General features: G+C 69.1%; 112 protein-coding genes, 3 tRNA genes and 1 other RNA gene (1 of these 116 only partly in view). 87 read left to right on the top strand and 29 right to left on the bottom strand.

Annotation, left to right across the window (positions count from 1 at the left end):
• On the bottom strand, positions 1-1,153 hold the 5' portion of the coding sequence (locus BIU99_RS09750) for an MFS transporter (RefSeq protein ID WP_064296228.1). It extends 116 nt beyond the left edge of the window; the window shows 1,153 of its 1,269 coding nt (coding positions 1-1,153); its start codon is at positions 1,151-1,153; its stop codon lies beyond the left edge, outside the window.
• Between the two features lie 46 nt (positions 1,154-1,199).
• Between BIU99_RS09750 and prfB the strand changes: the two genes are divergently transcribed.
• From prfB to BIU99_RS09690, 12 genes are all read left to right on the top strand, one after another.
• The gene (gene prfB, locus BIU99_RS09745) at positions 1,200-2,309 is read left to right on the top strand and encodes a peptide chain release factor 2 (RefSeq protein WP_064296229.1); all 1,110 of its coding nucleotides are present in this window, start codon (positions 1,200-1,202) and stop codon (positions 2,307-2,309) included.
• 99 nt (positions 2,310-2,408) lie between these two features.
• The gene (gene ftsE / locus BIU99_RS09740) at positions 2,409-3,719 is read left to right on the top strand and encodes a cell division ATP-binding protein FtsE (protein WP_064296230.1); all 1,311 of its coding nucleotides are present in this window, start codon (positions 2,409-2,411) and stop codon (positions 3,717-3,719) included.
• Positions 3,716-4,630 carry a permease-like cell division protein FtsX gene (gene ftsX, locus BIU99_RS09735; protein ID WP_064296231.1) on the top strand — a complete coding sequence of 305 codons (915 nt, stop codon included), beginning with the start codon at positions 3,716-3,718 and terminating at the stop codon, positions 4,628-4,630. The genes ftsE and ftsX overlap by 4 nt, the downstream gene beginning before the upstream one ends.
• A 110-nt stretch (positions 4,631-4,740) precedes the next feature.
• On the top strand, positions 4,741-5,217 hold the full coding sequence (smpB, locus tag BIU99_RS09730; RefSeq protein ID WP_064296232.1) for an SsrA-binding protein SmpB: 477 nt from the start codon (positions 4,741-4,743) through the stop codon (positions 5,215-5,217).
• A gap of 137 nt (positions 5,218-5,354) precedes the next feature.
• Positions 5,355-5,723, top strand: a transfer-messenger RNA (tmRNA) gene (ssrA, locus tag BIU99_RS09725).
• Positions 5,724-5,860: 137 nt separating this feature from the next.
• Positions 5,861-8,791: a Na+/H+ antiporter subunit A gene (locus BIU99_RS09720; RefSeq protein WP_071260946.1), complete on the top strand. Its 2,931-nt coding sequence runs from the start codon at positions 5,861-5,863 to the stop codon at positions 8,789-8,791.
• Complete coding sequence (locus tag BIU99_RS09715; protein ID WP_064296234.1) at positions 8,788-9,267, top strand: sodium:proton antiporter; 480 nt, start codon at positions 8,788-8,790, stop codon at positions 9,265-9,267. Before BIU99_RS09720 ends, BIU99_RS09715 begins: the two co-directional genes overlap by 4 nt.
• Complete coding sequence (locus BIU99_RS09710; protein ID WP_071260942.1) at positions 9,264-10,832, top strand: Na+/H+ antiporter subunit D; 1,569 nt, start codon at positions 9,264-9,266, stop codon at positions 10,830-10,832. The genes BIU99_RS09715 and BIU99_RS09710 overlap by 4 nt, the downstream gene beginning before the upstream one ends.
• Positions 10,832-11,401, top strand: coding sequence for a Na+/H+ antiporter subunit E (locus tag BIU99_RS09705; protein ID WP_064296236.1), 570 nt, complete (start codon positions 10,832-10,834; stop codon positions 11,399-11,401). Before BIU99_RS09710 ends, BIU99_RS09705 begins: the two co-directional genes overlap by 1 nt.
• Positions 11,401-11,664 carry a monovalent cation/H+ antiporter complex subunit F gene (locus tag BIU99_RS09700; RefSeq protein WP_064296237.1) on the top strand — a complete coding sequence of 88 codons (264 nt, stop codon included), beginning with the start codon at positions 11,401-11,403 and terminating at the stop codon, positions 11,662-11,664. Before BIU99_RS09705 ends, BIU99_RS09700 begins: the two co-directional genes overlap by 1 nt.
• On the top strand, positions 11,661-12,038 hold the full coding sequence (mnhG, locus tag BIU99_RS09695) for a monovalent cation/H(+) antiporter subunit G (protein ID WP_064296238.1): 378 nt from the start codon (positions 11,661-11,663) through the stop codon (positions 12,036-12,038). The genes BIU99_RS09700 and mnhG overlap by 4 nt, the downstream gene beginning before the upstream one ends.
• 15 nt (positions 12,039-12,053) lie before the next feature.
• Complete coding sequence (locus BIU99_RS09690; protein WP_071260940.1) at positions 12,054-12,422, top strand: hypothetical protein; 369 nt, start codon at positions 12,054-12,056, stop codon at positions 12,420-12,422.
• Here the strand turns inward: BIU99_RS09690 and BIU99_RS09685 are convergent.
• Both BIU99_RS09685 and BIU99_RS09680 read right to left on the bottom strand, forming a co-directional pair.
• Positions 12,419-13,402, bottom strand: coding sequence for a DNA topoisomerase IB (locus BIU99_RS09685; RefSeq protein WP_071260937.1), 984 nt, complete (start codon positions 13,400-13,402; stop codon positions 12,419-12,421). The genes BIU99_RS09690 and BIU99_RS09685 overlap by 4 nt on opposite strands.
• A gap of 63 nt (positions 13,403-13,465) precedes the next feature.
• Positions 13,466-14,269: an inositol monophosphatase family protein gene (locus BIU99_RS09680; protein ID WP_064296241.1), complete on the bottom strand. Its 804-nt coding sequence runs from the start codon at positions 14,267-14,269 to the stop codon at positions 13,466-13,468.
• 147 nt (positions 14,270-14,416) lie between these two features.
• Between BIU99_RS09680 and BIU99_RS09675 the strand changes: the two genes are divergently transcribed.
• Positions 14,417-14,492 (top strand) — tRNA-Lys (locus tag BIU99_RS09675).
• Positions 14,493-14,871: 379 nt separating this feature from the next.
• Here the strand turns inward: BIU99_RS09675 and BIU99_RS09670 are convergent.
• From BIU99_RS09670 to BIU99_RS09660, 3 genes are all read right to left on the bottom strand, one after another.
• A complete protein-coding gene (locus BIU99_RS09670) occupies positions 14,872-15,426 on the bottom strand; it encodes a hypothetical protein (protein WP_071260935.1) in 555 nt (184 codons plus the stop codon).
• Between the two features lie 148 nt (positions 15,427-15,574).
• The gene (locus BIU99_RS09665; protein WP_071260933.1) at positions 15,575-15,763 is read right to left on the bottom strand and encodes a hypothetical protein; all 189 of its coding nucleotides are present in this window, start codon (positions 15,761-15,763) and stop codon (positions 15,575-15,577) included.
• Between the two features lie 4 nt (positions 15,764-15,767).
• Positions 15,768-16,616, bottom strand: coding sequence for a sugar phosphate isomerase/epimerase (locus BIU99_RS09660; RefSeq protein WP_175484375.1), 849 nt, complete (start codon positions 16,614-16,616; stop codon positions 15,768-15,770).
• Between the two features lie 42 nt (positions 16,617-16,658).
• Between BIU99_RS09660 and otsA the strand changes: the two genes are divergently transcribed.
• The 6 genes from otsA to ilvC are packed head-to-tail and all read left to right on the top strand — an operon-like array spanning position 16,659 to position 24,193.
• Complete coding sequence (gene otsA, locus BIU99_RS09655) at positions 16,659-18,242, top strand: alpha,alpha-trehalose-phosphate synthase (UDP-forming) (protein WP_083397281.1); 1,584 nt, start codon at positions 16,659-16,661, stop codon at positions 18,240-18,242.
• Positions 18,239-19,060 carry a trehalose-phosphatase gene (gene otsB, locus BIU99_RS09650; protein WP_071260929.1) on the top strand — a complete coding sequence of 274 codons (822 nt, stop codon included), beginning with the start codon at positions 18,239-18,241 and terminating at the stop codon, positions 19,058-19,060. The genes otsA and otsB overlap by 4 nt, the downstream gene beginning before the upstream one ends.
• A gap of 1 nt (position 19,061) precedes the next feature.
• A complete protein-coding gene (gene ilvD, locus BIU99_RS09645) occupies positions 19,062-20,756 on the top strand; it encodes a dihydroxy-acid dehydratase (protein WP_064296246.1) in 1,695 nt (564 codons plus the stop codon).
• 42 nt (positions 20,757-20,798) lie between these two features.
• Positions 20,799-22,604 carry an acetolactate synthase large subunit gene (locus BIU99_RS09640; protein ID WP_064296247.1) on the top strand — a complete coding sequence of 602 codons (1,806 nt, stop codon included), beginning with the start codon at positions 20,799-20,801 and terminating at the stop codon, positions 22,602-22,604.
• A gap of 2 nt (positions 22,605-22,606) precedes the next feature.
• Complete coding sequence (ilvN, locus tag BIU99_RS09635; protein WP_064296248.1) at positions 22,607-23,116, top strand: acetolactate synthase small subunit; 510 nt, start codon at positions 22,607-22,609, stop codon at positions 23,114-23,116.
• Positions 23,117-23,164: 48 nt separating this feature from the next.
• Positions 23,165-24,193, top strand: coding sequence for a ketol-acid reductoisomerase (ilvC, locus tag BIU99_RS09630; RefSeq protein WP_064296249.1), 1,029 nt, complete (start codon positions 23,165-23,167; stop codon positions 24,191-24,193).
• An 88-nt stretch (positions 24,194-24,281) separates the two neighbouring features.
• On the opposite strand, the gene BIU99_RS09625 is transcribed toward ilvC, so the two are convergent.
• The 3 genes from BIU99_RS09625 to BIU99_RS09615 form a co-directional block, all read right to left on the bottom strand.
• Positions 24,282-25,604 (bottom strand): alpha-L-fucosidase, encoded by a 1,323-nt coding sequence (locus BIU99_RS09625; RefSeq protein ID WP_254773604.1) that lies wholly within the window; start codon positions 25,602-25,604, stop codon positions 24,282-24,284.
• A 124-nt stretch (positions 25,605-25,728) separates the two neighbouring features.
• Positions 25,729-26,730, bottom strand: coding sequence for a Gfo/Idh/MocA family protein (locus BIU99_RS09620; RefSeq protein WP_082916178.1), 1,002 nt, complete (start codon positions 26,728-26,730; stop codon positions 25,729-25,731).
• Positions 26,727-27,752: an N-acetylglucosamine kinase gene (locus BIU99_RS09615; RefSeq protein ID WP_175484374.1), complete on the bottom strand. Its 1,026-nt coding sequence runs from the start codon at positions 27,750-27,752 to the stop codon at positions 26,727-26,729. The genes BIU99_RS09620 and BIU99_RS09615 overlap by 4 nt, the downstream gene beginning before the upstream one ends.
• Before the next feature lie 93 nt (positions 27,753-27,845).
• Between BIU99_RS09615 and BIU99_RS09610 the strand changes: the two genes are divergently transcribed.
• From BIU99_RS09610 to BIU99_RS09585, 6 genes are all read left to right on the top strand, one after another.
• Positions 27,846-28,793 (top strand): MurR/RpiR family transcriptional regulator, encoded by a 948-nt coding sequence (locus BIU99_RS09610; protein WP_083397280.1) that lies wholly within the window; start codon positions 27,846-27,848, stop codon positions 28,791-28,793.
• A gap of 10 nt (positions 28,794-28,803) precedes the next feature.
• A complete protein-coding gene (locus BIU99_RS09605) occupies positions 28,804-29,583 on the top strand; it encodes a sugar isomerase domain-containing protein (protein ID WP_083397279.1) in 780 nt (259 codons plus the stop codon).
• A gap of 95 nt (positions 29,584-29,678) precedes the next feature.
• The gene (gene ngcE / locus BIU99_RS09600; RefSeq protein ID WP_064296252.1) at positions 29,679-31,085 is read left to right on the top strand and encodes an N-acetylglucosamine/diacetylchitobiose ABC transporter substrate-binding protein; all 1,407 of its coding nucleotides are present in this window, start codon (positions 29,679-29,681) and stop codon (positions 31,083-31,085) included.
• The gene (locus BIU99_RS09595; protein WP_071260927.1) at positions 31,082-32,086 is read left to right on the top strand and encodes a carbohydrate ABC transporter permease; all 1,005 of its coding nucleotides are present in this window, start codon (positions 31,082-31,084) and stop codon (positions 32,084-32,086) included. Before ngcE ends, BIU99_RS09595 begins: the two co-directional genes overlap by 4 nt.
• Entirely contained in the window at positions 32,083-32,994 is a 912-nt protein-coding gene (locus BIU99_RS09590) for a carbohydrate ABC transporter permease (protein WP_064296254.1), read from the top strand. The genes BIU99_RS09595 and BIU99_RS09590 overlap by 4 nt, the downstream gene beginning before the upstream one ends.
• Before the next feature lie 53 nt (positions 32,995-33,047).
• A complete protein-coding gene (locus BIU99_RS09585) occupies positions 33,048-33,803 on the top strand; it encodes a copper homeostasis protein CutC (RefSeq protein ID WP_064296255.1) in 756 nt (251 codons plus the stop codon).
• 45 nt (positions 33,804-33,848) lie between these two features.
• Here BIU99_RS09585 and BIU99_RS09580 read toward each other — a convergent pair whose 3' ends face one another.
• The gene (locus BIU99_RS09580; RefSeq protein WP_254773603.1) at positions 33,849-34,235 is read right to left on the bottom strand and encodes a DoxX family protein; all 387 of its coding nucleotides are present in this window, start codon (positions 34,233-34,235) and stop codon (positions 33,849-33,851) included.
• Positions 34,236-34,306: 71 nt separating this feature from the next.
• Here BIU99_RS09580 and BIU99_RS09575 point away from each other — a divergent pair, with 71 nt between their 5' ends.
• The 3 genes from BIU99_RS09575 to serA all read left to right on the top strand — a co-directional run bounded on the left by BIU99_RS09575 (position 34,307) and on the right by serA (position 36,940).
• Positions 34,307-34,855, top strand: coding sequence for a hypothetical protein (locus tag BIU99_RS09575; protein WP_071260925.1), 549 nt, complete (start codon positions 34,307-34,309; stop codon positions 34,853-34,855).
• Positions 34,856-34,860: 5 nt separating this feature from the next.
• Positions 34,861-35,232 carry a hypothetical protein gene (locus BIU99_RS09570; protein ID WP_083397276.1) on the top strand — a complete coding sequence of 124 codons (372 nt, stop codon included), beginning with the start codon at positions 34,861-34,863 and terminating at the stop codon, positions 35,230-35,232.
• Positions 35,233-35,347: 115 nt separating this feature from the next.
• The gene (gene serA / locus BIU99_RS09565) at positions 35,348-36,940 is read left to right on the top strand and encodes a phosphoglycerate dehydrogenase (RefSeq protein ID WP_071260923.1); all 1,593 of its coding nucleotides are present in this window, start codon (positions 35,348-35,350) and stop codon (positions 36,938-36,940) included.
• A 121-nt stretch (positions 36,941-37,061) separates the two neighbouring features.
• Here serA and BIU99_RS20335 read toward each other — a convergent pair whose 3' ends face one another.
• A complete protein-coding gene (locus BIU99_RS20335; protein ID WP_071260922.1) occupies positions 37,062-37,619 on the bottom strand; it encodes a TetR/AcrR family transcriptional regulator in 558 nt (185 codons plus the stop codon).
• Between the two features lie 114 nt (positions 37,620-37,733).
• Here BIU99_RS20335 and BIU99_RS09555 point away from each other — a divergent pair, with 114 nt between their 5' ends.
• From BIU99_RS09555 to BIU99_RS09540, 4 genes are all read left to right on the top strand, one after another.
• The gene (locus BIU99_RS09555) at positions 37,734-39,257 is read left to right on the top strand and encodes an MFS transporter (RefSeq protein ID WP_071261226.1); all 1,524 of its coding nucleotides are present in this window, start codon (positions 37,734-37,736) and stop codon (positions 39,255-39,257) included.
• A 100-nt stretch (positions 39,258-39,357) separates the two neighbouring features.
• Positions 39,358-40,413 carry a 3-isopropylmalate dehydrogenase gene (locus BIU99_RS09550; RefSeq protein WP_071260920.1) on the top strand — a complete coding sequence of 352 codons (1,056 nt, stop codon included), beginning with the start codon at positions 39,358-39,360 and terminating at the stop codon, positions 40,411-40,413.
• Between the two features lie 40 nt (positions 40,414-40,453).
• Positions 40,454-41,569: a branched-chain amino acid aminotransferase gene (locus tag BIU99_RS09545; RefSeq protein WP_083397275.1), complete on the top strand. Its 1,116-nt coding sequence runs from the start codon at positions 40,454-40,456 to the stop codon at positions 41,567-41,569.
• A gap of 78 nt (positions 41,570-41,647) precedes the next feature.
• Complete coding sequence (locus BIU99_RS09540; RefSeq protein WP_064296260.1) at positions 41,648-42,412, top strand: fumarylacetoacetate hydrolase family protein; 765 nt, start codon at positions 41,648-41,650, stop codon at positions 42,410-42,412.
• A 6-nt stretch (positions 42,413-42,418) separates the two neighbouring features.
• On the opposite strand, the gene BIU99_RS09535 is transcribed toward BIU99_RS09540, so the two are convergent.
• Complete coding sequence (locus BIU99_RS09535; RefSeq protein ID WP_071260919.1) at positions 42,419-43,492, bottom strand: aminotransferase class V-fold PLP-dependent enzyme; 1,074 nt, start codon at positions 43,490-43,492, stop codon at positions 42,419-42,421.
• An 81-nt stretch (positions 43,493-43,573) separates the two neighbouring features.
• Between BIU99_RS09535 and BIU99_RS09530 the strand changes: the two genes are divergently transcribed.
• The 4 genes from BIU99_RS09530 (at position 43,574) to BIU99_RS09515 (ending at position 47,132) form a co-directional block, all read left to right on the top strand.
• Positions 43,574-44,536, top strand: coding sequence for a LysR family transcriptional regulator (locus BIU99_RS09530; RefSeq protein WP_254773602.1), 963 nt, complete (start codon positions 43,574-43,576; stop codon positions 44,534-44,536).
• The gene (gene gltX, locus BIU99_RS09525; protein ID WP_064296263.1) at positions 44,529-46,049 is read left to right on the top strand and encodes a glutamate--tRNA ligase; all 1,521 of its coding nucleotides are present in this window, start codon (positions 44,529-44,531) and stop codon (positions 46,047-46,049) included. Before BIU99_RS09530 ends, gltX begins: the two co-directional genes overlap by 8 nt.
• On the top strand, positions 46,046-46,966 hold the full coding sequence (locus tag BIU99_RS09520; protein ID WP_071260917.1) for an NAD(P)/FAD-dependent oxidoreductase: 921 nt from the start codon (positions 46,046-46,048) through the stop codon (positions 46,964-46,966). Before gltX ends, BIU99_RS09520 begins: the two co-directional genes overlap by 4 nt.
• 91 nt (positions 46,967-47,057) lie before the next feature.
• Positions 47,058-47,132, top strand: a tRNA-Gln gene (locus tag BIU99_RS09515).
• A 105-nt stretch (positions 47,133-47,237) separates the two neighbouring features.
• Here BIU99_RS09515 and BIU99_RS09510 read toward each other — a convergent pair.
• The 6 genes from BIU99_RS09510 to BIU99_RS09485 form a co-directional block, all read right to left on the bottom strand.
• Complete coding sequence (locus BIU99_RS09510; RefSeq protein WP_071260916.1) at positions 47,238-47,849, bottom strand: hypothetical protein; 612 nt, start codon at positions 47,847-47,849, stop codon at positions 47,238-47,240.
• Positions 47,846-49,252: a polysaccharide biosynthesis tyrosine autokinase gene (locus tag BIU99_RS09505; RefSeq protein WP_083397274.1), complete on the bottom strand. Its 1,407-nt coding sequence runs from the start codon at positions 49,250-49,252 to the stop codon at positions 47,846-47,848. The genes BIU99_RS09510 and BIU99_RS09505 overlap by 4 nt, the downstream gene beginning before the upstream one ends.
• Before the next feature lie 104 nt (positions 49,253-49,356).
• Complete coding sequence (locus tag BIU99_RS09500) at positions 49,357-49,833, bottom strand: DapH/DapD/GlmU-related protein (RefSeq protein WP_079002213.1); 477 nt, start codon at positions 49,831-49,833, stop codon at positions 49,357-49,359.
• A gap of 154 nt (positions 49,834-49,987) precedes the next feature.
• Positions 49,988-53,410 (bottom strand): error-prone DNA polymerase, encoded by a 3,423-nt coding sequence (locus BIU99_RS09495; RefSeq protein ID WP_071260915.1) that lies wholly within the window; start codon positions 53,408-53,410, stop codon positions 49,988-49,990.
• Between the two features lie 44 nt (positions 53,411-53,454).
• Entirely contained in the window at positions 53,455-55,050 is a 1,596-nt protein-coding gene (locus BIU99_RS09490; protein WP_071260914.1) for a DNA polymerase Y family protein, read from the bottom strand.
• Positions 55,047-55,784, bottom strand: coding sequence for a hypothetical protein (locus BIU99_RS09485; protein WP_071260913.1), 738 nt, complete (start codon positions 55,782-55,784; stop codon positions 55,047-55,049). The genes BIU99_RS09490 and BIU99_RS09485 overlap by 4 nt, the downstream gene beginning before the upstream one ends.
• Before the next feature lie 141 nt (positions 55,785-55,925).
• Here BIU99_RS09485 and BIU99_RS09480 point away from each other — a divergent pair, with 141 nt between their 5' ends.
• Entirely contained in the window at positions 55,926-56,627 is a 702-nt protein-coding gene (locus BIU99_RS09480) for an SOS response-associated peptidase (RefSeq protein ID WP_071260912.1), read from the top strand.
• A gap of 172 nt (positions 56,628-56,799) precedes the next feature.
• On the opposite strand, the gene BIU99_RS09475 is transcribed toward BIU99_RS09480, so the two are convergent.
• Positions 56,800-57,003, bottom strand: a complete 204-nt coding sequence (locus tag BIU99_RS09475) for a cold-shock protein (protein ID WP_056006986.1) — start codon at positions 57,001-57,003, stop codon at positions 56,800-56,802.
• 372 nt (positions 57,004-57,375) lie between these two features.
• Between BIU99_RS09475 and BIU99_RS09470 the strand changes: the two genes are divergently transcribed.
• Positions 57,376-58,470: an acyl-CoA desaturase gene (locus BIU99_RS09470; protein WP_071260911.1), complete on the top strand. Its 1,095-nt coding sequence runs from the start codon at positions 57,376-57,378 to the stop codon at positions 58,468-58,470.
• Between the two features lie 10 nt (positions 58,471-58,480).
• Here BIU99_RS09470 and BIU99_RS09465 read toward each other — a convergent pair whose 3' ends face one another.
• Positions 58,481-59,119: an MBL fold metallo-hydrolase gene (locus BIU99_RS09465; RefSeq protein ID WP_064296288.1), complete on the bottom strand. Its 639-nt coding sequence runs from the start codon at positions 59,117-59,119 to the stop codon at positions 58,481-58,483.
• An 83-nt stretch (positions 59,120-59,202) separates the two neighbouring features.
• On the opposite strand from BIU99_RS09465, the gene BIU99_RS09460 reads away from it, so the two are divergent.
• The 11 genes from BIU99_RS09460 to BIU99_RS09410 all read left to right on the top strand — a co-directional run bounded on the left by BIU99_RS09460 (position 59,203) and on the right by BIU99_RS09410 (position 70,090).
• A complete protein-coding gene (locus BIU99_RS09460) occupies positions 59,203-60,105 on the top strand; it encodes a diacylglycerol kinase family protein (RefSeq protein ID WP_071260910.1) in 903 nt (300 codons plus the stop codon).
• 108 nt (positions 60,106-60,213) lie between these two features.
• Positions 60,214-60,286 (top strand) — tRNA-Glu (locus BIU99_RS09455).
• Positions 60,287-60,450: 164 nt separating this feature from the next.
• Entirely contained in the window at positions 60,451-61,506 is a 1,056-nt protein-coding gene (locus BIU99_RS09450; protein WP_071260909.1) for a serine protease, read from the top strand.
• Positions 61,503-62,429, top strand: a complete 927-nt coding sequence (locus BIU99_RS09445; RefSeq protein WP_071260908.1) for a hypothetical protein — start codon at positions 61,503-61,505, stop codon at positions 62,427-62,429. The genes BIU99_RS09450 and BIU99_RS09445 overlap by 4 nt, the downstream gene beginning before the upstream one ends.
• A gap of 479 nt (positions 62,430-62,908) precedes the next feature.
• The gene (locus BIU99_RS19725) at positions 62,909-63,547 is read left to right on the top strand and encodes a DUF4333 domain-containing protein (protein WP_139205392.1); all 639 of its coding nucleotides are present in this window, start codon (positions 62,909-62,911) and stop codon (positions 63,545-63,547) included.
• A 190-nt stretch (positions 63,548-63,737) separates the two neighbouring features.
• The gene (gene leuC / locus BIU99_RS09435) at positions 63,738-65,234 is read left to right on the top strand and encodes a 3-isopropylmalate dehydratase large subunit (RefSeq protein ID WP_064296292.1); all 1,497 of its coding nucleotides are present in this window, start codon (positions 63,738-63,740) and stop codon (positions 65,232-65,234) included.
• Entirely contained in the window at positions 65,234-65,830 is a 597-nt protein-coding gene (gene leuD, locus BIU99_RS09430; protein WP_064296293.1) for a 3-isopropylmalate dehydratase small subunit, read from the top strand. The genes leuC and leuD overlap by 1 nt, the downstream gene beginning before the upstream one ends.
• Positions 65,831-65,849: 19 nt before the next feature.
• Complete coding sequence (gene murA, locus BIU99_RS09425) at positions 65,850-67,220, top strand: UDP-N-acetylglucosamine 1-carboxyvinyltransferase (protein ID WP_064296294.1); 1,371 nt, start codon at positions 65,850-65,852, stop codon at positions 67,218-67,220.
• 6 nt (positions 67,221-67,226) lie between these two features.
• Positions 67,227-67,967, top strand: coding sequence for a 1-acyl-sn-glycerol-3-phosphate acyltransferase (locus BIU99_RS09420; RefSeq protein ID WP_064296295.1), 741 nt, complete (start codon positions 67,227-67,229; stop codon positions 67,965-67,967).
• Positions 67,957-69,096 carry an NAD(P)H-dependent glycerol-3-phosphate dehydrogenase gene (locus tag BIU99_RS09415; protein ID WP_064296296.1) on the top strand — a complete coding sequence of 380 codons (1,140 nt, stop codon included), beginning with the start codon at positions 67,957-67,959 and terminating at the stop codon, positions 69,094-69,096. Before BIU99_RS09420 ends, BIU99_RS09415 begins: the two co-directional genes overlap by 11 nt.
• On the top strand, positions 68,999-70,090 hold the full coding sequence (locus tag BIU99_RS09410) for a D-alanine--D-alanine ligase family protein (protein ID WP_064296297.1): 1,092 nt from the start codon (positions 68,999-69,001) through the stop codon (positions 70,088-70,090). The genes BIU99_RS09415 and BIU99_RS09410 overlap by 98 nt, the downstream gene beginning before the upstream one ends.
• 21 nt (positions 70,091-70,111) lie before the next feature.
• Here BIU99_RS09410 and BIU99_RS09405 read toward each other — a convergent pair whose 3' ends face one another.
• Positions 70,112-70,603 carry a DUF3515 family protein gene (locus tag BIU99_RS09405; protein WP_064296298.1) on the bottom strand — a complete coding sequence of 164 codons (492 nt, stop codon included), beginning with the start codon at positions 70,601-70,603 and terminating at the stop codon, positions 70,112-70,114.
• Between the two features lie 25 nt (positions 70,604-70,628).
• On the opposite strand from BIU99_RS09405, the gene thiL reads away from it, so the two are divergent.
• A complete protein-coding gene (thiL, locus tag BIU99_RS09400) occupies positions 70,629-71,645 on the top strand; it encodes a thiamine-phosphate kinase (protein ID WP_071260906.1) in 1,017 nt (338 codons plus the stop codon).
• Between the two features lie 64 nt (positions 71,646-71,709).
• On the opposite strand, the gene BIU99_RS09395 is transcribed toward thiL, so the two are convergent.
• Positions 71,710-72,282, bottom strand: a complete 573-nt coding sequence (locus tag BIU99_RS09395) for an RsmD family RNA methyltransferase (protein WP_064296300.1) — start codon at positions 72,280-72,282, stop codon at positions 71,710-71,712.
• Positions 72,283-72,353: 71 nt separating this feature from the next.
• Between BIU99_RS09395 and BIU99_RS09390 the strand changes: the two genes are divergently transcribed.
• From BIU99_RS09390 to mutM, 6 genes are all read left to right on the top strand, one after another.
• A complete protein-coding gene (locus tag BIU99_RS09390; protein ID WP_071260905.1) occupies positions 72,354-74,522 on the top strand; it encodes an ATP-dependent DNA helicase RecG in 2,169 nt (722 codons plus the stop codon).
• A 19-nt stretch (positions 74,523-74,541) separates the two neighbouring features.
• On the top strand, positions 74,542-75,024 hold the full coding sequence (gene coaD, locus BIU99_RS09385) for a pantetheine-phosphate adenylyltransferase (RefSeq protein WP_064296302.1): 483 nt from the start codon (positions 74,542-74,544) through the stop codon (positions 75,022-75,024).
• Between the two features lie 111 nt (positions 75,025-75,135).
• Positions 75,136-75,648 (top strand): DUF177 domain-containing protein, encoded by a 513-nt coding sequence (locus BIU99_RS09380; RefSeq protein WP_071261222.1) that lies wholly within the window; start codon positions 75,136-75,138, stop codon positions 75,646-75,648.
• Between the two features lie 3 nt (positions 75,649-75,651).
• Positions 75,652-75,861 carry a 50S ribosomal protein L32 gene (gene rpmF / locus BIU99_RS09375; RefSeq protein ID WP_056006932.1) on the top strand — a complete coding sequence of 70 codons (210 nt, stop codon included), beginning with the start codon at positions 75,652-75,654 and terminating at the stop codon, positions 75,859-75,861.
• Between the two features lie 91 nt (positions 75,862-75,952).
• Positions 75,953-76,630 carry a ribonuclease III gene (rnc, locus tag BIU99_RS09370; RefSeq protein WP_086473824.1) on the top strand — a complete coding sequence of 226 codons (678 nt, stop codon included), beginning with the start codon at positions 75,953-75,955 and terminating at the stop codon, positions 76,628-76,630.
• On the top strand, positions 76,614-77,504 hold the full coding sequence (mutM, locus tag BIU99_RS09365; protein ID WP_064296303.1) for a bifunctional DNA-formamidopyrimidine glycosylase/DNA-(apurinic or apyrimidinic site) lyase: 891 nt from the start codon (positions 76,614-76,616) through the stop codon (positions 77,502-77,504). Before rnc ends, mutM begins: the two co-directional genes overlap by 17 nt.
• 3 nt (positions 77,505-77,507) lie before the next feature.
• Here the strand turns inward: mutM and BIU99_RS09360 are convergent, their stop codons facing one another.
• Positions 77,508-78,590, bottom strand: a complete 1,083-nt coding sequence (locus BIU99_RS09360) for a GNAT family N-acetyltransferase (protein ID WP_071260904.1) — start codon at positions 78,588-78,590, stop codon at positions 77,508-77,510.
• Positions 78,591-78,739: 149 nt separating this feature from the next.
• Between BIU99_RS09360 and BIU99_RS09355 the strand changes: the two genes are divergently transcribed.
• The 3 genes from BIU99_RS09355 to BIU99_RS09345 are packed head-to-tail and all read left to right on the top strand — an operon-like array spanning position 78,740 to position 83,844.
• Positions 78,740-82,411, top strand: coding sequence for a chromosome segregation SMC family protein (locus tag BIU99_RS09355; protein WP_071261221.1), 3,672 nt, complete (start codon positions 78,740-78,742; stop codon positions 82,409-82,411).
• 54 nt (positions 82,412-82,465) lie between these two features.
• Positions 82,466-83,344: a signal recognition particle-docking protein FtsY gene (ftsY, locus tag BIU99_RS09350; protein WP_064296361.1), complete on the top strand. Its 879-nt coding sequence runs from the start codon at positions 82,466-82,468 to the stop codon at positions 83,342-83,344.
• Positions 83,344-83,844 (top strand): DUF2004 domain-containing protein, encoded by a 501-nt coding sequence (locus tag BIU99_RS09345; protein ID WP_064296305.1) that lies wholly within the window; start codon positions 83,344-83,346, stop codon positions 83,842-83,844. The genes ftsY and BIU99_RS09345 overlap by 1 nt, the downstream gene beginning before the upstream one ends.
• Before the next feature lie 24 nt (positions 83,845-83,868).
• Here the strand turns inward: BIU99_RS09345 and lipA are convergent, their stop codons facing one another.
• Together lipA and lipB are read right to left on the bottom strand one after the other, a co-directional pair.
• A complete protein-coding gene (lipA, locus tag BIU99_RS09340; RefSeq protein ID WP_071260903.1) occupies positions 83,869-84,885 on the bottom strand; it encodes a lipoyl synthase in 1,017 nt (338 codons plus the stop codon).
• Positions 84,882-85,556 carry a lipoyl(octanoyl) transferase LipB gene (gene lipB, locus BIU99_RS09335; protein WP_071260901.1) on the bottom strand — a complete coding sequence of 225 codons (675 nt, stop codon included), beginning with the start codon at positions 85,554-85,556 and terminating at the stop codon, positions 84,882-84,884. Before lipB ends, lipA begins: the two co-directional genes overlap by 4 nt.
• Before the next feature lie 103 nt (positions 85,557-85,659).
• Here lipB and ffh point away from each other — a divergent pair, with 103 nt between their 5' ends.
• Complete coding sequence (gene ffh / locus BIU99_RS09330) at positions 85,660-87,213, top strand: signal recognition particle protein (protein ID WP_064296308.1); 1,554 nt, start codon at positions 85,660-85,662, stop codon at positions 87,211-87,213.
• A 16-nt stretch (positions 87,214-87,229) separates the two neighbouring features.
• Positions 87,230-87,610: an META domain-containing protein gene (locus BIU99_RS09325; protein WP_064296309.1), complete on the top strand. Its 381-nt coding sequence runs from the start codon at positions 87,230-87,232 to the stop codon at positions 87,608-87,610.
• 10 nt (positions 87,611-87,620) lie between these two features.
• Here BIU99_RS09325 and BIU99_RS09320 read toward each other — a convergent pair whose 3' ends face one another.
• Positions 87,621-88,763 (bottom strand): glutamate--cysteine ligase, encoded by a 1,143-nt coding sequence (locus BIU99_RS09320; protein ID WP_064296310.1) that lies wholly within the window; start codon positions 88,761-88,763, stop codon positions 87,621-87,623.
• Positions 88,764-89,014: 251 nt separating this feature from the next.
• Here BIU99_RS09320 and rpsP point away from each other — a divergent pair, with 251 nt between their 5' ends.
• From rpsP to trmD, 4 genes are all read left to right on the top strand, one after another.
• A complete protein-coding gene (gene rpsP / locus BIU99_RS09315; protein WP_064296311.1) occupies positions 89,015-89,440 on the top strand; it encodes a 30S ribosomal protein S16 in 426 nt (141 codons plus the stop codon).
• A 2-nt stretch (positions 89,441-89,442) separates the two neighbouring features.
• A complete protein-coding gene (locus tag BIU99_RS09310) occupies positions 89,443-89,694 on the top strand; it encodes an RNA-binding protein (protein ID WP_064296312.1) in 252 nt (83 codons plus the stop codon).
• A complete protein-coding gene (gene rimM / locus BIU99_RS09305) occupies positions 89,695-90,342 on the top strand; it encodes a ribosome maturation factor RimM (RefSeq protein WP_071260900.1) in 648 nt (215 codons plus the stop codon).
• 141 nt (positions 90,343-90,483) lie between these two features.
• Complete coding sequence (gene trmD / locus BIU99_RS09300; protein ID WP_071260898.1) at positions 90,484-91,191, top strand: tRNA (guanosine(37)-N1)-methyltransferase TrmD; 708 nt, start codon at positions 90,484-90,486, stop codon at positions 91,189-91,191.
• Between the two features lie 29 nt (positions 91,192-91,220).
• Here the strand turns inward: trmD and BIU99_RS09295 are convergent, their stop codons facing one another.
• Complete coding sequence (locus BIU99_RS09295; protein ID WP_071260897.1) at positions 91,221-91,589, bottom strand: hypothetical protein; 369 nt, start codon at positions 91,587-91,589, stop codon at positions 91,221-91,223.
• The gene (locus tag BIU99_RS09290) at positions 91,586-93,097 is read right to left on the bottom strand and encodes a PspC domain-containing protein (protein WP_175484373.1); all 1,512 of its coding nucleotides are present in this window, start codon (positions 93,095-93,097) and stop codon (positions 91,586-91,588) included. Before BIU99_RS09290 ends, BIU99_RS09295 begins: the two co-directional genes overlap by 4 nt.
• A gap of 112 nt (positions 93,098-93,209) precedes the next feature.
• Here BIU99_RS09290 and BIU99_RS09285 point away from each other — a divergent pair, with 112 nt between their 5' ends.
• From BIU99_RS09285 to BIU99_RS09235, 11 genes are all read left to right on the top strand, one after another.
• Complete coding sequence (locus tag BIU99_RS09285; RefSeq protein ID WP_071260893.1) at positions 93,210-94,463, top strand: ATP-binding protein; 1,254 nt, start codon at positions 93,210-93,212, stop codon at positions 94,461-94,463.
• The gene (locus BIU99_RS09280) at positions 94,460-95,119 is read left to right on the top strand and encodes a response regulator transcription factor (protein ID WP_071260891.1); all 660 of its coding nucleotides are present in this window, start codon (positions 94,460-94,462) and stop codon (positions 95,117-95,119) included. Before BIU99_RS09285 ends, BIU99_RS09280 begins: the two co-directional genes overlap by 4 nt.
• 78 nt (positions 95,120-95,197) lie before the next feature.
• On the top strand, positions 95,198-95,728 hold the full coding sequence (locus BIU99_RS09275) for a hypothetical protein (RefSeq protein ID WP_071260890.1): 531 nt from the start codon (positions 95,198-95,200) through the stop codon (positions 95,726-95,728).
• A gap of 186 nt (positions 95,729-95,914) precedes the next feature.
• Positions 95,915-96,262: a 50S ribosomal protein L19 gene (rplS, locus tag BIU99_RS09270; RefSeq protein ID WP_056006851.1), complete on the top strand. Its 348-nt coding sequence runs from the start codon at positions 95,915-95,917 to the stop codon at positions 96,260-96,262.
• Between the two features lie 76 nt (positions 96,263-96,338).
• Positions 96,339-97,088 carry a signal peptidase I gene (lepB, locus tag BIU99_RS09265; protein WP_064296320.1) on the top strand — a complete coding sequence of 250 codons (750 nt, stop codon included), beginning with the start codon at positions 96,339-96,341 and terminating at the stop codon, positions 97,086-97,088.
• Positions 97,088-97,732, top strand: coding sequence for a ribonuclease HII (locus BIU99_RS09260; RefSeq protein ID WP_071260888.1), 645 nt, complete (start codon positions 97,088-97,090; stop codon positions 97,730-97,732). Before lepB ends, BIU99_RS09260 begins: the two co-directional genes overlap by 1 nt.
• Positions 97,733-97,744: 12 nt before the next feature.
• The gene (locus BIU99_RS09255) at positions 97,745-98,068 is read left to right on the top strand and encodes a DUF2469 domain-containing protein (RefSeq protein WP_071260887.1); all 324 of its coding nucleotides are present in this window, start codon (positions 97,745-97,747) and stop codon (positions 98,066-98,068) included.
• A 122-nt stretch (positions 98,069-98,190) separates the two neighbouring features.
• Positions 98,191-98,547 carry a YraN family protein gene (locus BIU99_RS09250; protein WP_064296323.1) on the top strand — a complete coding sequence of 119 codons (357 nt, stop codon included), beginning with the start codon at positions 98,191-98,193 and terminating at the stop codon, positions 98,545-98,547.
• Positions 98,547-100,076, top strand: a complete 1,530-nt coding sequence (locus BIU99_RS09245) for a YifB family Mg chelatase-like AAA ATPase (RefSeq protein ID WP_071260885.1) — start codon at positions 98,547-98,549, stop codon at positions 100,074-100,076. Before BIU99_RS09250 ends, BIU99_RS09245 begins: the two co-directional genes overlap by 1 nt.
• The gene (dprA, locus tag BIU99_RS09240; protein WP_071260883.1) at positions 100,073-101,413 is read left to right on the top strand and encodes a DNA-processing protein DprA; all 1,341 of its coding nucleotides are present in this window, start codon (positions 100,073-100,075) and stop codon (positions 101,411-101,413) included. Before BIU99_RS09245 ends, dprA begins: the two co-directional genes overlap by 4 nt.
• Before the next feature lie 57 nt (positions 101,414-101,470).
• Positions 101,471-102,400: a tyrosine recombinase XerC gene (locus BIU99_RS09235; RefSeq protein WP_071260881.1), complete on the top strand. Its 930-nt coding sequence runs from the start codon at positions 101,471-101,473 to the stop codon at positions 102,398-102,400.
• Here BIU99_RS09235 and BIU99_RS09230 read toward each other — a convergent pair.
• The gene (locus BIU99_RS09230; protein WP_083397273.1) at positions 102,373-102,897 is read right to left on the bottom strand and encodes a murein hydrolase activator EnvC; all 525 of its coding nucleotides are present in this window, start codon (positions 102,895-102,897) and stop codon (positions 102,373-102,375) included. The two genes, BIU99_RS09235 and BIU99_RS09230, sit on opposite strands and share 28 nt — an antisense overlap.
• A 313-nt stretch (positions 102,898-103,210) precedes the next feature.
• Between BIU99_RS09230 and rpsB the strand changes: the two genes are divergently transcribed.
• From rpsB to BIU99_RS09175, 11 genes are all read left to right on the top strand, one after another.
• Positions 103,211-104,134 (top strand): 30S ribosomal protein S2, encoded by a 924-nt coding sequence (gene rpsB / locus BIU99_RS09225; RefSeq protein ID WP_064295105.1) that lies wholly within the window; start codon positions 103,211-103,213, stop codon positions 104,132-104,134.
• A gap of 18 nt (positions 104,135-104,152) precedes the next feature.
• Positions 104,153-104,980, top strand: a complete 828-nt coding sequence (tsf, locus tag BIU99_RS09220) for a translation elongation factor Ts (protein ID WP_064295106.1) — start codon at positions 104,153-104,155, stop codon at positions 104,978-104,980.
• A 169-nt stretch (positions 104,981-105,149) separates the two neighbouring features.
• The gene (pyrH, locus tag BIU99_RS09215; protein WP_056006822.1) at positions 105,150-105,863 is read left to right on the top strand and encodes a UMP kinase; all 714 of its coding nucleotides are present in this window, start codon (positions 105,150-105,152) and stop codon (positions 105,861-105,863) included.
• A gap of 72 nt (positions 105,864-105,935) precedes the next feature.
• Positions 105,936-106,490 carry a ribosome recycling factor gene (frr, locus tag BIU99_RS09210; protein WP_064295107.1) on the top strand — a complete coding sequence of 185 codons (555 nt, stop codon included), beginning with the start codon at positions 105,936-105,938 and terminating at the stop codon, positions 106,488-106,490.
• A 71-nt stretch (positions 106,491-106,561) separates the two neighbouring features.
• A complete protein-coding gene (locus tag BIU99_RS09205; RefSeq protein ID WP_254773601.1) occupies positions 106,562-107,608 on the top strand; it encodes a phosphatidate cytidylyltransferase in 1,047 nt (348 codons plus the stop codon).
• A 55-nt stretch (positions 107,609-107,663) separates the two neighbouring features.
• Positions 107,664-108,221, top strand: a complete 558-nt coding sequence (locus tag BIU99_RS09200; RefSeq protein ID WP_254773600.1) for a DivIVA domain-containing protein — start codon at positions 107,664-107,666, stop codon at positions 108,219-108,221.
• Between the two features lie 75 nt (positions 108,222-108,296).
• The gene (locus BIU99_RS09195) at positions 108,297-108,965 is read left to right on the top strand and encodes a hypothetical protein (RefSeq protein ID WP_064295109.1); all 669 of its coding nucleotides are present in this window, start codon (positions 108,297-108,299) and stop codon (positions 108,963-108,965) included.
• 50 nt (positions 108,966-109,015) lie between these two features.
• A complete protein-coding gene (locus BIU99_RS20260) occupies positions 109,016-109,306 on the top strand; it encodes a hypothetical protein (RefSeq protein ID WP_071260877.1) in 291 nt (96 codons plus the stop codon).
• Positions 109,307-109,358: 52 nt separating this feature from the next.
• Entirely contained in the window at positions 109,359-110,102 is a 744-nt protein-coding gene (locus tag BIU99_RS09185) for an alpha/beta hydrolase (RefSeq protein ID WP_071260876.1), read from the top strand.
• A gap of 118 nt (positions 110,103-110,220) precedes the next feature.
• A complete protein-coding gene (locus BIU99_RS09180) occupies positions 110,221-112,086 on the top strand; it encodes a hypothetical protein (protein WP_071260875.1) in 1,866 nt (621 codons plus the stop codon).
• Complete coding sequence (locus BIU99_RS09175; RefSeq protein ID WP_071260873.1) at positions 112,083-113,063, top strand: tetratricopeptide repeat protein; 981 nt, start codon at positions 112,083-112,085, stop codon at positions 113,061-113,063. The genes BIU99_RS09180 and BIU99_RS09175 overlap by 4 nt, the downstream gene beginning before the upstream one ends.
• The last annotated feature ends 27 nt before the right edge of the window (positions 113,064-113,090 follow it).

The following is a 113,090-nucleotide window of genomic DNA, read 5'->3' as shown; positions in this document are numbered from 1 at the left end:
CTGCGGTGATCCCGGACATCGCCAGTGGAGCCGCGGCGGTGCCCGCGTCGCCCAGGAAGCGATAGGCGCCGAGGAACGGCGCGGGACGTTCAGGTGGCGCGAGGTCGGAGCCGAGGGTCATGAGGATGCCGCTACCGAGCCCGTTGGACAGTGCCAGCACGAGCGCGACGGCGATGAACCAGACTCGCGCCTCATCGAGGTCGTGCGTGAAGGCCAGGACGATGAACCCGGAGCCCAGCCCGATCATCGAGGGGACGGCGGTCCAGATCCGCCCCCAGCGGTCCATCACCTGACCGCTGGCGTAGAAGAGGGCGAACTCCACCGCACCGACGACGCCGATGATGAGCGCCGTGTCCGTCTCCGAGACGCCGATGCTCACGGCCCACAGGGGGAGCAGGACCGCCCGACACGACCGCAGGGCGCCGACGAGCGCCGCGGTGGTGCCCATCCGGGTGAGGACGGCGCCGTGCGCTCGAATCGAAGCAATCAGACCACTCGACTCCTCGGACGCGAGCTCCTCGCCCTCGGTCCGCTCCTCGCCGTCGGCGGTGCGCGTCGACGGCGGTCGCCCGAACATCTCCGCCGGGTCGGGGAGGACGAGCAGGGTGATCGCGGAGCCAGCGCAGCAGACGACCATCACCCAGAACGCCGCCTGCGACGTCCCGGTGAGGTGGATGACGCCCGCAGCAAGGAACGGTCCGATGAACGTGCCGGCGCGGAAGACACCGCCGAGGGAGGAGAGCGCCCTCGCCCGGTACCGCATCGGCACGTACGTCGTCATGAACGCGTGCCGTGCCAGACCGAACACGGCGGTCGCGAGCCCGATGCAGAAGATGCCCACGGCGAGGACGAACGGATTGGGGGAGATGGCCGCCGTCGCGACCCCGACGACCGCGAGCAGCGCCGCCCACATCATCGCGAAGCGTTCGCCGATCCGACTGACGATCCACCCTGACGGGACGTCGCCGACGAGTTCGCCGAGCATGATGAGCGAGGAGATGACGCCTGCGACGGCGAGCGTCGCCCCCAGGTTCCCGGCGACGGCCGGGATGATCGGGATGATGGCGCCTTCACCGATCGAGAACAGGAGCGTGGGGAGGAAGACCGAGACGGCCACGGAGCGCAGCTGGAACGGGCGTTCGTCGGAAGTCATCCCCTCGATCGTACGCCCGTGGCCCTGCGCGGTAGGCTGAAGCCAAATGTTTGACTTGGACCTCTCCACACAGATCAGTACCCTCCGCTCGACCTTCGACGACATCCGCACCGTCGTCGACGTCGACCGTCTCGAAGCCGAGATCGCGACGCTGAGCGAGCAGGCGGGTGCCCAGGATCTCTGGGACGACACGACGAACGCGCAGAAGGTGACGAGTGCCCTGAGCCACCGTCAGTCCGAGCTCGCCCGCATCACCAGCATCGCGAACCGGCTCGACGACCTCGAGGTGCTCATCGAACTCGCGACCGACGCCCAGGACGAGGAGTCGGCAGAAGAGGCCCGCCAGGAGCTCGTCAGCCTCCAGAAGGTGCTCGGCGACCTCGAGGTGCAGACGCTGCTGAGCGGCGAGTACGACCCGCGCCCCGCCGTCGTCACCATCCGCGCCGGTGCCGGCGGTGTGGACGCCGCCGACTTCGCCGACATGCTGTTCCGCATGTACCTGCGATGGGCCGAGCAGCACAAGTACCCGGTCACCGTCATGGACACGAGCTACGCGGAGGAGGCCGGCATCAAGTCGGCCACTTTCGAGGTCGACGCGCCATATGCCTTCGGCACCTTGAGCGTCGAGGCGGGCACGCACCGCCTGGTGCGCATGAGCCCCTTCGGTGCCGCCGGCAAGCGTCAGACGAGCTTCGCCGCCGTCGAGGTCATCCCGCTCATGGAGGAGACGGAGATCGTCGAGATCCCCGAGTCGGACATCCGTGTCGACGTCTTCCGGTCCAGCGGCCCCGGTGGACAGTCGGTCAACACCACCGACTCCGCCGTGCGCATCACCCACCTGCCGACCGGCACGGTCGTCTCGATGCAGAACGAGAAGAGCCAGATCCAGAACCGCGCCGCAGCCATGCGCGTGCTCCAGTCGCGACTCCTCCTCATCCAGAAGGAGCAGGAGGCCGCGACGAAGAAGGAGCTGGCCGGCACCATCACGGCGAGCTGGGGCGACCAGATGCGCTCCTACGTGCTCGCGCCGTATCAGATGGTCAAGGACCTGCGGACGGAGCACGAGCAGGGGAACCCCGCAGCGGTGTTCGACGGCGATCTCGACGGGTTCATCGCCGCGGGCATCCGCTGGCGGTCGATGTCGAAGGCGGAGTAGCGCGGGGCGGCATAGTGTTCGCCCAGCCCTCGTACAGGGTACGGATCGCGGGCGTGTCCTGCCCGTAATCGGCAGGTCGCTCCTTAAGCTCAAGGAGCCATGATTCGGTTTGATCACATCTCCAAGAAGTATCCGGGAACCTCGCGTCCCGCGCTCAACGACGTCGATTTCGAGATCCTCCGGGGAGAGTTCATCTTCCTCGTCGGCGCCTCGGGGTCGGGGAAGTCGAGCTGCCTCCGCCTGATGCTCAAGGAGGACAAGCCGAGCAAGGGCAAGATCCATGTGCTCGGCCACGACCTCGGTTCCATCTCGAACCGCAAGGTGCCGTACTTCCGGCGCAGCCTCGGGGTCGTGTTCCAGGACTTCCGTCTACTGCCGAGCAAGACGGTCTACCAGAACGTCGCCTTCACCCTCCAGGTGATCGGCAAGTCGCGCGGCTTCGTCCAGGAGGCCGTCCCCGACGTCCTCAAGATGGTCGGACTCGACGGCAAGGCGCAGCGCCTGCCGCACGAGCTGTCCGGTGGTGAGCAGCAGCGCGTCGCCATCGCCCGCGCCATCGTCAACAAGCCGCAGATCCTGCTCGCCGACGAACCGACCGGTAACCTCGACCCCGCCACCAGCGCCGGCATCATGCAGTTGCTGGAGCGCATCAACGCGGGTGGGACGACGGTCGTCATGGCCACGCACGAGGCCGGCTTCGTCGACCAGATGCAGCGCCGGGTGATCGAGCTGCAGGACGGTCAGATCGTCCGTGACGAACGCCACGGTGGATACGGCACGACCGCGGCCATCCCGGGTCTCGTCAGAGGATCCTCCAAGGCTGCCGCTCCGGCGGCACAGTCAGCTCCCGCAACGGCCTCGACTCCGGTCTCACCCGTCGTCGAGACCTCCTCGGTTCCGGTGACGACCACGACCTCGTCCGTCGCTGCCAGCTCCGAGCCCACGACGAGTGCCGTGGCCGCAGCCGCGGTCGCCGCCACCGCGGCCACGCCGATCGCTCCAGCCGCACCGACCGCGCCCGCCGCGGTCTCGCGCGAGACCACACCGCAGGCCGACACCGACGAGGTCGTCACCCGGGTGTCCGGCTCGACGCCGATCCAGCAACCGGCCGTAGCACCCGTCGCCGAGCCTGAGTCGCCGGCGACGCGAGCCGAGGAATCGACACCGGAAGCGCCCGAGGCCGAGCCGACGACGCCGGAAGCGGAGCCCGCCGTACCACCGGCGGCTGCGGTCCCGGAGGTCGCGCCTCCGCAACGCCTGAGCAACGCCACGGGCCCCATCGGGCTCCCGGCACGCAACGAGATCGACCCGATCGAGGTCGAACACCTGTCGCTCGCAGAGCGACTCGGCCTGCGTGCCGCGGCGCGCGGCACTGAAGACGGAGAGCAGAACGTGGGGCCGACCAAGTGAGACTCGCACTGATCTGGTCCGAGGTCTGGAACGGCCTGCGTCGCAACGTCTCGATGGTCGTCTCCGTCGTGCTCGTGACGTTCATCTCGCTCACCTTCGTCGGTACGGCCGTCCTGCTGCAGATGCAGATCGGCCAGATGAAGAACTACTGGTACGACCGCGCGCAGGTCGCGATCTACCTCTGCACGGCCGACAGCGCAGGCGACACCTGCGCCGCCGGTGCCGCGACCGAAGAGCAGCGCGCCGCCGTCCAGAGCGCCCTCGAGTCGTCGACCCTCGCCCCCTTCGTGGACAAGTTCTACTTCGAGGACCAGGCGCAGGCGTTCACGAACTTCCAAGAGCAGTTCAAGGGCAACGACATCGCACAGTTCGTCACGGCGGACCAGCTGCCCGAGACCTTCTGGGTGAACATGAAGGACGCCTCGCAGTCCGACGTGCTCGTCGAGGCGTTCTCCGGGGTCGCGGGCGTGGAGCAGGTGACGGATCAACGCCAGTACCTCGACCAGATCTTCTCGGTCCTGAACATCGCCAGTTACACGGCGATCGGGATCGCAGCACTCATGCTGGTCGCCGCAGCCCTGCTGATCGCGACGACCATCCGATTGTCGGCCTACTCGAGACGCCGGGAACTCGGCATCATGCGATTGGTCGGTGCGTCGAACCGGTTCATCCAGACACCGTTCATCCTCGAGGGTGTGTTCGCCGCGCTCATCGGCTCCATCCTCGCGGCCGGGGCGGTGATCACCATCGTCCAGGTGTTCGTCCAGGGATACCTGGCGGACCGCATGCGGTACGTCAACTTCGTCGATCTCGGTGACGCCTTCGTGGTCCTCCCGATCCTGCTGCTCGTCGGCGTGCTGTTGGCGGCGATCTCGGCCAACTTCGCGATCTCGCGGTACCTCAAGGTCTAACGGGGAGCGGTGCGGCCACCGCACCGCTCGCTCTGCGTTAGACTGACAGGCTGCCGCGCTCGCGGCCGGTCCGTTCCGATGGATCCGAACCAGAACGTCAGGAGTACACCGTGCCGAGGGAACGGGGCGAGAACGTCGTGGCCACGAACCGCAAGGCCCGCCACGACTACACGATCGAGGACACCTACGAGGCCGGCATGGTCTTGACGGGTACCGAGGTGAAGTCGCTGCGAGCCGGGCGGGCGTCGCTCGTCGACGGGTACGCCTTCATCGACCGCCGTGAGGCGTGGCTCGACGCGGTGCACATCCCCGAGTACGGCCAGGGCGCGTGGACGAACCACCCGCCGCGGCGCAAGCGCAAACTGCTGCTGCACCGCGAGCAGATCGACAAGATCGCCCACAAGATCGCCCCCGGTGGTTTCACCCTCGTGCCGTTGAAGATCTACTTCAAGGACGGCAAGGCCAAGGTGGAGATCGCCGTGGCGAAGGGCAAGAAGGAATACGACAAGCGGCATGCCCTGCGCGAGAAGCAGGACACCCGTGAGGCCGCGCGTGCGATGGCCACCAGGAACCGGCTCGGCGAATAGGTGACAGGCGCCACCCCGGCGCGGTACACTTGAAAGCTGCACCGCAAGGTGCTCGTCCACCGCTCGCGGTGGATTGACAACTCGACAGCGTGTGACAACGACCCTCTTCGCCTCGTTCTCCGAGGCGCTGAGTCCATGGGGATGATCGGTTTCGACATTGCCTGCGAAACTGCGAGAAGCGGGTCGAGGATGCAGGGTTATCTCGTTAACGATCTCTGCAAAACAACAAGTGCCAACTCTAAGCGCACTGACTTCGCCCTCGCTGCTTAAGCGAGCCCGATAGTCCGTCAGACCGAGCGTGTCCCCGTCTCGGATCCTGGCGTCATCTAGGGGACTTGCTGGATGACGGAGCCGCGACGTCATCCGGGACTTTTCTTCGGCTGGGCCCGTCGACCAAGATGCCCTTGTCAATGGTCGGGGCCGAGTAGAACGTGTCAAGGGATACGCCCGTAGAAGGCGCAGAATCACAGCAGTGGACGGGGGTTCAATTCCCCCCATCTCCACTCCGGACGTTGTCACACGCTGCCGAGTCGACGACAGGCCCCCGCTTCGGCGGGGGCCTGTCGTCGTTCCTGGGGTCGGAGGGGTACCGACGGGCTGCTAACCTGGGAGTCCAGAGGCCGCCACCACCCGGGAGACCTGCATGGCGACAATCCTGCTTGTTTTTGCTGCGATCGCCGTCGCCACGCCCGCACTCACTCGAGTGCTGTCGACGAAGGTCTTCTACGTCATCGCGTGTATGCCCGCGGCGGCATTCGTCTGGACGCTCTTCCAGACCGGAACGGTCACGGCCGGCGGCACGGTCGTCGAGACGATCGAGTGGATCCCGCAACTGAGCATCGCGCTCTCATTCCGGATGGACACGCTCGCCTGGCTGCTGTCCCTCGTCGTCACCGGCGTCGGTGCCCTCGTATTGCTCTACTGCGGCCGCTACTTCTCGTCGACCGAGCCCGGCCTCGGTCGCTTCGCCGCGCTCCTGTTCGCCTTCGCCGGCACGATGTTCGGCCTCGTGACCGCCGACGACATCATCGTCATGTTCATGTTCTGGGAGATCACGAGTGTGCTCTCCTACCTGCTCATCGGGCACTACACCGATCGCAAGGAGAGTCGCGGTGCCGCGCTCCAGGCGCTCCTGGTGACGACCTTCGGCGGGCTCGTCATGCTCGTGGGCGTCATCATGATCTCCGTGCAGGCGCAGAGCACCTCGCTCGCCTCGATCGTCGAGCAGGGTCTGACCGGCCCCGCGACCACCGTCGCCATCCTCCTCATCCTCGTCGGGGCGATCTCGAAATCCGCGCTCGTGCCGTTCCACTTCTGGCTGCCGGCCGCGATGGCCGCACCGACGCCCGTGAGCGCATACCTGCACGCTGCGGCGATGGTGAAGGCCGGGATCTACCTCGTCGCGAGACTCGCTCCCGGCTACGCCGACACCCCGGGTTGGGATGCGATGCTCGTCGGCCTGGGCGTCCTCACCATGGTCGCCGGTGCCTGGCGGTCGCTGCGTCAGTACGATCTCAAGCTGGTCCTGGCTTACGGAACGGTGAGCCAACTCGGATTCCTCATGGTCATCTCGGGGTACGGCACCCGTGATTCGGCCCTGGCCGCCGTCGCGCTCCTGCTCGCCCACGCCATCTACAAGGCGGCACTCTTCCTCGTCGTCGGCATCATCGACCACCGCGCTGGGACGCGTGACTGGAGGCACCTGTCCGGTCTCGGGCGTCAGACGCCGGTGCTCGCCGTCATCGCGGCGATCGCGGTCGCGTCGATGGCCGGCATCCCACCGCTCTTCGGGTTCGTCGCGAAGGAGGCCGTCTTCACCTCACTGCTGGAGGGCGCGCTCGAAGGCGACGTGTGGGGTTGGGTAGCGATCATCGGGACGGCCGTCGGTTCCGTGCTGACCGTCGCGTACAGCGCCCGGTTCCTCTGGGGCGCCTTCGGAGACCGGCGCGGCGCCGCGCCGACCGAACTGCATGCCGAATCCGGAACGATCATGATCGCGCCGGGCATCCTCGCCGTCGCGACCATCGCTCTCGGCTTCGCGACGAAGCCCATCGACACGGTGCTCGCGCCCTACGCGGACTCCGTGGGGGAGGGCGACTACCACCTCGCGCTCTGGCACGGCCTCGAGCCGGCGCTCGGCATCTCGGCCGCCGTGGTGCTGCTCGGTCTGCTGCTCTTCCGCTGGAGGCTCCCGGTCGCTCGTCTGCAGGACCGCCTGCCACCCCTCATCGACTCCTCGAAGGGGTACTGGGCGGCGACCCAGGGCATCGACCGGCTCTCCGCGAAGGTCACCCTGTTCGCTCAGCGCGGCGGGCTCGTCCAGTACCTCTCGACCATCCTCGTGGTCTTCGTCCTCACCCTCGGCACGATCGCCCTCCTCGGGCGCGCCTGGCCGAGCGAGATCCGGCTGTGGGACTATCCCGCCCAGGTGGCCATCGCCTTCATCATGGCGACCGCGGCGATCGCGGCCGCCCGGGCGAAGCAGCGCATGGCCGCTGTGCTCCTCGTCGGCGTCACCGGGTTCGGGCTCGTCGCACTGTTCGCCCTGCACGGCGCTCCCGACCTCGCGCTCACTCAGGCCCTCGTCGAGACGATCACGATCGTGGTGTTCGTCCTCGTGCTCCGCCGACTGCCGGCCAAGATCGCCCAGCGCAACGCCCCGGTCCACCGCGTCCGTCGGGTCGTCATCGGGACGCTGACCGGCCTGGTCATGGGGCTCATCGGGGTCATCGCCCTCGGCGCGCGGCAGGCCGAGAGCATCGCGACCGAGCTGCCACGGCTCGCCGTCGAGGAGGGCCACGGCAAGAACATCGTGAACGTCATGCTCGTCGACATCCGGGCCTGGGACACCATGGGGGAGATCTCCGTGCTCGTCGTGGTGGCCACCGGTATCGCGAGCCTGCTCTTCGTCTCACAGCGGGGCGCCGAGGTCCCGCGCCTCAGCGGTGCGCGGCGCCGACGTATCCCGGGCCTCCGATCCCAGGTCGTGTCGGACCCCCACCTCGCGGACAGCGAGATGGAGGCGCCTCGCGACGCGGTGGGGCGGCACTCATGGCTCATCGGTGGCCGGGCGATCGCCGAGGCGAACCGTTCGATCCTCCTCGAGGTCCTCGTTCGGCTCCTCTTCCACCCCGCGATCGTCGTCTCCGTCTTCCTGCTCTTCGTCGGCCACAACGAGCCTGGCGGCGGTTTCGCCGGTGGTCTGCTCGCCGGCCTCGCGCTCGTGATGCGGTATCTCGCCGGCGGACGCTACGAGCTCGGCGAAGCGGTGCCGATCGACGCGGGCAAGGTACTCGGCGTCGGACTGCTGCTCGCGGTGGGCACGGCCGTCGGGTCCCTGTTCTTCGGCGGCGAGGCGCTGCAGTCCGCATACTTCTCGGCCGACGTCCCGATCCTCGGGCACCTCTCGTTCGGCACGTCCAGCATCTTCGACATCGGCGTCTACCTCGTCGTCGTCGGACTGGCACTCGACATCCTGCGCAGTCTCGGGGCCGAAGTCGACCGTCAACAGGAGGAAGCCGACATCGACGAGCAGAGTACGGACGAGTTCTCGGCGAGTGAGGTCGAGCAATGAGCGCCTCACTGACCCTCGTCGTCCTGATGGCCGTCATGTACGGCACCGGGGTGTACGTCATGCTCGAGCGGAGCCTCACCAGGTTCCTCATCGGGTTCGTGCTCGTCGGTAACGCGACGAACCTGCTCATCCTGATCATGAGCGGCCCGAGCGGCACCGCACCGCTCGTCACGGGCACCGCCTCCGACGAACGCATGGTCGACCCGGTGCCGCAGGTGCTCATGCTCACGGCCATCGTCATCAACTTCGGCGTGACCGCCTTCATCCTGGCGCTCATCTACCGGACCTGGTGGTTGGCGCAGCTCGGCGACGAGGGCGACACCCTCAGCGACGAGCACGCCGACGACACCGAGGCGGCGACGGAGGCGGTCTTCAACCAGGTCGACCTGGACGACGAGGCCATCCAACGGGTCCTCGACGAGAGCAACGAGCACGGCGACGATCGCAAGACGACCAGGAAGGGGGCAGGCGAATGAACGCACTCGTCCCGCTCGTGGTCATGATCCCGCTGATCGGCTCGGCGATCGCGCTCATGTTCCGCAACCGCCGCAAGACGCAGGTGGCGATCAGCGTCATCGCGCTCACCGCGGTGACCGTGATCAGCGCGATCCTGCTCGCGGCCGTCGACCAGAGCGGCACGATCGTCGTCGAGCTGGGCGGTTGGTCCCCGCCCTGGGGGATCGTGCTCGTCGTCGACCGGCTGTCGGCGATCATGCTGCTCGTCGCCGCCCTGATGCTGCTGGGCGTCCTCATCTTCGCCATCGGCCAGGGCATCGTCGACGGCGACCGCGAGACGCCGGTGTCGATCTTCCACCCGACGTACCTGGTCCTGGCGGCCGGGCTGTTCGACGCCTTCGTCGCGGGCGACCTCTTCAACATGTACGTCGGGTTCGAGATGCTCCTCGCATCCAGCTACGTCCTCCTCACCCTGGGCGGCACCGGAGCGCGGATCCGCGCCGGCGTCACGTACATCGTCATCAGCCTCATGTCGTCGCTGCTCTTCGTCGCTGCGATCGCCCTCATCTACGGCGCGACGGGCACGGTGACGATCGCCCTCGTGGCGGACCGCGTGCGCGACCTGCCGATGGAGGTGCAGGCGATCCTCTGCGCCGCACTCCTGCTCGGGTTCGCGGTGAAGGCGGCGGTGTTCCCGCTGTCGTTCTGGCTGCCCGACTCCTACCCGACTGCGCCGGCACCGGTCACGGCGGTGTTCGCGGGCCTGCTGACGAAGGTGGGTGTGTACGCGATCATCCGGACCGACACGCTCATCTTCAAGGAGGTGCCGCTCGCGACACCGCTGATGGTCATCGCCTTCCTGACCCTGCTCATCGGTATCTTCGGCGCGGTCGCCCAGGCCGACATCAAACGACTGTTGTCGTTCACCCTCGTGAGTCACATCGGCTACATGATCTTCGGCATCGCCGTCGGCGGGGTCGCCGGGACCGCCGCGACGATCTATTACATCGTCCACCACATCGTCGTCCAGACCACGCTGTTCCTCACCACCGGTCTCGTCGAGCGGATCGGTGGGACGACGTCCATCTCCCGGCTCGGCGGCATCCTGAAGGCCTCCCCGATCGTCGGCGTGCTGTTCTTCATCGGAGCGATGAACCTCGGCGGCATCCCGCCGTTCTCGGGCTTCCTCGGCAAGATCGGGCTGTTCCAGGCGGGTGTCGCCCTGGGCGACCCGCTGTCGTACATCCTCATCGCCGCCGGAGCCGCGAGCTCGCTCCTGACCCTGTACGCCCTGGCGCGCGTGTGGAACATGGGCTTCTGGCGTGGGAAGGACGAGGTCGCCGGATACTCGTCGCCGTTGCTCGACCAGCTCGCGGAGAGCCCCGAGGACTCGGGCTCGGTCGACACCAAGACCATCTCGCGCCCGATGATCGGTGCCACGACCGGCATGGTCGCGTTGACCCTCGCCCTCACGGTCTTCGCGGGGCCGCTCTTCGGACTGGCCACGCGCGCGGCGGAGAACATCGAGGACCCGGACAACTACATCACCGCGGTCTTCCCCGACGGAACGGAGCACCTGAAGTAATGCAACCGTCACGTCGTCGCGCACTGTTCAGCCAGGCCCTCCTCCTGGCCGGACTCATCCTGCTCTGGTGTCTCCTCTGGGGGATGTTCGACCTGCTCACCCTCGTGACCGGCCTCGGGGTCGCGTTGCTGGTGTCGTTCCTGTTCTACCTGCCGGCCGTCGAGCTGAGCGGCCGCATCAACCTCTGGCGGACCGCGATCTTCCTGGGCAAGCTCCTCGTCGACATCGTGCGGGCGAGTGCGGAGATCGCGTGGCTCGTCCTCAAGCCGAGGTTCCGGTCCAGCAACGCGGTGATCGCGGTCCGCCTGCGGACGACCTCCGACCTCATCATGAGCTGGACGGCCGAGGCGGTCTCGATCGTCCCGGGCTCGATCGTGGTGGACCTCGACCGCACGGCCTCGACGCTCTACCTGCACGCGCTCAACGTGCATGACGACGCCGACATCGACGCGGTCGTCGCCGAGGTCCTCGGGACGGAGCGACGGCTCATCCTCGCGATCGGTTCCCGCGCCGAGGCGGACGCCCTCCGCCACGACCATGACCACGTCTCGATCGGAAGGGGGCAGTGATGCTCGTCGTGATCATCATCGTCTCCGTGCTGTTCGGTGCCGCGGCCCTCGCGGCGGTCTACCGGATCATCCGCGGGCCGAGCCTGCTCGACCGCGTGATCGCCTCCGACGTGCTCGTCGCCACCGTCATGTGCGCGATCGGGGCCGAGATGGCGATCAACCGTCACACGGACGGCCTGCCGGTCCTCCTGGCGCTCGCGATGTTCGCGATCGTCGGCTCGGTCAGCGTCGCGCGGTTCATGTCGAAGCAGGACGACGCATGACCGGCGAGCTGATCCGAGACATCGTCACCGGGGCCCTCGTGCTCGTCGGGGCAATCATGTGCTTCGCCGCCGGTGTCGGCCTGCTGCGCTTCCCCGACGTGTTGTCCCGCCTGCACGCGGCGACCAAGCCGCAGATCCTCGGGCTCATCGCGATCATGGCGGACGTCGCCGTCTCGAGCCCGACGGTCGGGACCATCACGATCGCGATCGCGATCATCGTGTTCCAGAGCCTCACCGCGCCGATCTCCGCGCACATGGTCGCCCGGGCGGCCTACCGCAGCGGCAACTTCGACGAGGCCGTCCTCGTCCGCGACGAGCTCGCGGGACGCGAAGAACTCGGGGAGGAACGACATCCCGGCCACACGCCCGAATAGCGGCAGAATGTCCCCATGGGAATGCTCATCTACGGGTCCGGCGACGAGTACGAGATCGAAGACCGCGCGCTCGCGCACCTGAAGGCCGTCATCGGGGCGAAGCTGCGCCGCCAGGAGAGCTTCTTCCTCAGCTGGGCGAACGATCCCGAGCACGGTTCCGGTCGACGCTCGCTGTGGTTGTCCCCGAGCATCCCGCTGCAGTTCCGCTTCTTCGGGAGCCGCCCGCCGGAACTCAACCGTGCGTGGCTCGAGGTCCTCTCGGATTCATCGCACACCCCCCGAGGGCTGCAGCTCATCCCGGAGTCCGAGGTCGAGGGATACCTTGCGGGGAACGGAGCGCCGCGCGACGCGGGCGCCGAGTCCCACGACCAGGATCACGACTAGGCCGGGTCGTCGGTCCCCACGAGCAGGACGCGCAGCGCCGTCTCCGGTGAGCCGCGACCGTCCGGCGGGATCGTCTCGCCGTGCGTGTATCGATCGACGACCCGCGGGTCGACGTAGCTGGACTTCGCGATCGCCGGGGTGTTGCCGAGGACCGCTGCGGCGTCACGCATGGCCTGTGCGAGCGCCTTCGAGCGTGCCGTCTTGGTCTGCACGGGTCCGGTCTTCGCCAGGCTCTCCGCAGCCGCGACGGTGCCGTGCAAGGTCCGGAAGTCCTTCGCGGTGAACTCGCCGTTCGTCTGCGCCCGGACGTAGTCGTTGATCTGGCTCGCCTGGAGGTGCCGCCACCGGTTCCCGTCCTTCCAGGCCAGGAGGCGGGCGTGAGGTCCACGGCGCTTCAGGGAGCGGATGAGTGAGGCCAGGTCGGCGTCGACGATGTCGGACTCCCAGGGCTGCCCACTCTTCGCCGGGAACTTCAGTGCGACGATGTCGCCGCTCACGCGAGCGTGCGCACCCTCGAGGGTCGACAGGCCGTGACTGCCGTTGGCCTCCGCGTACTGCTCACCGCCCACGCGCAGGGACCCGGTGTCGAGCATGCGGAACGCGCCGGCCGACACCCGTGCGAGCGGGTACCCTTCGAGCCGCAGGTCGCGGGTGACCCGACCTCGCGCGGCGGGGAGGGCCTCGGCGAGGGCCAGGGCTCGGTCGAACTTGTTCCGGTCCTGACGCTCGCGCCAGGACGGGTGGTAGAGGTACTGCCGTCGCCCGGCCGCGTCGATCCCGGTCGCCTGGATGTGCCCGTTGGCGTAGGGGGTGATCCAGACGTCGTTCCAGGCGGGAGGGACCACCAGGCCGTCGATCCGGGCTCGGATCTCCTGATCGTCGAGGAGTGAACCGTCCGGCAAACGGTAGCTGAAACCGCGCCCGGATCGAACCCGTCGGATGCCCTGGCCGTTCACGTCGCTGCGCCTCAGTCGTACCATCCGCCCAGCGTACGACGCGCTCGGATCCCGCTCGGCGGGCTTGCGCCGCGCCGTGCGCCCGTGTCAGCCGACGGGCGGCAGCTCGGCGAGGAAGGCGTCGTGCAGGCGGCCGTTCGTCGCGAGGGAGCTCCGTGTGGAGATGGTCTCGATGCCGTCGATGTCCGTGAAGCGACCGCCGGCCTCGAGGACGATCGGCACGTGGGCGCCCAGGTCGTATTCCTGCACGCCGAATTCGGCCACGGCGTCGATCGAGCCTTCGGCGAGCAGCATGTAGGGCCACATGTCGCCGATGGCCCGATCGCGCCACAGGGAGCCGCACAGGGCCAGCAGCTGCGGGATCCGCCCGACCGAGGCCCACTGCGCGATGCTCTGGAAACTGAAGGACGCGTCGGCGAGGTCGGAGACGCCCGAGACGGACAGCCGGCGAGGGGTGGTCTCACCGAACCGGATGCCCCACGCGCCGTGCCCGATGGCGCCCCACCAGCGGGCGTGCATGGCGGGTGCACTGACGACGCCGACGACCGGGACGCCGTCGACGGCGAGGGAGATGAGCGTCGCCCAGTTCGAGACACCGCGGAGGAAGTTCGCCGTCCCGTCGATCGGGTCGATGATCCACTGTCGATCCGTCGGGCCCTGCGCGCCGTACTCCTCGCCGAACACGCCGTCGTCCGGGCGCTCGGTCTCGAGGATGCCGCGGATGGCGCGTTCGACGGCGAGGTCGGCGTCGGTGACGTGCGAGCGGTCCGGCTTGGTGGAGACGTCGAGGTCGCGTGCCTCGAAGCGGCCCATGGCAATGCGGTCGGCCGCGTCGGCGAGCCGGAGCGCGAGATCGAGGTCGGCGGGGGAGACGGTCACGGGTTCGGTCACCCCTCCAGGATAGGGTCGCGCGGGCCTGATCGGACGACGCCCGAAGGGCCGCAGACGTGCCTCCGCGACACGCCGACGGGCTCGATTTCGCACCCGGGCCAGTTGGGTGCTAGTGTCATATCTCGGTTCGGAACACTCCGAAACCACGCACCTCTAGCTCAATTGGCAGAGCAACTGACTCTTAATCAGTGGGTTCCCGGTTCAAGTCCGGGGGGGTGCACCACACCAGCAACGGCCTCGTCTTCAGACGGGGCCGTTCTGCGTTTCGGCTCGATTCATGTTCGAGCCTGCGACCCGATGAAACGCTCCGGGAACGTTTCGCGACAGCTCCCGTCCGATTCGCGTCATCGGGAGGCAGCGGGGCCCAGGCATGAGACCCTGGAAGGGTCGGCAGCATGGCGGGATCGGGTCCTGCCGTTGCCGACGGAAGCCTCCGCGTGGTCACCCCACCGTGCGGAGCAGAGCGACGGTCGGGCATTCGTGCCCACCAGCGCCGTGACGCCTCATCGATTCGGGTTCGATGAGGCGTCATGCCCGCTCCGGGCTCCACAACGATGAAACGGCCGCCCACCGGAGTGGACGGCCGTTCGCGATGTGGAGTGTCAGGCGACGGAACTGCGGCGCGCCGGCACCGGGTTGACGAGGCTCGCGTCGATGAACTCGGGCTCGGCCCAGACGGTGATGGGGTAGTGCTGCGGCTCGAGGAGGGTCCGCTCGACGAGCGTCGGCTCGGTGTCGTCAGCCGCAGCCTCGGGGTGGTCGTCACCAGCCTGCGCCTCGGACGGGGCGTCGACCGTTTCGGTGATGGCGACGGGCGGCTCGGTGACCTCGAGGGACCCGACCTCGTCGGCGGCGTCGACCGCGGACTCCTCCTGACCGCGTGACCAGAGGCGCCATCCACGCGCCGGAGCGGCCTCGGCACGGACCGTCACCGCTGCCTGCTCGAGGTCGATGTCCGTCGCGATCTCGTGGGCGAGCTGCTGGGCGTAGACCTCGTGGAAGATCTCGTCGCCGGAGCTCGGGGTGCGGCGCGACAGCACCCAGGCGCCGTTGGCACCGAGTTCGCTCGCCAGTCGTGCGTGGACGAGGTCGAACAGCTGCTTCTCGGACAGCTTCGATGCGGAGACTGGTGCTGCGTGGCGTCGGCGACCGAACATGGCGGGCCCTTCATCGAAAGCGGATCATCCGTGAGGCTGGACTGGCTTCATTGTCGATCACGAGGCGCGGAACGACGCGGAGACACGCGGATGACCGCCCCAATTCTCGGGTTTCCCGCGCGGTCGTGGTAACGCGTCCGGCGCGACCTCAGCGGCCGATCTCAGCCTGCTTGCTGTCCTCGAGCACCGAGCTGATCGCGAGGGCGAGCGAGATGCCCCAGCTCACCCAGAGGAGGGCGAGCTTCCAGTCCCGCGGTCCCTGGCGGGTCGCCTGGAGGGCGGAGATGCCGCCGAAGACCGTGGAGATCATGCTGCCGTTGAAGAGGAATTTGCGCATGTCTTCACGCTAGCCGGTAGGGGAGGCCCCCCGCATCCGGGCTTTCCTTCGGGTTCTCGCCTGTGCTAGCGAACGCACGCTTCGCGAAGGCCAGTGAGGCCCGCAGCTGGGCGAGGCGGAGCGTGTCGCCGCCGGTCGCGGGCAGGTGCACCTCCGCCACGATGCTCCCCGACCAGTCCGCCGCGCGCAGCAGCTCGAGGACCTCGGCGACCGGCTGCTCACCGGCACCCGGGAGGAGGTGTTCGTCGAGGAAGGCACCACGCGGCGACGGCGCGGTCCCGTCGCACAGGTGCACGTGTCGGAGGCGGTCGCCGTAGCGGGTCGCGATCTCGAGCGAGTCCTCACCCGCGAGGGCCGCGTGGGAGAAGTCGAGCGTCAGGGCGGCGCAGGCGAGTGGGGCCGGGTCGTACCCGAAGGCGAACGGCTGCACCCGGAGCCCGCGGCTCTGGAAGCACGCCATGTTCTCGACGGCCAGCTCGAGGCCGTGTGTCTCGGTCAACTCCGCGACGAGGTCGACGAAGGCGTGCGCGTAGCGCCGCTGCCAGCGGAACGGCGGGTGCACGACCACGGTCGACGCGCCGACGGCGGCGGCGAGCTCCGCCGAGCGCCGGAGCTTCTCCCGATGGTCGCGGCCCCAGACGAACGCGGTCCGGGTCAGGACCGGCGCGTGGATGGAGAGGATGTCCAGCCCGGTCTCGGCGGCGAGGCCGCGGAGCGCGTCGGCGTCCTGCGTCACGCGGTCCTGGGTGACCATGACCTCGACGCCGTCGTAGCCGGCTTCGGCGGCCAACTCGAACGCGCGCCGGGTTCCCAGCGGGTAGACGCAGGAGGTGCTCATGCCATGGCGGATCATCAGCGCAAGCATATGCTCGCCGTCTGAACACGCGGTTTCGCCATGCGGAACGCTGCTAGCCTGAACAGCGAACCCGAGTACCCCGGGAGGGCCATCATCACCAGATATTCCGCGCCTGACGGCGGATCAGCGTCGACCTTCGACTTCATCGTGGTATCCAACCGGCTGCCGGTCGACCGCGTCGTCGACGCAGACGGTGCCGAGAGCTGGCGGACCTCACCCGGTGGACTCGTGACCGCCCTCGAACCCGTCATGCGCGGTGCCGACGGCGCATGGATCGGATGGGCCGGCTCGGCCGACCTCGAGATCGAACCGTTCGACAACGACGAGATGTGGATCATCCCGGTCCCGCTGTCCGAGGACGAGATCGCCCGCTACTACGAGGGCTTCTCGAACGACACCATCTGGCCGCTCTACCACGACGTCATCGCTCCGCCGAGCTACCACCGCGAGTGGTGGGACTCCTACGTCGCCGTGAACCGACGGTTCGCTGAGGCGGCCGCGGTGGCCGCGTCCGACGGTGCGACGGTGTGGGTGCAGGACTACCAGCTGCAGCTCGTGCCCAAGATCCTGCGTGAACTGCGACCCGACCTCACGATCGGGTTCTTCAACCACATCCCGTTCCCCGCCTACGGCATCTACTCGCAGCTCCCGTGGCGACGCCAGATCATCGAGGGACTGCTCGGCGCCGACGTCATCGGCTTCCAGCGCGTCGCGGACGCGGGCAACTTCTCCCGGGCGGTCCGCCGCCTGTTCGGGTACGAGACGAAGGGGGCCGCGATCCAGGTCCCGCTCGACGCGGCACTCGTGTCGGTCACGACGGACGCCGCACCGGCCGCCTCGAAGCGCGGCGCCCCGTACCGCACGGTGATCGCCCGGCACTTCCCGATCTCGATCGACAGCAAGGGGTACCAAGCCCTCGCGCAGCGCCCCGACATCATCGCCCGTGCCAAGCAGATCCGCGAGGAGCTCGGCAACCCGGAGACGATCATGCTCGGCGTCGACCGTCTCGACTACACGAAGGGCATCGGGCACCGACTCAAGGCCTTCGGCGAACTCCTCGCACAGGGCAAGCTCGCGGTCGAGGACGTCACGCTCGTCCAGGTCGCGAGCCCCAGCCGCGAACGCGTCGAGACGTACCGCCAGCTCCGCGACGACATCGAACAGACGGTCGGCCGGATCAACGGCGACTTCGGCACCATCGGCCACACCGCGATCCAGTATCTGCACCACGGGTACCCCCGTGAGGAGATGGCCGCGCTCTACCTCGCCGCCGACGTCATGCTCGTCACGGCCCTGCGCGACGGCATGAACCTCGTCGCGAAGGAGTACGTCGCGGCTCGCTACGACAACGACGGCGTCCTCGTCCTGAGCGAGTTCGCCGGCGCGTCCGACGAGCTGAAGCAGGCCCTCAAGATCAACCCGCACGATATCGAGGGGATGAAGTCGGCGATCCTCCAGGCCGTGCACATGACGAAGGCCGAGCGTGGTCGTCGCATGCGAGCGCTGCGCAAGCGCGTCATGGAGTACGACGTCGCGCGGTGGTCGGCGTCGTTCCTCGACGAGTTGCAGCGCGTGCGCGACCAGTCACCGACCATCGAGCAGGGGAGCATCACCCAGTCATGAGCACCACCGACGAGCCCACCGACACCCTCGGGGGGCTTCCCCTCGGACTGCGCGCGGAACTCCGCCGCCTGGCCGACGTCCCGAAGCTCCTGGTGGCCCTGGACTTCGACGGCACCCTGGCCCCCGAGGTCGACGACCCGGACCAGGCGCGCGCGCTGCCCGCCGCCCGCAAGGCCGTGTTGGCGCTGATGGACCTGCCCGGGACGCGTGTCGCACTCGTGTCCGGGCGCGCGATCGACAGTCTCGTGGCGGTGGCCGAGCTGCCCGACCGCGCCCTGTTCGCCGGCTCGCACGGCGTCGAGATCCGGCTCGACACCCCCGACGACGCCCTCGCCCTCGACGACGAGGAACGCGAACAGCGGGAGACCCTCCAACGGATCCTCCAGGACGTCGCGGAGGGTTACGATAATGTCTGGATCGAGCGGAAGCCGGCAGGGTTCGCCCTGCACACGAGGCTCGCCAGTGAAGAAGACTCCAGGATCGCCCACCTCGAAGCACTCGCCCACACCAAGGACGAGTTCGGCGCCCTGACGGTTCGAGAGGGCAAGAACGTCCTCGAGTTCTCGCTCAGGAGCGCGACCAAGGGCGAAGCCGTCGAACACCTCCGGCGGTACACCAAAGCAGATGCCGTGTTCTACGCGGGCGACGACGTCACGGACGAGGACGCGTTCGGCGCACTCGGCCCCGGCGACCTCGGGGTGAAGAGCGGTGCCGGCGTGACCGCCGCCGACTTCAGGGTCGAAGGACCCTCGGAGATCGCGCGCGTCCTCGGCATGCTCGCGGAATATCGAAGCAACAAGGAAGCCGTAGACTCTTAAAATGCCAGAGATCGACATCAAACCACGCAGTCGTGCCGTCACCGACGGGATCGAGGCGACCACTTCGCGCGGCATGCTCCGCGCCGTCGGCATGGGCGACGAGGACTGGGACAAGCCCCAGATCGGCATCGCGAGCTCGTGGAACGAGATCACGCCCTGCAACCTCTCGCTCGACCGCCTCGCACAGGGGGCCAAGGAGGGCGTGCACTCGGGCGGGGGATACCCGCTGCAGTTCGGCACCATCTCCGTCTCCGACGGCATCTCGATGGGCCACGAGGGCATGCACTTCTCGCTCGTCTCACGCGAGGTCATCGCCGACAGCGTCGAGACCGTGGTCATGGCCGAGCGCCTCGACGGCACGGTTCTGCTCGCCGGCTGCGACAAGTCGCTGCCGGGAATGCTCATGGCGGCCGCACGACTCGACCTCTCCTCGGTCTTCCTCTACGCCGGATCGATCGCGCCGGGTTGGGTCAAGCTCTCCGACGGCACCGAGAAGGAGGTCACGATCATCGACTCCTTCGAAGCGGTCGGGGCCTGCAAGGCCGGCAACATGAGCGAAGAGGACCTCAAGCGCATCGAGTGCGCCATCGCCCCTGGCGAGGGTGCGTGCGGCGGGATGTACACGGCCAACACGATGGCGTCGGTCGCCGAGGCGCTCGGGATGAGCCTCCCGGGTTCGGCTTCGCCGCCCTCGGCCGATCGCCGTCGCGACTACTTCGCGCACCGTTCGGGCGAAGCCGTGGTCAACATGCTCCGACTCGGCATCACCGCGCGCGACATCCTGACGAAGGAGGCGTTCGAGAACGCCATCGCCGTCGCGATGGCCTTCGGCGGATCGACGAACGTGGTCCTGCACCTGCTCGCGATCGCCCGCGAGGCCGAGGTCGACCTCACGCTCGACGACTTCAACCGCATCGGCGACAAGGTGCCGCACATCGGCGACCTGAAGCCGTTCGGCCAGTACGTCATGAACGACGTCGACCGTCACGGCGGCGTCCCCGTCGTCATGAAGGCGCTGCTCGACGCAGGTCTGCTGCACGGCGACTGCCTCACCGTCACCGGCAAGACCGTCGCCGAGAACCTCGCCGACATCAACCCCGACCCGATCGATGGCACGGTCATCCGCACGCTCGACAACCCGATCCACGCGACCGGCGGCATCACGATCCTCAAGGGGTCGTTCGCGCCCGAGGGCGCCGTCGTGAAGACGGCCGGATTCGACGCCGAGGTCTTCGAAGGACCCGCGCGGGTCTTCGAACGTGAGCGCGGTGCCATGGACGCACTCACCGAGGGCAAGATCAACAAGGGCGACGTCGTCATCATCCGCTACGAGGGCCCGAAGGGCGGACCGGGGATGCGCGAGATGCTCGCGATCACGGCCGCCATCAAGGGCGCCGGACTCGGCAAGGATGTACTACTGTTGACGGACGGTCGATTCTCAGGCGGCACAACCGGACTGTGCATCGGCCACATAGCACCCGAAGCGGTGGACGCAGGTCCGATCGCCTTCGTGCGCGATGGTGATCTGATACGGGTCGATATCGCTGGCCGCTCGCTCGACCTACTCGTCGACGAAGCAGAGCTGGAAGCCCGCCGCGACGGCTGGGCGCCTCTTCCCCCGCGCTATACCCGTGGCGTTCTCGCAAAGTACTCTCGTCTCGTGCACTCCGCAGCGGAGGGCGCGATCACGGGATAACCGAGCATCTCGTTCGTGCATCTCATCGCTGAAGGAATCATCATGCCCACGGAATCCCAACCCGTGCCTCATCCCAGAACACCTGCGGCCCCGGCCGCACCGGAGATCCTGACGGGAGCCCAGGCGATCGTCCGATCGCTCGAGCTCCTCGGGGTCACCGACATCTTCGGTCTGCCCGGCGGCGCGATCCTGCCGACCTACGACCCGCTGATGGACTCGACGAAGCTCCGTCACATCCTGGTCCGACACGAGCAGGGCGCCGGCCACGCGGCGGAAGGATACGCCGCCGCCGGTGGCGGGATCGGCGTGTGCATCGCGACGTCCGGCCCCGGCGCGACGAACCTCGTCACCGCCATCGCCGACGCCTACATGGACTCGGTGCCGATGGTCGCGATCACCGGTCAGGTGTTCTCGACCCTCATGGGCACTGACGCGTTCCAGGAGGCGGACATCGTCGGCATCACCATGCCGATCACGAAGCACTCCTTCCTCGTCAAGACCCCGGAGGAGGTCCCGGCGGCCATCGCCGCGGCCTACGAGATCGCGGGTACCGGCCGTCCCGGACCGGTGCTGGTCGACATCACGAAGGACGCCCAGCAGGCCGAGGCGCCGTTCATCTGGCCGCCGAAGGTCGACCTGCCCGGCTACCGCCCGGTGACGAAGGCGCACGGCAAGCAGATCCAGGCCGCTGCGCAGCTGCTCGTCAACGCCAAGAAGCCGGTGCTGTACGTCGGTGGCGGCGTGATCCGCTCCAAGGCCTCCGAGGAACTGCTCGCGCTGGCGGAGGCGACCGGGGCTCCGGTGGTGACGACGCTCATGGCTCGCGGGGCGTTCCCCGACTCGCACACGCAGCACCTCGGCATGCCCGGCATGCACGGCACCGTCCCGGCAGTGCTCGCGCTGCAGGAGGCCGACCTGCTCGTGTCGCTCGGAGCGCGGTTCGACGACCGCGTGACCGGCAAGGCCTCGCTCTTCGCGCCGAACGCCAAGGTCGTCCACGTTGACGTCGACCCGGCAGAGATCTCGAAGATCCGCATCGCGGACGTCCCCATCGTGGGCGACGCGAAGGACGTCATCGTCGACCTCCAGTCGGCGTTCGAGTCGGCCGCCCGCGAGGTCACCCCCGACATCGCCGAGTGGTGGTCCTACCTCGACGGCCTCCGCGAGGAGTTCCCGCTGGGCTACGCCGAGCCGACCGACGGTCTGCTCTCGCCACAGCACGTCATCTCCCGCATCGGCGAGATCACCGGTCCGGAGGGCGTCTTCGCCTCGGGCGTCGGCCAGCACCAGATGTGGGCGGCGCAGTTCATCAAGTACGAGCGTCCGAACTCCTGGTTGAACTCCGGTGGTGCCGGGACCATGGGCTACTCGGTCCCAGCGGCCATGGGCGCCAAGGTGGCCCAGCCCGATCGCCACGTGTGGGCGATCGACGGCGACGGCTGTTTCCAGATGACCAACCAGGAGCTCGCGACCTGCACGATCAACAACATCCCGATCAAGGTCGCGATCATCAACAACTCCTCACTGGGCATGGTCCGACAGTGGCAGACGCTCTTCTACGACGGTCGGTACTCGAACACCGACCTGAACACCGGGCACGACACCATCCGCGTCCCCGACTTCGTCAAGCTGGCCGAGGCCTACGGTTGCCTCGCGATCCGCGTGACGAAGGAGGAGGAGGTCGACGCCGCCATCAAGCTCGCCCTGGAGACGAACGACCGTCCGGTCGTCATCGACTTCGTGGTGAGTGCGGACGCGATGGTGTGGCCGATGGTGCCGCAGGGTGTCAGCAACAGCTACGTCCAGTACGCCAAGGACCACAGTCCGTCGTTCGATGAGGAGGCCTGAGCATGAGCAGCCACGTCCTGAGCCTCCTCGTCGAGGACAAGCCCGGTCTGTTGACCCGCGTCGCCGGGTTGTTCGCCCGCCGGGGCTTCAACATCGAGAGCCTCGCGGTCGGCCACAGCGAGATCGAGGGCCTGTCCCGGATCACGGTCGTCGTCGACGTCGAGGAGCTTCCGCTCGAGCAGGTGACGAAGCAGCTGAACAAGCTCATCAACGTCATCAAGATCGTCGAGCTGGATCCGGCGCAGTCCGTCCAGCGCGAGCACCTGCTCATCAAGGTCCGCGTCGACAACTCCACCCGTTCCCAGGTGCTGGAAGCCGTCAACCTGTTCCGGGCCCGCGTCGTCGACGTGGCGACCGACGCCCTCGTGATCGAGGTCACGGGCGACTCCGGGAAGACGACCGCGCTCCTCAAGGTGCTCGAGCCCTACGGCATCAAGGAGATCGCCCAATCGGGTCTCCTCGCCATCGGGCGCGGCTCGAAGTCCATCACCGAACGCGTCTTCAAGAACTAGTCGCATCTGCGACGTATTGCGAAACCACAACCAAGGAGAGAACCACCAGTGACTGAGATTTTCTACGACCAGGACGCAGACCTGTCGCTCATCCAGGGCAAGAAGGTTGCCGTTATCGGCTACGGCTCGCAGGGCCACGCACACGCGCTCAACCTCCGCGACTCCGGTGTCGAGGTCGTCGTCGGCCTGAAGGACGGCTCGAAGTCGATCGCCAAGGCCGAGGAGCAGGGCTTCACCGTCAAGAACGTCGCCGACGCCTCCGCATGGGCCGACGTCATCGTCATCCTCGCTCCGGACCAGCACCAGCGCACGATCTTCGCCGAGTCCATCAAGGACCAGCTCGCTCCGGGCAAGGCGCTCGTCTTCGGCCACGGCTTCAACATCCGCTTCGGCTACATCGAGGCTCCCGAGGGCGTCGACATCTTCATGGTCGCCCCGAAGGGACCGGGCCACACCGTCCGTCGCGAGTACGAGGCCGGCCGTGGCGTCCCCGTCATCGTCGCCGTCGAGAAGGACGAGACCGGTGGCGCCTGGGCGCTCGCCTGGTCCTACGCCAAGGCGATCGGCGGCCTCCGTGCCGGCGGCATCAAGACCACCTTCACCGAGGAGACCGAGACCGACCTCTTCGGCGAGCAGGCCGTCCTGTGCGGTGGTGTCTCGCAGCTGATCCAGTACGGCTTCGAGACCCTCACCGAGGCCGGGTACCAGCCGCAGATCGCCTACTTCGAGGTGCTCCACGAGCTGAAGCTCATCGTCGACCTCATCTGGGAGGGTGGCATCGCCAAGCAGCGTTGGAGCGTCTCCGACACGGCCGAGTACGGCGACTACGTCTCCGGCCCGCGCGTCATCGACCCGAGCGTCAAGACCAACATGCAGGCGGTCCTCAAGGACATCCAGGACGGCACCTTCGCCAAGCGCTTCATCGACGACCAGGACGCCGGCGCGCCCGAGTTCCTCGAGCTGCGCAAGAAGGGTGAGGACCACCCGATCGAGGCCACCGGTCGCGAGCTGCGCAAGCTCTTCGCGTGGAACGCCTCGAACGATGACGACTACGTCGACGGCAGCGTCGCCCGCTAGTCTCCGCTCGTCCAGCCGCTCAGCGGCACCGAGCCGGAACGCCCGCCCCGATCCGTCGGGGCGGGCGTTCCGTCGTCTGCGGAAGACCTCAGGCCGTCGTCGCTCCGTTCGTGCCGGGCTCGAGGAAGATCTCGATGACCGGGATCGGGGTGTCGGGTTCACCGATCGGCAGGTGCAGGGTCACCGTGTCGGGACCGAGTCCCTTCGGTTGGGTGTGCTGGTTCGGCAGGTCGTGCTCCGGGCGATGCACCTGGAAGGGCACCTCGGAGCCGTCCGACAACAGCTGGGCGTAGCGCACCCGGCCGCCGAGACCGGGCAGGTGCAGGTGCACGAACGGCCAGGCGAAGACGTGCACGTACAGCCGGTCGCCCCGTTGCGTGTACCGGACGTCGGTCGGACTGCTGAACTCCGACGGGCCGCATCCTCGGATCGCCCGCTCGTGGAGCGCGAACCAGTCGGCGAGGACCTCGAGTCGTTCGATCGCGCGCGGATCGATCGTCCCGCGCGCGGTCGGTCCGATGTTCAGCAGGATGTTGCCGTTCTTCGAGACCGAATCGATGAGCATCCGCAGGAGCAGCTCCGGCGACTTGTAGTCGAGGTTGTCACGGTCGTACCCCCAGCTGCCGTTCAGGGTCTGGCAGGCCTCCCACCGGACGGGTTCGCCGTCGGGACCGACCGGCGTCACCACGGGCTGGTACTGCTCCGGGGTGGTGACGTCGCCCGGGAGTTCGAGGCGGTCGTTGATGAGGATCTCCGGCTGCAGCCCGCGGATCATCTCGACGAGTTCCTCGGAGCCCCAATCGGCGGCGCCCTTCCCCGGCAGGCCCTCGATGCCCTGCGAGTAGCTGAAGTCGAAGAAGAGGTAGTCGATCGGGCCGTAGCCGGTGAGCAGCTCGCGTACCTGGCCGTGCAGGTAATCGCGATAGCGGGACCAGTCCCGGTCGGCGTTCGCGGCGAGCGCCTCGGCGTCCTCTCGTCGCGGGTGGATGCCGTCGACCGTGAAGTCGGGGTGATGCCAGTCGATGAGCGAGTGGTAGAAGCCGATCCGGAGCCCCTCGGCGCGGAAGGCCTCCACGAACTCCGCCACGAGGTCGCGGCCGGCGGGCGTGTGCGTGGACGTGAAGTCGGTGAGCGCCGAGTCCCACAGGCAGAAGCCGTCGTGGTGCTTCGTCGTGAGGACCGCGTACCGGAAGCCGGCCGCCTTGGCCTGCTTGGCCCAGGCGCGGGGGTCGAACCGGTCGGGATCGAAGTGTTCGCGGTAGCGCTCGTAGTGTTCGGCCGAGAGGCGCTCCCGCGTCTGCACCCACTCGTGGCGGGCGGGGAGGGCGTAGAGGCCCCAGTGCAGGAACAGTCCGAATCTCGCCTCGTCGAACCAGGCGGTGTCGGGTCTGGGGATGGTGGTCTCGGTCACGGCGGCCCTTCGATCGTCGAGTGGGTTCACGGCGGTGCGGGGGCAGGCTAACACGAAAGGTCGGATGTCTGCCGTCTGGTGGCCGGCGTGGGCGGGGTCGACGAGGGTGGCGCGCGTCGGTGACTCAGACGCCGTGGGATTCGGAGACCTGCACGGGCACGCCGGTGTCCAATGACGCCTTCGCCGCCAACGCGACGGTCAGGGCCGCGAGGGCGCTCCGGCCGGTCACCCGGAACGGTTGGACGTCTCGATCGACGCAGTCGAGGAAGGAGGCCATCTGCCGTCGGTAGGGATCGGCCTCGTCGAGGTCGACGAGGCCGTGCGCGGCGGCCGACCCGAGCGCGTCGACCGCGAGCGGCGGTGTGTGGGTCGGGGACGCGCCGACGAATCGGTGGGCGATGAGCCCGGTGCTGCCCAGCACCTCGATGGCCGAGCTGAAGCCGAAGGCCGGCGGGAGCTCCATGGAGGTGAGGACACGCCCGATGCCGCCGTCGGCGTAGTCGACCGTCGTCTCGATCGGGCGACCGGTGCCGGTGCGGCGTGCTGACACCGATCGGGGCTGGCCGAGGAGCTGGTTCAGTTGGTCGAAGTCGTGGATCGCGAAGTCGACGAGGGGGCCGCCGGAGCGTCGCTCGTCCTGCCACCACGGTGACGGGGCGGCAGGGGAGCTCAGCCGTTCGGCCGTGACGGCGAGGGGTGTGCCGACGGCGCCGGCGCGCACCGCGTCGTCGATCGCCTCGTACCCGCCGAAGAACCGGACGACGTGCGCGACCATGAATATCCGGTCGGACGCGTCGGCGGTGCGCAGGATCGTGTGGGCGTCGGCGAGCGTCAGGGCGATCGGTTTCTCCAGCAGGACGTGTTTGCCGGCACGGAGCGCGCTGACGGCGAGGTCCCGATGGGTGTCGGTCGGCGTGCAGATGACGACGATGCCCACGGAGGCATCCAGGAGCACCTCGTCGACCGAGGTGGTGAGTCGTGCGGCCGGTGCCTCCGGCATGGCTCTCGGCGACCGGGCCGAGCACAGGTAGGCGATCCGGTCCGCTGCACCGAGTCCGGCGAGCGCGCGGACGTGCGCCAGTCCCATGGCACCGGTGCCGATGACGGCGATCCGGTCCGCCGTCACCGCGTCGCCCCTGCGGCCAGGTCCTCGCGCAGGCGGCTGAGGGTCGCGTCGTCGACGTCCCCGCCCAGCATTCTGATGCCCAGGGCGGCGGCTCCGACGAGGCCGTCGGCGACCGGGACGAGTCGGGCCCCGGCGGCAGCCGATGACAGGCGCTCCGCGGCAGAGGGGACGGACGGGAGGAGTCCGTCGACGAGCACGCTGCCGCCGACGACGAGCGTGCGCTCTCGGTGGTCCGGATCCGGAGCCAGCACCCGTTCGACGAGGACGGCCAAACGGTCCACGGCAGCGTCGAGGATGGACCGCGCGACCTCGTCGTCCGCGGCTTGGAAGGCGAGCGGCGCCAGGCGGGCGATGGCGATGGGGGGACCGTCGTTCACCGAGCGGATGAGTGTGTCGAGTACCGGGGACCGGCGGTGGTCGGCGCCACCGGATGAGGACGGGTCCGGAGTGGACCCGATCGCCTGGGAGAGCAGCGGGGTGAGGCCCGTGCGGGGTCCGATGCCGTCGAGATCGGCGGCGACCGCGCGGATCACGCGTCGGGCGATCCAGAATCCGGAGCCGCCATCACCGAGGAGCCAGCCGGCGCCGCCCACCTCTCGGACGACGAGACGGTCCCTGATCCGTCCCGCGACGCTCCCGGTCCCCGCGACGAGTACGACGCCGTCGGGCGCCGCCGAGCCGGAGCCGTACATGCCGAGCAGATCCGGCTCGATGACGACCGGTCCGAGTCCGAGCGGTACGAGGTGCGCGTCCAGGGCGCGGCGATAGGCGTCGGACACCTGCCCCGCCTGCGTGATCACCACGGGCGACCCGGACGGGAGAGGCGACACGGACGTCGTCGTCCTGGCCAGGTCGAGCGCGGCACGAGCTGCGAGCGCGATCTGCGTGGCGGCGCTGTCCACGCCGGACGAGGTCGGATTCCCGCCGCCCGCCCGACCGGAACCGAGGCGACGTCCGGAGGCGTCGACGAGCACCGCCCGGGACGAGGTGCCGCCGGCGTCGACCGCCAGAGTTGTTTTCATCATCGTCATCATCTCGAAACATGTTGCCGTGGGCCACAACGTACTGTAAGAATCAGTTTCGCGTCACTCCAACGAAGGAGAAAAGGAATTTCCATGACTGTTTCCATCCGCACCGACCCACCGGTCGAGCACGCCACCGGCGTGACCAACCGGATTCGGTCGCGGATGCCGGAGATGTCCGGGGTCATGCTGCGTATCGCGGACTATCTGTTGGAGAACCCCGACGCCCCCCTGACCCTCACGATCGGTGAACTCGCCGCCGATTCGGGCGTCTCAGCGGCGACCATCACCCGCTTCTGCCGGATCATCGGATACACCGGCTACGCGCCGTTCCGGGTCGACCTCGCCAAGGACTTCGGTCGCAGCACCGCTCGCGACTCCTGGCAGACCGACATCGGCCGGGCGTTCGGCCCCGACGACTCGGCGACGGACGTCCTGAGCACGCTGCTGAACGCGCACACCCGGACGCTGCGGGAGACCGCCGACGTGATCGACCTCGAGGTCATGCTCGAGATCGCCGCAGCCATCGCGCGCAGCCGGAACGTCGACATCTACGGTGTGGGCGGCAGTGCGATGCTCGCCGACGAGATGCAGGCCAGGCTGTACCGGATCGGCATCAGCACGCACGCCTGGTCGGAGGTCCACGCGGGCCTCACGAGCGCCGCGATCCAGGGCCCCGACTCGGTCGCCCTCGGGATCAGCAACACCGGGCGCACCGAGGAGACCATCCAGATGCTCCGCCAGGCGGGTCGCGCGGGCGCGCTCACGGTGGCGATCAGCAACAACCCGGACTCCCCGCTCGTCGCCGCGTCGACCCTGGCCATCATCACCTCGGCCCACGAACGGTTCCTGCAGCCCGACGACCTCTCCGCCAAGCACGGTCAGCTGTTCGTCCTGGATCTGTTGTACCTGTTCGTCGCGCAGCAGAACTTCGAGCGCACGACCAAGCGCCTCGCGGCCTCCGCCCTCGCGGTCGCCCCGCACCGCCGACCGACCAAGGCCGGAGCCCTGTCCGAGACCGCCTCGCCCGTGGGCGTCTGAGAGGAACCGAGTGAACACCACATCCACCACGAGCTGGACCGATCACGTCGATCGCTACACCGACGAGGTGACCTCGCGCCTCGCGGACATCACCCGGGCGGCACGGTCCGGCGAACTCGACCCCGCGATCGACCTCCTGGTCGCGGCCCTCGAGCGCGGAGCGGTCATCCAGGCGTTCGGCACCGGCCACTCGGAGGCGTTCGCGATGGAGATCGCCGGACGCGCCGGCGGACTGATCCCGACGAACAAGATCGCGCTGCGGGACGTCGTCCTCCGCGGCGCACGGTCCGTCGACGACCTCGGTGGTGCCGCGCTGGAGCGCAGCGGCGATGTCGCAGCGGAGCTCTTCGCGATCTCTCCGGTGGGGGAGGGTGACGTGTTCATCATCGCGTCGAACTCCGGCGTCAACGGGTCGATCGTGGGACTCGCCCTGATCGCCAAGGAACACGGCCACCCCGTCATCGCCGTGACCTCGCTCGAGCACACCTCGCGCGTCGAGCCGAAGCACCCGAGCGGGCTGCGGCTCTCCGAGGTGGCCGACGTGGTGCTCGACAACCGTGCTCCGTTCGGTGACGCGACCATCGAGGTCCAGGACGGCGTCCCGGTCGGCGCGGTGTCCTCGATCACGGCGGCCTACCTCGCGCAGCTCCTCACCATCGGCGTCGCGGCGAGGATCGCGGCGACCGGCGAGACCCCACCGCTCTACATCTCGGCCAACATCCCGGGCGGCGACGAGCACAACAGTGTGCTCGAGGACCGCTACCGAGGCCGGATCAGACGTGACGCCTGAACCCGAGGCGTCGCTGCACCCGCACCACACACCCGACAACACCACCCCGACAGCACCACACCCGGGCAACACTCGAATCACTGGAAGGTAGACCGATGGACAAGCAGCCAGCAACGCTCCAACGCCGCGATTTCCTGCGAGGAGCACTCGCGACCGCGATCCTCCTCCCGCTGGGCGGGACGCTCGCGTCCTGTGTCGGCGGCGGAGGCGGGGCGACGACCACCGGCGGACCGGTCTCGGCCGACAACCCGTTCGGGATGGCCGCCAACTCGACCGTCGACGCCGTCATCTTCAAGGGCGGGTACGGCATCGAGTACACCGAGTTCGCCGGGAAGCTCGTCGAGAAGCAGCAGGCGGGCTCGACCGTCAAGGTCACGGCCGCCACGAACATCGCGCAGACCCTCCAGCCGCGATTCGTCGCCGGCAACCCGCCGGACGTCATCGACAACAGCGGTGCCGGCCTCATCGGCATCAACACCATCCGCGAGCAGCTCGCCGACCTGACGGACGTCATCGAGGCGAAGAACTACGAGGGCAAGGTCATCAAGGACACCCTGTACCCGGGTGTCGTCGAGCCGGGCACCTTCGACGGCAAGTTCGTGCAGTTGAACTACGTGCTGACGGTCTACGCGATCTGGTACTCGGCGGCACTCTTCGAGGCCAACGGCTGGACGCCCCCGAAGACCTGGGCCGAGGCGCTCGACCTCGGTGCGAAGGCCAAAGCGCAGGGCAAGTACCTGTTCGGTTGGGGCACCGAGGCGGCCACCTACTACCTCACGATGGCGATCGCCTCGGCGATCAAGGAGGGTGGCGACGAGGTCCGTCTCGCGCTCGAGAACCTCGAAGCCGATTGCTGGTCGAAGCCGGCCGTGCAGGACGTGCTCACCGCGATGAAGCAGATCGTCGACGCCGGTTACATCAAGCCCGGCGGTGCGGGGACGCAGTTCACCGCGGCCCAGGCCCAGTGGAGCAACTCGGAGGACTTCATCCTCTACCCCTCGGGTGGCTGGATCGAGAACGAGATGAAGACCCAGACGAAGGACGGGTTCAAGATGACGGGGGCCCCGGAGCCGACCGTCACCGCGAACTCGGCCCTGCCGTACACGGCGCTCCACAGCACCGCGGGTGAGGGCTTCATCGTCCCGTCGCAGGGCAAGAACGTCGGCGGCGGCAAGGAGTTCCTGCGGGCCATGCTGTCGAACGACGCCGCGGTGAACTTCGCCAAGACGACCTTCTCGTCGACGATCGTCAAGGACACGATCCCCGAGGACGGCTTCGGCTCGACGGCGCTCGTGTCCCAGGTGAAGATGCTGAACGACGCCGGCTCCGATGTGTTCTCGTGGAACTTCATCGACCTGTACGGGCTCAACACGGACCTCCTCGTCCTGTGGAACACGTTCCTGCAGGGCGGTTCCGACGTCGCCACGCTCACCAAGGGCATGCAGGACATCTCCGACAAGGTCCGCAACGACGACTCCGTGGACAAGGTCACCGTCAAATGACGGCTGTCGGCACACCGCTCGGGAAGGCGGGAGGGGCTACCCCTCCCGCCGCCCGGCGGCTGCGCCGCCGGGACTTCACGTTCGACCGGGTCACGTTCTTCCTGGTCTTCCTGATCGTGCCGGTGGTGGGGTACGTCGTCTTCGTGGTGTCGCCGTTCGCGCAAGCGGCGTACTACTCGTTGACGAACTGGTCCGGGTTCTCCCCGGGAATGGACTTCGTCGGGTTCTCGAACTACACGAAGCTCTTCCAGGACCAGACCTTCCTCCAGTCCATGGGCAACAGCGTCGCGCTCGCGATCGTCCTGCCGCTCGTGACCCTCGGGATCGCGTTCCTCTTCGCCTCCCTCATCACGATCGGTGGACCGAGCAACGGTCCGATCCGCGGCCTCCGCAACTCGAGCGTGTACCGCGTGATCACCTTCTTCCCGTACGTCGTGCCGGCCATCGTCATCGGCCTCATCTGGAAGCAGATCTACGACCCGTCGTCCGGCCTGCTGAACGGCTTCCTGACCGGCATCGGGCTCGACCAGTTCACGTCCTTCGCCTGGCTCGGTTCGCCGGACACGGCGATGATCGCGACCATGTTCGTCATCGTCTGGGGACTCATCGGGTTCTACACGGTGCTCTTCATCGCCGCGATCAAGGGCGTGCCGGCCGAGGTCTACGAGGCGGCACGGGTCGACGGGGCGGGTCGCCTGCGGACCGCGCTCACGATCACGATCCCGCTGATCCGGGACAACATCCAGACGGCGTACATCTACATGGGCATCCTCGCCCTCGACGCGTTCGTGTACATGGCCGCATTGAACCCCGGCGGCGGCCCCTCCAACACGACGCTCGTGATGTCGCAGCAACTGTTCACGACGGCGTTCACCAAGGGCCAGTTCGGCTACGCCTGTGCGATGGGGGTCGTGCTCGCGCTCGTCACCCTGATGTTCGCCGGTGTCGTCTTCCTGGTCAGCCGGCTCACCGGCGGCAACGATGAAGGGGTGGCGGAATGACCGTCCAGACCACGGCGACGACCGCGAACCCGGCGGTCGTCGGAACCGGCACGCGCACACCGGCCAGCCGCAAGCCGACCACGGGCGACCGCGTCGTCGGGACGGCATCGCACACGGTGCTCATCATCTGGTCGATCGTGGTCGTCGTACCGCTGCTCTGGACGGTCATGTCGTCGTTCAAGACGAGCTCCGAGATCTTCGCCTCGCCGTTCTCACTGCCGTCGACGTGGAGCTTCGACAACTACGTGAACGCGTGGACGACGGCCGGTATCGGGAGCTTCTTCCTGAACTCGATCGTGGTGGTGTTCGGCGCCCTCATCGTGACCATGCTGTTCGGCTCGATGTGTGCGTACGTCCTGGCGCGGTTCCGCTTCTTCGGGAGCCGGGCCATCTACTACCTGATGCTCGCCGGTCTCACCTTCCCGGTGTTCCTCGCGATCGTGCCGTTGTTCTTCGTGCTGCAGAGCCTCGGGTTGCTCAACTCGCTCCCGGGACTCATCCTCACCTACGCTGCGTTCGCCTTCCCGTTCACCGTGTTCTTCCTGTTCTCGTTCTTCAAGTCGCTGCCGGTCTCCATCGCGGAGGCGGCCGCGATCGACGGAGCAGGGGAGTGGCGGACCTTCTTCCAGGTGATGCTGCCCATGGCGAGGCCGGGGCTCGCGACCGTCGCGATCCTCAACTTCGTCGGGCTGTGGAACCAGTTCCTCCTGCCGGTGGCGCTCAACTCGAACCCGCAGAACTACGTCCTGACGCAGGGGATGGCGTCGTTCGCCGCCCAGGCCGGGTACTCGGTGGACTTCGGTGCGCTCTTCGCGGCGTCCGTGATCACCGTGGTCCCCGTGCTCATCGTGTACCTGATCTTCCAGCGACAGCTGCAGGGTTCGGTGTCGCAGGGCACGGACAAGTAGCGCAGCGGCGTGCGCGTCCTCGGCTCGAGCGGATCACTGGAACAATGGGTCCAATGAGCCTCCAGTCGCCAATCGCCGTCGAGATCGCCGTCCAGGACGTGGAGGGGGTCCGCATCGCCATCCGCGAGGGAGCCCAGCGGGTCGAGTTGTGCCAGGCCCTCGGCACCGGTGGGCTCACCCCCTCCATCGGACTGGTCATGGCGGCGGTCCGTGCTGCGGACGAAGCCGGGCTCAGCGACTTCGTGCACGTGCTCGTGCGTCCGCGAGAGGGTGGTTTCGTCTACTCGCCCGCGGAGATCGACGTCATGTCCGGCGACATCCTCGCGCTCGAGGCCGCGGGTGCTGCGGGCATCGTGGTCGGCGCCCTCCGGTCCGACCGGACGATCGACCTGGAGGCGCTGGCTCAGCTGCGTCAGGCTGCGGGTTCGCTCGCGGTGACGTTCCACCGGGCCGTCGACGCCACGACCGACCCCGTCCGGTCCGCCGACCAGCTGCGCGACGCCGGTGTGGACCGTCTGTTGACGTCCGGCGGCGCGCGCGCGAGCATCGACGGCGCGGAGAAGCTCGCGCAGATGGCCTCGAGGGGTGACAGCTCGATGCAGATCATGGCCGGTGGCGGCGTCACGATCGATGCGATCCCCGCCCTCGCCCGGGCGGGTGTCGACGCGGTGCACCTGTCCGCCCGTCGTCGTGCCGGCCGGGTCACCGAGACCGGCCCCGGCGGAGGGTCGCCGAGCTACGACATCACGGACGCGACGACCGTCGCTCGCGCGGTTGCCGCGGCCAGGCGCGCCGCCGTCGCCGTCTGAGATCCGTCGCCACCGAGGGGATCGTCGATCGGTCCTATCGAGCGATCAGAGTGCCACGATGACGAGGGCGAGGATCAGCACGAGCTGACTGATCAGTCGTGGGACGAACGGTACGGCGAGGCGACCGAACCGCTCGGGCTGGCGTGCGGCCGCGGCGTTCGCCGGGAACACCGCGACGAGGAACACGATCAGGCAGACCACTGCGGCGAGCCTGGTGGGTGGGACGAGCAGGCCGACGCCGCCCGCGATCTCGCACACACCGGTGAAGACGACGAGCATCCGCGGTGTGATGGTGCTGTTCCGGAAGGGTCCCGGGATCATCGCGGCCATGGTCTTCGCCGGTCCAGGCAGGAAGTGGAGGACTCCCATGCCGATGAACATGATCGCGAGGACGACGGTCAGGACGGACTGCAGGAGCTGGAACGGGTTCACCAGGCAATTCTGCTCCGTCGAGTCCGGATCGCCGCACTCGGTGGTCGGCCCGGCGGCGATAGGCTGACGGTATGACTGAGCCGCGGGACGAAGACGCGCTGAGCTGGGCGGGCGACGACGATCCGACGCTCGACACCTCGGCTTCCGGCGACCGGACCACGCTCGAGCCCGCATCGCAGGAGCCGATCATGCGTGGTCGGGCGACCGCGGCGGTCCCGTCGGCCTCGGAGTCGGCCGGTCCGGTCGCGGAACCGGTGGCCCCTCCTGTCGAGGTCGACGTCGCGAAGCCGACCGATGGGGTCGCGGATGAGGCTGCCGCCGGAGAGCGCGAGCAGATGAGTTCGGTCATGCTCGTCACGCTGGGCATCTTCGGTGGGGTCTTCCTGCTGTACAGCGTCGGTTGGCTGATCTCGGCGTTCCGTCCTGACGCGGCCGTCCCGAGCGACGCGGTCGGCCGGTTCATGTTCGATCTCGGACAGGGACTCGCGGTCGCCGCGGGACCCGTCTGGATGGCGGCGACCCTCTGGTTGACCCGCGGCGGCAGACCGGTCGTCAGGATCGCGATGCTCCTGCTCGGTGTCGTGCTCATCCTGCCCTGGCCGTTCCTCCGAGGAGTGTGACCCTGATGCCCTCCACCACCGCGGACCCCGTGTCGAAACCCGCCGCCGAGCGGCCCGGCTGGCTCAGCTGGTCCATCGCCGTCCTGTTCGGCCTGTTCTTCGCCTATGACGTCTTCGAGGCCGCCGGCAACCTCGTCGGCATCGTCGGAACGGCGAACGGCCTCGCCGTGCCGGTGCTGCCACTCGGCTGGGTCGTCCTCATCGGCGGCCTGCTCCTGCCGATCGTGGCCTTCGCGATCGCCTTCTGGACCGGTCGCGACCGGTCGCTCGGCGAGCAGGCCGTGCGCTACCTCGTCGCACTGTGCGTCGTCGCGGCGATCTCGCTGTCGGTCCTCGCGATGTTCGGCGCCCAGCAGTTGATCGACCTCTCCGTCTGACCCGGCCGCCGCCTCGTCACACGACGAAGCGCCCGGTGCGCCTCCGATAGGCTTGCGATGGCCGCCGGACACCGACGCGCTGCCCACCCCACTGCTACTGCGAAGGAACCGTTCCGTGTCGAAACCGGTCGTACTGATCGCCGAAGAACTCTCACCAGCCACCGTCGACGCCCTCGGGCCCGACTTCGACGTGCGCTCCGTCGACGGGACGGACCGCCCGGCTCTGCTCGCGGCGATCGCCGACGCCGACGCCATCCTGGTCCGATCCGCGACCAAGGTCGACGAAGAGGCCATCCAGGCAGCCACCCGGTTGAAAGTCGTCGCGCGCGCGGGTGTCGGTCTCGACAACGTCGACATCAAGGCGGCCACGACGGCCGGCGTCATGGTCGTCAACGCGCCGACGTCGAACATCATCTCCGCGGCCGAGCTCACCGTCGGGCACATCCTGAGCCTCGCCCGCCACATCCCGGCCGCGCACGCCGCGCTCGCCCAGGGGCAGTGGAAGCGGTCCAAGTACACGGGTACCGAGCTGTACGAGAAGACCATCGGCATCATCGGCCTCGGCCGTATCGGTGCCCTCATCACGGCCCGTCTGCAGGCCTTCGGCACGAACGTCATCGCGTACGACCCGTACATCACGTCCGCTCGTGCGCAGCAGCTCGGGGTGCAGCTGGTCACGCTCGACGAGCTGCTGGCACAGTCCGACTTCATCACGATCCACATGCCGAAGACGCCAGAGACGACGGGCATGATCGCCGGTCCGCAGTTCGCGCTGATGAAGCCGACGGCCTACGTCGTCAACGTCGCCCGCGGCGGCCTGATCGACGAGGACGCGCTGTACGAGGCGCTGTCCAACAACGTCATCGCCGGTGCCGGCCTCGACGTCTTCGTCAGCGAGCCGCCCACCGACACGAAGCTCCTCGGGCTCGAGAACGTCATCGTGACGCCGCACCTCGGTGCCTCCACCGATGAGGCGCAGGAGAAGGCCGGCGTCTCGGTCGCCAAGTCCGTGCGCCTCGCGCTCGGCGGCGAACTCGTCCCGGACGCGGTCAACGTCGCCGGCGGTGTGATCGACCCCTACGTCCGTCCCGGCATCCCGCTCGTCGAGAAGCTCGGGCAGGTCTTCGCCGCGCTGTCGACCTCGTCGCTCACGAGCGTCGACGTCGAGGTCCACGGCGAACTGAGCGGGTACGACGTCAGCGTGCTGAAGCTGGCCGCGCTCAAGGGGATCTTCACGAACATCGTCAGCGAGACGGTCTCGTACGTGAACGCTCCGCTGCTCGCCGAGCAGCGCGGTGTCGTCACGCGCCTGCTCACCGACGAGGTGAGCGAGGAGTACCGCAACGTCATCACGCTGCGCGGAGCTCTCAGCGACGGATCGCAGATCTCGGTGTCGGGCACGCTGACGGGCACGAAGCAGACCGAGAAGATCGTCGAGATCAACGGCTACGACGTCGAGGTGCCGTTCGCGAAGCACCACATCGTGATGGTCTACACCGACCGGCCCGGCATCGTGGCCGTCTACGGTCAGCGTTTCGGCGAGGCGGGCATCAACATCGCGGGCATGCAGATCGCCCGTCACGAGGCCGGCGGCCCTGCGCTGAGCGTGCTGACGGTCGACTCACCGGTCGCAGACGACGTCCTCGAGGTCATCCGCGAGACGATCGACGCGACGCTGCTCCGCGAGATCGACATCACCGAGCAGTAGCCCGACCGCCGCTGCGACCCGATGCCCCGTGCCGACCGGTGCGGGGCATCGTCGTCGCTAGGTCGAGACGCCGACGCCGAGACGCCTTCGCCGCTTCGGTACGCCCGGCGGGGGTCGCGGCTCAGCGACCGCCGGCGGGAAGCAGTCGCGCGATGACGGCCAGGAGCCGCTCGATCGACTCGTCGCTGCCCTCATCGGGATCGCTGACCCCCATGCCGAGCTGCGCCGTGTTGGCGTAGAGGCCGTCGGACATCAACACGATCGCGCGGGCGGTGTCGGGATCGCCGACGGCGTCCTCCACCGTGCGCAACCAGCTCCGGCGGATGTCCGCCATCGCCTCGCTCGCCTGAGCGTGCTGTCCCTGCGCCAGCCGCGCGACGGCGATGATCGTCCGGTCGAACGGGGTGCCGCAGTCGACGGAGGTCCGCACGAAGTACTCGACGACACCCTCCGGGGCCGCGAGCATCCGCGCCGTGTCGGCCTCGCTCATGTCTGAGAGCCGCTCGATGAGGCCGTCGACGAGGGCCTCCTTGCTGCCGAAGTGGTAGAGCAGACCGCCCTTGGAGACGCCGGCCGCCGTGGCGACGGCGTCGAGGGTGGCGGCGCGTTCACCCTGCTCGATGAGGAGTTCGGCGAAGGCGTCGAGGACGCGTTCTCGGGCTGCGGTCTGCTTCGCCATGGCTCCATCGTATTCGGCTCGTCGGATTCGGATTGATACTATACCGGCTGGACGGTATAGTCGAGCAGGCGGCGCCCGACCGGCGCCGTTCTCCACGCTGTGAAAGAGGTCCCCGTGTCCACCGCCACCGAACCCACCGCCGTCGCCGCTCCCCGTGCCGGCCGGCGAGCCTGGTTCGCGCTCGCCGTCCTCATGCTCCCCGTCCTGCTGGTGTCGGTCGACAACACCGTCCTCAATTTCGCGTTGCCCGCGATCTCGAGCGCGCTCACCCCGACCGGCACGCAGCTGCTGTGGATCGTCGACGTCTACCCGCTGGTCCTCGCCGGCCTGCTCGTGTCGATGGGCAGCCTCGGCGACCGTATCGGTCGTCGTCGCCTCCTGCTCATCGGCTCCGTCGGATTCGGTGTCGTCTCCGTCGCCGCGGCGTTCGCGCCCAGCGCCGAGCTCCTCATCGCGGCTCGGGCGGCGCTCGGGTTCTTCGGAGCGATGCTCATGCCGTCGACGCTCTCGCTGCTGCGGAACATCTTCCTCGACCGCGACCAGCGACGGTTCGCCATCGCCGTCTGGGCCAGCGGGTTCGCCGCCGGCAGCGCGCTCGGGCCGATCGTCGGTGGGATCATCCTCGAGCACTTCGCCTGGGGTGCGGTGTTCCTCCTCGCCGTACCGGTCCTCCTGCCGCTCGTCGTCCTCGCGCCCTTCCTCATCCCGGAGTCGAAGGACCCGAACCCCGGACGCATCGACGTCCCGAGCATCCTGCTCATCCTCCTGACCATGACGCCACTCGTGTTCAGCATCAAGCACCTGGCGGAAGCCGGCTTCGACGTGCTCACGGTCGTCTCGATGGTCGTCGGCGTGGTCAGCGGCGTCCTCTTCATCCGTCGTCAGCTCCGCCTCGAGCACCCGCTGCTCGACCTGAGCCTGTTCCGGCGGGCCTCGTTCAGCGGCGCCGTGGTCATCAACCTGCTGAGCGTGACGGCGCTCGTCGGTGGGCTGTTCTTCGTGTCGCAGCACCTGCAGCTGGTGCTGGGCCTGCAGCCGCTCGACGCCGGGCTCGTCCTGCTCCCCGGGCTCATCGTGATGATCATCGCCGGCCTCGTGATCGTGCCGATCTCCAAGCGGGTCCGTCCGGGCATCGTGGTCCCGATCGCACTCGTCGTCTCCGCCGTCGGATACGCCTCCATCGCGATCACCGGGGGAGACGTGTCGGCCCTCGGGATCGGTCTCGCGTTCGTCGCCCTCGGGCTCGGCATCGGGTCCGCCGAGACGGTGTCGAACGAACTCGTGATCGCGAGTGCGCCGCCGGAGAAGGCCGGCGCGGCGTCCGGTGTCTCCGAGACCGCGTACGAGCTCGGCGCGGTGCTCGGCACGGCGACGCTCGGCACCGTGCTCACCGCCTCCTACCGGTCGTCGGTCGTCCTGCCGGACGGACTGACCGCTGCGCAGCAGCAGGCGGCGGGGGAGACCCTGGGTGGTGCGGCGAACGTCGCCGCGCAGCTGCCCGGCGACCTCGCGGGTGCACTCATGGACTCCGCGCGGCACGCCTTCGACAGCGGTGTCGGTGTCGCAGCGTGGATCGGCGTCGGCCTCATCGTGGCCGCCATGCTCGTCGCGGCGATCGGTCTGCGCCAGGTCCGGTAGCGCTCTGTCGATCGTGCCACCCGGAGACGGGTGGCACGATCCGCCCGAGGTCGGAGGCGTTAAGCTGGGCGCACACCGTCGTCGCATCCTCAGGAGTCGCATGTCCCGCACCGTCAAGCTCGCAGTCATCCCCGGCGACGGGATCGGTCCCGAGGTCGTCGGCGAGGCGCTCAAGGTCCTCGATGCGGCGGTGCAGGGTGGCGACGTCCGGTTCGAGCAGACGCCCTTCTCGCTCGGCGCCGGCCGGTTCCTCGAGACGGGCGACGTGCTGACCGACGCGGACCTCGCCGCGATCGCCTCGCACGACGCCATCCTCCTCGGAGCGGTCGGCGGCGTGCCCGGCGACCCCCGGCTCGTGAACGCGAACATCGAGCGAGGGCTGCTCCTCAAGCTCCGGTTCAGGCTCGACCACTACGTCAACCTGCGCCCGACCGTCGTGTACCCGGGCGTCCCGAGCCCGCTGAGCGAGCCCGGCGACGTGGACTTCGTCGTCGTCCGCGAGGGCACGGAGGGGCCGTACGTCGGCAACGGCGGAGCGATCCGCCAGGGCACGCCGCACGAGATCGCGAACGAGGTGTCGGTCAACACCGCGTACGGGGTGGAGCGGGTCGTGCGCTATGCGTTCGCCGCCGCGGCCGCGCGTCGGGGGAAGCTCACCCTCGTCCACAAGACCAACGTCCTCGTCTTCGCCGGGTCGCTCTGGAAGCGCGTCGTCGACGCGGTGTCCGCGGAGTTCCCCGACGTCGCGGTCGACTACCTGCACGTCGACGCGGCCACCATCTTCCTCGTCACGGATCCTGCTAGATTTGACGTCATCGTCACGGACAACCTCTTCGGCGACATCCTCACCGATCTGGCCGGCGCGATCAGCGGCGGCATCGGACTCGCGGCCTCGGGAAACATCAACCCGGACGGCACGTACCCGAGCATGTTCGAGCCCGTCCACGGATCGGCGCCCGACATCGCCGGGAAGCAGCTGGCCGACCCGACCGCCGCCATCCTCTCCGTCTCCTTGATGCTGTCGCATCTCGGGCTCGAGACGGAGGCGGCGCGAGTCGCCACTGCCGTCACCGCCGACATCGCCGCCCGCACCGGCGCAGCACGCACGACGACCGAGGTCGGCGATGCGATCGCAGCCCTCGCGGCGAACCGGTAGACGCCCACCAGACACGCAGATCACGACGGAAGACACCATCATGACGATCAACCTCCCCATGGCGCAGCGCGAGCTCGCCTTCACCGTGACCCCCAACGAGCAGCCCGTCCCCGACGCCGAGCGCGACGTGATCCTCGCCGATCCGGGCTTCGGGCAGCACTTCACCGACCACATGGTCGACATCTGCTGGTCCGAGCGCGGTGGATGGCACCGCCCACGGGTCCAGGCGTACGGTCCGATCTCGCTCGACCCGGCCGCCGCCGTCCTCCACTACGCCCAGGAGATCTTCGAGGGACTGAAGGCGTACCGTCACGCCGACGGCTCCATCTGGTCGTTCCGCCCCGATGCCAACGGCCGCCGCCTGCAGCGCTCGGCCAAGCGGCTCGCGCTGCCGGAGCTCCCGGTCGAGTACTTCGTCGAGTCGATCAAGCAGCTCATCGCCGTCGACGGCGCCTGGGTGCCGTCCGCGCCGGAGACCAGCCTGTACCTGCGGCCGTTCATGTTCGCCAAGGAGGCCTTCCTCGGTGTGCGCCCGGCGAAGAAGGTCAACTACTACGTCATCGCCAGCCCGGCCGGAGCGTACTTCACGGGCGGCGTCACCCCCGTGTCCATCTGGCTGTCCACCGACTACAGCCGTGCGGGCAAGGGCGGCACCGGGGCGGCGAAGACCGGGGGAAACTACGCGTCCTCCCTGCTCCCGCAGGCCGAGGCGTACGAGCACGGGTGCGCCCAGGTGCTCTTCCTGGACGCACAGGAGGCGACCTACATCGAAGAGCTCGGCGGGATGAACGTCGTCCTCGTCAAGCGCGACGGCACGCTCGTCACGCCGGAGTCGGACTCGATCCTCGAGGGCATCACCCGCGACAGCATCCTGCAGCTCGCGGAGGACCGCGGACACCGGGTGGAGCGCCGCCGGGTCACGATCGACGAATGGCGCGATGGCGTGGAGAGCGGCGACATCGTCGAGGTGTTCGCCTGCGGGACGGCTGCGGTCGTCACACCGATCGCACAGCTGAAGGCCAAGGACTTCACCGTGGGCGACGCCGACGCTCCGGCGGGCGAACTCACGATGTCGCTGCGTCAGGAACTGACCGACATCCAGTACGGCCGCCTGCCCGACCGTCACGGGTGGATGACGCGTCTCGACGCCGAGTAGCCTCCGAGCAGCCTGGGAAGCCCCGCACCTCGTGCGGGGCTTCCGTGTCGCCGGGGCACCTCGGGATAGGCTGGACTGGTGAAAATCGCTCGCTTCAGTCACGATCAGGCCATCCGCTACGGCATCATCGACGATGCGGATCTCGTCGTCCTCGACGGCGATCCGCTCTACTCGGGCTTCGAACCCACGGGTGAGCGTGTCCCGCTCGCGGATGCGGTCCTGCTCGCGCCGGTCATCCCTCGCTCCAAGGTCGTCGCCGTCGGCAAGAACTACCACGACCACGCAGCCGAGATGGGCGGGGAGGCTCCCACCGAGCCGCTGCTCTTCCTGAAGCCCAACACCTCCGTGGTCGGGCCGGGAGACGCCGTCGTCTTCCCCAAGCAGTCCGAGCGCATCGACTTCGAGGGTGAGCTCGCCATCGTGATCGGCGGCGTCGCCAAGAACGTCAGCGCGGAGCGTGCCGACGAGGTCATCTTCGGCTACACGATCGCGAACGACGTCACGGCCCGCGACCTCCAGGAGTCCGACGGCCAGTGGGCCCGAGCGAAGGGCTTCGACACGTTCTGCCCGCTCGGCCCCTACATCGAGACGGAGTTCTCCTTCGACGGCGCGACGATCGAGACCCGCGTCGACGGTGAGGTCCGCCAGCACGCCCCGCTCTCCGACATGGTGCACTCCATCGGTGCGATCGTCGAGTACGCGTCCGCCGTCTGGACGCTCCTCCCGGGCGACGTCATCCTGACCGGGACGCCGGCCGGCGTCGGACCCTTCACCGACGGCCAGGTCGTCGAAGTCGAGGTCTCGGGCATCGGCATCCTCCGGAACACCGGCCGCCGGCCCTGACCCGTGTCAGCCGCGCTGGCCGAGAGCGGTCAGCGCAGCTGCGACGTCGTCGTCGGTGTTCCAGAGGTGGAACGCGAGCCTCGCCCGGCCTGCGCGACCCGATGCCGTGATCCCGGCCGACTGCAGTGCCCGGAGGTCGTGTCCATCGGGATCCGTCCACGTCACGATCGCCGAGGCCGTTCCCGTCAGGAGCGACCGGCTCTCGCCGATGCCCGCCCGGAGCGATGCTGCGAGCCGGGTGTCGTGCTCGTACACGGCGACGGCGTCGACCGCCGCGAAGAGGGCGATGGCGGGCTCGGCGCCGACCCAGGCCTGCCACGCGGGGGAGACGTCGAACCGTCGAGCGCTCTCGGCGAGATGCAACGACGGTCCGTAACAGGACGACCAGACGTCGTCGCCCGAGTACCAACCGGCCTGGCTCGGCCGGAGGCGGTCCGACACCTCGTCGCGCACCGTCATGAACGCCACACCTCGCGGCGCACAGAGCCACTTGTAGGCGTGGCACACGGTGATGTCATCGGCCGAGGCGTCGACGGGGAGCCACCCCGCGGCCTGGGTGAGGTCGTTGAGCGTCAGCGCGCCGTGGACGGCCGCCGCCTCACGGATGGCGACCACGTCGGCGACCGCTCCGGTCGCGGACTGCACTGCGGAGTAGGCGACGAGCCAGGTCGAGGCGTCGATGTGGGCGGCGAGATCGGTGAGCGGTGCGTGGCGGACACGCACGCCGCGGTGCGCCTGCATGAGGAACGGGGCGACGAGCGAGCTGAAGTCGCCCTCGACGCACAGGATCTCGGCGCCGTCCGGCACCGACGCCGCGACCATGGCGACCATGGCGGAGGTCTGGGATCCGATCGCGACCGAGCGGAGGGGCACGTTGACCAGCTCGGCGAAAGAACAGCGCACGCGCTCGACGACTGCGCCGTAGGCGGCTGCATCGGTTCGAGCAGCCTGCCACGCGGAGAGGTCGGCCATGATGGCGTCCGTCGTGCCCGTCGTCGGCAGTCCCAGCGTGCAGGCGGCCAGGTAGCCGGATGCGGATGGGAAGGATCCGCTGGCTTCCTGGAGGCTGAGGGTGCTCATGCATCCAGTCTCTTCGCCCGGCATCCATGCGACAAGGACTGGCTCTCGATGAGAACTATAACCGTGGATTATGCTTCGAGGGTGTCCACCCTCTCACCGCATCCCTCGTCATCGACCCTCGACGCCGCTTCCCTCCTCGTCGTCGGCGCCATCGCCTCGACCGGGTCGATCACGGCCGCCGCGCACGCGCTCGGCTCGAGCCAACCCGCGGTGAGCCAGCATCTCCGCCGGCTCGAGCGGCGGCTCGGCATGCCGGTCGTCGAGCGCGTCGGTCGGGGCGTCCGCCTCACCGAGGCCGGTGCGATCCTCGCCGGACACGCGGTGGCGGTGGACCGAGCGGTGCGCGCGGCGTCCGAGGAGGTCGCGGCACTCGCGGGGTTGCGGAGGGGTCGGGTGCGCCTCGTCGCCTTCCCTTCGGCGTCGTCGATGCTCGTACCGCAGCTCCTCGCTCGCCTGGCCGACGAGCATCCGGGGATCGGGGTCTCCTTCGTCGAGGCCGAACCGCCGGAGGCCGTCGCCGCGGTCCGTGCCGGTGAAGCCGACGTCGCGATCACCTTCAGCTACCCGGACGACCCGGACGACCCGCATCGGGAGAGCGCGGCCGGGCTCCGGGTGCGCCGGTTCGGAACCGACCCGATGCGTCTCGTGCTCCCGGTCGGCCACGCTCGAGCCGGTGACCGACAGGTCGACCTCGCGGCGCTCGCCGGTGAGCGCTGGATCGCGGGTTGTCCGCGCTGCCGAGGTCATCTCCTCGGCCTCTGCCGGTCGAGCGGCTTCGAGCCCGTCATCGCGCACGAGACCGACAATGCGATCGCGGTCACCGCCCTGGTGGCGGCCGGGCTCGGCGTCGCCCTGCTACCAACGCTCGCGCTCGCGGCCGCGCAGCTGCCGACCGAGGTGGTCGTGCTGCCGACGCGCAACGACGACGACCGGGCGCTCCACCTCGTCAGCGCCGAGCACGCGGACCGCATCCCCGCCGTCGCTGCACTCCTGCGGATCGCCGCGTCTCTGGGCGGCGCGACTAAGATGACAGGCGATGTCTGACACGATTACGCACCCCTTCTCCACGGCTTCCGGCACCGACGTCCGCGTCCGGTTCTGCCCGTCGCCGACCGGCACGCCGCACGTCGGTCTCGTCCGCACGGCGCTGTTCAACTGGGCGTACGCCCGGCACACGGGGGGCAAGCTCGTCTTCCGGATCGAGGACACCGATGCCGCTCGCGACAGCGAGGAGAGCTACGAGCAGCTCGTCGACGCGCTCACGTGGCTGCGGCTCGACTGGGACGAGGGCGTCGGCGTCGGCGGACCACACGCGCCGTACCGGCAGTCCGAGCGGAGCGACATCTACGCCGACGTGATCGCGCGGCTGACGGCTGCCGGGCACCTCTACGAGAGCTTCTCGAACGCCGACGAGATCGACGCCCGCAACGAGGCGGCCGGCCGGCCGAAGCAGTTCGGGTACGACAACTTCGACCGCGACCTCACCGACGAGCAGCGCGCAGCGTTCCGAGCCGAGGGCCGCGAACCGGCGCTCCGTCTCCGGGTCCCGGACGACGACCTCAGCTTCGACGATCTCGTGCGCGGCGAGATCACCTTCCCCGCCGGGTCGTTCACGGACTTCGTCCTCGTGCGCCCGAACGGCAAGCCGCTCTACACGCTCGTGAACCCCGTCGACGACGCCATCATGCAGATCACCCACGTCCTCCGCGGCGAGGATCTGCTGCCGTCGACGCCGCGACAGATCGCGCTGTACCACGCGCTCATCGACATCGGTCTCACGACCTTCGTCCCACGGTTCGGTCACCTGCCGTACGTCATGGGTGAGGGCAACAAGAAGCTCTCCAAGCGCGACCCGGAGGCGAACCTCTTCCACCACCGCGACCGCGGCTTCGTGCCGGAAGGGCTCATCAACTACCTCGCGCTGCTCGGATGGTCGCTGAGCGGCGACCGCGACGTCTTCTCCATCGACGAGATGATCGCCGCGTTCGACGTCGTCGACGTCAACCCGAACCCGGCGCGCTTCGACCTCAAGAAGGCGGAGTCGATCAACGGCGACCACATCCGACTGCTGGAGCCGGCCGACTTCCTCGGCCGCATCACGCCGTACCTCGTCGAGGCCGGTGTGGTGAGCGAGCCCGTCACCGAGGCGCAGCAGGCCGTGCTCGAGCAGGCCGCCCCGCTCGTCCAGGAGCGCATCGCGCTGCTCGGCGAGGTCCCCGCGCTCCTCGGCTTCCTGTTCCGCGGTGCCGCGGAGCTCGAGTACCAGGAGGACGCGCTCAAGGGTCTTCCGGCGAACGCCGGCGAGGTGCTCGCCGCGTCCATCGGTGCCCTCGAGCTCGTCCCCGAGTCGGAGTGGGCGGCCGGTTCGATCCAGGACGCGCTCGCCGGCGCGCTCATCGAGGGCCTCGGATTGAAGCCCCGTATCGCCTACGGCCCGCTGCGTGTCGCCGCGTCCGGGCGTCGGATCTCCCCGCCGCTCTTCGAGTCGCTCGAGATCCTCGGGAAGACGGAATCGATCACGCGACTCGATCGGCTCTCCGCGCACCTCGCGTCATGAGCGACTCGTACGACGTCGTCGTCGTCGGCGCGGGACCCGCGGGGCTCTCGGCCGCGCTGAACCTGGCGCGCGCGCGTCGGCGCATCCTCGTGCTCGACGGCAATCGCCCACGGCACGCTGCGACGCTGCGCTCGCACGGCTTCCTCACCCGCGACGGCATCGCTCCGCTGGATCTCCGGCGAATGGGGCGCGAGGAGGTCGCGGCGTACGCGAACGCGGAGGTCCAGTTCGCGTCCGTGCAGTCGATCGAGCCGACTGCTGACGGCTTCCACGTCGTCGCCCAGGGGGTCCGCGGCGAGCCGGATCGCGACGTCGTGACCCGGACGGTCGTCGTCGCGAGTGGTCTGACGGAGACGTTGCCGAAGGTCACGAACCTGCGGGCCTTCTACGGAACGGATCTGCACAGCTGCGTCGAGTGCGACGGGTACGAGAAGGCCGACGCGCCGCTCGCGCTCATCGGCGAGACGGCGGACCTGGCGGAATGGGCGATCCTCGTCGCACAGTGGTCGTCGGACCTCATCGTCTTCACGAACGGGACCGACACCGTGACCGGCCCGGAGGAGGCCGCGCTCGCCTCCGCGGGCATCCGGGTCGAGCGCGGTGTGATCGCGGAGCTCGAGGGCGGTCGCGACGGCTTCACCGGTGTCCGCCTCGGCGACGGTGTGCTCATCCCACGCTCCGGCGGCTTCGTGCGGCCGCAGTGGGCCGTGCCCCTCGGATATCTGGAACGGCTCGCCCTCGATCGCGACACCGACGGGTACGTCGTGGTCGACGCCTGGGGTCGCACGTCCGTGCCGGGTGTGTACGCCGCCGGCGACATCACGCCTCCCGGTCCGCAGCAGCTCATCGTGGCGGCCGGGAACGGCGCTCGGGTGTCCCGCGCACTCAACCGGGACCTCGCGGGCGTCCCCAGCTGAGGGACCCGCGACGCGCCCGGGACGCTTCGATTTGAGACGGCCGCCTCCGTAGGCTAGTGTTGTTCTTCGGTCGGGGCTTCGGTTCTGACAGTGGGGTATGGTGTAATTGGCAACACGACTGATTCTGGTTCAGTTGTTCTTGGTTCGAGTCCAGGTACCCCAGCCAGACAGCAACATCACGACGAAGGCCCGCGATCATCGCGGGCCTTCGTCGTTTCCGGCGTGATCGGCTGGTCCGTTGGCCGGTGGACGCAGAGGCACGCCGACGTCCTCACCGCGGTCCGGAGTCCTCCTGGGCGGCAGTGCGCTCGAACGCGATGATGCGCTCGACCGCCGGGACGATCTGTGAGGCCATCCGACGGAAGACCTGCGGTCCCTGGCCGAACGGGTCGACGACGTCGTCCTGGGCCGGATCCGGGAGTCGTGCGCCCGTCCGGTTGGCCGCCAGTTCGGGGCCGAGACGCTTCCAGCGTTCTGCTCGCGAACCGGGGAGCCGTCCCGAGTCGACGGTGTCGAGGAGCCGGGCGAACTCACGCAGGGAGAAGGCCCGACGCAGCGCCTCCGGGCACAACCTGAGGACGGCGCCGCGATGCTCCCGCGTCATGGTCAGGACGACATCCTGTCGAGTGACGAGGCCCGCGGTGAGTTGCGTCGCGGCGAAGCCGGCTGCCGTCGCGGCGAGTGGACCGAGCAGCGCCGCGCTCGAAGCGTCGATCGGGTGTCCGCGCAGCGCGCCCGTCCCGGCGCTCCGCACCTCGAAGCCGCACGCCTCGACCTCCGCCAACCCGCTCGTGAGGAGGAACTCGGCATACGGGGATCGACAGATGTTGCCGGTGCAGACGATCAGGATCCGCGTCGGATGCGGATCGAGCGGGGTGTTCATGCCGTGGTCCGCCCTGGTCGACGCGTCGGGTCTGTCCGGTGGTAGTACGCGTAGGACGACGACTGTTCTCCCCGAGCCACCTCGACACGGTTGAGGACGACTCCGAGGAGCTTCGCCTGGACGAAGCTGAGGTTCTCGAGCGACTGCCGGAGCTGGTCGCGGTGCAGTCGCCCGTCGGCCGACGCCACGAGCAGGACGCCGCTCGCAAGGGTCGACAGCGCTGTCGGGTCCGAGACGTTGATGAGTGGGGGCGTGTCGATGATCACCACGTCGTACGCGCGTTCCATCTCCGAGAGCGCGCGCTCCATCGCCGCTGATCCGAGGAGTTCGCTCGGATTCGGCGGCAGCTCGCCGGAGGTGAGGACGGCGAGACGTCCCGCCCCGTCGACCACTTGCGCCGCATCGCCGAGGCTGATCCTGCCGGTGAGCACGGTCGTGAGCCCGACCGCGTCCTCGAGACCGAACATCTCGTGCTGGCGGGGTCGGCGCAGATCCGCATCGACGAGGAGGACGGAGTTCCCCGCTTCCGCCAAGACGAGCGCGAGGTTCGCCGAGGTGGTGCTCTTCCCTTCGCCCGGGACCGAGGACGTGACCATCACACTGCGGAGTCCGCCGTCGATGGAGGCGAACTGGAGGTGCGTCCGAAGCTGCCGGAAGCTCTCGGCGCGACGGCTGTAGCTCTCCGTCGATCCGAGGATGAGTTGGGCCGTGTCGGCGGGTTCCGTGTGGAAGGCGCCGAGGATGCTCGTGTCCGTGAGCTTCTCGATCGCCGCGCGACCGCGGAGACGGGTGTCGAGGACCTCGATGAGCAGTGTGATCCCGACGCCCAGGGCGAGGCCGATGAGGACACCCACCGTGAGGTTCTGCAGCGCGTTGGGTGCGACGGGGGATCGGGGTGGAGACGCTTGTTCGACGATCGTCAGCCCGACCGGAGTCGGATCGCCCGGTGCATCGGCAGCGTCCACTTCGTCGGCGCTCTCGACGTCGTCGACGAGGTCGACGAGCACCTGGGCTGCGGTGTTCGCGATGCGGGCTGCCGCGACCGGATCGCTGTCGACGGCGGAGATGTCGATCAGGACCGACTGTGCGGGATTGGAGGCTGAGATCGTCCCGACGAGCGACGCGGGGTCGAGGTCGAGGCGCTCCGCCACCGTGGACCGCACGGTCGAACCGGTGGCGAGGATCACATACGAGGCGACGCGGCTCTGGGCGAAGGCGTTGCCCTGATTGAGGTCGCCCACGGTGTCGCCGCCGGTGACGGCGACGAACAGCTGGCCCGTCGACTGGTACATGGGCTGGGTGATGAGGGTGTACCCGTGGGCGAGCGCCGCTGCTCCTGCGGTGATCGCGACGATGAGCAGCCAGCGATGGCGGAGGATGCGCAGGTAGTCCTTCAGGTCCATTCTGATATGTTAGTCGTCTGGCATGTGTCTCTCGCGCAGCGGAGACGACGCAGGGCCCGGACTCACGAGTCCGGGCCCTGCGTGGCGGTGGTGCGGTCTGCCGGTCAGGCGGCCTTCCCGAACCGGTCGGTGCCGTTCGCGCGAGGTCGGCGCGGGGCGCGGTTCGTCTGACGGACCGTCGGTTCGGTCATGACCGGTCGTTCGCTGCCGACCACGGTGCGGTCTGCGACCCTGGCGTCCCGATCGACGCTCGCGCCGTGGGCGACCTGGACGTCGGCGCCGAGACGGGCGTCGCTTCCGACTCGTGCTCCGCGTCCGATGACACAGCGCTCCCCGATGTGGACGTTCGCGCCGATGAAGGCGCCTTCGCCGATCACTGCGGACCGGTCGATCCAGGTTCCGGCACCGATCCAGGCGTTGGCACGGATGTCCGCGTCAGCCTCCACGAAGGTGGTGCGTTCGATGAACGCCGACGGATCGATCAGTGCACGAGCTGCGACCATGCCCTTGCCGTTCGGGTGGTGACGGTACCGTTCCACCTCGCCGGTCCGGCCTTCGATCTCTTCGTACACTCTCGCCATGGGTGACCCCCTTCTGGTCTACTCAACACTGGGGACAACGCCGGATGGCTCCCGGTCATTCCTTCCCAGGGCCTGCCTGGGAATCCCATGAGTTTCGTGCTGTGCTGTAGAGGGTGTTCGGAGGGGGAGCCCGCCGCGGTTTGGTCGTGATGGGTCATTGGAAGTCCCGCGAACGGGTGTTCGCCCCGATCCGGAGCGCTTCCAACCGATCCGCCACCAGATTGACGATGCCTTCCGGTGATCGCTCGAGCATGCCGCGGACCACCATCGCCGGGGCCTCCCTGGCCACGCGGCGATACCGGTTCCAGACGCCGACGCTGCAGATCACGTTGACGAGACCCGCTTCGTCCTCGAGGTTCATGAAGGTGATGCCGCTCGCCGTGGCCGGCCGTTGCCGATGCGTCACGACACCCCCGACCTCCACGCGACGGTCCGTCTGCGCCGTCAGGAGTTCGTCGGACCGCAACGCCCCTCGGCGTGTGAGTTCGGCTCGGACGTGGCGGATCGGATGGTCGTCGGTCGACATCCCGGTCGACCAGATGTCGGAGATGAGTTGTTCGGCGGCCGTCGGAACCGGGAGCAACGGCGGCTGCACGGTCGTGAACGTCCCCTCGAGCTGGTCGGGACGATGCCGACTGGCCTGCGCTGCGCCCCACATCGCCTCACGACGGGTGAGGCCGAATCCGTCGAAGGCGCCCGCCGCCGACAGCGACTCCAACTGCGAGGAGCTCAGGCCGATCCGCCTGGCCAGGTCGGCCTGGCTGGTGAACAGCCCTCCGGACTCCCGTTCGGCGACGATCCGCTTCGCGAGCTCCTCACCGATCCCCTGGACGGAGGAGAGTCCCAGCCGGACGGCGAGTGCGCCGTCGCGCCGGTGTCCTGCCGAATCGTCGGGAAGGAGCGGATCGAAGAGCCCGGTCGGTCCCTGCTCGTGTTCGAGGCAGTGCGTGCGCCCGCCGGGAGCGACCGGGGCGCCGGGGGTGGCCTCCGGGTCGAGCGCTTCGAGGCCGGCCTGTGCGCCGGAGCGATGCAGATCGGGACGCAGGACGGAGACGCCGTGTCGGCGGGCGTCGGCGACGAGCGTCATCGGCGAATAGAACCCCATGGGCTGCGCCCGGAGCAGGGCCGCGAGGAAGGCCCCCGGGTAGTGCAGGCGCAGCCAGGCGCTCACGTAGACGAGGAGGGCGAAGCTCAGGGAGTGGCTCTCGGCGAAGCCGAAGTTGGCGAAGGCCTGGATCTTGGCGTACACGGCATCGGCGTCCGCACCGACGATGCCGTTGCCGGCCATGCCGAGGTACAGCGTGTCCTTCAGGCTCTCGATCTTCTCCTCGCCACGCTTCGATCCCATCGCCCGGCGCAGGAGGTCCGCATCCTCGGCCGAGCACCCACCGACGGCCATCGCCATCTGCATGAGCTGCTCCTGGAACAACGGCACGCCGAGCGTACGTTCGAGGACCGGTTCGAGGCTCGGGTGGAGGTAGGTGATGGGCTCCTGGCCGGTCTTCCGACGCAGGTAGGGGTGTACCGCGCCGCCCTGGATGGGCCCCGGGCGGATCATGGCGACCTCGATGACGAGATCGTAGAACCGGCGGGGGAGCAGACGCGGCAGCATGCCCATCTGCGCGCGGCTCTCCACCTGGAAGACCCCGATGGTGTCGGCCCGGCAGAGCTGGTCGTAGACCCCCGCTTCGTCCTTCGGGATGGTCTCGAGGGTCCAGCGCTCTCCGGTGTGCTCGGCCACGAGGTCGAAGCAGTACTGGATGGCCGAGAGCATGCCGAGACCCAGGAGGTCGAACTTGACGAGCCCCATCCAGGCGCAGTCGTCCTTGTCCCACTGGAGGACCGTGCGACCGTCCATGCGCCCGTGCTCGATCGGGCAGACCTCGCCGACCGGGCGATCGGTCAGGACCATGCCACCCGAGTGGATGCCCAGGTGCCGGGGCAGGGTGAGCATCTGCTGCGCGAGGCCGACGACGCGCTCGGGGATGTCGTGGTCGGTGCTCGACATGACCCCGCCCCAACGCTCGACCTGTTTCGACCAGGCGTCCTGCTGACCGGGGCTGTACCCGAGCGCCTTGGCGGTGTCGCGGACGGCGAACTTCGGCCGATAGCTGATGATGTTCGCGACCTGAGCGGCGTTGCGGCGTCCGTAGGTCTCGTAGACGTACTGGATGGCCTCCTCGCGCCGGTCCGAGTCGAAGTCGACGTCGATGTCGGGCTCCTCCTCCCGCATGCTGGAGAGGAACCGTTCGAACGGCAGCTCGTAGAAGATCGAGTCGACGGCGGTGATCCCGAGCAGGTAGCAGACGGCCGAGTTCGCGGCGGAACCGCGTCCCTGGCAGAGGATGCCACGGCCGCGGGCGAAACTGACGATGTCGTGCACGATCAGGAAGTACCCGGGGAAGTCCTTCTGCTCGATGACCTCGAGTTCCCGTTCGATGCGTCGGAGGTGTTCGGGAGTGGCGTCGGGGTATTTGACGGGGACGGCTTCGAGCACCAGATGCCGGAGCCAGCTCATGGGCGTATGGCCCTCCGGGACGCGCTGTCGCGGGAGCTTCGGGCGGACCGCCCGCAGGCTGAAGGCGAGTTCATCCGCCAGCTCGACGCTCCGTGCCACCGCTCCGGGGTATCTTGCGAACCGGTCCGCCATCTCGGCTCCGCTCCGCAGGTGCGCGGTTCCGGCCGCGGGAAGCCATCCGTCGAGTTCGTCGAGGCTGCGTCGTGCTCGGACGGCCGCCAGCGCGGTCTGGAGTCGATGCTGCTCGGGCGTGGCGTAATGGACGTTGCCGGTCGCGACGACGGTGAGGTCGAGCAACGCCGCGATCTCGGCGAGTGCATCGTTCTCCGCCGAGTCCTCCGGGTGGCCGTGGTCGCTCAACTCGACGACGACGTGCTCCGGACCGAACAGGGCGACGAGTCGGTCGACGGCGGCGGCGGCGGCCTCCGGACCGTGCGCACGGAGCGCGGTGCGGACGAACCCCTTACGGCACCCGGTGAGCACGGTCACGTGGCCGGCGACGGAGGCGGCGAGCCGCTCGAGGTCGTAGATCGGGTGGCCCTTCTCGGCTCCGTCGGCGAGTTGTGCGTCCGTGATCGCGCCGGCCAGGCGGTGATACCCCTCTGCTCGACGGGCGAGCAGGAGCAGATGATGCCCGACGGGGTCGGGGACGCCGTTCTGCGGCCGGTCCAGGCCGATGGACAGTTCGGCACCGTAGACCGTCCGGAGGTCGGGGAACCGTTCCGCCGCCTCGGCCATCCGGACAACGCCGTAGAAACCGTCGTGGTCGGTGAGCGCGAGCGCGTGCAGGCCGAGTGCCGCAGCCTCTTCGACGAGCCGCTCCGGCGGGCTCGCGCCGTCGAGGAAGCTGAAGCTCGAGTGCGCGTGGAGTTCCGCATAGGGGACCCGCGTCGTCGACGGGCGCTGCTCCGGTGGTTCGGGGACGTACGGTTGACGCTTCCGCGACCAGGCCGGGCTGTCCCCACCGTCGGCTCCCAGCGGCAGGGTGGCCGGACGGCTCGCGTCGGACAGACGGCGCTCGAACTCCGACCATGAGACCGGGGGGTTGTTCCATCCCATGCTGGGCTCCTTCGTCATGCGGTGTGGTGCGGACGCGATGCGGTTCAGTCGTAGCGGGCCTCGGCCCTCCAGTGCTGCTCCTCCAACAGGAGCAGCCAGGCGTCGCCCTTGTCGTCGAGGACCTGGAGACGGTGGACGCGATGGTGTCCGTCGTCGTCCCACCAGCGTTCGTCGATGGTCCAGGGGCCGGCCCAGCCGTCGATGACGTGCCAGTCCGAGAGGGCGAAGAACCGTGCGGGCGCTGCACTCACGGTGCTGCGCTCGTCGACAGCCACGGCCAGCCCCGTCGCGTCGACGACCTCGACCGGCACGGCGGTGTCGAAGACGGTCGACGGAGCCGCCCCCGGGATGGTCCCGGGCCACGGCCGGTTCCGGCGTTCGGCCACGGCCGCCTCACCACCCGGTGGAACACTGCCCCAGGGGACGAGGATGCGGCGGTCGAGGAGGAGGCGTCCGCCGGACGGCACCGCGGTCACGACGCCGTCGTGACCGAGCATGCTCTGGACGCGGGCGAGTCCGCTGTGGATGCGTTCGTCCGGTCCGCTGCCCCAGAGCCCTTCCTCGTGTTCCGCGGCGTCGTCGAGGGTCTCCGGGACGACCTCGACGAGTTCGACGGGGGAGGCGAGTCCGTGATCGATGTCGGACGCGCCCTGCAGCTGCCAACGCACGCGATCGAGGACGTCGCCAGCGGTGAACCAGCGTGGGTGGAGCCAGGTGCGGGTGGAGCGCTCCCCGCGCTCGCTCCGCATGCTGATCGTGATCGCGGTGGTCACGAGGCCGGCCTCCGCTAGGCCGGTGATGAACCGTTCCGCGGACTGCCGGAACCCGAAGGTCAGCTGGTCGATGCGGTCGAGCGGGGGCTCGAAGGCGATCGACACGGCCAGCTCGGTGGGTGGCACGCGGGGGACGACGCTTCGGGCGTCCGCGCCGGCTGCGAGGCGGTGCGCTCGGGCGCCGTCGGCTCCGAAGCGGTCGCGGACCTCGGTCGCGGGCAGCGCGCCGAACGCCCCGAGGGTGCTGATCCCGAGCCGGTGCAGCAGTGAGCCCAGTTCGGGGCGCCCGAGGGTGGACAGGGGGAGCGGGGCCAGGAAGGCGGGAGAGGCTCCGGAGGGGATGACGAGGATCCGGGAACCGTCCTGCTGGAACGCGGTGGACCTCGCGGCCTGCTCCGCGGCGAAGGGGCCGTCGGCGATGCCGATCCGTGCGTCGGGGACACCGAGCTCGTCGAGACGGGCCAGGAGCACCTCCGCCGCAGCCGACTCGCCGCCGTAGTATCTGCTCGGTCCTCGGGATCGGATGGCGCAGAGCCCGGCCCGGAAGGGCTGGACGCCCGGCATGAGCTCCTCGATGCCGAGGAGGATCGGCTCGAAGGCGCGGGTGTCGACGACCGGGTCGTAGTCGGCGGTGGCCAGTTCCGGACAGCGGGCCTCGGCCTCGCGGACACGGAGTCCTCGCCGCACTCCTGCTCTTCGTGCGGTGGCGTCGCAGGCCAGGACCTCACCATGCTCCACCAGGGCCAGTGGAGCGTCGGTCGTGTCCTCGGACAGCGTTCCAGAGAGTCGTGCCGCCACGATCGGCCAGTCGGGGCACCAGAGGACCATGGTGCGCTCGACCGGTCCCGCAGGCGGTTCGGTCGTCATCGGTTCACGACCATCGGGAGCCGGACGACCGTGTCGTCGTCGAGGAAGCCGGAGCCGGCGAGCGGCGCGGTGCGACCCTCGGTCGATCCCAGGGGCAGCGTCAGGTGCGCGGTCCTGGGCCGGCCCGCAGCCCCCTGGCCGAGCATCGAGCTGACGGTGAGCCGCCGATGCCGGAGATGTCCGTGCCCCGACCCGAGGCCGCTCCAGGAGCTCTCGGTCACGCGCAACGTCGCATCGCTCTGCGGCCAGGAACCGAGGACGATCAGTGCGGCCTCGCGCTGCCGGAGGCGAGCCGCGAGTCTGGCGGCGTCGCTCGGGGTGATCCGTCCGGGAGGCGCTGTGATGAGCACGCCGGCGACGTCGGCCATGGCCGCGGTGACCGTGAGCCAGTCCGGCCCGGGCTGGGGGACGAGGACGAGTCGTTCGAGGTCGATGCCCATGGAAGCCGCCGCCTCCACGCCGAACGAGGGGAGACCGATGACGGCGCACCAGGTCCCGGCTGCGGACGGCCCGGCCATGAGCGACATGGCGAGCGCCGTGGAGCCGAGCACGGAGTAGCTGCCTCCGGCCTGGAGGGCACCGCCGGGCAGGAGTCGGGAGAGCTCAGGAGCGGTCGGCAGGGATCGGGTGTCGAGGCGCGTCCCCTGCATCCGTTTGATGCGCCCCTGGAGTTCGTGCAGCTCGGTCGCGGTGTCCGCCCTAACGGGGGAGTCGACGAGTGCGCGGAGGGCCATGGCTCAATATTCGAACATATCTTCGAACAAGTCAACCGGCTCGATCCGCTCTCGACGACGACTGACGGATGGCTCGACCATGGTCCCGCATCCCACCGACACGCGGTCCGCGGTGTCGGCGGCGCCCGGTACGCTGGGCCCATGTGCGGACGTTTCGTCGTGACCGAATCCACCGAGGAACTCATCGAGCTCTTCGACATCGACCACGCGGCTGCCGAGCTGCCCGGGCCCTCGTACAACGTGCGCCCGACCGAGCAGATCCCGATCATCCTCGACTCGGTGAAGACGGGGCCGGTGGTCCGCCGGCTCGAATCGGCGCGGTGGTCACTCGTGCCGTCGTTCGCCACCGAGCTGAAGAGTCAGTACCCGACCTTCAATGCTCGCGCGGAGGAGGTCACCACCAAGCCCACGTTCGCGCCATCGGTCAAACAGAAGCGCGCATTGGTCCCCGCCGCCGGGTACTACGAGTGGCACACCGAGGGCGCGACGAAGACCCCGTACTACGTGCAGACCGCTGGTGGTGAACCGATCGTCTTCGCGGCCCTCTACTCGTGGTGGCGCGACCGCTCGCGACCGGACGACGACCCGCGGCGTTGGGTGCTGAGCGCGACCATCCTCACGCGGCCGGCGGTCGGTCCCTTGCAGGAGCTGCACCCACGGACGCCCGTGACGCTGCCTCCGGAATGCTGGGACGCCTGGCTCGATCCGCACCACGAGGCCGACCAGGACGAGGTCGACGAGATGGTGTCCGCAGCGACCGACGTCGCCGAGCAGCTTGTCTTCCACCGGGTGGCGCCGTTGCAGGGCGATGGACCGGAGCTCATCCTCCCCGTCCAGGAGTAGCCGCAGGAGAGTCGGCCGGATGCACGGAACGGAACCGCCCCGGAGACACGAAATCTACCCCGGACACACAGAACCGCCCCTGACGCGAACGTCAGGGGCGGTTCCCGGTGTCTCAGACGCGAGGGCTGGAATGACCGGCCGCTCGGATCGTCAGCTCCGACTGATCAGAGAATCAGAGGGGGCGGATGTTCTCGGCCTGCAGGCCCTTGGGGCCCTGGTTGGTCTCGAACTCGACCTTCTGGTTCTCCTCGAGCGAGCGGTAGCCGCTCGTCGCGATGGCGGAGAAGTGTGCGAAGACGTCGGCGCTGCCGTCGTCAGGAGTGATGAATCCGAAGCCCTTTTCGGCGTTGAACCACTTCACAGTTCCAGTTGACATGTATTTCCTCTTTCATGAGTGACCGTTCCCGACTTTCGGGCCCGTTCGTCGCGGTGTTCTTTGCTCGCTCCTCAGAAAAGCAGCGTATCCATCGGTGGAAACGCGGCTTGAAATACCTGCGCAACACAACAACTTCGATCCACGTTAGCCCATCTCGGCTCGAAACGGCAGCCGATCATGTAACGGATTGGCCAATTCCGCATCTTTTTCCGACATTCGTCGTGATGCCTGGGTATCTCCAGCGGATCTCGCGGTGTGCGGTGATTCCCCAGCCGTCGACCGTAGGCTGAGGCCATCTGCAGAGCTCATGCTCGCCCGAGCGTCCGCTCACCATCCCGGCTGGGAAGTCGACACGATTCCTCCGGAGTGCCCATGTCAACTGAAGCCATCCTCGGCCCGGTTCGTGCCACGAGCCCCCGCAAGCCCGGCGCTGCGAACGTCACCAGCTCCTACTCGTCGCTGTTGAAGACGGTTCGCGAAGCAGGACTCCTCCGCCGCCACCGCACGTTCTACATCCTCACGTTCTCGTTCCTCGTGATCGCGCTCCTCGGCTGCGTCACCGGCTTCGTCCTGCTCCGCGAGTCGTGGTTCCAGTTGCTCATCGCCGGCGCGCTCGGCATCATCCTCACCCAGTTCGCCTTCCTCGCCCACGAGGCATCGCACCGTCAGGTCTTCGATTCGGGCCGGGCGAACGACCGCGCCGGTCGCTTCCTCGCGGCGGGCATCGTCGGCATCAGCTACTCGTGGTGGATGACGAAGCACACGCGCCACCACGCGAACCCGAACCAGGTCACCAAGGACCCCGACATCGAGATCGACACGATCTCCTTCATCGAGGAGGACGCGGCGAAGGCCAAGGGCCTGCAGGCGCTGATCACCCGGAAGCAGGGCTACCTCTTCTTCCCCCTCCTCATGCTGGAGGGCATCAACCTCCACGCGCTGTCCTTCAAGACCCTCTTCGGTCCGGGCAAGGTCGACGGCCGCGCCGCCGAGATCAGCATGATCGTCGCCCGCGTCGGTCTGTACCTGGCCGCGATCTTCCTCTTCCTGCCCGTCGGCATGGCGTTCGCGTTCCTCGGCGTCCAGCTCGCGGTCTTCGGCGTCTACATGGGTGCGTCCTTCGCACCGAACCACAAGGGCATGCCGATCATCCCGGCGGATATGAAGCTCGACTTCCTCCGCAAGCAGGTGCTGACCTCGCGCAACGTCCGCGGCTTCGGCATGGCCACCTTCATGGGCGGCCTGAACTACCAGATCGAGCACCACCTGTTCCCGAGCATGCCTCGCCCGGCTCTGGCCCGTGCTCGCGTCATCGTGCGGGAGCACTGCGAGACCCAGCAGGTGCCGTACACGGAGACGACCCTGCTGCAGTCCTACGCCATCGTCATCGAGTACCTCAACCGGGTCGGACTCTCAGCCCGCGACCCGTTCGACTGCCCGGCGGCGGCGAACTTCCGCCGCCGGTAGTCGTCCGGTCTCAGACCTCGAGCGTGTCGAGCGGGGCGAGCGGGTAGTAGGTCCCGCCGCCCTGTTCGGTCGCCCACTGCAGGCGGTCGTGCGACATGCTCTGTCCCGGCCCCGAGAGCACCATCTCGTGCGTCCCGAACGCGCGCTTCGGGGCGACGGCGGTGACGAAGTCCATGCCCTCGGAGATCTTCATCCACGGTGCACCGGCCGGCGCGGCCAGGAGGTCGACGTCGACGCCCTCGGGGACGGCGAAGGAATCGCCGGGGTAGTACACGAGGTCGTTGATGAGGACGCCGACGTTGTCGATCACCGGGATCGACGAATGGATGACCGCGTGGGTCCCGCCGAAGAACCGGAGCGTGAACGGCCCCGCTTCGACCACGTCTCCCGGGGCGACGACGGTGATGTCGTACCCGTCCGCGGCGGCGGCGACACCGGCCGGTCCGTAGAGGACCGCCTCCGGGCTCGCGGCGAGGATGCGGTCGAGGTGCTCCGCGGTCCAGTGGTCGGGGTGCAGGTGCGTGATCAGGACCGCCGCGGTGTGCTCCACATCGGCGATCGGGGACGTGAACGCGCCCGGGTCGACGATCAGCTTGGCGCCGTCCGTCTCGAGGAGGAATGCTGCATGTTCGAACTTCGTGAGTCTCATAGGACGAGTGAATACCGTGGGAGCGCCGGGGGCAACCCGGTCATCCGGGTATCCGGCCGCCGGGGGCCTGTCAGAATCGGCAGGTGACCACGCAGCCCCGACGCATCGGCGTCGCCATCAACCCGACCGCGTCGTTCGGCTCGACCCGAGCCGTCGGCCCGATGGTGCTCGACGCCCTCGAGCAAGCCGGGCACCGCGCCGTCCGCCTGCAGGAGCAGACCGTCGGGCAGCTCCGGAGCGCGGTGCAGACTGCCATCGAGGCTGGGTTGGACGCGCTCGTCGTCGTCGGTGGCGACGGCATGGTGAGTCTGGCCGTCGAGGCGGTGCGTGACTCGGGCCTGCCGTTCGGCGTGGTCCCGTCCGGCACGGGCAACGACATCGCCAGGGGACTCGGGATCCCGCTGGGGGATCCCGCAGCCGCGATCGCGTCCCTGCTCCGTGCGCTCGAGGGTGGGCCGCGCGTGATCGACGCCGGCACGGTGACGGACGGCGAGCGGACGACCTGGTTCGTCGGTGCGGTGTCCGCAGGCTTCGACGCCCTCGTCAACGAGCGGGCGAACCGCATGCGACGGCCGCGCGGGCGCAGCCGGTACACGATCGCGATCCTCCGTGAGCTCCTTGCCCTCCGCGCGCGTCGGTACGAGCTGACCGTGGACGGGGCGCCGGAGACGGTCGACGCCGTCCTCCTCGCCGTGGCGAACAACACCTCGATCGGTGGTGGCATGCTCATCGCGCCGCAGGCGGAACTCGCCGACGGCCGATTCGACCTGTTCGTCGTCGCTCCCGTGTCCCGGTTCCGGTTCCTCCGGCTGTTCCCCAAGGTCTTCTCGGGTGCCCACACGGATCTCGACATCGTGCGACTGTCGCGGGTCCGTTCGGTCTCGATCGCCGCGGACGGCATCACGGCCTATGCCGACGGGGAGCGCATCGGTCCGTTGCCGGTCACGATCGACGTGGTCCCCGGTGCCCTCCGCGTGCTCGCCTGAGCCTGTCCGCCCGACCGCGACCACCGTGCGACACGCCCGTCGGATGCCGCTGGTGGCCTCGATTTGTACGGCTCGAAATCGTATGGCATACTCATATCCGTTGCTTACGGCCCCATCGTTTAGCGGCCTAGGACACCGCCCTCTCACGGCGGCAGCACGGGTTCAAATCCCGTTGGGGTCACAACACCGAACGAAGCCTCGCTTTCCTGAGTCATCAGGAAGCGGGGCTTCGTTCATTCGGCGGATCGAGCCTGCCCCGGGATGTCCACGCAGGCCCTCCGGGATGCGCGGAAGGCAGGGCCCGCACCGATCTCGACGAGTGCCGCTGCGTGCTAGCTTGGCCGGGTGACCGTGAAGCAGAAGCGCCGCGCTCCGGCGACAGCCGCAGTCCTGATCCTCGCCGCCCTGCTGACGGGGTGCTCCATCCCGGTGACGGGGGAGCCCGTGGCCGGCGGTGCAGGCCCCGTCGTCGACGTCGCCGGCGGCACCGACGACACCCTGCGCAAGGACTTCGACGCGAGTCCCCAGGAGGTCAACGACTACTGGACCGACGACAAGTTCGGGGGAGCGACGGCACCGGACCTGAAGCCGGGTGAGGACACGCTCACGGGCGACCAGGCCACCGGCGTGGTCGTGCATCCGAGTACCGGTGTCGGTCCCGACGTCGACGTCAAGGCCATCGCCCCGACAGCAGCCGGCGACCCGTACCCGGCGACCGGACTGGCAGCGGCCACGCAGGGACGTCTGTACTTCTCCATCGGCGGTGCCACGTACGTCTGTTCCGCGAGCGTCGTCAACGCCCCGACCATGGACCTCGTCCTGACGGCGGGCCACTGCGTCTGGGACACGTACGGCAAACAGCTCGCCGAGAACATCATCTTCATCCCGGCCGACGCGGCCAACGGCCAGACCCAGCCCTATGGGCAGTGGGCCGGGGTCAGCACCTACGTCCCCGACGAGTTCACGAGTGAGGCGACCTCGGACGCCAGCGGTGCGACGAGCGGCAACGGCTGGGCCTACGACTTCGCCTTCATCCGGCTCGCCCCGAACGCTGCAGGCCAGAAGATCCAGGAGGTGACCGGCGGTCAGGGCATCTCGTTCGGTACGCCGCCCGAGGGCATCACGGTGATCGGGTATCCGTCCGCCGCACCGTTCGACGGTCAGTCGCAGCGCTACTGCGCGAGCCAGGCCGCCACCAAGGGCTATGCCGGCTACCGGGTCGACTGCCTCATGACCCCGGGTTGCTCGGGCGGGGGCTGGCTCACCCGCCTGGATCCCGCCACCGGCGCCGGGTACGTCACCTCGGTCACTTCACGCGGCGACGGTTCCTGGCTCGAGGGCCCCGTCCTCGGACAGCGGGCGCTCACCCTGTACAACGATGCTCTGGCGGAGGGGTCATGACCGCCAGCGCGAGTGTGACGCGACGCCGGCGGCGGATCGGCGTCCTGGCTCTGGCCGGGACCGCCGCGCTCGCCTTGAGCGCGTGCACGACGCCCGGATCGGCGTTCCCCGACGCCGCCGCCCAGCAGAGCTATATGCAGGATCTCGCCGAGGCGAGGTTCGAGCTGCTCTCGGCCCAGATCGGCCAGGCGCCGGACGTGATCGGGTCGGCATACGTCCACGCCGTCTCGGGAGACCTCGAGTCGCACGAGAACGACTCGGTCGTGCTCTTCGGCGACCCGACCGCGTCGTTCAGCCAGGACAAGGGCTCGGCCGACGGCGACACCGTCGACATCTATCACCAGGCGGGAGTCGACTACGACCTCCTGCTGCTCGGCGGTGAACTCAAGGAGCTCGCGCCCACGGAGTGGGTGGCCGTCCAGACGCAGTACGTGGCTGACGAGGACGCCGAGGGTTCGCTCGGGCCGGCCTGCGTCTACCCCGGTATCTCCATCGCGTGCGACATCTACAGCGCGGTCGAAACCACTCGCAGCTCGGGGGACGGCGCGCTCAGCAGCGTCGTCGTCTCGATGCGCAACGACGGCTCCTCGCAGATCTCGACGAGCGCGAGCCTCGAGAGCGTGCTGGCCGTCGGGACGCTCTTCGACCTCCCGGACGACCTCGTCTCGTCGTTCAGCGAGGACGACCTCGCGACGCTCCTCCCGGTGACGATCTTCCAGAACGCCGAGGGCGGCCTCGTAAAGATGGAGTTGAGCGGGACGGTCGACAGCGAGACGACGCTGCAGTTGCAGGCCGGCTTCGAGGTGTCGGGCACGTCGACGCTCGAGGACCTGCCGACCGCACCATCAGGATTCGACGTGACGGTGATCCCGGCGGCCGATCAGGCCGCGTTCTGGGATCGGATCGAGGAGTTGAGGAAATGACCGACGACCAGAAGCCCGAGGACCTCGGAAAGCCCCCGGTCGGCGGCCCCCTGCGCCCCGACCAGCAGCCGCCGGGATTCCCCGACCCGAACGCACCCCGCCTGGAGTTCGGACCGGGAAGCCCGCAGCTTCAGACGCCGCCGCAGAACGGTGCACCCCAGAACGGCGCGCCGCAGGGTCAGAACGGACCGCCGCAGGGCGTCCCGTCACAGAACGGCCCGTCTCAGGCGTCCGCGCCTGGTCAGACCGGTGGAGGGCCTCATCCGCAGGGAGGCGCCCCAGGGCAGCAGTCCAACGGTCCAGCGCCGCAGCCGCCCACCCAGCCTGGAGCGCCGTTCGCCGGCGCGCCCGGTGGGCAGCCGTGGGTGCAGCAGCAGCGGCCCTCGAACGCAGGCCCGAACCAGCAGCCGCAGCAGCACGGGCGGCCAGGCGGTCCGGACGGGTTCCGGCCCTCGACATCGACTGGTCAGCCCGGTCACGTGCCCGGGGGTCCTCAGCAGGGTCAGGCCCCCGGCCAGGCTCCACAGGGACGTCCGTTCGGCGCGCCGCAGGGCCAGCCGCAGGGTCAGCCTCAGGGGCCACAGGGTCAGCCGCCCTACGGTCAGGCACGCCCGACCGCGCCACAGCCCTTCGGTCCGGGACAGGCGCAGCACCCGACCGGCCCGTTCCAGCCAGGTCCGCAACAGCAAGGATCGCAGTCCGGTCCACAGCAGACCGGTCCGTTCCGTCCCGGCCCCGAGTACGGAGTCGCGGGCCAGCAGCCTGCTGCGAGCCGCAAACCCGCCCGGAAACCGCTCGGGCGCAAGCTCTGGATCGGCGTGCTCATCGGTGCGGTCGCCGCATCGCTCATCGCCGTCCCGCTCACCCTCCTCTCGGTCGGTCGCCTGTTCACGCCGATGCTCGACCGCGGCTCGGTGCAGACCGGTGTGGCCGAGGTGCTCAAGCAGGACTTCGGCCTCGCGGACGTCGAGAAGGTCGAATGCCCGAGTGACCAGCCGGCCACGACCGGGACGCAGTTCGAGTGCACGTTCTCGTACAACGCGAAGAGCTACCCGGTGGCCGTCGAGGTCATCAACGACCAGGGGCAGTACCGCGTCGGGATCGACGCGCCGAAGTAGCAGTGTGTCGGCCCGGCGTCCCCTGGAGCGACGACGGTGCCGACGGTTTCGCCACGGACCGGGTGGTACGCTGGGCGAATGTTGTCCGGGCTGCTCCTCCTTCCCAGCCGCGACGAGGCCTAGTTCCAGGCTCCCTCGTCGCGGAGGTCGCTGACGCCTGACCACTCATCGTTTGAAGGAATTCCACGACATGTCGCAGCTGAACGCCGATCCGTCCGTCCCGAGCATTCCCGAGCATCCACGCACGCTCGCCGAGAAGGTCTGGGACGACCACCTCGTCGTGAAGGGTGAGGACGGCACGCCCGACCTCATCTACATCGACCTGCACCTCGTCCACGAGGTGACGAGCCCGCAGGCCTTCGACGGCCTCCGCCTGGCCGACCGGCCGCTGCGTCGCGTCGACCTCACGATCGCGACCGAGGACCACAACACCCCGACGCTCGCGATCGACAAGCCGATCGCCGACCTCACCAGCCGTACGCAGATCGAGACCCTCCGTCGCAACGCCGCGGAGTTCGGGGTGCGGATCCACTCCCTCGGCGATCTCGACCAGGGGATCGTGCACGTCGTCGGGCCGCAGCTCGGCCTCACGATGCCCGGGATCACGGTCGTCTGCGGCGACTCGCACACCTCGACCCACGGCGCCTTCGGGGCCATGGCCTTCGGTATCGGCACCAGCGAGGTCGAGCACGTCATGGCCACGCAGACGCTGCCGCTGAAGCCGTTCAAGACCATGGCAATCACCGTCGAGGGCACGCTGCGGCCGGGGGTGACCGCGAAGGACATCATCCTCGCCGTCATCGCGAAGATCGGCACCGGCGGCGGGCAGGGCTACGTCCTCGAATACCGCGGCTCGGCGATCCGTGCGCTCTCCATGGAGGGCCGCATGACGATCTGCAACATGTCGATCGAGGCCGGTGCCCGCGCCGGCATGGTCGCCCCGGACCAGATCACCTACGACTACCTGCAGGGTCGTCCGCACGCACCGACCGGAGCCGACTGGGACGAGGCCGTCGCCTACTGGGACACGCTTGCGACCGACGAGGGCGCCGCCTTCGACGCCGAGGTCTTCCTCGACGCCGACACGCTGGAGCCCTTCGTCACGTGGGGCACCAACCCTGGACAGGGCGTCTCGCTGAGCGAGAACGTGCCCGACCCGGCGGCCATCGCCGACCCGAACGAGCGGTCCGCCGCCGAGCGCGCCTTGGAGTACATGGCGCTCGAGGCCGGCACTCCGATGAAGGAGATCCCGGTGGACGCGGTCTTCATGGGCTCCTGCACGAACAGCCGGATCGAAGACCTGCGGGCGTTCGCATCCATCATCGAGGGCCGCACGAAGGCCGAGGGGGTGCGGGTCATGGTGGTCCCGGGTTCCGCCCGGGTTCGGATCGAGGCGGAGGCCGAGGGGCTCGACAAGATCATCACCGACTTCGGTGCGGAGTGGCGGTTCGCCGGATGCTCCATGTGCCTCGGGATGAATCCCGACCAGCTCGCTCCGGGCGAGCGCTGCGCCTCGACGTCGAACCGGAACTTCGAGGGCCGTCAGGGCAAGGGTGGCCGCACGCACCTCGTCTCGCCGCTCGTCGCCGCGGCGACCGCCATCCGTGGAACGCTCTCCAGCCCGGGCGACCTCGAGGTCGAGCCCGGCAGACATGCCGCCACCGAGCAGGAAGGCGTGCACGCCTGATGGACAAGTTCACGACCGTCACCGGCATCGCCGCTCCGATGCGGCGCTCCAACGTCGACACCGACCAGATCATCCCCGCCGTCTACCTGAAGCGGGTCACGAAGACCGGCTTCGAGGACGCGCTCTTCGCGGGGTGGCGTCAGGACCCCGACTTCGTCCTGAACCAGCCCGTCTACGAGGGTGCCAGCATCCTCGTCGCGGGGCACGACTTCGGCACCGGCTCGTCGCGTGAGCACGCCGTGTGGGCCTTGCGGGACTTCGGGTTCAAGGTCGTCGTGTCGTCCCGCTTCGGCGACATCTTCCGCGGGAACTCCGGCAAGCAGGGCCTCCTGGCCGCCCAGGTCACGGAGGAGGAGCTCGAGCAGCTCTGGGCCGCGATCGAGGCCGCTCCAGGCGCGGATTCCGTCGTCGACCTCATCTCCCGGACCATCACGGTCGGCGATCTCACGGTTTCGTTCCAGGTCGACGATTACACTCGGTGGCGGCTCATCGAAGGACTCGATGACATCGGGCTGACGCTCCGTAGCGAGGAGCAGATCACCGCATTCGAAGCCCGGCGGCCGAACTGGCTGCCCCGCACCATTCCCGTCAAGTAGCAAGGCAGTAGGTACCGGTTTGAATTCACTCGTCCAGGCGTCACAGGCGGCAGGCTCGTCGGTCGGACTCGATGTCGACCGCATCACGATCAACGGCGGCATCCCGCTCCGGGGCCGCATCGAGGTCAAGGGTGCCAAGAACCTCGTGACCAAGGCGATGGTGGCGTCGCTGCTCGGCGAGAACGTCAGCGTCCTGCGCAACGTGCCGAACATCAGCGACGTCCGGGTCGTCCGCTCCCTGCTCGAGATCCACGGCGTGGACGTGACGGAGGGCGAGAACCCGAACGAGCTCCGCCTCGACCCGACCAACGTCGAGTCCGCCCACATGGAGGAGATCGACGCGCACGCCGGCTTCTCCCGGATCCCGATCCTGTTCTGCGGGCCGCTGCTCCACCGCCTCGGGGCGGCGTTCATCCCCGACCTCGGAGGGTGCCGCATCGGCGACCGCCCCATCGACTTCCACCTCGACGCGCTCCGCAAGTTCGGCGCGGTCGTGGAGAAGCTGCCGCAGGGCATCCGTCTCTCAGCTCCGAACGGCCTCCACGGGACGACGGTGCACCTCCCGTACCCGAGCGTCGGTGCCACGGAGCAGGTCCTGCTCACGGCGGTCCGTGCCAAGGGCACCACGGAGCTGAAGGGTGCGGCGATCGAGCCGGAGATCATGGATCTCATCGCCGTCCTCCAGAAGATGGGCGCGATCATCTCCTACGAGCCGAACCGCGTGATCCTCATCGAGGGCGTGGACAAGCTCGAAGGGTACGACCACACGGCCATCGGCGACCGCAACGAGGCAGCGAGCTGGGCGTCGGCCGCGCTCGCGACCGACGGCGACGTCTTCGTCGGCGGCGCGAAGCAGCAGGACATGATGACGTTCCTCAACATCTTCCGCAAGGCCGGTGGCGGGTTCGACATCACCGACGACGGCATCCGGTTCTACCGCAAGGAGGAGCTGAAGCCCGTGGTCATCGAGACCGACGTGCACCCCGGCTTCATGACGGACTGGCAGCAGCCCCTCATCGTCGCGCTGACGCAGGCGACGGGCGAGTCGATCGTCCACGAGACCGTCTACGAGAACCGGTTCGGCTTCACGGACGCGCTAAACACCATGGGCGCGAACATCGTCGTGCACCCCAATGGGCTGTCGGGTACGCCTCGTCGCGTGCCGCGGCGCAACCTCGAGCAGGCCGCCGTCATCAACGGCCCGACGCCGTTGCACGGTGCCGACATCGAGGTACCCGATCTCCGCGGTGGCTTCAGCCACCTCATCGCGGCGCTCACCGCCGAGGGCAAGTCGACGGTCAGCAACGTCGGCATCATCAGCCGTGGGTACGAGAACTTCATCGTGAAGCTCCAGCAGCTCGGTGCTGACTTCGTCCTCGAAACGAAGTAGTCCGCCGTGGGGGTGGAACGGTCGAGGCCGTCGATCTACTGGTTGCTGTCGTCGATCGCGATCCCGCCGTTCAGTGCTCTCGTCAAGCTCCGCGTCCGGCACGGCGAACGCCTGCCGCAGGAGGGGCCGTTCATCCTGTCGCCCAACCACGACAGCGAGTTCGACCCGCTGATCATGGGCGTGGCCGTCTGGCGGCTCGGGCGACAGCCCCGCTTCATGGCGAAGGGCAGTCTGTTCACGGTCCCGGTTGTCGGATGGCTGTTGCGGAAGTCCGGACAGATCCCCGTCGAGCGCGAGGGTTCCGCCCGCGGCATGGACCCGGTCAGCGCTGCAGCGCACCTGACCGAACGCGGTCAGGGCGTCATCGTGTACCCGGAGGGTTCGCTCACCCGCGACCCGGGTCTGTGGCCGATGCGTGGGCGCACCGGCGCGGTCCGGATCGCCCTCACGCACGGCCTGCCGATCATCCCCGCCGCGCACTGGGGCACACAGGAGGTCATGCCTCGGTACGGCAAGCTGCGGGTGTTCCCCTTGCGGAAGCGCGTCGAGGTCGCCATCGGCGAGCCGGTGGACCTCTCGGCCTTCATCGGGCGGCAGCTAGACTCGAAGACGCTGAACGAGGCGACCGAGGTCGTCATGCAGGCCATCACCGCCCTCTGCGAGGAGCTGCGCGGTGCCCAAGCTCCCGCGGAGCGTTGGGATCCCTCGAAACACCAGCAGAAGGAGACAGGCCGCTTTGAGTCCTAGGAACGTTCCGCAACCACCGGCCGCCACGAGGGTCGCCGTGCTCGGAGCGGGCAGCTGGGGCACGACGTTCGGCAAGATCCTCGCGGACGGTGGCTCCGACGTGGTCATGTGGGCCAGACGGCCCGAGCTCGCTCGCGAGATCACCGAAGCCAAGCGCAACAGCGACTACCTGCCCGGCATCAATCTGCCGATGCGGATGACGGCGACCGCGAGCATGGTCGACGCCGTGCGTGGTGCCTCGGTCGTGTTCCTGTCGGTCCCGAGCCAGTCGTTGCGAGACAATCTGATCGCGCTCCGCCCGCACCTCGAGGACGGCACCATCGTCGTCTCGCTCATGAAGGGCGTCGAGCGTCGCAGCGGATCCCGGATGAGCGAGGTCATCCGAGAAACCCTCGACATCGACCCGTCCCGCATCGCCGTCGCCTCCGGCCCCAACCTCGCGCTCGAGATCGCCCGCGAGCAGCCGACGGCCGCCGTGATCTCCTCGGAGAGCCTCGAGACGGCGCAGACGGTCGCGCTCCTCGCGCGGAACCGGTACTTCCGCAGCTTCGTGAACACCGACGTCATCGGTACCGAGTTCGGCGGTGTGCTCAAGAACCTCATCGCCGTCGCGATCGGCATCGTCGACGGCGTCGGCTACGGCGAGAACACGAAGGCCTCCATCATCACCCGCGGGCTGGTCGAGATGACCGACTTCGCGGTGGCCCACGGCGCGCAGCCGGAGACCCTCTCGGGCCTGGCCGGGCTCGGCGACCTCATCGCGACCTGCCAGTCGCCGCTGTCACGGAACAACACGGCGGGGCGTCTGCTCGGCCAGGGGTATCAGTTCGACGACGTCGTCAAACAGATGCAGCAGACCGCGGAGGGGCTCGCGTCCGTGGCGCCGGTGCTCGAGCTGGCCAAGGCGAAGGGGGTCGCGATGCCCATCGTCGAACAGGTCAAGCAGGTGCTCGACGGCACGCTCGACCCCAAGGACATCGCACCGCACCTCACGACCGACGACGACGAACCCCAGGGGGAGAGAAGCAACGATGACGCACAAGACCGGAGTGGTGGTGCTCTTTGGAGGCCGTTCAAGCGAGCACTCGATCAGCTGCGCAACGGCGGGCGGCGTCCTCGCCGCGATTGACCGCGAACGGTACGACGTCTACCCGGTCGGGATCGCCCACGACGGCTCGTACGTCCTCGAGGTCGACGACCCGAGCCGGTACGCGCTCGACCCCGCCCACCTGCCGGAGGTCGACCCCTCGCGGCCGGCCGTGCGCTGGCCTGAACGCGTCGGCAGCCGCGAGTTGACCGTCGTCGGGGAGGACGGCGTCCCGTTCACCCTCGGCCCCGTCGACATCGTCCTCCCGATCCTCCACGGTCGGTTCGGCGAGGACGGCACCGTGCAGGGCATGCTCGAGCTCGTCGACCTCCCGTACGTCGGCTCCGGCGTCCTCGCGTCCTCGCTCGGCATGGACAAGCACTTCACGAAGACGGTGCTCCAGGCCGCCGGGATCGCCGTCGCCCCGTGGGTGCGGTTCACCGCCCACGACTGGGCCACGGCACCCGAGGAGGTGCTCGCATCGCTCGGGTCGCTCGGGTCACCGGCGTTCGTGAAGCCGGCGCGAGCCGGTTCGAGCGTCGGGGTGTCGAAGGTGTCGACGCCGGACGCGTTCCGTGCGGCGATCGAACTGGCACTCGCCGAGGACTCGACCGTGCTCGTCGAGACCGGTCTGGTGGGCCGAGAGGTCGAGTGTGCGGTCCTCGAGTCCCTCCCCGGCGAAGCACCTCGGGTCTCGGTTGCCGGCGAGGTCGTCGTGACCGGACGCGACTTCTACGACTTCGAGGCGAAGTACCTCGACGCCCCCGGTATCGAGCTCGTCTGCCCCGCCGACCTCCTTCCCGAGCAGTTGTCGGAGATGCAAGACCTCTCTCGTCGGGCGTTCGAGGCGTTGGGCTGCGCGGGCCTCGCCCGGGTCGACTTCTTCCTGACCGCGGACGGCTTCGTCGTCAACGAGGTCAACACCATGCCGGGGTTCACCCCGATCTCGATGTTCCCGAGCTGCTGGTTGGCCTCGGGGCTCAGCTACCCCGAGCTCATCACCGAGCTGATCGAGGTCGCGCGCGCCCGATCCTGAACGGCGCGGCGCCGGGAACGGTCAGCCGTCGGTGGGGATCGGGAGCTCGGCGTCGCCGAGCGCGGTGCACTTCCCGGTGACGGGGAGCACGGACACCGCGGGCGCCAGATCCGCCAGGACGGTGCTGCTGGCGACGGCGTCGCCGTCGAGCACGATCTCGACCGCGGGCGTGCGCCCGAAGGTCGTGAACCGGTAGCTCGGCGCGTCGGTGTCGTCGATGATCCAGTCGACGCCGTTCACGGACTGGCACTGCTGCGTGGTCGGGCCGGGGATCGCTACGCCGCAGTGCAGGAGGACCGTCGCAGGATCGCCCCAGGCCCCGGTGGCCTGGGCGTCGGTCCCTCGCTCGGGCAGTTCGGCGACGACGTCGGGCAGACGCACCGTGACCTCAGCGCACTGCGGGTTGTTCGCATCGGCGGCGGGTTCGAGCGCGACGGCGGGCGCGCACCCGGCCAGGGCCAGGGTTGCGGCTGCGGCGAGGGTGGTGGCGAGGAGCACACGAATCGGGGACATCGCCCACCAGGCTACCGTTGATCCCATGAACGAGTCTGGGAGCGCGTCCGACGATCACGGAACGGTCGGGCCCTGTGTCGGGGACCTCGCCGAGGGGGAGCTGCTCGAGCGCATCTTCCCTCGCCTGCCGCAGGCCGACGCCGAACTCCTCGGGCCGGGTGACGATGCCGCGGTCGTCCTGGCGCCGGACGGTCGGTTCGTCGTCACGACGGACACGATGATCCACGGGCCGGACTTCCGGCTGGCGTGGTCGAGCGCCCACGACCTGGGCTGGAAGGCTGCGGCCAGCAACCTGGCGGACGTCGCGGCGATGGGGGCGCGTCCGACGGCACTCGTCGTCGCACTCGCCATGCCCAAGCACCTGCCGGTCGCCGTGCTCGACGGGTTCGCAGACGGACTGCGCGACGCCTGCGCCGAGCTCGCGCCCGGCTGCGGTGTCGTCGGCGGTGATCTGGCCGTGTCCGACGTCTTCATGATCGCGGTGACGGCGTTCGGCGACCTCGAGGGTCGTGCCCCCGTCCGGCGCGACGGTGCGAGACCCGGTGACGTGGTCGCGGTCGCGGGGGAGTTGGGTTCGGCTGCGGCAGGTCTGCGGCTCCTCTTCTCGCGTGGGGTCGACGCCGACGGCGTGCCTTCGGCCGAGGCAGCATCCGTCCTACGACGCGATCACCGTGTCGAGGTGGAGGCACAACTCGCGCCACGGCCACCGATCGCGGCCGGGGTCGTCGCCGCCGTCGCCGGTGCCACGGCGATGCTCGACCTGTCGGACGGGCTCGCGCTCGACGCCGGTCGCCTCGCGCGGGCGAGTGGGGTCGCGATCGACCTGCGGGCAGAGGAGCTGGGTGCGGACGTGGCGCTCGCCCTCGCCGGTGGCGAGGACCACTCCCTCCTGGCGACGTTCCCGTCCGTCACGACGATCCCCGCCGGCTTCCGGACCATCGGCACGGCCCGGACCGGTGCCGGGGTCCTCGTCGACGGTGTGGCCTACGACGGTCGCGCCGGCTGGGACCCCTACCGCGACTGGGACGACGCGTCCGGTTGAGCGGTGTTCCCGGCCGCCGTGGCGCGAGGACCGTGCGGTGACGCGGTGACCGTGACGCGTTGACTCAGACCGGCGTGATCCACCAGACGACGGTCTCGCCGTAGGTGCTCTTCCGCAGGACCTCGAGCGCCGCGGGAAGGGTCGGTTCGGGTGAGCGGGAGCTCCGCTCGACGAGCACGAGCCCGTCGTCGGTGACCAGACCGACGAGCGCGGCGAGGTTGGCCGTCAGCTCCGCCTCGGGGAGGTCGTACGGGGGATCGATGAAGACGAGGTCGGACGGTACCGTCGCCCCGGACAGGTAGGCGCCGACCGACTTGGCGTGCACCGTGATGCGCGGTGCCGCTCCGCGAGGCGCTGCCGAGGTCACGATCCTCGCGTTGTCACGACACAGCTTCGCGGCCTCCGACCCTCGGTCGACGAGGGTGATCACGGCGGCACCCCGGCTGGCGCACTCGAGCCCCAGCGACCCCGAGCCTGCGTACAGGTCGAGCACCTCGGCGCCGGCGATCACGTCGCGGGCCTCCAACGCGGAGAAGAGGGCCTCGCGGACGCGATCGCTCGTCGGTCGTGTACCGCTGCCCGGAACCCGGATCGTGCGTGATCCGGCGAAACCCGAGATGATCCTGATGCCGGCCATGGTCCCATCCTCGCAGGCTGGGCGAAGCCGAGCGAACCGCGGTGTCCGAGGTCCCGAATAGAATCGACGGCATGACGGGGATCGAGCTGGGCACGAAGCTCGGCGGTGTCCTCGGCGGACGAACCGCGACGGCACTCCAGAAGGCGTTCGGCGTCGAGACCGTCGGCGATCTCCTCGAGCACTACCCGCGTCGCTACGCGAAGCGCGGCGAGCTGACGGTCATCGGCCAGCTGCCGCTCGGCGAGGACGTGACGATCGTCGCCGACGTCCTCGAGGTCCGCGACCGGCAGATGAAGCAACGCAAGGGCTCCATCCTCGAGGTCGTCATCTCCGACGGTCAGGGTCGGCTCAACCTCACCTTCTTCAATCAACCCTGGCGGGCGAACGAACTCCGGCCGGGCTTGCGCGGCATCTTCGCGGGCAAGGTCGGCGATTACCGCGGCAGCTATCAGCTCGCGCACCCGCAGTATCAGCTCTTCCCCGATGACGCCGACGCACCGGCGCTCGCGGACGCCCAGGCGAAGGCGTGGTCGGAGGCGCCCATCCCGATCTACCCGGCGACGAGCACGATCACGAGCTGGAACCTCAAGCAGTCCGTGGAGCTGGTCCTCGACGCCCTGCCGCCGCAGGAGGACCCGGTCCCGAGGTCGGTCCGGGCGGCGAGGGGTGAACTCTCCTTCGACGCCGCCATCCGGGCCGTCCACCGCCCGACGGTCGACCGCGACTGGCAGCGCGGTCGCCGCAGCCTGCGGTATCAGGAGGCGTACCTCCTCCAGACGGCCCTGCTCCAACAGCGAGCGGCCACTCGTGCCCTGGCGGCCGAACCCCGCGTGCCGAAGGCCGGCGGCTACCTCGAGCGCCTCGATGCCGCGCTCCCGTTCGAGCTGACCGGCGACCAGCAGACGGTCGGCGCGGAGATCACGGCCGACCTCGCGCAGCCCAATCCGATGAACCGACTCGTCCAGGGTGAGGTCGGCTCGGGCAAGACGCTCGTCGCCCTCCGGGCCATGGCGGCCGTCGCCGACAGCGGGGGACAGTCGGTGCTGCTGGCGCCCACCGAGGTCCTCGCGGCGCAGCACCTGCGGTCGATCGTCCGTTCGCTGGGGCCCGACCTCTCGGCCGAGCTCATGCCGACGCTGCTCACCGGCCAGCTGCCGACCTCCGATCGCAAACGGGCGCTGCTGCGGATCGTCGCCGGCCAGGCCCGGATCGTGATCGGGACGCACGCGCTGCTGGGTGACGCCGTGACCTTCGCCGATCTGGGGATGGTCGTCGTCGACGAACAGCACCGCTTCGGCGTGGAGCAGCGCGACCAGCTCCGTCAGAAGGGACGCACGCCGCCGCACGTCCTCGTGCTGACCGCGACGCCGATCCCACGGACCGTGGCCATGACCGTCTTCGGCGACCTCGACGTCAGCATCATCAAGGAGCTACCACGCGGGCGGCAGGGGATCGAGAGCTTCGTGGTCGCCCTGGCCGATCACCCGCGGTGGATCTCCCGCGTCTGGGAGCGACTCGCCGAGGAACTCGCGCAGGGGCGGCAGGGGTTCGTGGTGTGCCCGGCGATCGACGCCAAGGAGGTCGAGCCCGGTGAGGCGCTCGAGGAGGACGTCGACCCGGCGCGGCCGATCGCGTCCGTGCTCGCCACGGTGGAGCAGCTGCGTACCCACCCGCTGCTCGCGTCCCGACGCATCGACGTCCTCCACGGCCGGATGAGCGCGGAGGAGAAGGACCGCACGATGCGGGCCTTCGCCGCCGGTGAGATCGACGTGCTCGTGGCGACGACGGTCATCGAGGTGGGCGTCGACGTCCCCAACGCCTCGACGATGGTCGTGCTCGACGCGGAACGCTTCGGGGTGTCGCAGCTCCACCAGCTCCGCGGACGCGTCGGTCGAGGGGGCGTCCCCGGGCTGTGTCTGCTCGTCACCGCGGCGGAGGCGGAGAGCACCGCACGCGAGCGCGTCGACGCGGTGGCCGCGACCCTCGATGGCTTCGACCTCGCGCAGGTCGACCTCGAGCTGCGGCGCGAGGGCGACGTCCTCGGCAGCATGCAGTCGGGCGGGCGGTCCTCGCTCAAGCTGCTCCGGGTCGTGCACGACAGCGAGGTCATCATCGAGGCGCGGGCGGATGCCGCCGAGCTCCTCGAGACCGATCCCGACCTCGCCGACCACCCGGTGCTGGCCGAAGCGCTCCGTCGGCGCCTCGACGAATCAGACCGCGCCGCGCTCGCCAAGAACTGAGCACCGATAGGCTGGCGGCATGAAGCGGATCGCCGTCGTCCCCGGATCGTTCGACCCAGTCACTCTCGGTCACCTCGATGTCATCGAGCGGGCGGCGCGCATCTTCGACGAACTGCACGTGCTGGTCGTGCACAACCCCGACAAGTCCGCGCTGCTGCCGATGCCGCAGCGGGTGTCCTTGCTCGAGCGCTCCATCGCCGACGGAGGGCTGCCTGACAACATCGTCGTCGCGCAGTGGAACGTCGGCCTGCTCGTCGACTACTGCACGGACGTCGGCGCGAGCGTGCTCGTGAAGGGCATCCGCTCGCAGGTCGACGTCGCGTACGAGACGCCCATGGCCATCATGAACCGCAGCCTCGCCGGTGTGGAGACGGTCTTCCTCCTGCCCGATCCGGCGCACGCGCACGTGTCCAGTTCACTCGTCCGGCAGGTGGCCGCGCTCGGTGGCGATGTCAGCCCGTACGTCCCGCAGGTGGTGGCGACCTTCCTCCAGGAGGGCTAGGGCGTCCTCCCGGTCGGGTTCGGCGTAGAATCGTCGATCGTGACTAGGAAGAGAACGAACAATTCGCCGTTCAGCGTCAACGTGCGCGATCTGGTGAACCGTCCCGGGGAGATGCGCGAGCACGACCTCGAGGTGGTGCTCGCCGAGCGCTGGGGCGAGGGCCTGGTCGCCGTCCAGGAGGGTACGACGCTCTCCGAGCAGGTGCGTCTCGAGTCCGTGCACGAAGGGATCCTCGTGACCGTCGACGTCGACGCACTGGCGACCGGCGAGTGCGGACGCTGCCTCCGCGACATCGAACTGCCTGTCGAAGTCGAGATTCAGGAACTTTTCGCGTATCCTGATTCGGAAGCGTCTGACTTCGAGGTTCACGACGACCACGTGGATCTTGAACCTCTGGTCAGAGATGCGGTAGTTCTCGCATTACCGTTTCAGCCGGTGTGCCAGCCGGATTGCCCCGGACTCGACCCCGAGACCGGTGAGCGGCTGGCCGAACGTCCGGAACGACACCCTCACGACGTCGCAGATCCTCGCTGGTCTGCGCTCGCGGGCTTGTCCTCAGACTCCGTACTTGACACAGACGCCAGCAGCGCCCAGCGCGCCGCTGCAGACACAGAAGAGAGATAGATCATGGCTGGAAACCCCCCGAAGCGGAAGGTCTCGCGCTCGAACACCCGCTCGCGTCGCTCGCAGTGGAAGGCCGCCGTGCCGACGCTCGTGAAGACGGTGGAGAACGGCCGCGTCACGTACAGCCTGCCGCACCGCGCCAAGGTCGTCGAGGACTCGCAGGGCACCGCCCTGTACCTCGAGTACAAGGGCCGCAAGGTCGCAGACGTCTGATCCGCGCGTTGAACGTCCGCGTTCGAAGAGCGTGAACACGAATCATTCCGACCACACCGGAATCGGCTCCGAATCGGAGACCGATCCCGGTGTGGTCGTTTTCGCACGACAACTCGGTGTCGACGTCTCCTACGAGCTGCTCGACCTGGCGCTGACGCACCGCTCGTACGCGTACGAGCACGGTGGACTCCCGCACAACGAGCGCCTCGAGTTCCTCGGCGACTCGATCCTCGGGCAGGCCGTCACCGTCATGCTCTACCGCGACTTCCCGCACCTCGACGAAGGCCAGCTGGCGAAGCGACGTGCGAGCCTCGTCTCGACGATCGCGCTCGCCGAGGTCGCACGTTCGATCGGGCTGGGCGAGCGGATCAAGCTCGGCAAGGGTGAGGACCAGACCGGTGGGCGCGACAAGGCGTCCATCCTGGCCGACACGATGGAGGCCGTCATCGGCGCGACGTACCTGTCGGCCGGCCCCGACGCGGCGACGGCACTCGTCCTGCGACTGGTGAACCCCCTGCTCGAGAATCCTGAGCGCTTCGGCGCGGCGATGGACCCGAAGACGAGCCTCCAGGAGGCCGCTGCGGCCATCGGGGCGCCGGCGCCCGTCTACGAGATCGCCAGCTCCGGCCCCGACCACAACCGACGGTTCGTCGCGACGGTGACCGTGGGAACCGCGGTCACGGCGACGGGCTCCGGTACGAGCAAGAAGCACGCCGAGATGGCGGCGGCCCTGGAAGCCTGGTCGAGGATCAGTGCCGGAACTCCCTGAGGTCGAGGTCGTCCGCGCCGGCTTGGAGCCCGCCGTCAGCGGCGCGACCATCGCCGGCGTCGAGGTCTTCGACGAACGCTCCCTGCGCCGCCACGCGAGTGGTGTCGCCGACTTCACCGCACGGCTGACGGGGCGGACCATCCGATCGGCCGTCCGACGCGGGAAGTTCCTCTGGTTCCCCCTCGACGACGATGAGGCGATCGTCGGTCACCTGGGCATGAGCGGGCAGATGCTGCTCCGGTCGCCCGGCGACGACGCCGACCGACTCCTGCGCATCCGCTTGCAGTTGGAGCATCCCGAGCACGGCGAGCTCTGGCTGCACTTCGTCGACCAGCGGATCTTCGGGTCCATGGCGGTGACCGCGCTCGTCCCGACGACGGACGGAGCCGCAGGTGGGTTCGGCGACGAGGTCGCGATGGTGCCCGACCAGGTCGCGCACATCGCCCGCGACCCGATGGACCCGGCCTTCGACGACGCCGGCTTCCTCCGACGACTGCGCGAGAAACGCACCGGTGTGAAGCGGGCGCTCCTCGATCAGACCCTGGTCAGCGGGATCGGCAACATCTACGCGGACGAGTCGCTCTGGGCGGCGCGCATCCACCCCGAACAGGAGACCGCCCGTCTCGGCCTCGGGCGCGCCGGCCGGCTGCTCGATGAGGTGCGTGCCGTGCTCGCGAAGGCCCTGGCGGAGGGCGGGACGAGCTTCGACGCCCAGTATGTGAACGTCAACGGTCAGGCAGGGTACTTCGCGCACAGTCTGAACGCCTACGGCAGGCAGGGTAAGCCGTGTGCGCGCTGCGGCACGTTCATCGTCCGCGAGCAGTTCATGAACCGCGGCTCGCACCGCTGTCCGGTCTGCCAGCGCCGCACCTGACGATCAGTCGCTGCGGGGGAGTCGGCGCTGCCATTCTCCGGAGTAGCCGACGATGCGGAACCCGAGTCGGTCGTTGATCGCGAGCATGTGCGCGTTCTCGTCGGCGTTCCAGGTGTAGATCCGGGACCGCTCGGGTGCCTGATCGGCGAGTGCGATGAGGTTCGCCGCTTTCATCCAGAGTCCGAGGCCGTGTCCCCGGTGGTCGGCGAGCACGAGCGTGTCCCACTGCTCCGCGTGTTCCTTGCCCTCGCCGAGGACGAGCTCGCTGTACCCGGCGACCGCGCCGCTGTCGCGGTGGACGGCGGCGGCGACGATCGCGTGGTCGCCAGACGCCGCCAGCTGGTCCTCGCGCGCGCGGACCCGCTCGGGCGTCCAGACCTCGGGGTCGAGTTCCAGATCGGCGGCCGGGATGTCGGTCGCCATGTGTTCGCGGGCCGTCGCGAGCGAGCCGAGCAGCTCGTCGGGGGTGTGATCCACCCACTGCACGAGGCGGTACGCGTGTCCGGCACGGGCGGTCGACGTCTCGACGATGTCAGGCAGCTCCCCGAGCATCGAGGCGAGGTCGCAGCGGTTGGTCCGCTCGACCTGCGCGAGGGCGTATCCACGATCGAGCATGAACCGGCTGGCCGCGGCGTTCGCGGGGATCGCCCGTTCGCCGACGCTCGCACCGAGGAGTGGTTCGTCGGTCGGGATGTCGTCGACGGCGTGCTGGGTGAAGGCGGTCACCGTCGGGCGGCCGGCCGCGAGGGCCCGTCGCTCCAACTCCTGCAGGAGCGCCGTGCCGATCCCTCGACGCCGCTCCTCTGCGAGAACGCCGACGTTCAGGGCGCCCGTCACCGCGTCGGCCTCGGTGCCGTATCCGAGCCAGCCGCGACCGACCACACGCCCGTCGAGGACGGCGGCGAGCAGGACGCGTCGCTGGAACCGCTGGTCGCGGTACTCGGGAAGGGCCATCGCGGAGGTCAAGGCGAAGTCGTCGGTGGACCAGATCTCGGCTTCGAGCGTGTTCGCGACGTCCTGGACCGCGTCGAACACCGCTGAGCTCCCGGTCGCCGGGATCTCGACCTCGTCGATCGTGGCGCGCATCGTCGCCTCCCTCCCACACCAGACCGTCCTGGGTGATGCGGTCCATGCTACGACCGCCGCGGCGGGCCGGCACAGCGTGGTGTCCCTCGTCCGTCCGCGGATTCGCTACCGTAGTGCACAGCATCCGCGACGCGGGAGAGGAGGTGCGCGTGTACCTGAAGAGCCTGACGCTCAAAGGGTTCAAGTCCTTCGCGCACCCCACCACCTTCGCGTTCGAGCAGGGCGTCACCTGCGTCGTGGGTCCCAACGGCTCCGGCAAGTCGAACGTCGTCGACGCGCTCGCCTGGGTGATGGGCGAGCAGGGGGCGAAGACTCTCCGCGGCGGCAAGATGGAGGACGTCATCTTCGCGGGAACGTCGACCAGGGGACCGCTCGGTCGAGCCGAGGTCACGCTCACCATCGACAACAGCGACGGCGCGCTGCCCATCGAGTACACCGAGGTGACGATCAGTCGCACCCTGTTCCGCAACGGCGGGAGCGAGTACGCCATCAACGGCGACACGTGTCGGTTGCTGGACGTCCAGGAGCTCCTCAGCGACTCCGGTCTGGGCCGCGAGATGCACGTCATCGTCGGGCAGGGGCAGCTCGACGCGGTGCTGCGGGCGACGCCCGAGGAGCGCCGCGGCTTCATCGAGGAGGCGGCCGGCATCCTGAAGCACCGCCGACGCAAGGAGAAGACGCTCCGGAAGCTCGAGGCGATGCAGACCAACCTCACGCGGTTGAGCGACCTCACCGGGGAGATCCGCCGGCAGCTGAAGCCGCTCGGTCGTCAGGCGGAGATCGCCCGGGAGGCGCAGACGATCGCCGCGGTCGTCCGCGATGCCCGCGCCCGGATCCTCGCAGACGACGTCGTGGGCCTCCGGCGCTCCCTCGACGAGCACAACCGCTCGGAGAGTGAGCGCCACAGCGAGCGCCTCGTCCTGCAGGAGCAGCTGGAACAGGCGGAACTGCGGATCAACCGGATCGAGCAGGCACAACTCGGCGACGCGGTCGACGACGCCCGCCGGATCACCTTCGAGCTCGAGAGCGTGCAGGAGCGCCTCCGGAACCTGTACACGCTCGCCAACCAGCGGCTCGCGCTCCTCGGTTCGTCGACGGACACGACGGCCGCCGAACCCCGGATCACGAAGCAGATGGTCGCCGACGCGACCGCGGAGATCGACGGACTGCGGGTGGCGGTCGCCGACGCGGAGCGCGCGTTGCAGGAGGCGCAGGCGGACACCCGCGCGAAGCGCGCCGCACTCGACGCGGTGGACGTGGAGATCGCAGCGCAGAGCGCGCTCGTGTCACGACACGACCTGGAGCTCTCCAAGCTCGCGGGCGCCGTCGACGCCGCCGGGTCCAAACTCGCCGCGGTCCGTGGCGAGGCGTTGCGCCAGCAGAACGCGATCGACGCCGCCGCCCTCCGTCTGGACGCCGCGCGGCTGGAGTACGAGGCGCTCGAGGAGGACCCGACCGTGGCGGACGCCGCCGACTCCGGGCTCGACGACGCCTACGAGGCGGCCCAACGCGGCGCGGCGGAGGCCGAAGGGGAGATCGAGGGCCTGCGCGAGCAGCTCCACACCCTCGAACGTGAACGCGATTCGCTCGGCGCCAAGACCAGTGCACTCTCGCGCGCCCTCGACCTCAAGACCGGTTCGGCCGAACTCGCTGCGAGCGGGATCGAGGGGATCGAGGGGATCGTCGCGGACCGGGTGCAGGTCCGACCCGGCCACGAGTCGGCTGTGGCCGCAGCGCTCGGCACGCTCGCGGAGGCCGCCGTCGCCGTCGACCGGCACGCTGCCCGGCGGGCGCTCGATCACGCGGCCGACCAGGATCTCGGCCGGGTCGAGATCGTCATCGCCGACGGTGCGCGAGACGTCCCGGACGCGCCCGCCGGGTTCACCTCGGCTGCCGAGCTGGTGGAGGCCCCTCCTGGCGTGCTGGGGATCCTCGCCTCGGTCCTCGTCGTCGATTCGCTCGACGACGCGATCGCGGCGTACGACCGACTCGGCTCGTCACTTGGCGCGTTCACCCTCGTGACCCGTGACGGCGCGGTCGTCACGGACAGCATCGTCCGCGGGGGGAGCGGCGGAGCGCAGAGCCGCATCGAACTGCTGGCCGAACGCGATGCGGCAGCCGATCGACACGGCGAGGTCGAGTCGCTCATCGAACGGGCGCGCTTCGCCCTGGCCGAGCAGCGTACGATCCTGCAGGAGGCAAAGCAGACCGCGCAGGCAGCGCTCAGCGCCCTCCGCGAGTTCGACGCCAACCGTGCGTCACAGGCCGAGCGCGTGAACCGGGTCACGGTGCGGTACGAATCCGCACAGGCCGAACACGACCGCCTCCTCGCAGCTGCCGGGACGGCGGAGGCGGCCGTCGCCGACGCAGCTGCCGCCGTGGACCGGGCCAAGCTGGACCACGACACCGCTCGCGCGCGTCCACGACCGCTCCTCGACGTGTCGGCACGCGACGGGCTCTCCGCCGAACTGGACGCGGCACGCGAGGCCGAAGTGCAGCACCGCCTCCTCCTCGAGACCGCGCGCGAACGCGTGCGGGCGGAGGAGCTCGCGGTCGCGAACCTCGAGCGGCAGCGGCAGGCCGACCAGGCCGCGGCTGAGGAAGCGGCTCGGCGTGCGGTCATCCGTGCGCGCCAGGCCGCGGCCGCCACCGCTGTGACGGAGGCGCTCCCGCCCGTCCTCGACTCGGTCGACCGGTCGGTCACCGAGGCCCGCGTCGCGCTCGCGGCAGCCGAGGCGACGCGGGCCAGCCGGAACGCCGAGCTCGTACGACTGCGCGGCGAGGAGCACACGCTCCGGCAGCGGCTGCAGGTCGTCACCGAGAGCGTCCATGGTCTCGAACTCCAGATCTACGAGAAGAAGCTCCACCTGTCCGGTCTGCTCGAGCGCGCCGGGTCGGAGCTGGGACTCGTCGAGGACGTGCTCGTCGCCGAGTACGGGCCCGAGGTTCCGGTGCCCGTCGACCCTCCGACACCCCGCGCGACCGCCCGCTCGGCGGTGCGAACGGCCGACGAGACCGGTCCGGAGGTCTCGCCCGAGACGACGATGCCCGACTCGGACGAGGCGCCCGAGGCACGTGCCGACGGAACCGCGACGCCGGAAGCCGAGCCGGAGGAGGAACCCACCGAGGAGTCGGACGACGTGCCGACGACGCCCTACGTCCGCGCCGAGCAGCAGAAGCGTCTCGCAGCAGCGGAGCGCACCTACGCCCAACTCGGACGGGTCAACCCGCTCGCGCTCGAGGAGTTCGCGGCACTCGAACAGCGCCACCGCTTCCTCACCGAACAGCTCGCCGACCTCACCAGCACCCGCGCCGACCTGCTGTCGATCATCGAGGACATCGACGGGAAGATGGAGGTCATCTTCGCCTCGGCGTTCGCCGACACCGAAGCCGCCTTCACCGAGGTGTTCCCGATCCTGTTCCCGGGCGGCACGGGCAGCATCTCGCTCACCGACCCCGAGCACATGCTCACCACGGGCATCGAGGTGTCGGTCAAGCCCGCCGGCAAGAAGATCGAGCGCCTGTCGCTGCTGTCGGGCGGGGAGCGCTCGCTCGCCGCGGTCGCCCTCCTCATCGCCATCTTCAAAGCCCGACCGAGCCCGTTCTACATCATGGACGAGGTGGAGGCGGCCCTCGACGACGCGAACCTCGGGCGGCTCCTCACCATCTTCGAGGACCTCCGTCAGACGAGCCAGCTCATCGTCATCACGCACCAGAAGCGCACCATGGAGATCGCCGACGCCCTCTACGGCGTCTCGATGCGCCAGGACGGGGTGTCGGCCGTCGTCGGTCAGCGCGTGGCAGCAGAACGCGCGAGCTGATCCGGTCTCGTGCCCACGCGACGGGACCGCGTCGCCGACGGCTACGCTGAGACCATGGCTGCACGCACACCCTGGTCACTCTCCGGTGCCCTCAAAGGCATGTTCCAACGTCCGACGATCGACGAGACCACCTGGGAGGACCTCGAGGACGCGCTCATCGGCGCCGACTTCGGTCCCGACGTCACCGAGTCGATCGTCACAGGCCTGCACGCCTCCGTCGACCGCTACCGCACCACCGACCCGCGCGACCTCCAGCGCATGCTGCGCGAGGAGGTCGAGGAGCGGCTGTCGAAGTTCGACACGACGCTGAAGCTCAGCGAGCGTCCGGCGGTCGTCCTCGTCGTCGGCGTCAACGGGGTCGGCAAGACGACCACCATCGGCAAGTTCGCGAAGTTCCTCCGCAACTACGACCGCACCGTCGTCGTGGGGGCCGCGGACACCTTCCGTGCCGCTGCCGTGGAGCAGCTGGCGACGTGGGCGGAGCGCGCGGGCGCACAGATCGTCCGCCCCCAGCAGCAGGGACAGGACCCGGCGTCCGTCGCCTTCCAGACCATCGAGTACGCCAAGCAGACCGGCACCGAGATCGTCATCATCGACACCGCCGGTCGGTTGCAGACGAAGGGCGGGCTCATGGACGAGCTGTCCAAGATCCGTCGCGTCGTCGAGAAGCAGGCGCCCATCGCCGAGGTCCTCCTCGTCCTCGACGCGACGACCGGTCAGAACGGTCTGTCGCAGGCGCAGGCGTTCATCGAGCACGCCGGGGTGACCGGGCTCGTCCTGACGAAGCTCGACGGCTCCGCGAAGGGCGGGTTCGTCCTCGCCGTGCAGGAGAAGACCGGCATCCCGATCAAGCTCGTCGGCCAGGGTGAGGGCATCGGCGACCTCACCGGCTTCACACCGCACGTCTTCGCACAGAACCTGGTGGGCAGCTGATGGCGATCGAACACGACTACTTCGGTGTCATCGCGACCGAGCCTGGTGGTGGCGTCTACTGGTCCGACAACATCGACGTCGGGGAGCAGTCCGTCTCCATCTCGTTGAGCGCCCCCGACGAGGACGACATCCCGGCCGATGCGCTCGACCTGGCGGCGGCGATGATCCTCGCCCTCGAGGGTTTCGACCTGCGCTCGCGTGAGGCGATGCTGAGCGAGGTCGACGACCGCACCTCCGAGGTGACGGAGTACATCATCCAGGCCGTCGAGGAGCTGGGGGAGTCCCTGCCGGACGTCCTGGTCGACGAGTCCGGAGACCGCGACGTCGACGTCATCCGGTCGATGACGCTGTTGAGCGTCGGGTTCGCGCCGCACCAGCACAACGGCGACGAAGCGTTCGCGGTCTTCGAGTACTCGCTCGACGCGGACCAGCTCGACGGCGTGCTCATGGTCGCCTACAGCTCCGATGGCGAGGTCACCGGGGTCACGAGCGAGGACTGAGCCCGGCAGGTCGAGGCGTCGGCCTCAGACCGCCTGGGCGAAGCCGAGTGAGGCGTCTGCGAGGTGCTGCAGTCCCTCGGGGACCTCGCGGCCCTTCGCCGTCATCGACTGCGCCCAGAGGCGTCCGGCGCGGTAGGACGATCTGACGAGCGGTCCCGCGAGCACACCGAGGAACCCGATCTCCTCGGCCTCCTCCTTGATCTCGAGGAACTCCTGCGGCTTGACCCAGCGGTCCACGGGGAGGTGCCGAGGCGTCGGTCGGAGGTACTGGGTGACGGTGATGATGTCCGTGCCGGCCTCGTGCAGATCCTCGAGCGCCTGACTGATCTCGCTCCGGTCCTCGCCCATCCCGAGGATGAGGTTGGACTTCGTGATGAGGCCGGCCGCACGTGCCTGGGTCAGGACGTCGAGGGAGCGCTCGTAGCGGAAGGCGGGCCTGATCCGCTTGAAGATGCGTGGGACCGTCTCGACGTTGTGTGCGAACACCTCCGGTCGGGAGGCGAACACCTCGCCGAGGAGGTCGGGGTTGCCGGAGAAGTCGGTCGCGAGGATCTCGACCCCCGTCCCCGGGTTCGTCTCGTGGATGCGCCGGACGGTCTCGGCGTGCAGCCACGCCCCCTCGTCGGGGAGGTCGTCGCGTGCCACACCGGTGACGGTCGCGTAGCGCAGCCGCATTCGCTGTACCGAGTCGGCCACACGCCGTGGCTCGTCGCGGTCGTAGTCGGCCGGCTTGCCGGTGTCGATCTGGCAGAAGTCGCAGCGCCTCGTGCACTGCGATCCGCCGATGAGGAAGGTCGCCTCGCGATCCTCCCAGCATTCGAAGATGTTCGGGCAGCCGGCTTCCTGGCAGACCGTGTGCAGGCCCTCCTCCTGCACGAGCGCCCGGAGCTGTCGGTACTCGGGTCCCATCGTCGCGCGGGTCTTGATCCAGTCGGGCTTCCGCTCGATGGGGGTCTGCGCGTTCCGGACCTCGAGCCGCAGGAGCTTCCGTCCGCCGGTGTCCGCCGCGGGAGCGGGTGCCGGTGCGCCGCAGCCGCTCACGCGGCGGCTCCGATCGTGGTCGCGGACGCGGCCGTCCAGCCGGGCCGGAGTGCTTCGAAGATCTCGGAGACGCGCTCGGCGACGTCGCTCGGCGTGACCCGTCGACCGAGCTCGGTGCTGATCGTGGTAACGCCGGCATCGGCGATGCCGCACGCGACGATGTGGCCGAAGGGCTCGAGGGAGTTGTCGCAGTTGAGCGCGAAGCCGTGCAGCGTGACGCCCGCCTGCACCCGGACACCGACGGCGCCGATCTTCGCGGCCGGTCCGCCGGCGACGGGGTCGACCCAGACACCCGACCGTCCGTCGATGCGGCGGCCGGTGACACCGAGCTCCGTGATCGTCTGCAGCATGACCTCCTCGAGCAGGCGGACGTGCGCCACGACGTCGACCGGCTCCGGGAGGCGGACGATCGGGTAGCCGGTGAGCTGTCCGGGACCGTGCCAGGTGATGCGGCCGCCGCGGTCGACCTCGACGACCGGTGTGCCGTCGTCGGGGCGCTCGTGCGGGCGGGTCAGCTTGCCCGCCGTGTACACGGGCTCGTGTTCGCACAGGATGAGGTGCTCCGGCGCTTCACCGCTGACGACCGCCTCATGGACCCGACGCTGCAGCGCCCAACCCTCGCGGTACGGGACGAACGCGGGCGCGAGCCCGGCGATGAGGAGCTGTGTCATGGCCGCCACGATAGCATTGTTGGACGCCGTCCAAATACTCATCTTCCGACCGTGTCGGCGATCGACCGGGTCGCGCCGCGGTCTGCCCTAAACTGGAGGGATCATGGCAACGTTCGGCACACTCTCTGACCGCCTCGCGGATACGTTCAAGAACCTCCGCACCAAGGGCAAGCTCTCCGCGGCCGATGTCGACGGCACCGTCCGCGAGATCCGTCGCGCCCTCCTCGACGCGGACGTCGCACTCGACGTCGTCAAGGACTTCACGGGTCGCGTACGCGAGCGCGCCCTCGGCGACGAGGTGAGCAAGGCCCTCAACCCGGCGCAGCAGGTCGTCCAGATCGTCAACGACGAGCTCGTCACGATCCTCGGCGGACAGCAGCGGCGTCTCGAGTTCGCGAAGAAGCCGCCGACCGTCATCATGCTCGCCGGACTCCAGGGTGCCGGAAAGACGACACTCGCGGGCAAGCTCGCCAAGTGGCTCAAGAAGGACGGCCACACGCCGCTCCTCGTTGCCTCCGACCTCCAGCGCCCCAACGCCGTCAACCAGCTCCAGGTCGTCGGAGAGCAGGCGGGCGTCCCCGTCTACGCTCCCGAGCCCGGCAACGGGGTCGGCGATCCGGTCAAGGTCGCCCGCGACGGCGTCCGGTTCGCCGAGCAGAAGCTCTACGACACCGTCATCGTCGACACCGCCGGACGACTCGGCGTCGACGCCGAGCTCATGAAGCAGGCGTCGAACATCCGCAAGGCGGTCGATCCCGACGAGGTCCTCTTCGTCATCGACGCGATGATCGGTCAGGACGCGGTCGCGACGGCCAAGGCCTTCCTCGACGGCGTCGACTTCACCGGCGTGGTGCTCTCCAAGCTCGACGGCGACGCGCGCGGTGGTGCGGCACTCTCCATCGCCTCGGTCACCGGACGCCCCATCATGTTCGCGTCGACCGGTGAGGGTCTCGACGACTTCGAGCCGTTCCACCCCGACCGCATGGCGAGCCGGATCCTCGACCTCGGTGACATCCTCACCCTCATCGAGCAGGCGCAGCAGAACTTCGACGAGGAGGAGGCGCGCAAGGTCGCGGAGAAGTTCGCGACCGACTCCTTCACACTCGACGACTTCCTCAAGCAGATGCAGCAGCTGCGCGGCATGGGTTCCATCAAGAAGATGATGGGCATGCTCCCCGGCATGGGGCAGATGAAGGAGCAGCTCCAGAACTTCGACGAGCGCGAGATCGTCCGCACCGAGGCCATCATCCAGTCGATGACCACGGCCGAGCGCACGAACCCGAAGATTCTCAACGGATCCCGCCGCCTGCGCATCGCCAAGGGTTCCGGCATGACCGTCACCGAGGTCAACGCCCTCGTCAACCGCTTCGAGCAGGCGGCCAAGATGATGAAGACCGTCGCCAAGGGTGGCGTGCCGAACATCCCCGGGATGGGTCCGGTCCCCGGTGCGCGGACGAACCGACCGAAGCCGCAGGCCAAGAAGAAGGGTTCCCGCTCAGGCAACCCGGCCAAGCGCGCGGCGGAGAACGCCGGCGCCGTCGAGACGCAGGCTGCCGCCACGGGCGCTGGATTCGGCCTCGGCGGCGGTTCGTCGTCGGGATCGGCCGCCCCGACCGAGGCGGAGCTCGCCGAGCTGCAGAAGTTCCTGGGTCGCTGAGTCGAGCGGAGGCGGTATGCGCGCGCTGAGGGCACCGGCCTCGGTCGTCGCAGTCGTCCTGACCGTGGGCTTGCTCGCCGGGTGCTCCGCGCCGTCACCGGGCGAACGCGTCCTCGGCGCCTGGGGTGAGGGCACCGGCGCTGCCGATCCGCACCTGGTGTTCACCGACGACGGCCGAGTGAGTGGTTCGGACGGCTGCAACAGTCTCTCCGGATCCTGGCGTGCGAAGGACGACGCGGTCGTCGTCTCCGACGTCGCGAGCACCCTGATGGCGTGCCCGGGCGTCGACACCTGGCTGCGGGGGATCGCACAGGCGACGCTCTCGGACGACGGAGGGCGCTTGACCGTGACCGACGACGCCGGCACACGGATCGGGACGCTCGACCGCGCTGAGTGACGCCGCCTCGTCAGGCGGAGGGCTGGACCCCGTGTCGCAGCTCCTTCGCGAGGGAGCTCACGACCGCCTGCAGGCTGCCGCCGTTCGCGTGGGCGACGGCGAGCTGTCGCTGGTAGCTCGCGCCGTGCTCGATGATCGTGGCGATGCTCGCCAGTTCGTCCGCACAGCCGAGCCGACGGGCGACCGGCGCGAGGGTGTCGAGCAGGTCGTGCAGGTCGTCGGTCACGAGGCGCTCGTGGCCCGAGGAGTCGAGGATGATCTCGGCGTCCAGGCCGTACCGGGCCGCACGCCACTTGTTCTCGCGGACGTACCACGGCTGCAGGGTCTGCAGGCGCTCTCCGGCGTCGAGGCGGTCGGACAGGTGCTCGGTGAGGCAGTGGATGAGCGAGGCGAGGGCGCCGAACTCCGCGACGGTCGACGCTCCGTCGCACGCGCGCATCTCCACCGTGCCCCACTGCGGCGACGGTCGCACGTCCCAGCGGACCTCGGTGTGGTCCTCGATGATGCCGGTCACCGTCATGTCGTCGACGTAGGCCTCGAACTGCTCCCAGTCCGAGAGCTGGTAGGGGAGGCCCGCCGTCGGGAGCTGCTGGAACATGAGCGCGCGGTTCGACGCGTACCCGGTGTCGACCCCGCCCCAGTACGGGCTGGACGCCGACAACGCCTGGAGGTGGGGCAGGTAGGTCAGCAGCCCGTTCATGATCGGGAGGACCTTGTCGACCGTCTCGACGCCGACGTGCGCGTGCACACCCCAGATCATCATGTTGCGACCCCACCACTGCGTGCGGTCGATGAGCTTGTGGTACCGGGGCTTGTCGGTGACCTGCTGGTCGTACCACTGGCCGAACGGGTGCGAACCGCTGCAGATGAGCTCGACGCCCATCGGATCCGTGATCGCCCGCACCTCGGCCAGCTGGCCCTCGAGGTCCGCGATCGCCTCGGGGACCGTGTGGTGAACACCCGAGACGAGTTCGACGGTGTTGAGCAGCAGCTCGTTGGTGATCTGCGGATGATCGGAACCGTCGCTCGGGCGGAGTTCCGACAGGACGGTGTCCGCTGCGCCGACGAGATCGCCGGTGTCGCGGTCGACGAGGGCGACCTCCCACTCGAGGCCGACGGTCGAACGCTCGGATCTGGCGAACTCGATGGGCATTGGCGTCGACCTCCCGCAGGGCGCGGCCGGATGCCGTGCGCCAGCCCATCTTCACACGGGGTGGAGGGGTCATCCGGTATCGGTGTCGCCGGATTACCCAGATCGCCCGATGTCTGGCAGAATAGAGAGTTGAGTCTGCGCGGAGTTCGACCCTCTATCCGACGCCCGCAGCAACCACAGTTTTCGCGTCGAGCGTGTGGCCCCACCTTTCGGCAGCGAGCACATCAAACATCACATCATTCAGGAGAATCGTGGCTGTCAAAATCCGTCTCAAGCGTCTCGGCAAGATCCGTGCGCCGTACTACCGCATCGTCGTCGCAGACTCGCGCACGAAGCGCGACGGTCGTGTCATCGAGGAGATCGGCAAGTACCACCCCACCGAGGAGCCCTCGTTCATCGAGGTCGACTCCGAGCGTGCGCAGTACTGGCTCAGCGTCGGCGCCCAGCCGACCGAGCAGGTCGCAGCGCTCCTCAAGCTCACCGGTGACTGGGGCAAGTTCAAGGGCGACAAGGACGCCGTGAGCACCGTCCGCGTCAAGGAGCCGAAGGCCGCCTTCGTCGCCGACGAGAAGAAGAAGCCCGTCCTCAAGCCGAAGGCCGAGGCCCCCGCGGCCAAGGCTGCTCCGGCCGAGGCCGAGGCGCCCGCTGCCGACGCCGCTGAAGCAGAGCAGGCGTAGTCTTGCTCGCTCCCGCGCTCGAACATCTCGTCAAGGGGATCGTCGATCACCCGGATGACGTTCGCGTCACAGCACAGAACTCCGCCCGTGGCGAGGTCCTCGAGGTTCGTGTGAACCCCGAGGACCTCGGCCGGGTCATCGGTCGTGCTGGCCGGACGGCCAAAGCCCTGCGCACCCTCGTGGCAGCGCTGGCAGACGGTCGGCGGGTCCGAGTCGACGTGGTCGACACGGACGCCTCCGGCGCCAGCGCGTAGGTGGCGGACGAGACGGAGCCGAAGACCCAGTTGCGGGTCGGTCGGCTCACGAAAGCCCATGGTCTGAAGGGCGCCCTGAAGGTCGAGCTCTACACGGATGAGCCGGAGCACCGGTTCACCCCGGGCGCGACGTTCACGCTCCAGGTCCCTGCAGGATCGAAGTGGCGCGGCAAGACACTCGAGCTCATCGAACTGCGCTGGTACAACAGCCAGCCGGTCGCCTTCTTCGTCGGGATCTCCGATCGCAGTGAGGCGGAGACCCTCGTGAAGGCGATCCTCTGGGTCGAGCAGGACCCCACCGAGCTGCCGGTCGACGACGACGCGTGGTACGACCACCAGCTCGTCGGGTTGGCCGTGCACCGCGACGGCGTCGCCGTCGGTACCGTCGCCCGCGTCGACCACTTCCCGGCTCAGGACCTCCTGATCGTGAAGACCGGCGACGGCGAGGTCATGGTCCCGTTCGTGAAGGCGATCGTCCCCACGGTCGACATCGCTGCCGGGATCGTCACGGTCACGCCGCCCACCGGTTTGTTCGAGGAACTCCCGGAGGCCGACGATGCCCCCGAGACGTCGACGGCCGGTCCAGTCGAGTCCGAGGCCTCCGACGAGGCTCAGGACGACACCGGAGCGTCGCAGCCGGAGCAGTAGAACCCGTTCCGAGTCGGTCCTCCCGGCTCGGAACACCCACGACGGAGGCGTCGGTTGCGTGCAACCGGCGCCTCCGTCGTGGTCGTATCGGTTGACCGACGCGACCGGGACGACGACCGTCGCGCGAATAGACTGCTCCTCATGCGCATCGACATCGTCACGATCTTCCCGACCTTCTTCGATGCCCTGGACCTCTCGCTGCTCGGCAAGGCGAAGCAGAGCGGGCTCATCGAACTGGACGTCCACGATCTGCGGGATTCGACGCACGACCGTCACCGCACCGTCGACGACACCCCGTACGGCGGGGGAGCCGGCATGGTCATGAAGCCGGAACCCTGGGGCGAGGCGCTCGACGGCATCCTGGGCGACGACACCGAGGAGGAGCCGCTGGTCATCTTCCCGTCTCCGGCGGGTGAGGTGTTCACGCAGGCGATGGCCCGCGAGCTCGCGGCCGAGCCGCACCTCGTGTTCGGCTGCGGCCGGTACGAGGGCATCGACCACCGCGTCTTCGACCACACGGCCAGTCGGGCGCGGGTCCGCCTGGTGAGCCTCGGCGACTACGTCCTCAACGGGGGAGAGGTGGCGGTGATGGCGATGATCGAGGCGATCGGTCGGCTCGTCCCGGGGGTCGTCGGCAACCCGGAGAGTCTCGTCGAGGAGTCGCACGAAGACGGGCTGCTCGAGTACCCGAGCTACACGAAGCCCGCCGAGTGGCGAGGACTACCCGTGCCGCCGGTGCTCCTGAGCGGCAACCACGGTGCGATCGCCACCTGGCGTCGTCAGCAGCAGATCGAGCGGACCCGCGAGGTCCGCCCGGATCTGCTGCCCGCCGATGCGCCGGACGCCTGAGCGCCCAGGGGTGCTGTGCGTGACGGCTGTCAGGGCCGACGCCGCACGGCGGCGGCGATGCCGGCGATGACGAGGACCGCCCCGGTCGCGATGATCGCCCCGGTGATCCACCCCAGAGGGTCGATGCGCACCTCGGTGAGATTGGTGACGAGCATGGCCCCGGCGAAGACGAGCAGGAGGACGCCCCAGAGGATCGTGCCGAAGCGTGGCGCCCGACCGCCTCGATCCGTCGGGCCGACACCGGTCCTCGGCTCATCGGCCGTCTGCGCGGTGGTCGTCTGCGCTCTGGTCGACTCCGTGGTGGCCGTCTGATCGGTCTCCGACGGAGCCGATCCCGTCGCCGCGTCGGCTGGGGACGACATGTCTGCCGCTCCGGTCCGGTCGTCCAGCTCGCTCATCGTCCCGCCTCCGCTTCCTCGGTCACCACAGCGCTGCCGGCGACCGTCCACACCCGTACCCGCGTCGTGTCTCCTGACGCCGTTTGTCCGTACCGTGCCTCATCCTGGAAGAGGGCTCCGCCGCGTCGGTCCGTCCGGTCCCGACCGTCGCGTCCCGTCTCCAGGGTGCCCGCGATCGCTGAGAACTCGACGATCACCGGCACGTCCTCGGGGATGAGCACGTCGACCTCGCCTGCGAGGATCCACACGTCGATCGTGCCACCGCGCAACGCGTCGTCGTCGGCGAGTTCACCGAGGTCGAGCGTGGGTTGGCCGGCGATCATCACGTAGCCGCGTCGGTCGTCCGCATCCGTCGACGTCACGGTCCAGGTCGTGCGTCCGACCGGCAGGAAGGAGGAGCCGAGTGGGAACACGCCGGTGGCGAGCAAGGAGATCACAGCGGCCCACGTGAAGAGCCCGAGCCAGCCGCTCTCCCGTCCGCTGATGCCCGCGATGATCGTCGCGACGGCGAGCGCACCGAGCGCTGCGGCGAGCCCGATGACCACGACGACCGGGACCGAGAACCCGGCGCTCGCCGCGATGACGGCCGCGCCGGCACCGGCGAGCAGCGCCAGTCCGAGGGTGATCGCCACGAAGGCCGCTCCAGGGTGCTGCGCACGACGCTCTCGAGCCTTCGTCTCGCGCTCGGCCTGCTGCTCGGCTCGCTGGCGGCTCATCTCGTCCCGGAACTCCTGACTCGTCCAGCCGCGCTGCTGGCGCGGAGCCCCGTCCCACGCGGTGGTGGTGGTGGTGGTGGCTCCAGGGAGTGGGACGGTCGCGCTCGCATCACCAGGCGAACCGTCGGCCTTCGCGAGCGACACCGGGTTCGCGGCACCGGGGGAGGCCGGGGGCGAGCCGGCAGGGCCCGAAGGGGAGGCCGTGGGCGATGGCGCCGTCGGCTTCGGGATCGAGGCGTCGCTGGTCCACGGGTCGCGCTGTGGCGGTGTCTCAGGCGGAGTCGACCGCCCAGGGTCGCGGCGGGAGAACATCACGATCAGCCAGACCGCTGCGGCGACCAGAGCGATCACCCAACCGGCGGTCATGGTCGACTCCAGCCACCCCGGCAGGTTCCACGCATGCGGCACGCCGTCCCACCAGAGGCCGCGCATGAACGGCACCACGGTGAGGACCGCGAGGATGCCGATCGCGACGATCGCCGGGTCGAAGACGCCCCGGATCGCACGCTCGAGGTGGATCCGCCCCTGCTGGTCGGGGATGAGCGCCCAGCCCGCGGCGTAGACGAAGAGGACCGGCCCGCCCAGGATCGCGATGACGATGAGGGCTCCGCGCACGATCATCGGATCGAGGCCGAGCCGGGCCGCGACACCCCCGGCGACACCGCCGAGCCACGAGTCGCTCGAGCGACGGAGACCGGTGGACCGCCACCAGTCGAAGAAGCGGGTCGTCGGATCCTGCGGGGCTGGTGCCCCCGGTTCTGCTCCGGTGGGCGGCGTGCTGTGGTTCGTCATGGTCCGATTCTGGCGAAGCGTCCGGGTCGGGCCCATCCGGCATGACCCTGAGTGCACCCTGATCCTGCCGTCCCAGGGTGCCGACCGCACCCCGAACTGCTTGGATGGCTCCATGGGAACCGAGGTGATGATCCGTCCGAGGCGCCGCTTGCTCGGCGGTGTCTGCGCCGGCTTCGCCGAGCACACCGGTCTCCCCGTCGCTGCGGTGCGGACGGCGACCGTCATCCTCGCGTGCTGCGGCGGAGCGGGCCTGCTCCTCTACGTGTGGCTGTGGGTCATGACGCCGACGCAGGGCGCGGACGCACCGCTCGATCCCCGGGAGCACCTGCTCCGGCCTGCCTCGAACGACGACGGAGACGACCTCGACGGCCCCCGTCGCGCGCCGATCACGGAGGTGCTGCTCGGGATCGCCCTGCTCGCGGCCGGGACCGCGCTGATCGCGACCCGGACCGGGCTGGACATCCCACTCGAGGCCGTCATCCCCGTCATCGTGGTCCTCGCGGGAGCCGCACTCGCGTGGCGGCAGTTCGGCGAGCGTGGTCGCGGTGAGGGTTCACGTGCCCTCCTGATCCGCGTGCTCGGAGCGCTCGTCCTCGTCGTCCTCGGCATCCTCCTGTTCTTCGTCACCGGGGACCGCCCGAACATGTGGACGGTCATCGTCGCAGCGATCGCCGTGCTCCTCGGGGTCGCCGTGGTCATCGCGCCCTGGGCACTCCAACTGAACCGCGACCTCGCCGACGAGCGCGCCGCGCGGATGCGCGAGGCCGACCGCGCCGAGATCGCCGCGCACCTGCACGACTCCGTGCTCCAGACGCTCGCGCTCATCCAGCAGCAGGCCGGCCCGGGGAGCGAGGCGTCCCGTCTCGCCAGGGCGCAGGAGCGCGAGCTGCGGAACTGGCTCTTCTCCGGCGGGACCGCTCCGACGGGTGACCTCGCGACCGAGCTGCGGACCATCGCGGCCGCGGTGGAGGCCGACCACGCCGTGCGCGTCGACGTCGTCGCGGTCGGGCGTGCGATCGACGACGCCCCGGAGCCGCTCCTCGCCGCCGCACGGGAGGCCGTGCTCAACGCGGCACGTCACGCCGGCGGCGACGTCTCCGTGTACCTCGAGACGGCACCGCAGCGGATCGAGGTGTCGATCTCCGACCGCGGCCCCGGGTTCGACCTGGAACAGGTCCCGCGGGACCGCCTCGGGGTCCGGGAGTCGATCATCGGCCGGATGCAGCGCATCGGCGGCGAGGCGACCATCCGATCGGGGCCCGGCGGACGAGGTACCGAGGTCCGTCTCGTCCTGCCCGTCCACGACGCCGCGCCGACTGCGCCGCAGCCCGACACCGTCCCGACCGTTCCGAGGAGCCGACCATGAGCGACCGACCACTGACCGTCGTGATCGTCGACGACCACTCGATCTTCCGTTCCGGGCTGCGCAGCGAGCTCGATCCCGGCATCGAGGTGCTGGGCGAGGCCGGCGACGTGGAGGAGGCGATCCGGGTGATCGGGGAGACCCGCCCGCAGGTCGTGCTGCTCGACGTCCACCTGCCGGGTGGCGCCGGCGGCGGTGGCGCGGACGTGATCGCCGGCTCGGTGACCACCGCGCCCGCCACCCGGTTCCTCGCGCTCAGCGTCTCGGACGCCGCCGAGGACGTCGTCCGGGTCATCAGGGCCGGTGCGCGCGGCTACATCACCAAGAGTTCCTCGGGGGCCGAGGTCGCGGAGGCGGCACGACGGGTCGACGACGGCGACGCGGTCTTCTCGCCTCGCCTCGCGGGCTTCGTCCTGGACGCCTTCGGAGCCGTGACGGGGGAGACCGCGGAGTCCGTCGACGAGCTCGACCGGCTGTCCGCCCGCGAGCAGGAGGTCATGCGCCTCATCGCCCGCGGTTACGCCTACAAGGAGGTCGCGACGGAGCTGTTCATCTCCGTGAAGACCGTGGAGACCCACGTGTCGAGCGTGCTGCGCAAGCTGCAGCTGTCCTCGCGCCACGAACTCGCCGCCTGGGCTCTGCAGCGCAAGCTCCTCTGACCACGCGGGCCGGGACCGACATCGGCCGTCAGCGAACGACCAGTGCACGCTCAGGAGCCCGGCGGTAGCCTGAGGGACATGATCATCCGTCGGGCGTTCTACTACTGGCGATTCGCCGCGATCTTCGTGCTGCCCGCCTGGCCGTTCGTCGGATCGGGACTCTTCGGTGAGAGCGGCTGGAGCCTCTTCGGGCTCTTCATCGCCATGCCGATCCTCGCCATCGCGCTCGCTGCGATCGCGTTCCTCATCTCCGCCCGGGCCAGCGTCCGGACGACGAAGCTCGTGTCCTGGACGGACGTCGGCCTGCTCACGCTCTGGCACATCACGATCATCTGCTTCGGCTCCTTCAGCTCGGGCATCGCCCTCTGGGCGGTCCTCGGCGTCGTCGCCGGCCTCGCCGCCTTCTGGGGCGTCATCGCGCAACTCATCTCCGAGACGGCACGCCGGGCTCGGGAGACGATGGCCGAATTCGAGCGCATGGCCGCTGCAGCGGGGCCAGGCACGATGCCCGGATCGGCGATCCCGCCACAGCCTCGGTTCGATCCCGGCCCGATCGACGGCGGCGAGTTCATCGTCATCGAGGAGTCGAAGCCCGACGAGCGCCGCTGAGCGGTCGTCTCCACCGCTGTCGCCCGCGCCGTCCGGGGCCCGGTTTCCCATCCGGGGCCCTTTCATGACACAATTGCTGTTTGTGCCTCCGCAGTTCTGCCACAGGGGAACGCCGGCATCGGGCACACCCTTCCTTCCGAACGTATTCAGCGGTCGACCTGTGGCGGTCGCAGAGATGGAATCATCATGCACATTCTCGACTCAGTCGATGCAGCATCCCTCAAGTCGGACATCCCCGACTTCCGCGCCGGCGACAACGTCAAGGTGCACGTGAACATCATCGAGGGCAACAAGTCCCGTATCCAGGTCTTCCAGGGTGTCGTCATCGGCCGCTCCAACGAGGGTGTCCGCGAGACCTTCACGGTCCGCAAGGTGAGCTACCAGGTCGGCGTCGAGCGTACCTTCCCGGTGCACTCCCCGAACATCGACCACATCGAGGTCGTCACCCGCGGTGACGTCCGTCGCGCGAAGCTGTACTACCTCCGCGAGCTCCGTGGCAAGAAGGCGAAGATCAAGGAGAAGCGCGACAACTAGTCGTCCTCCCGGTCGCCCTCCGCGATCATTCCTGAGCTCCCCACCGGATAAGCTGGTGGGGAGCTCAGGCGGTTAAATGACAGACAATTCCCTGGCGGCAGACGCGTCGCCCGACCACCAGCAGCGCCCCCGCGGCAAACGCGGAGCGCTGCTCTTCCTTCGCGACCTCCTGATCATCTTCGTGGTCGCGCTGCTGGTCTCCTTCCTCATCAAGACCTTCCTCGTGCGGTCGTTCTACATCCCGTCCGGGTCGATGGAGAACACGCTGCAGATCCAGGACCGCATCCTGGTGAACGAGCTCGTCCCCGACGTGGTCTCGCTGAACCGTGGCGACGTGGTCGTCTTCCAGGATCCGGGCGGCTGGCTCCCGCAGACGGTCGAGGCTCCGCAGCCTCCCGTCACCGCAGCCGTCGAATGGGTGCTGTCGATCTTCGGCCTCGTCGCTCCCGACAGCGACGACCACCTGATCAAGCGCGTCATCGGCCTGCCCGGCGACCACGTGTCGTGCTGCAACCCCCTCGGGCAGATGACGGTCAACGGGGTGCCGCTGAACGAACCGTACGTGAAGCTCCCGGCCGGCACCGAGAAGGTGTCCGGAGACCCGTTCGACATCGTCGTCCCGGAGGGCTCGCTCTGGGTCATGGGCGACAACCGGTACAACTCGAAGGACTCCCGGTACAACGGCGACACACCCGGTGGTGGCTTCGTCCCGATCGACAACGTCGTGGGGCGCGCGTTCGTCATCACCTGGCCGTCCAGCAACTGGGCCTGGCTCGACAACTACCCGTCCGTCTTCCAGGGCATCCCCGCCCCAGAAGAGGAGTGATGGCCGTCAGCGAACCGACCCTCGAGGTCGAGTACGAACTGTTCGCTGCGGGTGTCCCGTCGGTCATCGGCATGGACGAGGTGGGTCGCGGAGCCATCGCCGGCCCGGTGGCCGTCGGCGCTGCGGTCGTCGCCCCGGCGTGCGGGGCGTTCCCTGCGGGACTCCGTGACTCGAAGCTGTTGAGCGAGCGAGCGAGGACCCGCCTGGAACCGCTGGCCCGCGAGTGGGTGTTGCACGGGGCCGTCGGGCTCGCGAGTCCGGCGGAGGTCGACGAGCTCGGCATCACCGCGTGCCTCGGACTCGCCGGCCGTCGGGCGCTGCTCGAACTGCACGCCGTCGGCGCGGATGTCGCCGGGTCCACCGTCCTGCTCGACGGCAACAGTGACTGGCTGAGCCGGGCGCTCCAGCGACCGCTCACCATCACCACGAGGGTCAAAGCGGATCGGGACTGCGCGTCGGTCGCCGCAGCGTCCGTACTCGCCAAGGTGCACCGCGACCGACTGATGATCGAGTTGCACGAGGCACTGCCGGAGTACGGGTGGGAGGGCAACAAGGGATACGGCTCGGCGCAGCATCTGTCGGCCCTCTCCGAGCACGGCCTGACCCTCCACCACCGGAGCAGCTGGCTGCCCGCCTACACGTAGACTGGAGAGACCATGGACGAAGACGAGTTCGAAGACTACGACCGCGAGGTCGAACTGGCCCTCTACCGCGAGTATCGCGATGTCGTGGGGCAGTTCAAGTACGTGATCGAGACCGAGCGCCGGTTCTACCTCGCCAACGAGGTCGACCTCGTGCGACGCGACACGGCGAACGACTTCTACTTCGAGCTCTCCATGACCGACGTCTGGGTGTGGGACGTCTACCGGTCCGACCGGTTCGTCAAGAGCGTCCGAGTGCTCACGTTCAAGGACGTCAACGTCGAGCAGTTGTCCTCGCGCGACTTCGAGCTCCCGAAGGAACTCACGCTCGACGAGTAGGGCGAGGCCCCCGCGACCGACAGCGCTCCACAGGCGCGCTTCGCCGCGCGCTCGTCGACGACGGACCCACCTCTGGGTGACGAGCCGCGTCTGCACGCTTGGCTGGATGCCAGGAGGTGCACATGGCACGGAAGGACGAGCTCGGCCGACGCGGCGAGCAGGTGGCGGCGGATCATCTCGAGGCGTGCGGATACCGCATCCTCGACCGCAATTGGCGATGCCCGCAGGGCGAACTCGATCTCGTCGCGGACGACGACGGCACGCTGGTCTTCGTCGAGGTGAAGACCCGTTCGGGCGTCGGCTTCGGTGATCCCGCGGAGGCGGTCACGCCGAGCAAGCTGGCCCGGATCGGTCGCCTCGCCGGCGCCTGGTGTGCTGAGCACCGACCGCGTTCGAGGCGGATGCGCGTCGACGTCGTCGGCATCGTGCTGCCGTCCGAAGGCGACATGCGACTCCAGCACCTGCGGGGAGTCTCCTGATGGCCGTCGCACGCACCTGGTCGGTCGCACTCGCCGGCCTCACGGGCGCGATCGTGGAGGTCGAGGCGTCTGCCGCCGCGACCGTGCCGGGTATGGCGATCGTCGGTCTTCCCGACAAATCGCTCGGGGAGGCCGCGCACCGCATCAAGAGTGCGACGGCGAACTCCGGCTGCGAGCTGCCCGGCGGCAAGCTCACGATCAACCTGTCTCCAGCGTCGCTGCCCAAGCAGGGGAGCGCCTTCGACCTCTCGATGGCGATCGCCTGCCTCGCCGTGGGCGGCCTGGTGCGCCGGGAGTCCGCCGAGCGGGTCGTCCACCTCGGTGAGCTCGGGCTCGACGGTCGACTCCGTCCGCTCGTCGGCGTGCTGCCGGCCGTCCTCGCCGTCGCCCGCGCCGGCTACGACGCGGTGATGGTGCCGACCGCCAACGTCGAGGAGGCGCAGCTCGTGCCCGGCGTCACGGTGATCGGGGCGACCTCGCTACGTGATGCGGCCATCTGGCACGGTGCAGAACTCTCCGCGATCGACCTCGAACCCGTCCGGCAACGGGTCGATCGGTTGCCCACGCCCGACCCACTCGATCTCGCGGACGTGGTTGGACAACCGGAGGCGGTCGACGCGATGGTCGCTGCGGCGGCCGGCGGGCACCACGTCATGATGGTCGGACCTCCCGGGGCCGGCAAGACCATGCTGGCCGCCCGGCTCCCCGAGATCCTTCCCGACCTCGACGCCGAGGCCGCGGTCGAGGTCAGCTGCCTCCGCTCGCTCATCGGTCTGCCGCCGGACGGCGCGCTCGCCCGACGACCACCGTGGGAGAGCCCGCACCACTCGTCCTCGGCGGCGGCGATCATCGGTGGCGGTTCGCGCCAGATCCGCCCTGGGGCAGCCGCGCGCGCGGCGCACGGCGTGCTCTTCCTCGACGAAGCGCCGGAGTTCCGCGCCGACGTCCTCGACTCGCTGCGTCAGCCACTCGAAGCCGGCGTGGTCACCGTGCATCGTGCGCACGGCAGCGCGACGTTCCCGGCCGCCTTCCAACTGGTCCTCGCCGCGAACCCCTGCCCGTGCGGTCAGTACGGCACGGCGGACGGCGTCTGCACCTGTCCACCGCAGGCCCGTCGACGCTATCTCGGGCGGATCTCGGGGCCGCTCCTCGACCGGATCGACATCCGCGTGCGGGTGCACCGGATCACCTCGGCACTGACGAGTCTCTCGCGGGAGGGTGAGGTCTCCACCGCCGAGGCTCGTTCCCGCGTCGAGGCGGTGCGGGCCGCGAGTGCCGAGCGGTTGGCCGGCACCGGCTGGACCACGAACGCACAGGCGAGCGGCACCTGGCTCAGGAGCCCGCGGATGCGGCTGTCCAGATCCGTCACCAGCGCGTTGGACCGCTCCCTCGAGCGGGGAGGCATCACCATGCGTGGCTACGACCGGATCCTCCGATTGAGCTGGACGCTCGCCGACCTCGACGGCGCCAATAGCCCCACAGCCGAGCACTTGGGGCGCGCCCTCTTCCTGCGGAAGGGCATCTCATGAGTGCGTGGTTCGGTTTGGACCGCGGGTTGGTCGAACGCCTCGTCCGAGGCCTCGGCGGCCTGGAACCGGTCGTGGCCGCGGGCAGCCCTGGCGCAGATGGAGGTGCCGAGCCCGTCTTGGAGGCCGATGATGACGTCGGCACCGCCGGGATCCGGGCGGCGTTCGCTCGGGCGGCCTGGACGATGATCGCCGAACCGGGCGACGGCGTGGCCGGGCTCGTGATCGGTGCGCTCGGCCCTGCGGGCGCACTGTCAGCGGTTCTGGACCGGGTGGGGCCGACCGAACTGCAGCGCCGCATCCTCGGCAGCGAGTGGTCCAGTGGCTTGGGCTCGACGTCGGCCGATGCAGAGTCCGAGGATCCCTCCGCGGTGCCCGCCTCCCGTGTGCTCGGAAGTGCGCTGGAACGCTGGCGGCCCCGGCTCGTCTCGGCTGACCTCGTCGCCGCGTGTGAGACGGCGATCGAGGTCGGCGTCCGACTCCTCCTGCCCGGCGCTCCGGGCTGGCATGCGGGGTTCGACCACCTCGGTGTGCACGCGCCGCACGCCCTCTGGCTGCGCGGCTCTCCCAACGCCCCCGCGGGAGAACGTGCCATCGCGTTGGTCGGTGCCCGGGCCGCGTCCGGTTACGGCGAGCACGTCACCCTCGAGGCTGCGTCCGGGCTCGTCGATCGGGGCTTCGCGATCGTGTCGGGTGCCGCGTACGGCATCGACGGCGCGGCGCACCGAGCCGCCCTCGGGAGCGGGGGCGTGACCGTGGCCTACCTCGCAGGCGGGGTCGATCGGCCGTACCCGGCCGGTCACGATGCGCTCATCCGTCGGATCCGCGAGGCCGGCGGAGCCGTCATCAGCGAATCGCCGTGCGGGTCCACACCCTCGAAATGGCGGTTCCTGCAGCGGAACCGACTCATCGCCGCAGCCTCGGCGGCGACGGTGGTCATGGAGGCCGGAGACCGCTCCGGTTCGATCAACACGGCGGGTCACGCCGCGTCCCTCGGGCGTCCGCTCGGAGCCGTGCCCGGCCCGGTCACGAGTCCGTCGTCGGCTGGCTGTCACCGGTTGATCCGTGAGTACGCCGCCACGTGCGTGACGAACGCCGCGCAGATGGCGGAGCTCGCCGGGTGGACCGCGGTCGATGCGGACGCGCAGGCGTTCGCCTCCCCGGAGGAACGCCGGGTCCGTGATGTGATGAGTGCGCGCTCGCCACACACCGTCGAGGCGCTCGCGAAAGCGAGTGGTCTGAGTCCTCGCGAGGTCACCGGCGTGCTCGGTGCGCTCGATCTCGCCGGGGCCGTCGAGGAACGGGAGCGCGGGTGGGTGCTCGTCGGGGGACGGGCGTGAGGTGATCGCTCGGCGGGGGAAGGCCACGGCGTCGGACGCGTGGGGCATGCTGTCCACGTGGACATCTGGAGCAGCATCGACGGGTTCTCGGAGCACCTCGCTTCCGAGCGTCGGCTGTCGCCGCAGACCGTTCGCGCCTACGCCTCCGATCTTCGGCAGCTCGCCGACTTCGCCACCGGACGCGACGTCGAGCTCGTCGACGGCGTGACGCTGGACCTCCTCCGCGACTGGCTCTGGGCCGCTTCCGAGGCCGGCTCGTCCAAGGCGACGCTCGCGCGACGCACCGCCACGGCGAAGGCCTGGAGCGCCTGGCTCCTCCGCACCGGCAGGGTCGATTCGGACGTCGCAGCACGTCTCCGGAGTCCGAAGACGGGTCGGACCCTGCCACGCGTCGTCGGCCGGGGCCCGTTCGACGACCTCCTCGCGGGGCTCGAGGACCGCGCCGCATCGGGGGAGCCGAACGCCCTCCGCGACCTCGCCGTCGTCGAACTGCTCTACGCCTCGGCCCTTCGCGTGTCCGAGCTGTGCGGACTCGACCGGGACGACCTCGACCTCGACCGACTCACCGTCCGGGTCACGGGCAAAGGCGACAAGGAGCGGGTCGTGCCGTTCGGCGTCCCCGCTCAGTCGGCGATCGTCGACTACCTCACGAGCGCCCGCCCGCAGCTGGTCGCCCGTGCAGCCGCGAACGACCGTGGACCGACGCCCGGCGCAGCCCTCTTCCTCGGCGCGCGCGGAGGGCGGCTCGGCCCGCGCTCCGTCTACACACTCGTCGCCCGGCTCCTCGACGCCGTGCCCGGCGGCGGTCCGGCAGGGCCTCACGCCCTGAGGCACACCGCCGCGACGCACCTGCTCGACGGAGGAGCGGACCTCCGCGCGGTCCAGGAACTCCTCGGCCACGCGAGTCTCGCGACGACGCAGATCTACACGCACGTCTCCGTCGAACGCATCAAGGAGAGCTACCGCAACGCCCACCCGCGGGCCTGAGCCCCCGCCGTCGCGGTCAGCGGGAGCAGGACGGCCGGTGGCACCTCGCCGAGCAGCAGCATCGGATTGACGTAGACGCCGTCGCGCCGCACCCCGAAGTGCACGCAGCCGTCGGCGCAGTGTCCGCCGACACCGACGGTCCCGATCGATGCCCCGCGGGTCACCGGACTGCCGACCTCGACCGAACCCACCACCGGCTCGATGCTCGAGACGTGTCCGTCGTCGTGCCGGATCACGACGAGCGGTCGGTCGACCACCGTCCCGCTGAACGTCACGACGCCGGCGGCTGCTGCAACGACCGGTTGACCGGGCGATGCGGCGATGTCGACACCCCGGTGGCCGGCGCTGTACGGGTCGGGCGGCGCGACGAACGGCTCGGTGACGACGTGCGGGGGAGCGATCGGCCAGCTCCAGGCCGGCGCCGCCCCAGACGTGCTCACGGGTGCGAGGAGCACCAGACAGGAGATGAGGAACCAACTGGCGATCGAGGTCATCATGATCCGAGCCTGACGGGCTGGGGAAAGCGAGGGCGGGTGGGCGCCTCGGAGCGGGGAGACGGACGTGGCCGGACGGGCTGTGGAGCGCCGTCATCACGGTGGCCTGATGCTATGCTGAACGGAGCACCTCGCTCGTCGGGGTGACTACGCGTGCCATTTCGGCCACCACTTCCAATCGGTCCTCGCTCTCCGGAGCGTGGCGGACGTGCGCCGGGCACCAGGGACGAGGCCATCCGGTCCGTCAGACAACCGAGGCACTCCCACCCGTCCGCGTCAGCGGTGCGGTGGCGAGCGCAGAACAGGAGAACGGCTCATGGCCGTCGTAACCATCCGCCAGCTGCTCGACAGCGGCGTGCACTTCGGGCACCAGACCCGCCGTTGGAACCCGAAGATGAAGCGCTTCATCTTCACCGAGCGTTCCGGCATCTACATCATCGACCTGCAGCAGTCGCTCGGCTACATCGACCAGGCCTTCGACTTCGTCAAGGAGACGGTCGCCCACGGCGGCACCATCCTCTTCGTCGGCACGAAGAAGCAGGCGCAGGAAGTCATCGCCGAGCAGGCGACGCGCGTCGGCCAGCCCTACGTCAACCAGCGTTGGCTCGGTGGCCTCCTCACCAACTTCCAGACGGTGTCGAAGCGACTCGCCCGCATGAAGGAGCTCGAGGAGCTCGACTTCGAAGACGCCTCCAAGAGCGGCTTCACCAAGAAGGAACTCCTCATCAAGAAGCGCGAGCTGGACAAGCTCCACAAGTCGCTCGGTGGTATCCGTAACCTCTCGAAGACGCCGTCGGCGCTCTGGGTCGTCGACACCAAGAAGGAGCACCTCGCGATCGACGAGGCGCGCAAGCTCGGCATTCCGGTCATCGGCATCCTCGACACCAACTGCGACCCCGACGAGGTCACCTACCCGATCCCGGGTAACGACGACGCGATCCGTTCCGTCGGCCTGCTGACGCGCATCATCGCCGACGCCGCCGCCGAGGGTCTCATCCAGCGCCACCAGAAGCCGACCGAGGGCGACGCCCCGGCCGAGCCGCTCGCCGAGTGGGAGCAGGAGCTGCTCCAGGGCGGCGAGCAGGGTTCCGCCGAGACCGAGAAGGTCGCCGATGAGGCGATCGCCGCAACCGACGCCGTCGAGGCAGCCCCGGCTGTCGAAGACGTCGAGGTCGCTGCAACCGAGTCCGCCGCCGACGCCGAGGGTGCAGCTGCCGCCGTCGTCGCCGACGAGAAGTAATCAAGGAGGACACCAGCAATGGCCAACTTTTCTCTCGCTGACCTGAAGGTGCTGCGCGAGCAGCTCGGCACCGGCATGGTCGACACCAAGAACGCACTCGTCGAAGCCGATGGCGACGTCGAGAAGGCGACCGAGATCCTGCGTCTCAAGGGTGCGAAGGGCAACGCGAAGCGTGCCGACCGCTCCACGAGCGAGGGCCTCGTCGCCGCGAAGGAGAACGGCGACACCGCCACGCTCATCGAGCTCGCCTGCGAGACCGACTTCGTCGCGAAGGGTGAGAAGTTCCTCGCTCTGGCCGACCTCGTCCTCGACGCAGTCGTCGCCGCCGGCGCGACCACCGTCGAAGAGGGGAACGCGGCTCCGGCCGACGGCAAGACCGTCGCCGAGGTCATCGCGGACTCCGCTGCGATCATCGGTGAGAAGTTCGAGCTCCGCCGCCTCGCGGTGGTGCACGGTGAGCACTTCGCCGTCTACCTCCACAAGACCAACAAGGACCTGCCCGCGCAGGTCGGCGTGGTCGTCGGCTACACGGGCGACGACGCGGAGACGGCTCGCAGCATCGCGCAGCACATCTCGTTCGCCAACCCGTCCTACCTCAGCCGCGACGACGTCCCGGCCGACGAGGTCGAGAAGGAGCGCGAGATCGTCACCGAGATCTCGAAGAACGAGGGCAAGCCCGAGGCTGCGCTGCCGAAGATCGTCGAGGGCCGCGTGACCTCGTACTTCAAGCAGGTCGCGCTCCTCGAGCAGGACTACGCCAAGGACAACAAGCTGTCCGTGCAGAAGGTGCTCGCTGACGCGGGCCTCACCGTGACCGGGTTCGCCCGCTTCAAGGTCGGCGCGTAGCAGTTGTGACGGGGTCCGGATCGCCAGTGGCGATCCGGACCCCTTTGCGTGCGCGGGCATACCCGTGCACGTGGGATCGGTGACGATCCGGTCAGTGAGTCGACCACTGTCGCGGACAGCGGGCGGCTCCTGACGCTAAGTTGTGTGAGGGACGAGGAAGGACAGGCGGATGCCGGAGAAGAAGCGCAGGGTACTGCTCAAGCTGTCAGGTGAGGCGTTCGGAGGCGGCCAGTTGGGCGTCAACCCCGACGTGGTCGGGTCGATCGCCCGCGAGATCGCTGAAGCGACCGCCGAGGTCGAGGTCGCAGTGGTCGTCGGAGGCGGCAACTTCTTCCGCGGAGCCGAGCTCAGCCAGCGCGGCATGGACCGCGGCCGAGCCGACTACATGGGCATGCTCGGAACGGTCATGAACGCCCTGGCGCTCCAGGACTTCCTGGAACAGGCCGGCGCCGCCACGCGCGTGCAGTCGGCCATCGCCATGACGCAGGTCGCCGAGCCCTACATCCCGCTCCGTGCCGAGCGACACCTCGAGAAGGGTCGCGTCGTCATCTTCGGAGCGGGCGCCGGACTCCCGTACTTCTCGACCGACACCGTCTCCGCACAGCGCGCGCTCGAGATCGGAGCCGTCGAGGTCCTCGTCGCCAAGAACGGCGTCGACGGCGTCTACACCGCAGACCCCCGCGTCGACCCGACGGCGACGAAGATCGACACCATCTCCTATCAGGAGGCGCTCCAGCGCGGCCTCAAGGTCGTCGACTCGACGGCCTTCAGCCTCTGCATGGACAACGGCATGCCGATGCGCGTCTTCGGCATGGAGCCGGCCGGCAACGTCACGGCGGCCATCCGCGGTGCCGCGATCGGCACCCTCGTCACCTCCGCGTAGGCGGCAGGGCGGCCAGGCCGAGGCCCGCCGCCCGACTAGACTGAACCCAGTAATGCAATCAAAGGAGTGCTCGTGATCGCGGATGTCCTCTCGGATGTTGGTACCCGGATGTCGAAGGCCGTCGAGGCCGCGAAGGATGACTTCGCCACGGTGCGTACGGGTCGCGCCAACCCCCAGCTGTTCCAGAAAGTCCTGGTGAGCTACTACGGCACGCCGACGCCGCTGGCGCAGCTCGCCTCCCTGCAGAACCAGGAAGCTCGCACGATCGTCGTGACGCCCTACGACAAGTCCGCACTGCGCGACATCGAGCAGGCGATCCGCGACATCCCGAACCTCGGCGCCAACCCGACGAACGACGGCACCGTCATCCGGGTCACCATGCCCGAGCTGACCGCTGAGCGTCGCAAGGAATACGTGAAGATCGTCCGCGGCAAGGGTGAAGACGCGAAGGTGTCCATCCGCAACATCCGTCGCAAGGGCAAGGACGACCTCGAGGCGCTCAAGAGCGAGGTCGGCGACGACGACGTCGCACGCGGCGAGAAGGAGCTCGAGGCCGTCACGAAGTCGCACATCGACGCCGTCGACGCCGCGCTGAAGGCCAAGGAGACCGAGCTGCTCTCCATCTGAGCCGCTGTCCCACCGCTGATTCCGTTCGCCGACCGGTCCCTCGACCGACGGCACGCCCGCTGGAGGTACCTGTGGAAGACGATGTCGCTCCCGGGCGATCGAGCGATCCGTCGAAACCCGAACCCGGCCGGTCCGGCAAGTCGGGTTCGCAGGAATTGCGGTCCCAGCTGAAGGACCGCCGCGCGAAGTTCGAGCGGCAGGTCGACGCCAAACGCGCCGACATCGAACGGCAGGTCCAGGCGACGAAGGCGCAGTTCGACGCGACGAACGAACGCATCGAGGCGCGCGTCGGCCGCAACCTCGTCAACGCCATCCTCATCGGGGTGGCCGCGGGCGGCATCATGCTCGTGAGCCTGATCATCTTCAAGGTGATCTTCGTCGTCCTGGCCTCGGCCGTGGTGGCCTTCGCCACGCTGGAGCTGCGGAAGGCCCTCGAGCAGACTGGGCGCCGGGTGCCGGCGATCCCGACCGTCGTCTCCGCCGTCGCGATGCAGCCGGCGGCGTTCTTCCTCCACGACGTCTGGCGTTGGTCCGTCGTCCTGCTCGGCATCCTGCTGGTCATCGTCTGGCGCGTGGCCGAGCAGGCCATCGCTTCGAAGCGCACCGACCTTCCCACGCTCGTCCGCGACCTCGCGTCCGGGACGTTCATCCAGGTCTACGTCCCCTTCCTTGCCTCCTTCGCCGTGTTCCTGGTCGCCCAGCCCGAGGGCGAATGGTGGACGCTGGCGTTCCTGATCCTCGTCATCTGCGTCGATGTCGGCGCCTACGTGAGTGGCCTGTCATTCGGCAAGCACAAGATGGCGCCGGTGATCAGCCCGAACAAGACCTGGGAGGGCTTCGCCGGGGCGGGTGTCGTCGCGGTCGTGGCCGGTGTGCTGCTCGCGATCCTCATGCTCGGTGTGCCGTGGTGGGTCGGTGTCCTGCTCGGCCTGCTGCTCCTCGGCAGTGCCACGGTCGGCGACCTCGCCGAGTCGCTCATCAAGCGCGACATCGGCGTGAAGGACATGAGCTCGTGGCTGCCGGGACACGGGGGATTCCTCGACCGCCTGGATTCGATCCTGCCGTCGGCGGTCGTCGCCTACGTGGTCTTCCTGCTGTTCGGCGGACTCGCGGTCTGAGCTCTGGCCCGGTCCGATTTCGCCCGATCAGCCCCTCATGGGGGAGAATGGTCCGGTGAGCACGATCTTCCCCACCTCAAAGCGTTCGAAGCGTGGCTACGATCCGGCCGAGGTCGACGAGTTCCTCGACCGCGCTCGCGCCGCCTACGGGCAGGACGCCGACGCCGACGCGGATGCGACCCTGAGCGCGGAGGACATCCGGCACGTGGCGTTCCGGCTCGTCCGGGGTGGCTACAGCACCGAGCACGTCGACGCGGCGCTCGAGCGACTCGAGGACGCCTTCTCGCTCCGCGAGCGGGAGCGGTCGGTCGAGGAGCGCGGCGCCAAGGAGTGGCTGCGCGACGCCCGCGGCACCGCGCAGGTCATCCTCAACCGGCTGACGAGGCCGGAGGGCCAACGGTTCCAGCGCGTGAGCCTGCTCGCCCGCGGCTACAGCCGGAAGGACGTGGACGCCCTCGCGGACCGCCTCGTCGCCTACTTCCACGACGGCACACCGCTCAATGTCGACCGCGTCCGCACGGCCGTCTTCCGCAACGAATGGGCCGGATACCGCGAGTCGCAGGTCGACGCACTGCTCGACAGCGTCGTGGACGTCATGCTGGCGGTTCGCTGAGCGTCGGTCGACCAGGTGGCCTGATCAGGCATTCTCGGCTACCATCGATGCATCGTGCCTCAAGACTCAACTGACGTGACCCCGTGGAAACCATCAGCCCAGCCGAACACCGGTAAGGCGGTTCAGCCGTACCGTCGGCCGCGCTCTCGCGGCAAGAAAGTCCTCGGCATCTTCGCCGCGACGGCTGCATTCGGCTTCGTCGCCGTGACGATGGTCGACCCGACCTCGAGCGTCGTGGCGTCCTCCTACGCGGAGAAGCAGGCGCAGTTCGGTGGCAACGCGGCGCAGTCCGTCGTCGCGAGTTCGAACTACCAGTACACCTTCGCCCGCGACAGCTACGAGGTCGTCGCTCCGCCCCCGCCGCCTCCCGTGGCGACGCCGGCCGCGACCGACGGCGGTTCCTCGTCCACGGGCAGCGCTCCCGCGGCAGGCACGCCCGACCCGGGTACGGCTCAGGCGATCGCTTACGACATGGTCATGGCCAACGGCTGGGGCGAGGGCGAGTACAGCTGCCTCGTCTCCCTGTGGAACCGTGAGTCGGGTTGGAACGTGTACGCCTACAACGCCAGCTCTGGCGCCACGGGCATCCCGCAGGCGCTTCCCGGCTCCAAGATGGCCTCGGCCGGAGCCGACTGGGCCACCAACCCCGCGACGCAGATCACCTGGGGTCTCGGATACATCACGAGTCGGTACAGCACGCCGTGTGGCGCGTGGGCCCACTCGGAGTCCAACGGCTGGTACTGACCGGAACCGCCTCCCGACACGGTCGTGGAGGCTGAGCCTAGACTTGACCCATGCCCCGACACCACCGCCACCGGCCACGGCCCGGCGACGACGAGGGTAACGGTCTCGAACGGCTGATGGCAGGGTGGAAACGCACCGAGGACCATCGAGACGGGTCCTGGTTCGTCCAGCCCGTCAGCGGTTCCAGTGCGCAGAAGACCTACGTGTGTCCGGGATGCGGACAGTCCATCCCGCCCGGCACCGCACATGTGGTGACGTGGCGCGCCGACGGGGTCCTGGGCGACCAGGCCGACATCGCTGCCCGGCGGCATTGGCACTCCCACTGCTGGCGGATCCGGTGAACGCCCGCACGCCGCGAATCGACCCGACCACACTGCCCCGGAGGACTGACTCATGACCGACACCATCGAGATCCGTGGTGGCGCCGAGCTCCCCGCCGTCCGCGAGGAGATCGAGCTGCACACGGCCGACGGCCTGACCCTCGTCGGCGAGCTCGCGGTGCCGGCCGATGGCGAGATCGTCGCGACCCTGGTGACGCTCCACCCGCTGCCGACCGCCGGCGGGTTCATGGACTCCCATGTGCTGCGGAAGGCCGCGGCGCGCCTGCCTGCGCTCACGGGGATCGCGGTGCTCCGCTTCAACACCCGCGGCACCTCGTCTCCTCGAGGGACGAGCGACGGCGCCTTCGACGGCGGCGTCGGGGAGCGGGCCGACGTCGAGGCCGCGCTCGCGTTCGTGGCCGAGCGCGGGCTTCCGCACCCGTGGATCGTGGGATGGTCGTTCGGGACCGAGCTGGCCCTGAAGTACGGGCGCGACCCGGCCGTCGACGGAGTGATCCTCCTGTCTCCGCCGCTGCACCGCACGACGGAGGACGAGCTCCGGGCATGGGCCGGCGACGACCGGCCGATGGTCGTCCTCGTGCCCGAGTTCGACGACTACCTCCGACCCGCGGAAGCGGCGGAACGGTTCGGCGTCCTCCCCGGGGTCACGCTCGTCCCGGTGGACGGCGCCAAGCACCTGTGGGTGGGGGAGAGCCAGACCCGACGCGTGCTCACCGAGATCGTCGCTGCAGTGCGTCCCGAGGCGCTGCCGCTGCCGACCCACTGGCCGGCTCCCGGCCTCCCAGCGGCCGTCTAGCCGCCTCTCAGTCATTTCCGATAGCCTGAACCACCTGCGTCTCCTGCCGGCCCGACCCGCCGGATCCCGTCGGACGCAGGATCACCCGCGTCGTTCCGACGCCAGAGGAGAGTAATCCGTGCGTTTCGTTCTCGCCATCGCCGCGTTCGTCGTGGCAGCCGTCATGATCGTGACGGGAATCGCGCAACGGACCGTGTTCCTCTCGCCCGGCACCTTCAGCCTGTCGACGACGGTCGACAGCGGAGACCGGTTCATCGTCATCCCCGGGAGCGTGCTGCAGTCGCAGCCGGGAGCGCAGTCCATCGTGGCGGGCGCGGGCGGCGACACGCAGGTGTTCATGAGCTACGGGCGCTCCGACGACATCACGGCCTGGCTCGGCGACGAGCCCTACAGCCGCGTGGGCGTCAACAGTGCCGGTACCGCACTGACGACCACGACCGTCACGGCCGAGGCGGACGCCACCGACGACGATGGGGCGACCCCGAGTCCCGAGCCGTCGGCGACGCCGGCCCCCGAGGCCAGCGACGACACCACCACCGCCGAGAAGGGCCCGGACCCGCGCGGATCCGACCTCTGGCTCGGTGAGTACGACGAGGCGGGCGCGGTCATCGCGACGATGAACCTGCCGAAGGACATCGACGTGCTCATCGCGACCGACGGCTCGGCCGCAGCTCCGGATTCCCTCCGACTCTCCTGGCCACTCGACAACGCCACCCCGTGGGCCGGTCCCCTGATCGCCGGTGGCATCCTCGTGCTCCTCGCCGGCATCGTGCTCTACCTCTCGGGGATCCAGCGCATGCGTCGCTCGCGAGGCCCGCGTCGCAAGGGTCCGGGACAAGGACAGAAGGGCATCACGAAGATGTCGAGACAACCGAAGCCGCGCCGCCCCCGTGAACTCGGAGCCGGCAAGACGAAGCGCTCTTCGCTGCGCCGTTCACTCGTCGTGGGCGTACCGCTCGTCCTCATCGGGACCCTGGGCCTGAGTGGCTGCTCCCAGGACTACTGGCCGACCATCGGAGCGCCGTCACCGACGCCCACCGTCACTGCGACGGATCTGCCGGCCGACAGCCAAGACCAGGACTTCGCCGCGCCCGTCGTCACCGTGCCACAGGTCGAGCGGATCGTGTCGCGGATCTCGACGGCGGCGTCCGAGGCCGATGCTGCGCTCGACGGCACCGCTGCAGCCGTCCGGTTCTCCGGGCCGGCTCTCGAGGAGCGCACGGCGAACTACGCCCTCCGCTCCAAGGTGGCCGATGCCGCCGGAGCGACGCCCATCCCCGCGTCGCCAGTCACGCTCACCCTGCCCCAGGCGACGGATGCCTGGCCTCGGACGGTCATGACCGCCATCCAGGACAAGGCCGACGAGACGGTGTCGCCAACGGTCCTCGTGATGACCCAGCAGGACCCGCGGTCGAACTACCAGGTCGTCTACGCGGAGAAGCTCCTCGAGGGCGCCCGACTCGAGAACGTCGCGCCCGCGACCATCGGTGCCGCGAGCGTCCCGCCGGACTCGAAGCTGCTCGTCATGCCGCCGGAGGAGATCGCCGCGGCATACGCCGACATCATCACCAACGGCGATGCGAGCAGCTTCGCCGGCATGTTCAACGCCGATGGTGACGTCTTCCGGACCCAGGTCGCTGCGGACCGCGCCACGAAGGCCGCGAACCTGCCGACGACGGCGAGCATCGCCTTCTCGGCGGCCGCCGGTACCGGCCCGAACGTCGCACTGGCGACCAACGACTCGGGTGCGATCGTCGCCGTCAACGTGCAGGAGGGCGAGGTGGTCTCGGTCGTCACGGCCGGTGCTACCGTGAAACCTTCGGGTGCGGTCGCCGCGCTCTCCGGGATCACCGAGAGCGCGAAGGGGACGCAGGCCACCTACGGCGACCAGCTCCTGTTCTACGTGCCAGCCGTCAACTCCGGAGAGAAGATCACCTTGCTCGGATTCACCCAGACCCTCATCGCCGCATCGGAGCTCCCGTGAGTGCCGCGGAGCCGAGCGCAGCACACCTGCGCGGCGCCGTCGACCTCTCCGGTCTCGCTCGTCGCCACCAGACGCCGCCCGCGGGCGCGTCGACGCAGGCGGGCGCACCGGCAGAGGCGCCCGGCGCGACGACCGGCCAGACCGTCCAGGTCCCGTCCCTGGTCTTCGACGCGACGGACGACGGGTTCGGTCAGGTCGTCGAGCTGTCCTCCGTCGTCCCCGTCGTCATCGACCTCTGGGCCGAGTGGTGCGGACCGTGCAAGCAGCTCTCCCCGGTGCTCGAACGCCTCGCCGCCGAATACGCCGGCCGCTTCGTGCTCGCCAAGGTCGACGTCGACGCGAACCCGCAGCTCTCCCAGGCGTTCCAGGCGCAGTCGATCCCGATGGTCGTCGCCGTCGTCGGCGGACGCCCGGTGCCGATGTTCAACGGCGCCATCCCGGAGTCGCAGGTGCGCGATGTGATCGAGCAGTTGCTGCAGCTGGCCGAACAGAACGGGGTCTCCGGTCGGGCCGTCGTCGCCGAAGGGGACGCCGCAGCTCCAGCCGAACCCGTGGAGGAGCCGCTGCCGCCCCTCCACGCCGAGGCGTACGAGGCCATCGAGCGTGCCGACTACCCGACGGCCATCGCCGCGTACGAGAAGGCCATCGCGCAGAATCCGAAGGACGACATGGCCGTGGCCGGCCTCGCTCAGGTCCGTCTGCTGCACCGCCTCACGGGGAAGACCCTCGATGAGATCCGCGCACGCGCCGCTGCTGCTCCCGACGACCTCGACGCCCAGCTGGCCGTCGCCGACCTCGACCTCTCCGGAGGACACCTCGAGGACGCCTTCGACCGTCTGCTGACGCTGTTCCCCGACCTCGACCAGTCGGGTAAGGACACCGTCCGGACGCGCCTGCTCGAGCTCTTCCAGGTCGCCGGCGTCACCGATCCGCGCGTCATGAAGGCCAGGGCCCGGTTGACCGGCCTCCTCTACTGACCGACCGATGCACGACGAAGGCCCGCC

It is taken from the genome of Plantibacter sp. MMLR14_011 (assembly GCF_001865025.1).
GTDB classification, from domain to species: domain Bacteria; phylum Actinomycetota; class Actinomycetes; order Actinomycetales; family Microbacteriaceae; genus Plantibacter; species Plantibacter flavus_A.
Note: the sequence above shows the minus strand (reverse complement) of the source record. Positions and strands in the feature narration are given on the sequence as shown.

Coding starts and splice junctions, on each gene's coding strand:
- prfB (WP_064296229.1), top strand. CDS start 1,200: ATGTTTGACTTGGACCTCTCCACACAGATCAGTACCCTCCGCTCGACC.
- ftsE (WP_064296230.1), top strand. CDS start 2,409: ATGATTCGGTTTGATCACATCTCCAAGAAGTATCCGGGAACCTCGCGT.
- BIU99_RS09720 (WP_071260946.1), top strand. CDS start 5,861: ATGGCGACAATCCTGCTTGTTTTTGCTGCGATCGCCGTCGCCACGCCC.
- BIU99_RS09715 (WP_064296234.1), top strand. CDS start 8,788: ATGAGCGCCTCACTGACCCTCGTCGTCCTGATGGCCGTCATGTACGGC.
- BIU99_RS09710 (WP_071260942.1), top strand. CDS start 9,264: ATGAACGCACTCGTCCCGCTCGTGGTCATGATCCCGCTGATCGGCTCG.
- BIU99_RS09705 (WP_064296236.1), top strand. CDS start 10,832: ATGCAACCGTCACGTCGTCGCGCACTGTTCAGCCAGGCCCTCCTCCTG.
- BIU99_RS09700 (WP_064296237.1), top strand. CDS start 11,401: ATGCTCGTCGTGATCATCATCGTCTCCGTGCTGTTCGGTGCCGCGGCC.
- mnhG (WP_064296238.1), top strand. CDS start 11,661: ATGACCGGCGAGCTGATCCGAGACATCGTCACCGGGGCCCTCGTGCTC.
- BIU99_RS09690 (WP_071260940.1), top strand. CDS start 12,054: ATGGGAATGCTCATCTACGGGTCCGGCGACGAGTACGAGATCGAAGAC.
- BIU99_RS09685 (WP_071260937.1), bottom strand. CDS start 13,402: ATGGTACGACTGAGGCGCAGCGACGTGAACGGCCAGGGCATCCGACGG.
- BIU99_RS09670 (WP_071260935.1), bottom strand. CDS start 15,426: ATGTTCGGTCGCCGACGCCACGCAGCACCAGTCTCCGCATCGAAGCTG.
- BIU99_RS09665 (WP_071260933.1), bottom strand. CDS start 15,763: ATGCGCAAATTCCTCTTCAACGGCAGCATGATCTCCACGGTCTTCGGC.
- BIU99_RS09660 (WP_175484375.1), bottom strand. CDS start 16,616: ATGATCCGCCATGGCATGAGCACCTCCTGCGTCTACCCGCTGGGAACC.
- otsA (WP_083397281.1), top strand. CDS start 16,659: ATGCGGAACGCTGCTAGCCTGAACAGCGAACCCGAGTACCCCGGGAGG.
- otsB (WP_071260929.1), top strand. CDS start 18,239: ATGAGCACCACCGACGAGCCCACCGACACCCTCGGGGGGCTTCCCCTC.
- ilvD (WP_064296246.1), top strand. CDS start 19,062: ATGCCAGAGATCGACATCAAACCACGCAGTCGTGCCGTCACCGACGGG.
- BIU99_RS09640 (WP_064296247.1), top strand. CDS start 20,799: ATGCCCACGGAATCCCAACCCGTGCCTCATCCCAGAACACCTGCGGCC.
- ilvN (WP_064296248.1), top strand. CDS start 22,607: ATGAGCAGCCACGTCCTGAGCCTCCTCGTCGAGGACAAGCCCGGTCTG.
- BIU99_RS09615 (WP_175484374.1), bottom strand. CDS start 27,752: ATGAAAACAACTCTGGCGGTCGACGCCGGCGGCACCTCGTCCCGGGCG.
- BIU99_RS09610 (WP_083397280.1), top strand. CDS start 27,846: ATGACTGTTTCCATCCGCACCGACCCACCGGTCGAGCACGCCACCGGC.
- ngcE (WP_064296252.1), top strand. CDS start 29,679: ATGGACAAGCAGCCAGCAACGCTCCAACGCCGCGATTTCCTGCGAGGA.
- BIU99_RS09595 (WP_071260927.1), top strand. CDS start 31,082: ATGACGGCTGTCGGCACACCGCTCGGGAAGGCGGGAGGGGCTACCCCT.
- BIU99_RS09590 (WP_064296254.1), top strand. CDS start 32,083: ATGACCGTCCAGACCACGGCGACGACCGCGAACCCGGCGGTCGTCGGA.
- BIU99_RS09585 (WP_064296255.1), top strand. CDS start 33,048: ATGAGCCTCCAGTCGCCAATCGCCGTCGAGATCGCCGTCCAGGACGTG.
- BIU99_RS09575 (WP_071260925.1), top strand. CDS start 34,307: ATGACTGAGCCGCGGGACGAAGACGCGCTGAGCTGGGCGGGCGACGAC.
- BIU99_RS09570 (WP_083397276.1), top strand. CDS start 34,861: ATGCCCTCCACCACCGCGGACCCCGTGTCGAAACCCGCCGCCGAGCGG.
- BIU99_RS20335 (WP_071260922.1), bottom strand. CDS start 37,619: ATGGCGAAGCAGACCGCAGCCCGAGAACGCGTCCTCGACGCCTTCGCC.
- BIU99_RS09550 (WP_071260920.1), top strand. CDS start 39,358: ATGTCCCGCACCGTCAAGCTCGCAGTCATCCCCGGCGACGGGATCGGT.
- BIU99_RS09545 (WP_083397275.1), top strand. CDS start 40,454: ATGACGATCAACCTCCCCATGGCGCAGCGCGAGCTCGCCTTCACCGTG.
- BIU99_RS09535 (WP_071260919.1), bottom strand. CDS start 43,492: ATGAGCACCCTCAGCCTCCAGGAAGCCAGCGGATCCTTCCCATCCGCA.
- gltX (WP_064296263.1), top strand. CDS start 44,529: ATGTCTGACACGATTACGCACCCCTTCTCCACGGCTTCCGGCACCGAC.
- BIU99_RS09520 (WP_071260917.1), top strand. CDS start 46,046: ATGAGCGACTCGTACGACGTCGTCGTCGTCGGCGCGGGACCCGCGGGG.
- BIU99_RS09510 (WP_071260916.1), bottom strand. CDS start 47,849: ATGAACACCCCGCTCGATCCGCATCCGACGCGGATCCTGATCGTCTGC.
- BIU99_RS09505 (WP_083397274.1), bottom strand. CDS start 49,252: ATGGACCTGAAGGACTACCTGCGCATCCTCCGCCATCGCTGGCTGCTC.
- BIU99_RS09500 (WP_079002213.1), bottom strand. CDS start 49,833: ATGGCGAGAGTGTACGAAGAGATCGAAGGCCGGACCGGCGAGGTGGAA.
- BIU99_RS09495 (WP_071260915.1), bottom strand. CDS start 53,410: ATGGGATGGAACAACCCCCCGGTCTCATGGTCGGAGTTCGAGCGCCGT.
- BIU99_RS09490 (WP_071260914.1), bottom strand. CDS start 55,050: ATGACGACCGAACCGCCTGCGGGACCGGTCGAGCGCACCATGGTCCTC.
- BIU99_RS09485 (WP_071260913.1), bottom strand. CDS start 55,784: ATGGCCCTCCGCGCACTCGTCGACTCCCCCGTTAGGGCGGACACCGCG.
- BIU99_RS09480 (WP_071260912.1), top strand. CDS start 55,926: ATGTGCGGACGTTTCGTCGTGACCGAATCCACCGAGGAACTCATCGAG.
- BIU99_RS09475 (WP_056006986.1), bottom strand. CDS start 57,003: ATGTCAACTGGAACTGTGAAGTGGTTCAACGCCGAAAAGGGCTTCGGA.
- BIU99_RS09470 (WP_071260911.1), top strand. CDS start 57,376: ATGTCAACTGAAGCCATCCTCGGCCCGGTTCGTGCCACGAGCCCCCGC.
- BIU99_RS09465 (WP_064296288.1), bottom strand. CDS start 59,119: ATGAGACTCACGAAGTTCGAACATGCAGCATTCCTCCTCGAGACGGAC.
- BIU99_RS09445 (WP_071260908.1), top strand. CDS start 61,503: ATGACCGCCAGCGCGAGTGTGACGCGACGCCGGCGGCGGATCGGCGTC.
- leuC (WP_064296292.1), top strand. CDS start 63,738: ATGTCGCAGCTGAACGCCGATCCGTCCGTCCCGAGCATTCCCGAGCAT.
- leuD (WP_064296293.1), top strand. CDS start 65,234: ATGGACAAGTTCACGACCGTCACCGGCATCGCCGCTCCGATGCGGCGC.
- BIU99_RS09410 (WP_064296297.1), top strand. CDS start 68,999: ATGACGCACAAGACCGGAGTGGTGGTGCTCTTTGGAGGCCGTTCAAGC.
- BIU99_RS09405 (WP_064296298.1), bottom strand. CDS start 70,603: ATGTCCCCGATTCGTGTGCTCCTCGCCACCACCCTCGCCGCAGCCGCA.
- thiL (WP_071260906.1), top strand. CDS start 70,629: ATGAACGAGTCTGGGAGCGCGTCCGACGATCACGGAACGGTCGGGCCC.
- BIU99_RS09395 (WP_064296300.1), bottom strand. CDS start 72,282: ATGGCCGGCATCAGGATCATCTCGGGTTTCGCCGGATCACGCACGATC.
- BIU99_RS09390 (WP_071260905.1), top strand. CDS start 72,354: ATGACGGGGATCGAGCTGGGCACGAAGCTCGGCGGTGTCCTCGGCGGA.
- coaD (WP_064296302.1), top strand. CDS start 74,542: ATGAAGCGGATCGCCGTCGTCCCCGGATCGTTCGACCCAGTCACTCTC.
- BIU99_RS09380 (WP_071261222.1), top strand. CDS start 75,136: ATGCGCGAGCACGACCTCGAGGTGGTGCTCGCCGAGCGCTGGGGCGAG.
- rpmF (WP_056006932.1), top strand. CDS start 75,652: ATGGCTGGAAACCCCCCGAAGCGGAAGGTCTCGCGCTCGAACACCCGC.
- BIU99_RS09360 (WP_071260904.1), bottom strand. CDS start 78,590: ATGCGCGCCACGATCGACGAGGTCGAGATCCCGGCGACCGGGAGCTCA.
- ftsY (WP_064296361.1), top strand. CDS start 82,466: ATGGCTGCACGCACACCCTGGTCACTCTCCGGTGCCCTCAAAGGCATG.
- BIU99_RS09345 (WP_064296305.1), top strand. CDS start 83,344: ATGGCGATCGAACACGACTACTTCGGTGTCATCGCGACCGAGCCTGGT.
- lipB (WP_071260901.1), bottom strand. CDS start 85,556: ATGACACAGCTCCTCATCGCCGGGCTCGCGCCCGCGTTCGTCCCGTAC.
- ffh (WP_064296308.1), top strand. CDS start 85,660: ATGGCAACGTTCGGCACACTCTCTGACCGCCTCGCGGATACGTTCAAG.
- BIU99_RS09325 (WP_064296309.1), top strand. CDS start 87,230: ATGCGCGCGCTGAGGGCACCGGCCTCGGTCGTCGCAGTCGTCCTGACC.
- BIU99_RS09320 (WP_064296310.1), bottom strand. CDS start 88,763: ATGCCCATCGAGTTCGCCAGATCCGAGCGTTCGACCGTCGGCCTCGAG.
- trmD (WP_071260898.1), top strand. CDS start 90,484: ATGCGCATCGACATCGTCACGATCTTCCCGACCTTCTTCGATGCCCTG.
- BIU99_RS09295 (WP_071260897.1), bottom strand. CDS start 91,589: ATGAGCGAGCTGGACGACCGGACCGGAGCGGCAGACATGTCGTCCCCA.
- BIU99_RS09290 (WP_175484373.1), bottom strand. CDS start 93,097: ATGACGAACCACAGCACGCCGCCCACCGGAGCAGAACCGGGGGCACCA.
- BIU99_RS09285 (WP_071260893.1), top strand. CDS start 93,210: ATGGGAACCGAGGTGATGATCCGTCCGAGGCGCCGCTTGCTCGGCGGT.
- BIU99_RS09280 (WP_071260891.1), top strand. CDS start 94,460: ATGAGCGACCGACCACTGACCGTCGTGATCGTCGACGACCACTCGATC.
- BIU99_RS09275 (WP_071260890.1), top strand. CDS start 95,198: ATGATCATCCGTCGGGCGTTCTACTACTGGCGATTCGCCGCGATCTTC.
- rplS (WP_056006851.1), top strand. CDS start 95,915: ATGCACATTCTCGACTCAGTCGATGCAGCATCCCTCAAGTCGGACATC.
- lepB (WP_064296320.1), top strand. CDS start 96,339: ATGACAGACAATTCCCTGGCGGCAGACGCGTCGCCCGACCACCAGCAG.
- BIU99_RS09260 (WP_071260888.1), top strand. CDS start 97,088: ATGGCCGTCAGCGAACCGACCCTCGAGGTCGAGTACGAACTGTTCGCT.
- BIU99_RS09255 (WP_071260887.1), top strand. CDS start 97,745: ATGGACGAAGACGAGTTCGAAGACTACGACCGCGAGGTCGAACTGGCC.
- BIU99_RS09250 (WP_064296323.1), top strand. CDS start 98,191: ATGGCACGGAAGGACGAGCTCGGCCGACGCGGCGAGCAGGTGGCGGCG.
- BIU99_RS09245 (WP_071260885.1), top strand. CDS start 98,547: ATGGCCGTCGCACGCACCTGGTCGGTCGCACTCGCCGGCCTCACGGGC.
- dprA (WP_071260883.1), top strand. CDS start 100,073: ATGAGTGCGTGGTTCGGTTTGGACCGCGGGTTGGTCGAACGCCTCGTC.
- BIU99_RS09230 (WP_083397273.1), bottom strand. CDS start 102,897: ATGATGACCTCGATCGCCAGTTGGTTCCTCATCTCCTGTCTGGTGCTC.
- rpsB (WP_064295105.1), top strand. CDS start 103,211: ATGGCCGTCGTAACCATCCGCCAGCTGCTCGACAGCGGCGTGCACTTC.
- tsf (WP_064295106.1), top strand. CDS start 104,153: ATGGCCAACTTTTCTCTCGCTGACCTGAAGGTGCTGCGCGAGCAGCTC.
- pyrH (WP_056006822.1), top strand. CDS start 105,150: ATGCCGGAGAAGAAGCGCAGGGTACTGCTCAAGCTGTCAGGTGAGGCG.
- BIU99_RS20260 (WP_071260877.1), top strand. CDS start 109,016: ATGCCCCGACACCACCGCCACCGGCCACGGCCCGGCGACGACGAGGGT.
- BIU99_RS09185 (WP_071260876.1), top strand. CDS start 109,359: ATGACCGACACCATCGAGATCCGTGGTGGCGCCGAGCTCCCCGCCGTC.